This window comes from Microbacterium sp. 01T413_2 (assembly GCF_056398985.1).
The window spans coordinates 1-101,999 of the sequence record NZ_JBFTQL010000023.1 but is presented as its reverse complement, the minus strand read 5'-3'; the positions used below and the strand labels follow the sequence as shown (position 1 = coordinate 101,999).

Here is a 101,999-nt window from a genome sequence, read left to right as displayed (position 1 = left end):
CGTCGGCAGAGTCCGCCGAGGTTGCCTTCTTCGGTGGCGCCGCCGTAGGCGGCGTCGATGGTGTGGTCGAGGTCTTGGGTTCGGGGTGGGAGTCCGCAGGTGGGGAATCGGCAGCGGGAGTCGCGGGCGTGCAGGAGTCGGCGCAGGTCGGTGTTGGGCCGGTAGTGGTCGACGGCGAGGATCGCCCCGGTGATCGGGTGCGTGAGCACGCGTTCCCAAGCGACGGCGTTACCGGCGAGGATGCGGGCGGTGTGCGTGTCGATGGGTTGCCCACCGGCGAGTTCGGCGGGCTGCTCGACACGGACGCCGAACGCGGAGTCGAGGCCCGCACCCGTGGTGTCGGTGCCCGCGCCCGTCCCTGACTTGTGCTCGCGTGCGCCAGCCCTGTCCGCGGCCATCGCCGTGACCACCGGGATCGTGACTTCGACCCGTGCCTGGAGCCCTCCGAGCAGCCCATCTGGGGTGTCATGTCCGGACGGGGCACCCGTGAGGAGGGTATCCGCGCACAGGTCGGCGCGGAGCTGGTCGATGGTGCGGTCATCGGCCGGATCACCCCGCATGTCAGCGTCCGCCCTGCGCCCCTCGTCGGCGTCGGCTCCACGACCCGCGGCGCCTTTCGCCGCCTGGGCGTTCGCCGTCTGCACGGCCCAGGCCTGCTGGCTGAGCCGGTCGTAGATCCCATCGATCACCGCGGCGGCGTGGATCARMCCRAGCATCTTCTGCCCGTCACCCAAGTCTTCCCGCCACACGGTGCGCTTCTCCTGCGCGTCCCGGTGCCGGTCGGTCAGCGACCGGGGTGCGAGCCGTTCCGCAACGCGCTCCACGATCCGCTTGGCCCGATGCGGCGTCTCCCCCTCGCACGCCGCGACCGCCGCCCGTTCGAACTCCGCCCGCACCTGATCGTCCAGCCGGGCCCCGGCGTCCTGGATCACCCGCACATGCGCGGCGTTGATCCTCGCGTCGGTGAACGCCTGCATCGTGGCCGGGAATCGGGTCATCAGTTCCGCGGCCCGCACCATCCGCCCCTGCACGACCCGGTCGGACATGTGCAGCACCGCCGCGAGTTCCGCCGCGACACTGCGGGCGGCGAGATCCACTGACTCACCCCGCACCCCGGACGCACCGTCCGCGGCGGCGAGGTCCTCCGCGAGGCGGTGCGCGACGGCCAGGTGCGCTTCCTTCAACGCCTGCAGGCGGGTGATCGTCGCCTCGGTCGTCGCCAACCCGTCCACGAGCGCGGCCAGCACAGCGACAGGATCCACCGGGTCCACCCCGGGATCCAGAACCGTGCCGGTCGAGCTCGTCATACCCCCATTCAACCCGGGGCCACCGACATTCCAGACCCTGAAAGAACCAGATCAGGCCGGGGAAAAAATCACAAATGCGTCACGACTCGGAGCCGGTCAAACGCACCCCCCGTCGCGCCTCGTGGTCGAGGTGAGCAAAACCCGGACACAACCAGATGAAGAGCGCCCGATTCCGACTCATCACCACAGCGAACCCATTCGCGCACGCAACCCTCGGACGATGCCGAGCCGAGCTGGGCCGATGCGGCGCCAGGCAAGGCTGCCCCCGCGGAAACCGCGGCGCGCCATCCCGGATCCGCTAGATCCGCCCGTCCTGACGGGGGATCCACACCTGCTTGATGATGATCAGGATCGAGGCGGTCACGGGCACGGCGATGAGGGCGCCGAGCAGTCCGAGGAGCGTGCCGCCGACGAGAGCGCCGATCACCACGAGCGAGCCGGGGATCGAGATCGCCTTGCTCATCACGCGCGGGGTGATGACGTATGCCTCGAACTGCATGTAGACGACGTAGACCGCGGCGAAGATCAGCGCCATGAGCGGTGAGGTGAACAGCGCGATGCCGGTGCCGATGATCCAGAACATCACGGAACCGACGAGTGGGATCAGCGTGATGAGGAATGCGACCGTCGCCATGAGCGGCGGGAACGGCAGCCCGAGCACGAGGTACAGCAGGAACACGATCACGGCGTTGATGAACGCGAGGCCCACCATGCCCATCACGTAGCCGCCGACGGACTCGATGATCTGCTCGCTGATGCGGTCGATGCCCTTGCGGTCGCGGGCCGGCGCCAGCCGCAGCAGTCCCGACTTCATCGAGGGGAGGGTCGCGAGGAAGTAGAGGGTCAGCACGAGCACGATCAGCCCGCCTGAGATGCCCGTTGCGATGCCGGTCGCGATCCCGGTGCCGATCTGCAGCGCGCCGCCGCCGATCTGGGCGATCCGGGTCGGATCGCTGAGGAACTTCTGCACCTCGGTGACGAGATCCGTGAGACCCACCCCGAACTGCCCCTCGAGCCATGCGTAGAACGTGGTGTGCGTGAAGTTGCGGATCGTGCCGGGGATCCCGGTGACGAACGTCGCGATCTGGTCGATGACGGTCGGCAGGATCGCGAGCACGATGACGACGAGCACGAGTGCGAGCGCCACGATGACGGAGACGACGGACCAGGCGCGGCTCAGCCCGTGCCGCTCGAGCCAGCGCACGGCGGGGTCGAGGCCGAGCGCGGCGAACAGCGCGAACGCGATGTAGATGAGCACGGTCGACAGGCTGCCGAGCGACAGGCCGAGCAGGATGGCGAGGAGGCCGCCGACGGTGGCGAGGAAGCCGAACCGGAACGGCTTGTCGATGCGGGTCCAGAACGAGGCGCGAGGGGGCGCTGCCTCGATGTACCTGGCCGGGGCGATGCCGGCGTCGGCGTCCGCGCCGACCTCGTCGGTCGGGGCGACGGTCGCGGTCGCGGTACTCCCGGTCGCGGCCGTGCCGGCGGCCATCGCGGCGGCGTCATCCGCCGCTTCCTCGGGGGTGCGCTCTTCGCGGGTCATGGCTTCACTGTAGAGGGCGGCGACGCGTTATCGTCGGAGGGTCCGCCCGTCCGCCGCTCGGTGAGGAGCCCCCATGTCCGACGCTGATCCCCGCACCGAACTGCTGCGACTGCGCGCCAGCATCGACAACATCGACGCCGCCCTCATCTTCATGCTCGCGGAGCGGTTCCGGTGCACACAGCAGGTGGGCGTGCTCAAGGCCGAGCACGACATGCCGGCATCGGATCCGGGCCGTGAGGAGCAACAGGTCGCTCGCCTGCGCGCTCTCGCCGAGGAGGCGCATCTGGATCCCGAGTTCGCGGAGAAATGGTTCAACTTCGTCGTCGCGGAAGTCATCCGCCACCACACCGAGGCCGCCGGATCGCGCTGACGCGACGTCGTCGCAGCGGGCGTACGACGTGCTCGGCCGGTGGCCTCGGTGCGTGAAGCTCAGCCCGCGTAGCTCGTGTCGTTGATGGACTGCACGGTCCATGCCCCCTGTGCGTAGGTGAGGACGTTCACCGCGCCGTTCTCGAGCGGCCCCGGCACCTCGGCGCCGAGCGATTCCAGCAGACAGGTGATCGACATGCCGCTGGAGACGGCGAGGATCTTGCCGCCGTGGCGCATGGGCATCGTGCGATCGGTGGCCGCAGTGGTGAGCGCGTCGTTCATGCGGGCGGCGACCTGCGCCCAGGTCTCGGCGGGCAGCGTCTTGTCGGGGTTGCTCGCGACGAAGGCGTCGATGATGTGCTCCAGGGTGTCCAATGGTCCCGCGGCGGCGAGCTGCGGGTACACGACCGACTGCTGCTCCCCCTCCCAGCCTCCGTAGGAGACCTCGCGCAGGCCGGCGACCCGGGTCGGGACGAGCGCGGAGCCCGCGGCGGCGAGGATCCCGCTCGCAGTCTGGAAATGGCGGGTCATGTCGGCGGAGTATGCGGCGTCGAACCCGCCGATGTCCGCCGCGAGGTTGCGGCCGACGTTCGCCGCGGTCGCGACACCCGCGTCGGTGAGCGGGGAGTCGGACCAGCCCTGCACGCGGCCGGCCTGGTTCAGCCAGGTCCGGCCGTGGCGGACCAGGTAGACGGTGACCGTACGGTGCGGCTGCGCGCCTGTGGGAGCGGCGTTCGCGGGGGCGGCGGCCCCGGCGACGGCGATCGTGCCGGCGAGGGCGGCGCCTCCGAGCGAGAGCAGGGCAGTACGGCGGGACAGATCGGGCATGTCATCTCCTTCGATGGATGGAATCCAAAAGCCTTACGTCGTTAAGGATTTGGATCCTGAAAGCCTAGTGACATTCAGGTTTCGAAGTGACAACGGATCCGGCGGAGCGGCGATCAAGGCGTGCATGCTTGGTGCATGCGGCAGGGGTGCGGAGCCTGGGCGGTCCGGAACAATGCGTGACGGAAAGTGATTGTTTTAGCGTAAGATCGATCACGGTCACGCACTCAGCGTCGACCGTAACCGCCGAGGAGGACGCATGACCGACCCGAACGAGAACCTCGCCCCCGGCGCTCACATGCGCRCCGAGCTCGACTCGCAGCCCGAGATGTGGGCGCGCGCGGCGGGCATGACGGCCGAGCAGGCCCTGCTGCCGGCGAAGGGCGAGCGCGTCGCCGTGGTCGGCTGCGGTACGTCCTGGTTCATGGCCCAGTCCTACGCCGCGCTGCGCGAGCGTGCGGGCTTCGGCATCACCGACGCCTACGCCGCGAGCGAGGCGTTCATGGATCGCGGCTATGACGCGGTTGTCGCCCTGACCCGCTCCGGAACGACCACCGAGGTGCTCGAGCTGGTCGACGAGCTCAAGGGATCCGGATCCGGATCCGGATCCGCTCCGCGCATCATCGGCGTGATCGGCGACGAGACCTCGCCGCTGGTGAGCATGGTGGACGACGCGATCCTGCTGCCGTTCGCCGACGAGCAGTCCGTCGTGCAGACCCGCTTCGCGACCACCGCGCTCGCGCTGTTCCGCGCCTCGCTCGGCGAAGATCTCACCGGGGCCATCGCCGATGCCCGCACCGCGCTCGCCGACGTGGATCCGACCCTCGCGGGCGCCGACCAGTACACCTTCCTCGGCCGCGGCTGGACGATCGGCCTCGCGCACGAGGCGGCCCTGAAGATGCGCGAGTCGTCGCAGTCGTGGACCGAGTCGTACCCGTCGATGGATTACCGCCACGGCCCGATCGCGATCGCCGCACCCGGCCGCATCACGTGGCAGTTCGGCGCCGCACCCGAGGGGCTGGACGCGCAGGTCGCCGCCACCGGTGGACGCTGGGTGCAGCACCCGATCGACCCGCTGGCCGACCTCGTGCGGCTGCACCGCGTGGCGCTCGACCGCGCGCTGGCCAAGGGGCTCAATCCCGACGAGCCGCGCAACCTCACCCGTTCGGTCATCCTCGAGGACTGAGAGCCGGCGATGACCACCCCTGGCGACGGCGTCGCGGTGAACGTCCCCCGCGCGCATGACGCGGCCGAGGCCGCCCGTGCGGTGCCCGACGTGCTCACCGATGCCTCGGGGGATCCCCTCGCGCAAGCGGCGGAGCTCGGCGCCGGATCCGCCGTGCTCGCGTTCGACGTGGGCGGTACCGACATCAAGTCGGCCCTGTTCGACGCCCACGGCGTCATGCTCGGTCTGCGTCGCACGCCGACCCCGGATCCGGGTCCCGACCTCCCGGAGCGGCTGATCGCCCGGCTGGTCGAGCTCGGCGCGCAGCTGCGTGAGGAGCATCCCGCGGTGGAGCCGGTCGCGGTGGGGCTGGTCGTGCCCGGTATCGTCGACGAAGTCGCCGGCATCGGAGTGTTCGCCAGCAACATGGGCTGGCGGGACGCGCCGATCCGCGCCCTCGCGGAGAAGGCATTCGGCCTGCCCGTCGCGTTCGACCACGACGTGCGCACCGGCGGCTGGGCCGAGCACGTGCTCGGCGGCGCGCGCCCTTATCCGAACTCGATCGTGCTGATCATCGGCACCGGGATCGCCGGCGCCCTGCTGCTGGGCGGCGTGCCCTTCACCTCCGGGGGCTACGCCGGCGAGGTGGGCCACTCCCCGGTCGCCGACGAGCCGGTGTGTCCGTGCGGCGCACGCGGCTGCCTCGAGGCCATCGCGTCGGCGGGAGCCATCGCCCGGCGCTACACCGCCCGCACCGGCAATGCCGTGGACGGGGCGAAGGAAGTCATCGCTCTCGCCGCGGCGGGGGACGAGGCCGCCGCCGCGGTCTGGAACGAGGCGCTCGATGCGCTCGCCCTGTCGCTCGCGCAGCTCACCGCGGTCGTCGCGCCGCAGGCCGTCATCATCGGCGGCGGGCTCTCGCGGGCGGGCGGAGCGCTGTTCGACGAGCTGCGCGCGCGCCTGCGGGCCCGGCTCAGCTTCCACCGCATCCCGGATCTGGTTCCCGCGCAGCTGCTCGGCAACGCCGGGATCCTGGGTGCGGCGCTGCGCGCGAGGGGCCTTGCATGATCGTCACCGTCACGCCGAACCCGGCGCTGGACCTCACCTGGCATGTCGAGCGGATCGTGCCCGGAGGTACCCATCGCGCGGACACCGGTGTCGCTCGCGCGGGCGGCAAGGGCCTGAACGTGGCCCGGGTGGCGCACGCGCAGGGCGCTGCCGTGCTCGCGCTGGCCACTGCGGGCGGACCGACCGGCGACGAGTTCGCCGCCGAGCTGGCTTCGACCTCGATTCCGCACGAACTGGTCCCAGTGCAGGCGGCGACCCGCCGCAGCGTCGCGCTCGTCGACGAGCACCTCGGCGACACCACGATCGTGAACGAGCGCGGTGTKAACCCGACGGCGGACGAGTGGGAGGCGCTGAAGGCCGCTGTCGTCCGGGCTTTGGCGACCGGGCGCCCCGTCCGCGATGCCGTCGAAGGATCCGGATCCGGATCCGCGGATGCCGGTGCGACTGCTCCCGCCGGCGCGAAGAAGATCAAGCCCGTCCTCGTCCTCTCCGGATCCCTTCCTCCCGGCGCTCCCGACGACCTGCTCCCGTCGCTCATCCGGATCGGCCGCGACGCCGGGGCGATCGTCATCGCCGACACGTCGGGGCCGGCGCTCCTGGCCGCGGCCGATGCCGGTGCGACCGTGCTCAAGCCCAACGCGGCGGAGCTCGCCGAGGCCACCGGTCTCACCGATCCCATCGCCGGGGCGTGCGAGCTGCTGCACCGCGGCGCGAAGCTGGTCCTGCTCTCCCGCGGGGCGGACGGGATGCTGGCCGTCACCTCGGACGAGGTCGTGCGCGCCCGCCTCGCCGAGCCCCTCGCCGGCAACCCGACCGGCGCAGGCGACGCCGCCGTCGCCGCGTGCGCCGTGCTGATGGCGCAGGGGGAGAGGAAGCCCACGGCGCTGCTGCGCCGCGCCACCGCGTGGTCGGCGGCGGCCGTGCTGATGCCGGTCGCGGGTGAGATCCACTCGTCGTGGCCCGAGCTCGAATCCGCCCTGATCGTCGATAGCCCGCCCTTGACGGCGCTGAGCCGACCGTCCGCCGAAAGGACACCCCGATGACCCTCGTCTCCGCCCGCGACCTCGTGCACGATGCGGCCCGCCGCGGTACCGGCGTCGGCGCCTTCAACGTGATCCACCTGGAGACGGCCGAGGCGCTGGTGGTCGCGTCGGCCCGGGCCGAGCTGCCCGTGATCCTGCAGATCTCGCAGAACTGCGCCGACTACCACGGCGGACTCGAGCCGATCGCGCTGGCCACTCTCGCGGCGGCCCGGCGTGCGGCCACGCCGGTCGCGGTGCACCTCGACCATGCCGAGCGGCCAGAGCTCGTCGACGAGGCCATCGCGCTCGGGTTCGGATCCGTCATGTTCGATGGCGGCGCGCTCGACTACGCCGAGAACGTCGCGCTCACCGCACAGGTCGTCGAGCGCGCGCACGCTGCCGAGGTGTACGTCGAGGGCGAGCTGGGCGAGGTCGGCGGCAAGGACGGCGCGCACGCCCCGGGTGTCCGCACGGACCCGCAGGAGGCGCGCGCCTTCGTCGCCGAGACCGGCGTCGACGCCCTCGCCGTAGCCGTCGGATCCTCGCACGCGATGACCGATCGCACGGCGGCGCTGGACCTCGACCTCATCGCGCGTCTGCGCGAGGCCATGCGCGGCGCGGGAGAGGACGGAGTAGACGTGCCGCTCGTGCTGCATGGATCCAGCGGCGTGCCGGATGACGCGATCGCCGCCGCGGTGCGTGCGGGCATGACGAAGATCAACGTCTCCACGCACCTGAACGGGTTCTTCACCCGCGCGATCCGGGAGAGACTGGAGGCGGATCCGCGCCTCGTGGACTCCCGCAAGTACGTCGCTCCCGCCCGTGATGCGGTCGCCGGCGAGGCCGCGCGTCTGCTGCGCCTGTTCGCTGGACAGGACGCATCCTGACCGGATCCGGAGCCTGCACATGAATCGCGCCAATCGCCTCACCGCGATCCTCGATCTGCTCGCCGTCCACGGCGACGTCTCGGTGGAGGAGCTCGCCGAGCGCTTCGACGCCTCCGCAGCGACGATCCGCCGCGACCTGGACAGCCTGTCCGAGCGGCGCCTGCTCACCCGCACCCACGGCGGGGCGGTGGCGCAGTCCGTCGCGTATGAGCTGCCGGTGCGCTACAAGAGCCACCAGCGCACCTCGCAGAAGGAGCGCATCGCAGAGGCCGCCGCGGCGCTCGTCTCGCCCGGCGCCGTCGTCGGCCTCTCCGGGGGCACCACCACGACCGCGATCGCGACGGCGCTCACGGCCCGCGAAGATCTCGCCGAGCACGGCCTCACCGTCGTCACCAACGCCGTGAACATCGCCGCCCAGCTCGCCACGCGCCCCGACATCAAGGTCGTGGTCACCGGCGGTGTGATCCACTCCCGCAGCTACGAGCTGGTGGGGCCGTTCGTGGAGCAGCTGCTCGCGGGCATCGCGCTGGACATCGCCTTCATCGGCGTGAACGCCGTGTCCCTGGAGGGCATGGCGAGCACGCACGACGAGCGCGAGGCGGCCGTGAACCGCATGATGGCGAGCCGCGCCCGGCGTGCGGTGATCGTCGCCGACTCGTCGAAGATCGGCGCCTCGGCGTTCGCCGCGGTCGGCGGATCCGACCTGTTCCCGACGCTGCTCACCGACGACGGCATCGCGCCGGATGATCGGAGTGCCCTGGGCGACGCCGGCTTCGAGGTCGTGCTGGCGGACTGATCGAGTCGCCCCGCACGACGCCCGCGGCGTGAGTCGCGGGCTACGGCTGTGCGTGTCCGAAGCCGTAGCCCGTGTATCCGTAGAGGGTGACCTCATTGAGCGTCGCCCAGCCCGCCGAGGCGGTCACATCCACGCGCACGTAGCGCACGGGGATGGTTCCGCCGAGCAGTTTCGCGTCGAGATGGGTGGTGTTGGCGGTCGCGTACGTCTGCACGGCGCTCCAGTTCGTCCCGTCCGTGGAGGTGTACACCGTCGCCGACTCGGGATAGTACTGGCCGTCCACGGGGTTCTGCGGCTTGAGGGAGATCCCGATCTTGCCGATCTGGCGGATGGTCTTCAGATCGATCGTGTAGGTCGCGGGCGCCGGCGAGCCTTTCGCGGCGGTGTTGAAGTATGCCGTGCTTCCGTCGATCGCCCCGGTCGGCTTCATCTCCGGGTGTGCAGGATCGGTGGCCGTCATGTCGGTGCTGATCGACACGGTACCGGCGTTGTACTCGGCCATCAGATCGAGTTTCGGCGTGTAGGAACCTTCAAGGTCTGCGACGTCATACCGCTGGATAAACAGACCAGACACTGACGAGTCGTACACGGCTGTCACGAGCGAAGTGCCCAGCAGGGCGGTACCGGAGTAGCCGGCGTCCCAGACATCCTTGAAAGGCTGGTAGAGGGTCTCGGGCAGCGTCGCTCCCCAGTACTGGTCGAGGTAGCGCATCTTCACCATGACCGGCCGGCTCGAGCCGGACGGTTGGCTCCACAGGTTGACGACCTTGTTGGTCCCCGGAACGCGGAAAAGCTCGGGGGCGTGCATCGGCACTCCGAGATCCTGAGTCGGCGTCCAGGTAGTCATGTAGGTGCCGTCGTACGAATCGTATTGGAAGCCGTTCGCGTTGGTGCGAGCGATGATACGGAGATGACCGTCCTCCAACTCGGCGATCGCGGGTTCGGTCCAGTCGGTCGACCCGGAGCCCGACGCGATCGTCTTCTGGTTTCCGCTCCATGAGGCGCCTTTGTCCATGGAGCGGACGATGACGATCGAGTTGTTCGCGTCGGAACCCTGCTTGCCGTACAACGGGATCAAGAGTTCGCCGGTCCCACGCACTTCGATGATCTTCGCGGTCGTTGCCGCGTGGGGAAGCGTTGACGTGACGGCCACGGGAGCTGCCCACGATGCCCCTTCATTGTCGCTTGTGCGGGTCTGCGTGCCAATGACGGCGGATGCTGTCTGATCGTAGGAGAAGTAGGACAGGATGAGGCGGCCGGTCGAAAGGCGGGTGATGGAAGGGTCGCGGAGATCAGCACTGCTGGTTGCGATCACTTGCTCGCCTGACCATGTCGCACCCCCGTCCGTGCTCTTCTTCATCCGGATGTCGCCCCTGCTGCCGACGTGGGACGACGCCCAGCGGTAGACCAGGATCAGCTCTCCTTGGTTTCCGACAGTCAGGTCTGGGAAATAGGCGCGACACTGCACTCCGGGCTGTCCGTCGCAGTCCCGAGCTACCACAGCGTTGTTGCCGGCGTTGGCCCAGGTCGTGTGGTCCAGGTCGGCGAATGCGGGCCCCGCGGCCCCGAGCGCAATCATGGCGGCCATGCTCAGACCGGCGATCGTTGACGCGATCTTCCTCATCGGAATGCTCCTCACATCGGCGGCAAGCGTCTGCCTGCCTGCGGTGACGTCACGAAATCAGCGATCGCCGTTCCATGTCAACAACAAAGAAATGCTTGACATGGAACGATGCTCCACGTCAGTGTCTGTCGCATGGAACAGAATTCCACGTCGTATCACTCGCAAGGGCTGGCCCGAGGGTTGGCCGCATTGCGAGTTCTCGGTGCCGAATCGCAACCGATGTCGCTCGCTGCGTTGTCGCGCGCCCTCGACCTTCCCAAACCGACCGTGGTTCGCCTTCTGTCGGTGATGGAACGCGAGGGTTTCGTCACCCGCGTGGGGCAGCCGCCCGCCTTCACGCTCGGTCCGAGCCTTTACGCATTGACCGAATCACTTGGGCCGGCCGACCTGTCGCAGCTGACCGCACCGACGATGAAGGCACTCGCGGATGAGCTGGGGTTCACCACGAACTTGGGTGTGCTGCAAGGGCGGGCGGTACTCCACCTGGCCGTCGAAGAGCCCGCGCGGGCTCTTCGAATCGCAGCGGGAGGTTTCCTGGATCACACGTATTGCACGGGTCTCGGCAAGATGCTGCTCTCCGCGCTCGAGCCCGAGATCGTCGACGAACACGTGCCGTTGAGCGAGCCGTATGAGCGTTTCACCGACTACACGATCACCGATCGTTTTGCGCTGGACCGTGAGCTTGTGCGCATCCGTGACCGCGGGGTCGCGATGGATGATCAGGAACGCAACCGCGGGGTGCGGTGCATGGCGATCCTCGTTCCGGCACCGGACGATCTCGCGCTGTCGCTGAGCGTGTCGGGGCCCGCGGGTGAACTCGGCACCGGTGACGAAGCCCGCGTCCTGCGCGTCCTGCGTGAGGCGGCGACAGCTATCGCAGGGCTGCCGCGCTTGGGGGCCGCCCTACAGACGGTGCGCGAAAGGCTGGCGCTCGCATGATCATTGATCTCCACACGCATTGTCACCTTCCGGAGCACTGGGGAAGCGAGCACGAAGACCATTGGGAKGGCGCTTACGGCGCGCCCTACCCGGTCGTGACACCAGAGAGTTTCGACGCTGCCATGGTCGGAATCGACGCAGCGGTCACCTTCGGAATGGCTGCAACGACGGCGGGGGTGCGCACGCCGAACGCGTTCGTGGCGGATTTCATCACACAGGTGCGGACGCCGACGGTGGGCTTTGCTGCGATCGACCCGTCGGATCCTGATTGGCGGGGTCAGCTCGAAGAGGCGATCGAGCTCGGCCTGCAGGGGGTGAAGTTGTACCCGGTGCTGGCGCTCTTCGATCCGCTTTCGCCCGAGTTCGACGACTTCTACCGGCTCATGATCCGCCACGGAATGGTCGCCCTCTGGCATATGGGGGCCACACCGAGCCCCGTCGGAAGTCTTGCCGTGAGCCAGCCCCTCGTCATCGACGAGGTGGCGCGCCGGCACCCGGATCTCGTTCAGGTCATGGCTCATATGGGTCACCCTTGGCAGCGCGACACGAACGTCGTACTGCGCAAGAACGCGAGTGTGTTCGCCGATGTCTCCGGCGTTCCGTCGCGTCCGATGGACGGCTACCTCGCGCTCGTGCACGCCCAGGAGTGGGGCACGGTCGACAAGCTGCTCTTCGGTTCCGACTATCCGCTCTGGACACCGGAGGACGCGATCGACCGGCTCCACGCTATCGCTTCGATGCGGGCGGGCACCCTGCCGTTCGTGCAGGAGGAGACCATCGACCAGATCCTGCACCGCGACACTCTCGCGTTGCTCGGGCTGACGACACAGAGAAAGCGAGCATCACAAGGTGAGTAGCACGACGACCCCGAACGGGAACCCCCACAGCATTGCGGCGCGAGCCCAGCAGATCATCCCCGGAGGGGTCAACTCCGCCACGCGTGCGATCGGCGCGCCTTGGGCGTTCTCGGGTGCGAAGGGCGCGATCGTCACCGACGCGGCGGGAAGGGACTACCTCGACTACCACGCGGCGTTCGGGGCGAACCTCCTGGGGTACGCCGACGAGCGGGTCGGCGCGGCGGTGGCGGATGCGAGCCGCGGCGCGGGCCTCATCGGCCTCGGCATCACTGAGCTGGAACTGCGGCTCGCGGAGCTCGTGGTGGACGCCATCCCGTCGGCCGAGATGATGATCACGACGATGAGCGGCTCCGAGTCGGTGCTGCAGGCGGTGCGGCTGGCACGGGGGGCGACGGGCAGGCGGTTCATCGTCAAATTCCAGGGATGCTTCCACGGATCCTTCGACGCGGTCGCGCGCAACGTCATCTCACCGGCGGAGCGCGCGTACGGCTGGGATCCGAACTCCGCAGGCATCCTGGAGGATGCGCTCAGCCACACCCTCATCGCCGAGTTCAACGACCTCGATTCCGTCGAGCAGCTGTTCGCCGAGTACGGGGATGACATCGCCGCCGTGATCCTCGAACCGGTTCCTCACAACGTAGGCGCGCTGCTCCCGGAGCAGTCTTTCCTCGAGGGATTGCGCAGGCTCACTCACGCTTACGGGTCGCTCCTCATCTTCGACGAAGTCATCACGGGGTTCCGGCACGCACTGGGCGGTTATCAGGAGATCTGTGGCGTCACGCCCGATCTCACGACCTTCGGCAAGGCGATGGGCAACGGCGTCGGGGTGGCGGGCCTCGCCGGATCCCGCGACGTCATGAGCAACTTCTCGTCCGCGGGCGGATCGGTGATGCTCGCCGGGACCTTCAACGGCAATGCGACGTCGATGGCGGCTGCGATCGCGACGATCACCGTGCTGGCTGATCCGGAGGTCGGCTTCTACGAGCATGTCCGCCGACTCGGAGACCGCATGCGCGCAGGCCTGAGCTCGATCACCCAGGAGCTCGGCATCCCCGCTGTCGTCACCGGACTCGGCTCGGTCTTCGTGACGTACTTCCTCGAGGGAGAGGTCCGCGGCTACCGGGATCTCCTGCGTAACGACGATCACGCGTACGCCACCTTCCATCGGCGCATGCTCGACGCCGGCTTTCTGATGTATCCCATGGCGTTGAAGCGCAACCACATCTCGTTGGCGCACACGGAGGCCGACATCGACCGCACTCTGGAGGCCGCCGCGGCCGTGCTGGCGGGGATGCAGCGTGACGGCGAGTTCGGACGAGGAACGGAAGCACAGCGATGAGGGCGAGAAGGACGGCTCTCGTCTCCGGAACCGTCATAGACGGCTTCGGTGACGAGGCGATCGACGGGGACCYGATCTTCACGGACGGCGTCGTCGAAGCCATCGTCCCGCGTTCAGCGCGACCGGCGGGCGGATACGACGCCCGGACGATTGACATCAGCGGCTGCGTGGTGGCGCCCGGCTTCGTGGATCMCCATTGCCATTCTGATCTGACCCGGTTCGCCTATCCGGACAACGAGAGCAGGATCACACAAGGCATCACGACGGAGGTCGTGGGGAACTGCGGCATGTCGGCCGCGCCGGTGGGAGATGACCCGGCGTCCTTCGCCGCCATCATCGCAACCATCGACGTCACGCCCTCCACGCCGCGTCCATGGCGCAGTGTCGACGAGTGGCTCGAAATGCTCAACGCCGCGGCATCGAGCACAAACGTCGCCGCGCTTGTCGGGCACGGGTCAGTGCGCCACGCCGTAGCGCCACAAGCGGGTGGCGAGCTGAGCGTGGAGGAGAAGTCGTCGCTCTGTGCCGAACTCGAATCGGCCCTCCAACTCGGCTGCGTCGGCGTGAGTCTCGGACTCATGTACGCACCGGGCGAGCTGGCCGGAGCCGACGAACTCCGCGCCGTAGGAGGTATCGTCGCAGCCGCGGACGCCGCGCTCACGGTCCATCTGCGGGACTACGACGCGCGGGCACTCGACGATTCGGTCCGAGAGGCCGTCGCTGCAGCCGGGAACGCGCGATTGCAGCTTTCACACCTGCGCGCGACGAAGTCCGCCGATACGTTCGCGCGCACCATCGAGGGGATCGGCGCGCTGCGCGCCGATCATGACGTCGCCGCGGACTGCTACCCGTACACGGCGGGCCACACCACCCTGCTCCAACTGCTGCCGCCGGAGCTGCGCGCCGGGGGTCCCGACGGCGCCCTTCGGCTCAGCGCGGCGAAGCTTGCGGAGGCTCTCGAATCGTCCGGCTGGGGACCCGAGCAGATCCTTGTGATGAAAGCCACCAGCACCCCGGAAGCCGTCGGGTACGGCGGCGGCGACCAGGCACGCCCCTGGGAGTGGTTCGCGGATCTGCTGCTTGCGAACCGGGCACGCGTCGACGTGGCGGTGGAGAGCGGAGCGTGGGCCGATGTGGATCTGGCGCTTCGCACCGACTGGGTCACCATCGGATCCGACGGCACGGCGTTGTCTGCGGAGCACACCGCCTCCGCCGCCCATCCTCGGTCGTGGGGTTCGTTCCCCGCAGCCTTCCACCGCATGCGATCGCTCGGGGTGCCCTTGCCGGCCGCCGTCCGGCGGATGTCGGTCGGTTCGGCAGACCGGTTCGGCATCGCGAGCGGGCTGAAATCAGGGAACCCCGCCGACATCGTTGTGTTCGCAGAGGCAGAGATGGACTCAGCGGCCGGCTTCGCAGATCCATCACGTATCGCGACAGGCGTCCGCCATGTCTTCGTGAACGGCGCGGCGGTGCTGGAAGACGGACGCATGACCGGTGCGCGGCCAGGGCGGCTGCTGAGGAGAGGGACCGTGAGATGAGAGAACGACTGGGCGTGGCGATCATCGGAGTCGGCGGAATCGCTGCCTCCCATATGGCCGCGCTGCGGGTGTCGGACCGCGCGGAGCTCGTGTGCGTGCAGGACATGGACCATGCGCGGGCCGCTCAGGTGGCGTTGGAACAGGGGTGCCAGGCGGCAGGGACTCTGGAGGAGGTGCTGCAGCGGAAGGATGTCGAAGCGGTCATCGTGTGCACGCCGAACCTCACTCACGGCGAGATCGGCGCCGCGGTGCTCGGCGCTCAGAAGCACCTCCTGATGGAGAAGCCGCTCGCCATGACGATTGACAATGCGGAGTCGCTGGCGGCCCTGGCGGCCGAACGAGCGCTCGTCCTCGCCGTCGGTCACAGTCACCGGTTCTCGGCRCAGAGTCTTGCCGTGCAGCGGCTGGTAGCCGAAGGCGCCGTCGGAGTGCCGACCTTCGTCCGGATCGTCATGAATGGCGGCTGGATCTGGCCCGGGTGGCAGTCATGGGTCCTGAATCCGGCGATCTCGGGCGGGCACTCGCTGCACAACGGCGTCCACCTCACCGATCTCGCCTCCTGGTGGATCGGGGAGAAGCCCGACACCGTCTTCGCGGCAGGACAGCATGTGACCAGCAGTGCTCTCGACATCGCCGACTATCTCGTGATCGAGCTGGGATTTCCCGGAGGGGCCGCGGCGATCTGCGAGGTCAGCCGCGCCGAGCGGCCCCGGCGTGCCGGCTATCTCGAATTCACGGTCATCGGCACCGAGGGCGTGATCACCCGTTCCTGGGACGCGGAGGGTATTCGGGCATGGCTGGAGGAAGGACTTGCGATGTGGTCTCCCGACGGCATCGCCGCCGACGTGTTCGTGCGCGAGTTGGACTCTTTCGTCGGGGCGGTCCGCGGTGAGCATCCCGTCGAGCCGTCGGTGGCCGACGCCATCGATGCGGTGCGCGTCGCCGCAGCGGCGGAGCAGTCGCTGGCCACCGCGCAGGTCGTGGATCTGGGAGGAGCACGATGATGACATCCATCCAGGGCCGGTCCGCGGCCCGCTCGGAGGAGCGAGCGCCCATGGCGACTCACCCGTCCTTCACACGAGCGCTGCGCGCGGTGCGAGACGGCGAGGCTGGGTTGTTGCGTGCCGTCATGATCGATGTCGTGCAAGCCGGACCGTACACAACCGATCACGATCCGCGAAGCCTTCTCGCCGAACCCGTCACGTTGCTCACGCAACTCACGGGTCGGACGACGATGACCATCGCCGCCGCGTCCGTCACCGCTACGCATTCGACCTTCCTCGCCCAGACAGCGCGTGAGATCGTGCTGTCGTCGCATGTCTCGCATCTAGTGGCGCCGGTCTCCGAGGTGCTCCTCGCCCACCTGAGGATCGTGGGCAGCCACGGTCACATCGATGTGGACCTGCGCGGACCGGCATTGGCCGTGCGCACGCCCGGAGCGACGCGACCACATCCTTACGGCGTGGGCACGGCGGATCTCGGGGCCGAGCAGCCGGGGAGCGGCAGCGGATCCGGCTCCGAGACGTCCCGCATCTGCGACGCCATCGTCGAGTCGGCGAACACGCGTGCCGCGGTCGTCGTGCCCAACGAAAGCTGACAGGAGAAGACATGAAACTGGTCACCTTCGAGCACGCAGGCGAGATCCTCCACGGAGTCCTCGACGGAGAGGAGATCGCCGTCATCGGGTCAGGCGACCTCGCGGCGGTCGTTGCGGGAGGCTCCCGGACGCCATCCGGGGTCGTCCTTCCTCGCGGCGGCGTTCGCCTCCTGGCACCGCTGCTGGAGCCCGGGAAGATCATCGCCGTGGCCGCGAACTATCAGGAACACGTCACCGAGAGCGGACGCGAGGCGAGGGATGTGCGCACTGCGTCCCCCCGCCTGTTCCTCAAGCCGGACACCAGCATCGTCGGTGACGGCGCCGAGGTCGAACTCGCGCCCATCACCACCGAATTCGACTGGGAGGCGGAGTTGGCTGTGGTGATCGGCCGTGTCGCCCGCAACGTGTCGGAGGCGGATGCGCTCGACCACGTCTTCGGATATGCCACGAGCAACGACCTCTCGGCGCGGAGCCTCGCGCTCGAGACGCCGCGCGACGGTGAGGCCTGGACCGGTTTCTTCGATTGGCTCGAAGGCAAATGGCTGGACGGCTCCGCCCCGTTGGGGCCGTGGCTGGTGACCGTTGATGACGTGGCCGACCCGCAGAACCTCGCGATCACGCTCGCTGTCAACGGTGAGATCAAGCAGGCGGGGACCACGGCCGGCATGATCCATACCGTTGCCGAGCTGATCGCGTTCTCATCACGTTTGATGACCCTTCGCCCCGGCGATGTGATCCTTACCGGCACGCCTGCTGGTGTCGGCGCGACGACGGGGACTTTTCTTGCGCCCGGCGATGTGGTGGTCGCCGAGATCGAGACCCTCGGAGCGCTCACAACCCGAATCGTCGCGCCCCGACCGCTCGACCGTTGACGGTCGATTCCCTCCATCACACCTGCATCGATTACGAAAGCAAGGAGTACCCATGCGTAGGAAACTGCTCCCCGGGCTGGCCGCCCTCGCGGTCGCCGGCCTGCTGCTCGCGGGATGTACCTCATCGCCGCCGCAGAAGGACTCGGCCACGACCACGAGCAACCCGAATGCCAGCGCCAACATCTATCTCAATCAGAAGCCGGTCTCGTTCAACCCGCTCAAACCGCCGCAGGCGGGAGAGCAGCTGACGATGTCCCTCATCTTCGACAACCTCTTCACCACCGATCCCGACTTCAAGTACACCCCGCGCCTCGCCGAGAGCTGGGATATCTCGAAGGACGCGAAGACGTTCACCTTCCACCTGCGTAAGGGCCTGGCCTGGAGCGACGGCAAACCGTTCACCGCCGACGACGTGCTCTTCACGTACAACCTGCAGGCGAACCCCAAGGCGGGGGGAGCCTGGGGCGGACGGCTGGCCGATGTGGAAGGCTACGCGGCCGTCAAGGACGGTTCCGCGTCGGCGCTGTCGGGTCTCACCGCCCCGGACGCGAACACCGTGGTCTTCCACCTGTCTCGTGCGAACGCCGGCTTCCTGTCCCTGATCGGCTATGGCTCTGTGATGTACATCCTTCCCCAGCACGTGCTCGGGGCGAAGGATCCGGCGACGCTGCTGCAGGACCCCTGGTTCACGAGCCCGACCGCGGGAATGGGACCGTATGCGCTGCAGAAGTTCAACGTCGATCAGGACATCGAACTCAAGGCGAACGAGCACTTCCGCACCAAGGTGGGGATCGGTCACCTGTACCTCAAGATGCTCACCAGCGACGTCGCCACGGCGCAGCTCGGGACGGGTGAGATCGACCTCGCCCAGGTGTCCGCCCTCGATCTTGACGCGGTCAAGGGACTGCCCGGTGTCCAGGTCACGTCGAAAGCATCGGCGGGGTTCAACCGGGTGGCGGTCAACACGAGCAAGGCGCAGTTCGCCGACGAGCGGGTACGGCAGGCGCTGCTGACCGCGATCGACCGCAAGGGCATCATCGACGGGGTGCTGGCTGGCGAGGCGAAACCACTGAACAGCGACATCATGACGCCCTGGGCGCTTCCGAAGAACCTTCAGACCTACTCGCACGATCCCAAGAAAGCCAAGCAGCTGCTGACCGCGGCCGGATTCGACTTCAGCCAGGAGGTCAAGCTGTCGTGGGTGCCCGGCCAGCGCGACCGGGACCAGATGGCCAATGTGATCATCGAGAACCTGAAAGCTGCCGGTGTGAACGCCGTCGCCAACCAGGTCGAGGTGGGTGCGCTCCTGGACAGCTATAAGAACGCGACATACGACCTGGCATTGTTCGGCGGTGGCGTGTACACGCCTGACCCGGCGAGCAGCGCGCCCATCATTGCTTGCGCTCAGAAGTACCCGACGGGTGGCAACACCGCGCTGTTCTGCAACACGGGACTCGACGACGCGATGTCGGCGGCGCAGGCAGCCACCACGCAGGACGAGCGGGCGGCCCTGTACCAGAAGGCCGCGGCCCTCGACAACGAGCTGGTGCCGTACCTGTGGCTCAACGTACCGAACGCGATCTGGGCGACGAGCGACCGGCTCAAGGGCTTCAAGCCGCATGGCGACTTCACGAACGGATTCTGGAACGCCGCCGACTGGACCGTGACCGGGTAACCGCCCGTGGAGTACACGATGATCAAGACCCTTCTCGTCCGTCTCTCCTCCAGCGCACTGGTGTTCGTCCTGATCGCGATCGGACTATTCCTTCTGATCAGACTCGCGCCCGGCGATCCTGTCGACATGATGATCCCGCCGGACACAGGCGGTGCCGACCGTGACGCGTTCATCGCCGCGGCGCGTGAACGTCTCGGACTCGACAAGCCGTTGCCCGTGCAGTTCGTGCTCTGGTTCGGTGGACTGCTGCGAGGCGATCTCGGGTACTCCTATGCCAGCGGGCAGCCGGTCGGACAGCTCTTGTTCGACCGGCTCGGCCCGACGGTGCTGCTCACCGGCACTGCTCTCGTCGTCGGCCTGCTCATAGCGGTGCCCGTCGGCGTCTGGGCCGCGGTTCGTCGTCACACCCCGATCGACTACACGATCACCGGGGTGAGTGTGCTCGCCATCGCGATCCCGAGTTTCTTCCTCGCGATGCTCGCCATCTACGTCTTCGCGCTGCGCATGCGGGTGCTGCCTTCGTCGGGCATGCACTCCTCGGGTCGGACAGACCTTCCCGACCTCCTGGTCCATATGGTTCTTCCCGTGGGGCTGCTCTCCCTCGCCGTCGCGGCGCCGTTCATCCGCTACGTCCGCAGCGGAATGCTCGAGGAGCTCGGCAAGGACTACGTGCGAACGGTGATGGCCAAGGGGGCGCGGCCGTGGCGGGTGCTCACGCACGCTCTCCGCAACGGCCTCATCTCGCTCGTCACGGTGCTCGCGCTGTACGTGCCGGTGTTTCTCGCCGGCGCCGTCGTGTTGGAACAGGTCTTCTCATGGCCCGGAATGGGTCAGCTCGCCGTGACGGCGTTGACAACGCGCGACTACCCAGTGGTGATCGGCTTCGGACTCTATGTCGCCGTGCTCGTCCTGGTGTGCAACCTGATCGCCGACCTGCTCTATTCGGTGGTCGATCCCAGAGTGAGGTCGTCACGATGAGCGACACCGTCTCGGTCCTCCTTCCCAAACCCGACGTCTCGCCCGGGCGGCTCGCGCTGCACCGCTTCCGTCGCAGTCCGATCGCCGTCGCGGGTGCCGTGGCGCTGGGGCTGATCGTGTTCGCGAGCGTGGTCGGACCGCTCCTCTACACCGTGTCTCCCAACGCGATCGATCTCGAATCGGTGCGCGCTGCGCCCGGCGAAGGCCACCTGCTGGGAACCGATTCGACCGGACGCGACGTCCTCGCACGCGTGCTGGCAGGTGGGCAGGTGTCTCTGTTGGTCGGCTTCCTCTCGGCCTTGATCGCTGTATGCATCGGCACGCTGTCGGGCATCGTCGCCGGCTGGTTCGGCGGAGTCGTCGATGCCGTCATCAGCAGGATCGTCGACATCCTTCTCTCCGTCCCGCCCGTGCTGGTGGTGATCGTCGTCGCGGGCATCATCGGCCCGAGTGTGCCGATGCTGGTCGCAGTGATCGCGGGACTGTCCTGGCCGGCATCGGCCCGGATCGCTCGAGGCGTGGTACTGGGGATCAAGGAGCAGGAGTTCATCCAGGCTGCCCGCGTCTCGGGTTCGGGCAACGGATTCATCATGCTGAGGCATCTCCTGCCCGGGGTGCTCCCTCCGGTGACGGTTGCGGCGACTCTGCTCGTCTCTGAGGCGGTACTCCTCGAGTCGGCCCTGTCATTCCTCGGCGCCGGCGTCCGGCCGCCGCAGGCGAGCTGGGGGAACATGCTCACGGAGGCGCAGTCTCTGGCCGTGCTCTCGTCGATGCCGTGGCTRTGGCTGCCGCCCGGGATCTTGATCGCCGTGACCGTGCTGTCCGCGATGGCGGTCGGCGATGGGATCCGGGACGCGATCGACCCACGGAGGAACGCATGAGCTTGATCGAAGACGAGCGCCCCCTCCTCGAGGTGACGGCTCTCAGCGCGGGGATTTCCACGAAGGGCTCGAGCAGTGCCATCCTTCGGGGCGTCGACGTGAGCATTCGTCGCGGAGAAATGATCGGCATCGTCGGAGAGAGCGGATCGGGTAAGAGCATGACGGCCCTCTCGGTGCTCGGTTTGCTACCCGGGGCGGTGAGAGTCACTTCCGGGTCCGTGGTCTTCGACGGCGAGGATCTGGTATCCGCCACGCCGGCGACCATGCGGCGGGTACGAGGCGGCCGCATCGGCATGATCTTCCAGGACCCGATGACGACCCTCGACCCCGTCGTGCGCGTGGGACGACAGATCGAGGAGGCCTACCGCATCCACCACCCCCGAGCGTCGCGATCGTCGGCGAGAAACAGGACAGCCGAGGTGCTGGAGCTGGTCGGGGTGCCGGATGTCCGCCGTCGAATGGAGCAGTACCCGCATCAGTGGTCGGGCGGGATGCGACAGCGGGCGGTCATCGCCATGGCGCTGGTGAACGATCCGGAGCTGATCATCGCGGACGAACCTACGACGGCGCTCGACGCGACCATCCAAGCGCAAGTCCTGGAGGTGCTCGCGCGCGTGCGCCGAGATCTCGGGGTGGCCGTCATGCTGATCACACATGATCTCGGGGTTGTCGCTCAGTACGCCGATCGTGTCGTCGTGATGTACGCCGGTCGGGTCATGGAGTCGGCCACGACGACGGAGCTCTTCCGGGACAGCCGGCACCCGTACTCGCGCGCGCTCATCAGCAGCAGGCCGAGCCTTGCCCGCCCCGGCGAGCGCCTCGCGGCGATCCCCGGCCAGCCTCCGGCGCTGGACGGACTCACCGAAGGCTGCCCGTTCTTCGCCCGGTGCTCCGCGCCCCTGCGGTCGTCGCGCTGCGTCACCGAACCCACATCGCTCGCAATGAGTATCGACGGGCGCGTCAGCGCCTGCCACTACAGGAACCCCGAGGAGCAGCCCTGATGGCAGACAGCACCGGACCCCGTCCCCCGCTCCTCGAGGTCGACGACCTGGTCGTCCAGTATCGGGCTGCGCGTCGCCAGGTGGTGCGCGCGGTCGACGGTGTGTCTTTTCGGGTCGACGCCGACGAGGCGATCGGCATCATCGGCGAATCCGGATGCGGGAAGACGACGACCGGCAAGGCGATCGCTCAACTCGAGGAGCCGCGCCGAGGGCGCATCGCGTTCCGCGGTGAAGACCTCGTGACCGCGTCCCGCGCGCGGCGGCGCGAGCTGAGGCGGAAGATCCAGTTCGTCTTCCAGGACCCGCAATCCTCACTCAACCCCCGCATGACGGTCCAGGAGATCATCGCCGAACCCCTTCGCGCCTTCGGCGAGTGGAAGGGAAGAGCGTCGTACGACAGAGTGTCGGACCTGCTCGAGCTGGTCGGCCTCGGCGCGAGCACGCTGACGCGGTACCCGCACGAGTTCTCCGGGGGGCAGCGTCAACGGATCGGAATCGCGCGAGGTCTCGCCCTCGATCCAGAGCTGCTGATCCTGGACGAGCCGGTCTCGGCGCTCGATGTCTCCATCCAGGCGCAGATCCTGAACCTGCTGATGGATCTTCGCGGCCGTCGGTCGCTCGGATACGTGATGATCTCGCACGACCTCGACGTCGTCCGGCACGTCACGGATCGCGTCGTCGTGATGTACCTCGGAAACGTGGTCGAGGAAGGGCCTTCGCAGCAGGTGCTGAGCGCCCCCGTGCATCCCTATACCGCAGCGCTCGTCTCGGCCACTCCGCCGTCCGGTCCGGGAGAAGCGCGTGAAAGGATCGTGTTGAACGGCGACGTTCCCTCTCCTCTCAATCCACCCTCGGGATGTCGCTTCCGCACTCGTTGCTGGCGCGCCGACGCCCGGTGCGCGCAGGAGCGGCCGGAGATGACGCCGATCGGATTCGGCAGATCCGTCGCCTGCTTCCACCCGCTCGACGTCGCTGTCGCCGTGGCAGGGGCTTCAGCATGACTGGGGGGATCGCCGTCGGCATGGATGTCACGGATCTTGCGACACCGGTCGTCGTGATCGAGCGGGACGTGCTCCATCGGAACATCGCCGAGATGGCGGCGTATGCGTCGGGGCTCGGGATCGCGCTCCGCCCGCATTGGAAGACGACGAAGAGTGCGCAAGCGGCCCGCCTTCAACTGCAGGCAGGAGCGGCGGGTCTCACAGCCGCCACTTCAGCGGAGGTGCGGGCCCTTTCCGAATTCGACGTGCCGTCGGTGTTCTGGGCTTTTCCACCCGTGGGCAAGGAGCGGGTTCGCGCCGCGATCGACGCAGCGCTGAGGACAGATCTCATCGTCGGCACCGATTCCGTCGAGGCGGTCGCAGCGCTCGCAGAAGCAGCCGCCTCGGCGGGAATCGTGATCACGGTGCGGTTGGACATCGACTCGGGCCTGGGGCGCACGGGCGTCGCACCGGAGCGTGCTCTTGCGGTCGCTCGCGAGCTCGGCAGCATGGCAGGCCTCAGGCTTGACGGCGTGTGGACGCATGAGGGGCATGTGCAGGGCATGGGAGCCCACCCCGAACTCCGGTATCAAGCGGGGTTGGCTGCAGGGCGTCTCATCGTGCAGGTGGCGGAGGCCATCCGCGCTGACGGCATCGACCTCGCGACGGTTTCGGTGGGGTCGACGCCGGGTGTCCGTTCGGCGCCTACGGTCGCCGGTGTGACGGAGGCCCGGCCCGGCACTTACGTCCTCGGCGATGAGAACCAGGTCGCGATCGGGACGATCTCGCCCGACGACGTCGCCGTCAGCGTGTACAGCCGTGTCGTCAGCACCGAGTCGTCCGGCTGGGCGATCATCGACGCCGGGATCAAGGCGATGAGCAGCGATGGGAGCATGCACGGCGACGGCCGCATCGGCACCGTCGTCTCGGGCGGGGGCGGAGTCGTGTCGACAGGGCACGAGGAGCATGGCTTTCTGCGCGACGCGGAGAATCCAGCGGTCGGTGACGTCGTTCGGATCAGGCCCAATCACGCATGCGGTGTGATCAACATGCACTCCGCCGTCGCCGTGGCTCACGAAGGCGTCGTAGTCGACGTCTGGCGCACTCTCGCCCGGCACTGACCGCTTTTCATCAACAGAACACTCGAGGAGAGCACGATGGATCAGATCACGACCGACCAGGCGCCGCCGCCGGCGGGGCCTTACTCGCAGGCGGTCGCCAGCGGTGGACTGGCCTTTCTCGCCGGCCAAGGACCGTTCGACGCCCAGGGGCGGCGGGTGGGAGACAGCTTCGCCGACCAGGTGCATCGCACGTTCCAGAATCTGGAGACGGTGGCACAGGCCGCCGGTTCATCGCTGACGCGCGCTGTTCGCCTCGGCGTGTATCTGCGGAGCCTCGACCAGTTCGCCGAGTTCAACCAGATCGCCCGCGGATATCTCGCCGAGCCGTACCCGGCGCGCACCACCATCGAGGCCGCCCTGCGCGGCTTCGATATCGAGATCGACGCGATCATCGAGGTCGATGCCGTCCCGTCGGCATCGGGCGAGTAGGGGAGGAGGAGAGACGATGCGCATCGCTTCATGGAACGTGGACGGCGCAGAGCATGCGGTCGTTCACGAGGGCGGCCGATGGTTCCTCGTGAGCGAGCTGCTGAGCGGCCGCATCCGCACCGTGAACGACCTTATTCGAGGCGGCGAGAGCGTGCTCGAGACTCTGCGTGCGGCGCTGAGCACGGGACCGCTCGCCGCCTCGGTGGAACCGTCGCGCGGGACGGTGCTCCCTGCGCTGCCGCATCCCGCGAACATCATTGCGATCGGGCGCAACTACGTCGATCACACGAGCGAGGAGGATGTGGCGCCCCCCAGCCGGCCGGAGATGTTCCTGAAGCACACGTCAGCGGTCAACGCGGACGACGCTTCGATCTCGTGGGATCCTCGCTACACGGACAACGTCGACTGGGAAGCCGAGCTCGCGGTTGTGATCGGCCGCGATGCGCGTGACGTCGATGCCGCTGATGCGCTCGATCACGTCTTCGGATATGCCGCCTTCAATGATTTGACGGCACGAGACCTGCAGTTCGGTGACGCGCAATGGGCGCGGGGCAAATCCCTGGAAGGGTTCGCGCCCGTGGGGCCATGGATCGTTACGCGGGATGAGATCGAGGATCCGCAAAGGCTGAGGCTCACGTGTCGGGTCAACGACGTCGTGGTTCAGGACGCGACGACCGCGGACATGATCTTCAGCGTCGCGGAGATCATCAGCTTCTGCTCTCGGGCTTTCACGCTCAAGGCGGGAGATGTGATCGCGACCGGGACGCCCGGAGGCGTCGGCGCATTTCGAGAGCCGCCGATCTGGCTGCGTGACGGCGATGTGATCAGCATCGAACTGGAGAACGTCGGAACGCTGACCAATCGATGCTCTGTGAAGGATGCGAGCTCGGCCGGCGGATCCGCCATGGGCGTTCGGAATTGATGCGGGAGGATGTCGTGCTGAGGAGGGGCACGTCACCGTTCGACGCGATCGCGCATCCTGTGCGGCGTGAACTGCTCGCCGCGTTGCGCGACGCGCCACGACCGCTTTCCGTTTCGGCTCTGGGCGCCTTCTGCAAGGTCTCGCGATCGACGGCATCGAGGCACCTCGATGTCCTCCATTCTCACGGCTTCGTGGCGGTGACGCGCTGGCAGACGTCGGCGCTGTACGTCCTCGTGCCGAAGACGTTCGTCACGATCGACGACTGGTTGTGGCCGTTCTTCGACACGACCGGCGAATCGGAGAGCGCAGGGGAACCAGGGTGACCGGGGTCGTCCGGGCGGACTGACGACTCGTCCCGCACGGCGCCCGCGGCACCGGGATCCCGCACCGATCGCGCGCGGAAGTGCCGGACCCGCGTCACTCCAGCGGGAAAGTCGCCTCGACGCGCAGGCCGCCCGCGGGCAGGGCGGTCAGCTCGAGCGCCCCACCCAGCACGTCGACGATCGAACCGGCGATCGCCAGGCCCAGTCCGGATCCGCCGTGGGCGCCGTCCCGCGTGCGCCCGGCGCCGCGCTGGAACGGCTCGACCAGGGTGGCGACCACGGCTGGGTCGAGCCGGTCTCCGGTGTTCTCGACGACCAGCGCACCCTGCCCGCCGAGACGGAGCGTGCGCACGGTGGCGGATCCGCCGGAGGGCAGATTGTGCACGAGGGCGTTCTGCACGAGGTTCAGGGCGAGCTGGTCGAGCAGCGCCGCGTCTCCGCGGACCATGACCGGGTCGCCGACCGCGTCGAGCCGCACGTCGTGGGAGGCCGCGACCTCGTGCAGCAGCTCGACCGCGCCCTCTGCGGCGAGCGAGAGGTCGACCGGGGTGCGTGCCGGCGGGCGGGCGTCCAGCCGCGCAAGCAGCAGCAGTGCTTCGGTGAGCGCGATCGCGCGCTCGTTCGCGGCGCGGAGGCGCACGAGCAGCTGCGGGACATCCGGATCCGGATCCGCGTCGGCGACGTCGAGCAGCGCGCGGGTGATCGCGAGCGGGGTGCGCAGCTCGTGTGACGCGCTCGCTGCGAACCGGCGTTCGCGCTCCATGTCGTGCTGGATGCGGTCGAGCATGCCGTCGAACACGTCGGCCAGGCGACGGAACTCGTCGTCCCCGCCCGGCAACGCGATCCGGGCGCCCAGGTCCCCGTCGCCTACTGCGCGCGCGGTGTCGGCCATGATCGCGAGCGGCCGCAGCACACGCCCGGCGAGGAGCCAGCCGCCGAGCACGCTCACGACGATGAGCGCGAGCAGCCCTCCGGATGCGGCGGGGACGAAAGCGCGAATGAGGTCGGTGCGATTCGGGGCCCAGCTTTCGCCGGACAGGGGGTCGGAGCTGTAGACCGGGCCATCGGGGATGTAGCGCAGCAGCCACAGTGCCACCACGCCGAGCAGCACGGCCCCGGCGATCGCGACCAGCGCCACGTAGCTGAGCGTCAGCCGCCATCGCACCGACAGGCCTGCGGCGCGGACGGGGCGGGGCGGGAGGGCGGAGCTCGACGGCGCGTCAGGCATTCCCGGTGCGCCCCGGCATCGACGCGTCCTGGTCCGTCGTCTCGTCGACCGCCTCCGCGTCCGACTCGCCGGAGGTATCCCCGTCGACATCGATCCGGTAGCCGACCCCCGGCACGGTGAGGATCACCCGCGGCTCCCCGAGCCGCTTGCGCAGCGCCGAGACGGTGATGCGCACCGCGTTCGTGAACGGATCCGCGTTCTCGTCCCAGGCGCGCTCGAGCAGCTCCTCGGCGCTGATCACGCCGCCGCCGGCCTCGACGAGCACCTGCAGCACCGCGAACTGCTTGCGCGTGAGGGCGACGTAGCGTCCGTCGCGGTACACCTCGCGGCGGAACGGGTCGAGCCGGATGCCGGCCAGCTCGTGCACCGGCGGCGTCGACCGCGGGGCGCGCCGGGCCAGCGCCCTGATCCGCAGGATCAGCTCGCGCATCTCGAACGGCTTGGTCAGGTAGTCGTCGGCGCCGAGCTCGAAGCCGGTGGCCTTGTCATCCAGACGATCGGCGGCCGTGAGCATGAGGATCGGCAGGCCGGATCCGGACGCGACGATCGCCTGCGCGATGTCATCGCCGCTCGGGCCCGGGATGTCCCGGTCGAGCACGGCCACGTCGTAGGCGTTGATGTCCAGCAGCTCCAGGGCGACGTGCCCGTCTCCGGCGGTGTCCGCGGCGATCGCCGCGAGGCGCAACCCGTCTCGGACCGCTCCGGCCAGGGTGGGTTCGTCCTCGACGATCAGCACGCGCATGCCAGAAGCCTAAGCACACCGGCATATCGCGGGTGTATGCGAAAACGCGAACGGGCGCACAACGTCCGCCTCGATGGAGTGGAGGCATGGACACGAACACCTCTGCTCCTCTGCGACCCGGATCCGCGCCGGAATGGATCCTGCACCGGGAGCCCGACGCCGACGCACGGCGTACGGCGGAACGGATGCCCGCACCGCGGCACCCGGCGTCGAGGGCGCCCCGGCGGCACCGTCCGCTGTTCCGGTTCTTCGCCACGCTGGCGGTGCTCGCACTGCTGGGCGCCGGCACCGCGGCCGCGGTGATCACGGCGGCCGTCACCGCGCGGCCCGACTATCCGGGGCCGGTGGCCGCGGGCGACGACGGATCCCCGTCCGCGCGCAGCGGCGGCATGCCGACTGCAGAGGACGGCTACCTCGCGGACGGCGACTCGGTGGCGCTGTCGGACGATGTACCCGCGGTCGCGAAGCTGGAACCCGCTCTGCGCGAGGCGCTGGGGCAGGCGCTCGCCGCGGCCGAGGAAGACGGGCTCGAGCTGCGGGTGGCGAGCGGCTGGCGCTCGAAGGCGTACCAGGCCTGGCTGCTGCGCGATGCCGTGCGCACCTACGGATCCGAGGCCGAGGCGTCGCGGTGGGTCGGCACCCCGGAGACGTCGCTGCACGTCAAAGGTCAGGCGGTCGACATCGCCCCGTACGACGCCGCGGACTGGCTGAACCGCCATGGCGCGCAATTCGGGCTGTGCCGCACGTACGACAACGAGGCCTGGCATTTCGAGCTGAACCCGTCCGCGATCGACGAGGGCTGCCCGACGATGTACCGCGATCCGACCGAGGATCCCCGGATGCGGGGCTGATCGGGCCGGGCGGCGCGGATCCGCCGCCCTCCCTCTGTTCACTGGTCGCAGATTGCGGTTCTGAGCACATGAAACCCGCAATCTGCGACCAGCGAGCGGGGTGGAGTCCGAGACGGATGGGGTGGCCGGCGAACGTGGCGCTCGGCGAACGTGGCGCGGCCTGGTTGCCGGGGCGGATTACTTGTAGAAGCCGTCGCGCAGGTTGATGCCGTGCTCGAGCCAGGCCTTGAGCGCCGCGAGCATGCCGGTCCAGCCCTCGCAGTTGCCGAAGGCGCTCTTCGCACCGCCCGAGGTCGCGCGCCACGTCGACTCGGTGATGGTGACGAGGGTGCGTGCGCCGTCATCGATCGGGGCGAAGGCGAACACCGTGCGGGTGGTGCCGGTGTCGTTGCTGCCGGGCGCGGCCGCCCACTCGATCACGATGCGCTCCGGAGCCTTCGCCTCGACCACCACGACGGGGAAGCGTCCGGGGAAGTCGGCGAAGTCCCAGGTCACGTCGGCGCCGGGTTCGAGACGGCCCCGGGCTCCGCCGGTGGTGAAGTAGTGCGAGAGCTGCGCCGGATCGGCGACCGCCTCGTAGACCTCCGCCGGCGGACGGGAGACGCGGCCAGAGACGGAGAAGGACAGTTCTGTGAGCGGAGCCATGTCCGCAGCGATTTCGATCTGAGACATGTTGTAAGATTACAACATGAATGCGGGGGAGGGAACCGAGGACGACGATCTGGTCTTCAAGGCGCTCGCCGCTCCCGTCCGCCGCCGGATGCTCGACGCCTTGCGCGCGGCGCCGCGAACGACGGGTGAGCTGTGCGCGTGCTTCCCCGAGCTCGACCGCACTACCGTGCTGCAGCACCTGAAGGTGCTCGAGCGCGCCGAGCTCGTGATCGGCCGTCGCGAGGGCAGGGAGCGGCACCTCACACTCGCCCCGCTGCCGATCAAGCGGATCCACGACCGCTGGATCGGCGCTTACGCCGCGGCCGCCGTCCAGCTGCTGGACGACCTCGACCGAGGCTGATGCGGCGACGGCCGAGCCGTTGACCGAGTCGCCTCTGTGGGGTCGTTGAGCGAGCACGGCCGGAGGTCGAGCGAGACGAAACGGAGCGGGCCGCGTTTCGACTCGATCGCTTCGCGTCCTCGCTCAACGACCCGGGGGAGACGTGACGCGGTCTCGGATCCTTCAGCCCTCCGGCGCCATCTCGAAGTCGTACCAGGCCGGCACCGGACGGCCGGGGAACGCTTCGTGCCACAGGGCCGACATGCTCAATTCGCCCTCGCGGAGGTTCGGCACCTCGAAGCGCTCCTCGAGGATCCGACCTGCCGCGTCGGTGTCTCCGGTGGCGAGGGCGGCGCGGATCTCCACGACGCGGAACCGCCCGAGCGTGCGCAGCGCGGCGGGCAGCGTCTCGACCAGGGTGCGCGCCTCATCGGCGCGCCCATCGGAGAGCAGCGTTTCGGCGAGTTCGAGCGCGAGCGGCACGAGGTCGGGGGCGAGTTCGCGCGCCTCGGCGAGCCGGCTGATGCCCTGCTCCTGCGCCGCGGAGCCGCCGTCGGATTGGCGCAGGGCGAGGCCGAGCCCGCGCAGTGCCCAGGCACTGCGTCGATGCCGCAGCGATGCCTCGTAGTGCGAGATCGCGGTGCCGTGCTCGCCGCGCGCATGCGCGATGGTGGCGCGGTGATAGTGCGTCAGCCAGGTCGAGGGGGCCTCGGCGAGGAGGTGGTCCCACTCGTCTCCGGTGACATAGGAGGCCGGGGCGACGGACGGATCCGGTTCCGTGACTCCCGCAGTCGGGTCGGTCGAATCGGGGGTGCCGTCGAGCAGGAAGGCCCAGTACGCGCCCTCGTCCCCGTCGCGCACGAACCGCACTCCGGGCAGGGACGCGAACGTCGAGCCCGCCCGCGCGGCGAGCTCCTGCTCGAGCGCACCCCAGGGCGACCCCACCGACAGCAGCGCATCCGGAGAGATTTCGGCAGCGGCTTCGAGCCGGGCGATGCCGGCGGATCCGGCGGCCTCCGCCGCCTGCAGCACCTGGGCGCCGACGACGGCCACGTCCTCGTTCCAGGATCCGTCGAGGTTCGGATCCGAAAGCGCCAGCGGCAGGAACGTCTCGGTCCACTCCCACGTGGCGCCGCCGGGCATGCGCAGATGCTCGTACTGGGTGGCGGCGAGCCCGGCCTGGATCTCGAAATAGGCGCCGGTCTCGCCGCCGAGCCAGTCGCACCACCGGCGCCCGCCCGGGGTGTCGCCCCAGACGAACAGCTTGCGGCCGACCAGGGGCGCGGTCGAGACGTGCGCGAGGCCGGATCCGTCCGCGTCGACGGCGGCGATCCAGGGCCGCGGTGCCGGCGCGCCTGGAGTGGCGTCCGCCGCGAGGCCGGGRGCSAGGTCGAAGAAGTAGTCCGCRGCGGCGGGTGCGGASGCGGGGMRKCGKGGATCCGTCTCGGTCAGGTCCACCCGGCCGAGCGYGCCGTCGTAGCCGGTCATGTAAGCGTGCGTCGCCGGTGCGAACACCCGGCTGCCCTCGGTCTGGGCGACGGCGATGTTCGTCCACCAGTACATCCCGGTCTCGCGATCGCGCGGGTTGCGCACCCGCACCCGCACGTGCAGGGCGGCGCCGTCGAGCGTCGCGTCGAGCTGCAGGATCAGCCCGCGCACGCGCTCGTACTCCCACATCCGCAGGATCGGCTCGCCGTCGGCGCCGGTGATCTCGGCGGCGTACAGCGGGGAGCAGGTCAACGGCCAATGGCCGCGCATGCCGATGTTCCACTCTGCTCCGCCGGAGAACCAGGCGTCGCGCAGGGCGAGGTTCGCCGGCTGCAGGATCGCGTTGCGGTACACGAGGTCGCGGCCGGTGACCTTGTCGAACAGGCGCACGAGCCGTCCGCCCAGATTGAGCGCGAACTCGGCGCGCAGTTGCTCGTTCTCCAGCACGGCGACGCGCATCGGCGCCGGTGTGCGCTCGCGGTCGTAGCCGTCCTGGAGCAGGTACGGATGGATCGACGAGACCTGCCCGTACCGGATGTTGGCCGCCATCTCGGCGGGCAGCCCCTCGGTCGTGGCCTCATACGGCGCCTGCGGCATGGCGGCGATCGCGGGGAGGGGGTTCGCGGATCCGACGGGGGCGGTGGGGAGGACGACCTGGGTGACGGTCAACGTTGCGCTCATCGTTCCCCAGTATCCACGCCGGGGCTGTGCGCCGGGAAGGAATCGGATCCGGATCCGCCTCGGCTTCCATCTTCGAGTCGTCCCCTCCAGTACGACCTATGGACCGTGCTCAGGGGGACGACTCGAAGGTGGAGCCCCCACGTACGATGCCGGCTGCGGCGGGATCGGGTCGGAGCGCCCGCGTACGCTGAGCGGGTGCCCGAGTTCCCGTACGCCCGCCTGCGCCGGTTCCCCGACGTGGAGGCACCGAACCTGCAGGCGTGGGACGCGACGGATGAGCTCCTCGTCGACGCGGCACAGGTCGTCGCTGCCGAGCACGGGATCGACGAATCCGCGATCGCCGTGATCGGGGACGGATACGGCGCGCTCACGCTGCCTCTCCTCACTGCGGGCCTGGACGGCGTGCGGGTGCACCAGGATCTGGTGACGGGGCGCCGGGCACTGGCCCGCAATGCGGCCGAACTCGGGGCGGCGGGCTTCGCTGCGCACGAACTCGACGCCGAGCTGCTGCGCGACGCGCGGCTCGTGCTGCTGCAGCTGCCGAAGGGGCTCGCCGAGCTCGAGGAGATCGCGGATGCGGTCGCGCGCTGGGCGGCGCCCGACGTCACGTTGCTTGCCGGCGGACGCGTGAAGCACATGACCCTGGCGCAGAACGACGTGCTCGCCCGGTTCTTCGGGCGGGTGCAGCCGCAGCGTGCGGAGCGGAAGTCGCGCCTGATCGTCGCGGCGGATCCGCAGCCGGTGCTTTGGGGCCTGCCGTTCCCGGTGTCGACGACGCATCCTGAGTTCGGGCTCACGCTGTGCGCGCACGGCGGGGCGTTCGCCGGCGACCGCATCGACATCGGCACCCGGGTGCTGCTGAACGTGATGCGCGAGCGGGCTCCGGAGCTCGCCGCCCTGGCCGCACGGGAGGGGTTSRCCGCCSTCGACCTCGGCTGCGGCACCGGCGCGCTCGCCGCGTCGCTGGCCCTCGGGGTGCCGAGTGCGCACGTCGTCGCCACCGACCGTTCCGCCGCGGCGGTGCAGTCGACCCGCGCCACGATGGCGGCTAACGGCATCGCCGACAGGGTGACCGTGACGCTCGACGACGCCGGATCCGAGATCCCGGACGGATCCGTCGACCTCGTGCTGCTGAACCCGCCGTTCCACCTCGGCGCCAGCGTCCATGAAGGGGCAGGACGCCGGCTCATCGACGCGGCCGCGCGGCTGCTCCGTCCCGGCGGCGAAGTATGGACCGTGTTCAACTCGCACCTCGACCACCGTCGCGCGCTCGCCGCCGCGGTCGGCGAGACCGACCAGCTCACGCGCACCCCGAAGTTCACGGTCACACGGTCCGTGCGGCGCTGACCGCCTGACGGACCCGGTCCGACGCGCGTCTCGTGCCAATCCGAACGCAGGGGCCACGCCTCAGGCGAGGTGTTCGGTGCGTGCTCGTCCGCCAAGTCGGGGTGGGGTGCTGGTGCCGGGTGGGGGCAGGAACCACACTCTGGACGCACCGGGAGCTGCGGGTGCGGGTTCGATGCAGTCTTCGGCCGACGTCACCCGCTGGCCCGACCGAACGTGGCAGGGTCGACGGGGCGCTTCGCGCGGGGCAGATTCGCGACCACGAGCAGGTACGAATCCGTGACCAGGTCGTCTATCAGCGGCGTCGGCAGGCCGCCTGAGGGGCGCATTGTGATCCAGTGCTTCTTGTTCATGTGATAGCCCGGCGTGATCGCGTCGTACTGTTCCCGGAGCGCCTTGCCGTCTTCCGGGTCGGTCTTCAGGATGACGATCGGCTCTCCGGTCACGTCGGTGAGCAGCATGAAGACCCGGTCGCGGACTTTGTAGACCTCCCAGCCGGGCCCGAACGGGTGCTCCAGGCCGGCGCCGGGGAGCTCTTCCGCGCAGGCCCGAGCCCGCTCCTGCAGTTCCTCGCCCTTCATGCGATCCCTCTCATCCCGTCGCGCGCACCCTAGGTCACCGACCTCGGATTTGCCACGGGATCAGGTTCTCGTTACGTTGGAATGCGGGCCTGATGGCCCAAGACCAGTCCGCGGCCGCGTCCTTCTTTCGATTCTGCTGTGCACGAAGAGGCGTGGGCGTACGGTCGATGATCTCTGTTGAGGATCCGAAATCCTCCTCCTGCGCCGCCAGCATGGCTTGGTTCGAAACGGCCCTGTGATCATCACCCGGGCGAGACCGATGCAGGCCTCCCCTCGAGGTGAGGCCGCGGGGGAAACGTGTCCGAAACCGCTCTGGAAGCGCGTCATCTGTTCAAGGTGTTCGGGAGGAATCCGAACCAGGCCGTCCGCCGGCTGAAGGCCGGCGAGACCCGATCCGAGGTCGCCGACGCCGGCACCGCCGCTGTCATCGACGCGAGCTTCACCGTCAACCGCGGCGAGATCTTCGTCATCATGGGACTGTCCGGATCCGGCAAGTCCACCATCATCCGCATGCTCAACGGCCTGCACGAGGCGACCGACGGCTCCGTGCTCGTCGCCGGGGATCCGATCACCGGCATCCCGGCGTCGCGTCTGCGTGAGATCCGCCGCGACCGCGTATCGATGGTGTTCCAGCACTTCGCCTTGCTGCCGCACCGCACCGTGGCCGCGAACGTGGCCTACCCGCTCGAGCTGAAGGGCATCGGCAAGGCCGAGCGCCTGGCCAAGGCCGAGGAGATCCTGGGTCTCGTCGGCCTCGAGGGGCAGGGCGAGAAGCTGCCGTCCGAACTCTCCGGCGGCATGCAGCAGCGCGTGGGCATCGCCCGTGCGCTCGCGGCCGACAGCGACATCCTGCTGATGGACGAGGCGTTCAGCGCGCTGGATCCGCTGATCCGCCGGGAGATGCAGGAGCAGCTGCTCGAGCTGCAGCAGAAGCTGCAGAAGACCATCGTGTTCATCACGCACGACCTGAACGAGGCCATGTTCCTCGGCGACCGCATCGCGGTGATGCGCGACGGCCGCATCGTGCAGATCGGCACGCCAGAGGACATCCTCACGGACCCGGCCAACAGCTATGTCGAGCAGTTCGTGCAGGACGTCGACCGCGCCCGGGTGCTCACCGCGGCGAACGTCATGGAGCGTCCGCGCCCCGTCGTCTCCGAGAACGCCGGTCCGCGCACCGCGCTCAAGCAGATGCGCGACGCCTTCATGTCGGCGACGTACGTCGTCGGCCGCGACCGCAAGCTCATCGGCATCGTCACCGACCGTGACGTCGTCAAGCTGATCCGCCGCGGSGAGAGCACSMTSACSTCGGTGCTCAAGCCCGCTACGCAGGTCGTCGACGAGGACGAGATCCTGATGAACCTGTTCATCCCGGCCGTGGAATCCCCAGTGCCGCTCGCCGTCGCCGACGCGGAGGGGCGCCTCGTCGGCGTGATCCCGCGCATCACGCTGCTCGCCGCGCTCGGCCCTGGCCCTGGTGCCACCGGCGAGATCAACCTGCCGGTGCTGCCGCTGCCGCAGGCGGAGGTCGACGCCATCCTCGACGACGGCTGGACGGCGCCGACCGCCGGAAACACGCCGACCACGTCGCCCACCCCGGATGCGCCGAACGAGGAGATCACCCGATGAACGTCCTGCCCATCGGATCCTGGGTCGCTGTCGCGGTCGACTGGATCAAAGCCAACCTGGACGGCCTGCTGCACGTCATCTCGACCGTCGTGTCGTTCCTCGTCGACGGCCTGAGCTTCCTGCTGCTGATGCCCTGGTTCTACGTCGTGATCATCATCGCGGCGCTGATCGCCTGGCTCGTCCGCTCGTGGCGCCTGGCGATCGGCACCGTGATCTCGTTCGGACTGATCGTCGCGATGGGCCTGTGGGTCCCCGCGATGCAGACGCTTGCGCTCGTGCTCGTCGCCGGTGTCGTCACCGTGCTGATCGCGATCCCGCTCGGGATCTGGTCGGCCCGGAACGCCACCGTGCGCGCGGTGCTCAAGCCCGTGCTCGACTTCATGCAGACGATGCCCGCCTTCGTCTACCTCATCCCCGCGATCGTGTTCTTCAGCATCGGCGTCGTGCCGGGCCTCGTGGCCACGGTCATCTTCGCGCTGCCGCCCGGCGTGCGCTTCACCGAGCTCGGCATCCGCGGGGTCGACTCCGAGACCGTCGAAGCCGGGCAGTCGTTCGGCGCGACGCCGGGCCAGATCCTGCGCGGCATCCAGTTGCCGCTCGCGATGCCGACGATCCTGGCCGGCGTCAACCAGGTGATCATGCTCGCGCTCTCGATGGCCGTCATCGCCGGTATGGCCGGCGCCGACGGGCTCGGCAAGCTCGTGGTCGAGGCGATCTCGACCGTCAACATCGCCAAGGGCGTCGAGGCCGGTCTCGGCGTCGTGCTGATCGCGGTCTTCCTCGACCGGGTCACCGCGTCGCTGGGGTCGCTGGGGCAGCACCCCGGGTCGCTGCTCGGCGTGCTGGCGCGCCGCCGTTCGGCGCGGCGCCTGGCCGCGGCGTCCGCGGTCGCCGACCAGGTCCCCGAAGCATCCCTGGAGGAGAAGGAGCTGCAGCATGCGTAAGAGCAGGATCACCGCCCTCGCGGCGCTCGGCGTCGCGGCTGCCCTCACCCTGGCCGGATGCGCGAGCGAYGGCGCCGGTGGCACCCTCGAGATGGCAGGCAAGGCGCCGGCGAACGATGCCGGATCCGGTGACAAGGGCACGATCACGATCGGGTTCCTGCCCAGCTGGACGGACGGGCTCAGCACCGCGTACCTGCTGCAGGACCAGCTCGGCAAGATGGGCTACGACGTCAAGATGCAGACGCTCTCCGACGCGGGACCGCTGTATGCGGGGCTGTCGCAGGGGGATGTGGACATCTTCCCGTCGGCGTGGCCCGAGGTCACGCAGAAGGCGTACATGGACAAGTACCTGGGGTCGATCGACGACCTCGGGACGTACTACGACAACGCCCGCCTCACGATCGCGGTGCCGAAGTACTCCGATATCGACTCGATCGACGAGCTCAAGGGCAACGCCTCGAAGTTCGGCGGCAAGATCATCGGCATCGAGCCGGGTGCCGGCCTCACCGCCCAGACCCAGAAGATGATGCCGGAGTACGGCCTCGGCGGCGAGTATCAGCTCGTGACCTCGTCGACCGCGGCGATGCTCACCGAGCTCAAGTCGGCGACGGACAAGAAGCAGGACATCGCGGTGACCCTGTGGCGTCCGTTCTGGGCCAACAGCGCCTACCCCGTGAAGGACCTCAAGGATCCGAAGGGCGCCATGGGCAAGCCCGAGGGGCTGCACTTCCTCGGCGCGAAGGACTTCGCGAAGAAGCACCCGGACGCCGCCGCGCTGATCGGCAAGATCAAGCTCGACGACGCGCAGTACGGCTCGCTCGAGGACATGGTCGTGAACCAGTTCGGCGAGGGCAAGGAGCCCCAGGCGATCGATGCCTGGGTCGAGAAGTACGGCAGTGAGTTCGACTGGGCGAAGAAGTAGGGCCGCGGTTCGCCTGACCCGGCTGTGTGTGACGCCTGCAGGACCCCGATACGGATGCACGACCAGATCCGAGAACGGGCCCTGCAGGCGTCGCATGGTCCTGCAGTCGTCGCAGAGCCCCAGGCCCACAGGGTCGAGGCCGCTATGCTGTACCCCCGTGGGGTATTGGATCCGTGGCCGGGACACGTCGTCGACGTGGTCGCTGCGGATCCTGCTCCTCGTCTCCGCGGTGATCGTCGGACTTCTCGGCATGCATGTACTCGCGGGGCACGGCACGTCGGCGACCGCGGAGCACGCCGTGCACGGCGTGATGGCGGGTACCGCGGCTACCGCACACGTCGCGGACACTCAGGCGCCGACGCGCACGACGGGTTCGACATCCGCGAGTGAAGCCATGACGGCCCGCGACGCGATGGCTGCACCGACGCAGGGCTGCGCGGACTGTGCCGAGCACGCCGTGATGGCCCCGTCCTGCACGCTCGCGCCGATCGCCACCGCCGCACTTCCGGGGCCTCCCGCGGAAGACCTCCGTCCTGCGCTCGCCGTCGTCGTCGCGTCCTCCGCGGCGGTCACGGCAGAGCCCCGCCCTCCGAGCATGGCCGCCCTCTGCATCAGTCGCAGATGAGCCGGATCCGGCGCGTCCCGCATACCCCGCTCCGCGGGCGGACGCGCCGGAACGGCTTCGCGCCCGCCCTCCGGCGGTGCGCGTCATCGACGACGAAAGCAGAGAACGACATGACCATCCGAACCCTTCACCGTGCCCTCGCGATCGGGACGGTCGCCCTCGCCGGGACCGCCCTCACCGCCTGCGCGCCCACGACCGACCACTCCGGGATGCCGGGGATGACGCACGGCGCGTCCACCCCTGCCACCGGATCCGCACAGGGATCCGCGAACGATGCCGATGCGATGTTCGCGACCATGATGATCGGCCACCACCAGCAGGCCGTCGACATGAGCGACACGCTGCTCGCCAAGACCGGCGTGGATCCGCGGGTCGCCGACCTCGCGACCAGGATCAAGGCCGCGCAGGCGCCCGAGATCGCGACCATGCGCGACTGGCTCGATGGCTGGGGCGTGCCGTCTGCGGCCCCTGGATCCATGGGACACGGCGACGGCATGATGAGCGAGACCGACATGGCCGCGCTCGAGGCCGCGTCGGGCGCCGAGGCGGGGAAGCTCTTCCTGCGGCAGATGATCGCGCACCACGAGGGCGCGGTCGAGATGGCCCGCACCGAGAAGGGCGATGGCAAGGATCCTCGTGCCGTCGCTTTGGCGAGCACGATCATCGACGCCCAGACGGTCGAGATCGCCGAGATGAAGGGGCTCCTGGCGCAGCTCTGACGCCCTCCGCGGAACCTGCCTCCGCTCACTGGTCGCGAACTGCCCCCATTCCGCTCGAATGACGGCAATTCGCGACCAGTGAGCGGGTCTRCACCCGCCGCCGGCGACGGCGCTGTCGACCCGCCTGACCGGGATGCCGCGGGGGCTCAGACCTCGGCGGTGACCAGGGGATCCGGTGCCCGGCGCGTGACGACCCCACCTGCCTCGGTCGCGTAGCCGGTGCGCGCCCAGTACTCGTATCCTCCGTACAGCTCGCGCGTGTCCCGGCCGGCCGCGAGCAGGATCCGGGCCGTCGCCGTCGCGCCGTTGCAGCCCGGCCCCCAGCCGTAGACGATCAGCGTGCGGTCACGGGGGAGCTCGTGGATCCGCGCCTCCAGGCCGTGCGTGGGCAAGTGCAGGGCGCCGGCGATGTGGCCGTGATCCCACGACTCCCGGCGGCGCGTGTCGACGAGCACGGCCTCGCCTGCTGCGACGGCCTGTGCCGCGGCGACCACGTCTATCTCGTATGCCAGGCGTGCGTCGACGTGCGCGAGTCGCGCCGCGATGGATCCGTCTGCGGCGGCGATGTCGGCTCCGCTCATCTGCATCCTCCTCCGCCCAGGCTCAGCCGCGGGTGCGGGCCTCGTCGAGATAGGCGTATGCGGTCACCCGCGAGATGCCCAGTCGCTTCGCGATCGTCTCGATCGACTTGCGCATCTGGGTGGCTCCGCGCTGGTCGAGGCGCTCGAGCACGGTGATCTTGTCCTCGCGTGACATCTGCTCGACGGGGCGGCCGATCTCGGCGATCGCCTCGGTGATCATCGAGTCCATCACCGACACCAGATCGCTGCCGAAGTGCTCACGGGGGCCGTTGTCCGCCGCACCCTGCACGGGGAGCAGGGCCTCGAGCATGTTCCTGGCCTGCTGGATCGGGCTGAGGTCGACGTTGATGCAGAACGAGGCGATGATGTCGCCGGCAGCGTTGCGGAAGTACACCGATGAGCAGCGCAGCTCGCGACCGTCGCTCGTGAAGCCGCGGTATCCGAAGGCGTCGTGGTCCTTCTGCCGATCCTTCATCACGTCCAGGCCCAGCGAGGTCGACGGCCCGCCGACGGCGCGCCCGGTGACATGGCCGTTCTCGATGGCCATGATGGTGTGCCCGAGGTCGACGTCGGCGCCGTCGAGATTGTGCAGCACGACCTCGACAGAGGGACCGGCGGCCGTGGCCAGCGCCCGCATCACGGGGCGGTACAACCGCAGCACCTCCTCGGCGCTCTCGTACGTCTGGTGGGCGGCATCGCCGGCCAGTGCGGTCGCAGCGGCCTCCATCGTCGCCGGTTTCGCCATCATCCACCTCCACTTTACAAAAAGTCCAGCTAGTAGACATACTGTCTACGTCGCGGCTATCTTAGCGAGGACAGCCTTTCACGTCGAGGGCTGACCCCCGATCTCTCCCGCAGTTCCCGAGCAAGGAGGCTCCCATGGCAACAGTCGCATCACGCGGCCTCACGCCCCACCAGCGCAAGACCGTCGCCGGTGGCGCGATCGGCACGCTCATCGAGTACTACGACTACTACCTCTACGGTCTCGCGTCGGCCGCCGTCTTCCCCGCGGTGTTCTTCTCGTCCGACGACCCGGTGGTCGCGCAGCTCTCGTCGTTCGCGACGTTCGCAGTCGGATTCTTCCTCCGTCCCGTCGGCGGCGTCATCTGGGGCATCATCGGTGACCGGGTCGGCCGCAAGGTCGTCCTGATGAGCACCGTGATCGGCATGGGGCTCGCGACGACCGCCATCGGCCTCATCCCGCCGGACCACGCCATCGGCGTCGCTGCGCCGATCCTGCTGCTCGTGTGCCGTCTGTTCCAGGGCTTCTTCGTCGGCGGTGAGATGGGCGGCGCGGCGACGATGGTCGTCGAGGCCGCGCCGATCGGCAAGAAGGGCCTGTACGGCGCCTTCCTCATCAGCGGCGCCGGCATCGCCAACGTCGTCTCGGGTGGCCTCATGGCGGCACTGGGACTGACGCCCGGCTCTTGGTTCATCGAGTGGGGTTGGCGCATCCCCTTCGTGTTCTCGATCGTTCTCGCGATCGCCGCCGTCATCCTGCGCCGTCACCTCGAGGACTCCGACGAGTTCATCGAGACGCAGACCCTGCACTTGAACGCCACCGGCAAGAAGCCGAACCCGCTGGTCGAGGCGTTCCGCCACCCGAAGAACGCGATCATGGGCATCCTCATCGGGCTGCCGCAGTCGATCGCCGGCTACGTCGTGCTCACCTACGGCCTCGCCTTCATGGTGAGCAACAAGCACCTGCCGGCGTGGATGGGCTTCGCGGGAACCATGATCGTCGGTCTGCTGCAGATCGTCGTCGCGCCGCTGTGGGGTGCGATCTCGGATCGGATCGGCCGTCGCACCGTGTACATCATCGGCTGCCTCGGCTTCGCCGCGATGGTCTACCCCGCCTTCCTGCTCTTCAGCACCGGCAACATGTGGCTGATCTGGCTGGGGCAGATCCTCGGCTTCGTCGTGTTCGGCGTAGCGATGCAGGCGACCCTGGCGACGATGCTGGCGGAGATGTTCGACCCGGAGGCGCGCACCACCGGCGTCAACATCGGCTACCAGATCTCCAACACCCTCGGCGGCGGACTCGCACCCATCATCTGCACGGCGTTGGTCGCCGCCGTCGGCGGAGCGATCTGGCCGGTCGTGATCTACGCCGCGGTGATCGCGATCGTCGGCGTCATCGCGACGATGCTCGCGTCCATCCGGCCCGACGTCGAGGGTGCCGGGCGGCTGCACGAGCTGGTCATCGCCCCGCGCGTGGGGGCCGACGCCTGAGCGTCATGACACCGGTGCGCGCCCTGCCGCCGCACGCACGCCCTGTCCTGGCGGACGGGCCGTGCGTGCGGCGGCAGGGCGCGCCGTCGTCCCCGACTGCGCGGCGCTCGGGCTCGCGCCGTGCGCAGAAGATCCCGCCCCCGATGCGGAACGCCGGGAGCGGGATCGGATGCGGATGGGCTCAGCCGAGCAGCTTCGCGAGCGCAGGAAGCTGCGCCTCGTCCTCCAGGGCGGAGCCGACGGCGACGACCCGCACGCCCGCGTCGAGGTACGCCTGGGCGTTGCCGGAGTCCATGCCGCCCGTGGCGACGAACTTCGCCTGCGGGAAGGGGCCGCGCATCGCGGGGAACCAGCCGGTGCCCAGCAGTGACGCCGGGAACGCCTTCAGCCAGGTGAGCCCGTCGCCCAGCGCGTGCTGCACCTCGGTGGCGCTCGAGACGCCGGGCAGCGCCGGCATGCCCGCCTCGTGCGAGGCCCGCACCACGTCGAGGTCGAGGCCCGGGCTCACGGTGAACGCCGCGCCCGCTTCGGCGGCCTGGTGCACGTGCTCGAGCGACACGACGGTGCCCGCTCCCACGGTCAGGCCGCGCTCGCGGGCGGCTTCGGCGAGCACGCGCAGCGCCTCGACGTCGGTCGGCGTCTGCACGGGCACCTCGACGGCCGTGATGCCGAGGTCCCAGGCGCGGGTGGCGGTCGCGAGCGTGCGCTCGACGCCCATGCCGCGCAGGATCGCCATCAGGGGCACGTCGCGGAAGATCTCGTCGAATGCGGAGTTGTCGGTCATGGTCGGGGGCCTTTCGCTTCGTCTCGCTGCACCCCCTCGGCGCAGCGTGGTCTTCTCAGTCGGGCAGGAGGTCGCCGGTGGACTGCAGCACGAGGTGCGCGCGGCGGTGGCCGGCGGCGAGGCGCTCCGCGGCCTCGGCGCCCTGCAGGTGGGCGGCCAGGTAGCCGGCCGCGAACGCATCGCCCGCGCCGACGGCCTCGACCACCTCGGTCTTGATCGCCGGAGCGAAGGTGCGCTCATCGGCGTCGCCCGTGCGGTGGAACTCGGTGGCTCCCACGTCGCCGTCCTTGATGACGAGCAGCTGCGGAGCGGGGATCAGCGCGCGCACGGCATCGGCGTCGGCCGTGCCCCACAGGCCCTCCGCTTCGTCGAGGCCGACGAACACGACATCGGCGCGGCGCGCGAGCGCGAGCAGGGTCGGGGCCGCCGCGCCGGGCGCCCACAGGGCCGCGCGGTGGTTGACGTCGAAGCTCAGGAAGCCGGATCCCGCGCCCACGCGGTCGAAGACGGCGTCGATGAGCGCGGCGCACGACTCCGAGAGCGCCGGGGTGATGCCCGACACGTGCACGAGGTCGGCCTGCTCGAGCGGAACCTCGGAGACCGTGGCGGGGCTCATCGCCGAGGCGGCCGAGCCGCGGCGGTAGTAGAGCACGCCGTGGCCCGGATCCTTGAAGTACACGCCGGTGGGCGCGGCGGGGTCATCAACGACCCAGCGGACGTCGACGCCGTGGCGGGCGACCTCGTCGCGCACCCGCACGCCGAGGGCGTCGTCGCCCACGGCGCTGACCCATGCGGTCGGGATGCCGAGGTGCGCGGCGTGGATCGCCACGTTCGACTCGGCGCCGCCGATGAGCAGCCGCACCTCCTGGGCGGTGGCGAGCGCCTCCGCGCGGGCAGGGGCGATGAGGGCCATCGTCTCGCCGATGGCGATCATGCGTGGTGCGGAGGTCTCGGACACGGTTACCATGATGAGGCGGTCTGTGCGCACAGTGCAACCAACGTTGCGATATATGCACAACGAGGACGGAAGGCGTGAGATGAACGACCGGGACGACGAACTGCTGACGGCGCGGGACAAGGGGATCCCGGAGCGCGCGATCGGGATGACCGCATCCGCCTTCCTCGCGACGAAGCCGCGCCTCGACGAGTTCTGGACGCCGCTGATCGTGCTCGACGACGCCGGTATGCAGGCGAACGTCGCGACCATGGCCGCGTGGTGCGTGGAGCGCGGCCTGGAGATCATGCCGCATGGCAAGACCACGATGGCCCCCGAGCTGTGGAAACGCCAGACCGACGCCGGCGCCCTCGGCATCACCCTCGCGACCATGGGGCAGGTGCGCACCGGCCGCGACCTCGGACTCGACTCGATCATGCTCGCCAACGCCGCCGTCGACGCCCGGTCGCTGGCCTGGCTCGCCGGCGAGCTCGCCGATCCCGGGTTCCGGTTCGTCTGCTGGGCCGACTCGCTCGCCACCGTGGACGCGATGGAGAGCGCGCTGAACGGCGTCGAGCTGCCGCGCCCGGTCGACGTCTGCGTCGAGCTGGGCGCCGCGGGGGGCCGCACGGGCGCCCGTTCCGTCGACGAGGCCATCGAGATCGCCGAGCGCCTCGCCGCCTCCGACGTGCTGCGGCTCGCCGGCGTCGCCGGCTACGAGGGCAGCATCGCGCACGACCGCTCGCCCGAGGGTCTCGCCGCCGTGCGCAGCTACCTCGAGACGCAGCTCGCGCTGCACCGCGCGATCACGCCGCTCTACGACGACGGCGAGGTGTACGTCACCGCCGGTGGCAGCGCGTACTTCGAGATCGTCGCCGACGTGTGGGCGGCCGCCGAGCGCGACGGACGCACCCGGTTCACCCTGCGCTCGGGCGCCTATATCGTGCACGACGACGGGTTCTACCGCGGCATCTCTCCGTTCGACGAGGGCGGCGCGGGCGAGGGACCCCACTTCGTCAACGCGATGCACGGCATCGCCCGCGTCGTCTCCAGCCCCGAGCCCGGTCTGGCGCTGGTGGACGCCGGCAAGCGCGACTTCCCCTACGACGAGGGTCTGCCCATCCCGCGCGCCGTCGCCGCCGATCTCGCCGCGCCCTGGCAGCCGGCCGAGGCGACCGTCTCGGCCATGAACGACCAGCACTCGTACGTGCGGCCGGCCGAGCCGCTGCCCGTCGGGTCAGTCGTGCGCTTCGGCCTCTCGCACCCCTGCACCGCCTTCGACAAGTGGCGCGTGCTGCCCGTCGTCGACTCCCTCGAGTCCGGTGTGGTCACCGGCCTCGTCCGCACCTACTTCTGAGGCCTTCGAGGAGCGCCATGTCCGGTCGTACAGTTCTGCGCGGTGGTTCGGTGGTCACGCCGTCCGGCACCGCGCGCGCCGACGTCGCCCTCGACGGCGCGGTGATCGCCCGGGTCGGCGAGGTCGAGGCGCGCGACGGCGACCTCGTGATCGACGCGTCCGGGCGGCTCGTCCTGCCCGGCTTCGTCGACGCGCACTCGCACGCCGACGGCCTGCTCCGCGAGCCCGAGGTCACCCGGGCGCTGCTGCGCCAGGGGGTGACCACGATCATCGGCGGACAGGATGGCGTCTCCTACGCCCCTGGCGATGGCGCGTACGCGACCGGCTACTTCGCCGCGATCAACGGACCGCACCCGGCCTACCGTGGAGGCGGAGTCGCCGAGCTGCTGGCGGTGGTCGACGGAGCTTCCGCCCTCAACGCCGCGTACCTGGTGCCCGCCGGCACCGTGCGCTTCGAGGTGTGCGGCCGACGCACCGGCCCCGCCGCCGACGCCGAGCGCGCCCGCATGGTCGAGCTCGTGGCGCAGGGCATGGCCGATGGGGCGCTGGGTCTCTCGACCGGGCTCGATTACGTGCCCGGCATCTTCCAGGACGCCGACGAGATCGCCGCGCTGTGCGTGCCGGTGGCCGCGGCCGGCGGCGTGTACGTCAGCCACATGCGCGGCGGATACGAGGCCAACACGGCGGCCGGGATCACCGAGATGGCCGAGATCTCGCGCCGCGCCGCCCGGGGTGCCGGGGCGCCGCTGCCCGTGCACGTGTCGCACCTGCACGCCGACGCCGACATCGTGCTGTCTCAGCTCGACGCGCTCGCCGAGGCCGGCGTCGACGCCACCTTCGACGCGTACCCGTACATCCGCGGCTGCACGCTGCTGGGCATGCCCCTGCTGCCGCCGGAGGTCTCGGCGCTTCCCGCCGACGAGGCCGTCGCCCGCATCGGCGACCCCGAGGGGCGCGACGCCCTGCGCACGGCGTGCATCGAGCGCGCCTCGAACAGCCCGAGTCTGGGACCGGACTGGCCCGACATGATCACGCTCGCGCACATCGCCGCATCCGAGTACGCCTGGGCGCACGGCCTGACCCTGCGCGCGGCATCCGCCCGCGCGGCCCAGGATCCGATGGACTTCGCCCTCGACCTGCTCGCGGCATCGCGCATGGAGAGCAGTGCCGTCATGGCCGTGCGCAATCCGCGGCCGGCCACCGAGCTGGCGCGCATCTTCGCGCATCCCGGCCATATCGGCGGATCGGACGGCATCTTCATCGGCGCGCACCCGCATCCCCGTGCCGCGGGATCGTTCGCCCGCTACCTGCGCGAGTTCGTGCGCGAGCTCGGCACGTGGTCGTGGGCGGACGCTGTGCACCACCTCTCCGCCCAGCCCGCACGGCGCTTCGGCCTCGACCGCCGCGGCGTCGTCGAGGCGGGCGCGATCGCCGACCTGCTGCTCGTCGATCCCGAGGTCGTGGCCGACGGATCCACCTATGAGAACCCGCGCGAGCCCGCCGTCGGCATCGACGACGTCTTCGTCGCCGGCGTCCGCGTGCTCGCCGGGGGCGAGCTGACCGGGGCGCTCCCCGGCCGAGGCCTGCGCAGGGGAGGTGCCTGACCCATGTCGCAGAGTGTCACCCGTGCCGCCGGCATCCTTGCGTCGCTCACCGGCGGGCCCTCGTCGGTGGCCGAGCTCGCCGCGGAGTTYGGCATCCACCGCACCACCATGTTCCGCGAGCTGCAGAGCTTGGAGCAGGTCGCTTTCGTGCGGAAGCAGGCGGACGGACGCTACGCGCTGGGCATGCAGCTCGCCGTGCTCGGCGGGGCCGCGCTCGAACAGCTCGACCTGCGCGGCGCCGCCTTCGCGCAGGTGCGCCGGCTGCACCGCATCGTGGGCAACACCGTGCACGTCGGCGCGCTGATCGGCGACGAGATCGTCTACGTCGACAAGGTCGAGGACGCCGCCGGCGTGCGGATGTACTCCCGCGTCGGCGCTTCGGTGCTGCCGTACTGCAGCGGTATCGGCAAGGCAGTGCTCGCCGAGTTGCCGACCGACCGCCGCGACGCCGTGCTCGCCGGATGCGACTGGCATCCGCACACCGCCCGCACCCTGACCAGCCGTGCCGCCCTCGATGCCGACCTCGCCCTCACCGCACGACGCGGCTGGGCGTTCGACGACGCCGAGTTCGAGGACTTCGTCGGCTGCGTCGCGGTGCCGATCGTGACATCCGCCGGCGTCGTCGGCGCGCTGTCGCTCACGGCGTTGCGCGCCGCCCATAGTCGCGAGCAGCTCGAGCAGCGCGTGCCGATGCTGCGTGAGACCGCGGCAGAGATCTCCCACCAGCTGGGATGAACCGAACACCAGAACCATCCGAGAAGAAGGAGAAGAAGATGCCCAAGACCGGGTTCTACGCCGAAGGCGCCCCCGCCCCCGCCGGCCCCTACAGCCACGGCGTCGTCGCGAACGGATTCCTGTACACGGCCGGCTTCGGCCCGCAGGATGCCGCGAACGACAACGCCATCGCCGACAACGTGGGCGACCAGACCCGCCAGGTGCTGCGGAACATCCAGAAGGTGCTCGCGGAGCACGGACTGACCATGGACGACGTGGTGAAGTCGACGGTGCACCTGCAGGACCTCGCCGACTTCGCCGAGTTCAACGAGGCGTACCAGGAGTTCTTCACGGCTCCGTACCCCGTGCGCACCACGGTGGGCTCGCAGCTGGCGAACATCCTCGTCGAGATCGACGTGGTCGCCGCCCTGCCCCAGGCCTGAGACGGCGGACAGCCGGATGTCGCCCGTGAGCGGCATCCGGCTGTCAAGGCCCCTGCCGTGCGGCCGCGGCGGCCCCTAATCTGTGATCATGGACGGCTTCGCGGCGGTCGACTTCGGCTTCGCGCGAGAGGTGCTCCAGCGAGGCATCGCGGCGCTCTACCTGGTCGCGTTCGTCAGCACGCTGAACCAGTTCCGTGCGCTGCTGGGCGAGCACGGCCTGCTTCCGGCGCCCGAGTTGCTCGCCTGGGCCGGATCCTCGCCGCGCGCCCGCCGACTCCTGCGCCCGACGCTGTTCCTGCGCGTCCGCTACACGGACCGGCGGCTCCTGGCGCTCTGCATCGCGGGCGTCATCGTCTCCGCCGCGCTCGTGGCGGGGATCCCGCAGCTCGCGCCGCCGTGGGTGCCGATGGTGAGCTTCCTGCTGCTGTGGCTCGGGTACATGTCGATCTCGTCGATCGGGCAGACCTTCTACGGCTTCGGCTGGGAGATGCTGCTGCTCGAGGCCGGGTTCCTCGCCGCGTTCCTCGGATCCGGCTCCCAGCCGCCGCCGACCGTGGTCATCATGCTGTTCTGGTGGCTCGTGATCCGGCTCGAGTTCGGCGCGGGCATGATCAAGATCCGCGGCGGTCGCGAGTGGCGCGACCTCACCGCACTCATGTACCACCACGAGACCCAGCCCATGCCGGGCCCGTTCAGTCGCCAGGCGCATCTGCTGCCGCCCTGGTTCCACCGGCTCGAAGCGGTGGGCAACCACATCGCGCAGCTCGGTGCACCGTGGCTCCTGCTCGCGCCGATCCTCGGACTGTGGATCCCCGGTGCTGTCCCTGCCCTCATCGGAGCGGTCGGCGCGGGGATCGTCATCGCGACCCAGCTCTGGCTCATCGTGACGGGCAACTTCGCCTGGCTGAACTGGGCGACCGTCGTGATCGCGTTCTCGGCGATCGGGATCCCGCTCGGCATGCCGCACCGCGCGGAGACCGCACTGCCGTGGGTGATCGACGGCCTGTCGCTGCCGTGGTTCGCGGTCACCTCGGTGGTCGGTGTGCTCTACGTCTGGCTCTCGGTGCCCGCGGTGCGCAACCTGTTCTCGCGCAGCCAGGCCATGAACGCGTCGTTCAACCGCTGGCAGCTCGCGAACGCCTACGGTGCCTTCGGCACGGTGACCAAGGAGCGGATCGAGATCGTGGTCGAGGGCACGCTGCTGCCCGACGCGGATCCGGATCCGCTCGCGGGCGAATGGCGCGAGTACGGCTTCAAGGGCAAGCCCGGCGATCTGCACCGGATCCCCCGACAGTTCGCGCCGTACCACCTGCGCCTCGACTGGCTGATGTGGTTCCTGCCGCTGGGGCGGATGTACGAGGACTGGTTCGCGATGCTTCTCGTGCGACTGCTCGAGGCCGACGCGCCCACGCTGCGGCTGCTGCGACACGACCCGTTCGGCGGGGCGCGCCCGGCGCAGGTGCGCGCCGTCGCCTACCGCTACCGGTTCACGACCCGCGCACAGCGCCGGGAGAGCGGCCAGGTATGGATCCGCGATCGCCGCCGGGTGGTGGTGCGGCCGCTGTCGCTGGGCGACGACGACGGTTCGATGTAGCCGCCGCTATGCCGAACGCGGCGTGCTCCCTGCGCGGCAACCCCTGACGCGGGTGGCGTCGACTCCCGGCGCCTGCGCAGCGGCGGCGACATATATCGTCCGCATATCGAGAACCGGATACGCCCCGGCAACCCGGCGCTCGCTTGACTCGATCCCATGCCATCGCCAGCTTCGGAACTCGTCGTCCATGAGGACGCGCTCCGCGAGAACACCGCGCGATTCCACGCCCTGACCGGGGGACGGCTGATGGCGGTCCTCAAGGCGGACGCGTTCGGACACGGGGACGTCGCCTCCGCGGTGCTCGAGGCGGGCGCGGGCTCGATCGGCGTGACCAGCATCGACGAGGCGCTCGCACTGCGGCAGGCGGGCATCGGCGCTCCGATCCTGAGCTGGCTCAACACGCCGGACGCCGACTTCGAGACGGCGCTGCGTGCGCGCATCGATCTCGCCGTGCCGAACCTCGAGCTGCTCTATGCGATCGCCGGGGCGGCGCGGGCGACGGGAACCGCAGCCCGGGTGCACCTGCACGTCGACGTCGGCACGGGCCGTGACGGCTGTCCGCCGCGGGACTGGGCCACGCTGTGCGCGCTCGCATGCGAGCAGGAGGCGACGGGTGCCCTGCGCGTGGTGGGCGTGATGGGGCACATGTCCTGCGCCGATGATCCGGAGAGCGGCCAGAACGTACGCGACCGCCTGGTCTTCGAGAACGCGATCCGCAGCGCCCGTCGACGCGGACTGCGCCCGCACCTCCTGCACCTCGCCGCCACGGCGGCGACGCTCACCGGCACTGCAGCCGGATACGACCTGCATCGCGTCGGCGCCGGACTGTTCGGCATCGATCCGTCCCGCACGACCGATGATCTGCGGCCGGCCCTGAGCCTCACCTCGACCGTCGTGTCCGCCCGTGAGGTGCCGGCGGGCACCGGCGTCGGATACGGCCACGATTTCGTCACCCCCGCTCGCACCGGTCTGGCGCTGCTGCCCCTCGGATACGCCGACGGACTGCCGCGGGCGGCATCGGGGCGGGCCGAGGTGCTGGTGCGCGGCCAGCGGCGCCCGCTGGTGGGCAGGTTCTCGATGGACATGGTCGTCGTCGACACCGGCGAGACGCTGCTGCGGCCGGGCGAGCGCGTGACGATCTTCGGCCCCGGCCGGGACGGCGAGCCGACCGTCGCGGAATGGGCGGCATGGTCGCACACCATCGAGCACGAGATCGTCACCGCGGTCGGCGCGCGGACGTCTCGGATCCCACACGCCCTCGACACGTCGACCACCCGATCGCCCGAACTCTCAGGAGACATCGCATGCCTCAGCACACCCCTCGTCGGATCGCCGTCATCGGCGGCGGCGCGAACGACGAGCACCCGGTCTCCCTCGCGTCCGCGGCCGGCGTCACGCGAGCTGTCCGCGCGCTGAGGCACATCGCGGTCCCGCTCACCATCGGCGAGGACGGCACCTGGCGGGACGATCAGGACGTCGCGCTGCCCGCCCATCGCGCGGTCGAGCTCCTCACAGGCTGCGACGTCGCGTTCCCCGTGCTGCACGGCGAACGGGGCGAGGACGGCACGATCGCGGGGCTGCTCGAGCTCTGCGGAGTCCCCTTCGCGGGCTCCCCGGTGCGGGCGGGCGCCCTGGGGATGGACAAGCACGCCACGAAGCTGATCGCGGCGTCGCTGGGGATCGCGACGGCGAACGGGCGCGTGGTCGCATCCGGCGACGCGGCCGGAATTGCCGCGGCCGGGATTGCCGCGGCCGGTCTGACCCCGCCCTTCGTCGTGAAGCCCGCGAGCGGCGGATCCAGCAACGGGGTCTTCGTGGTCCCCGGCGTCGCCGGTCTCGCGGACGCCGTCGATCGCGCGAGGGCGTTCGGGGATCCGGTGCTGATCGAGGAGTACGTCACCGGCCGGGAGGTCGACATCGCCGTCTTCCGCGACCGGCGCGGCGCGCTGCGTGTCGGCGCCACGCTCGAGATCTCCGTGGCGCCCGGCGACGTGTTCGGGGCGACGGAGAAGTACGACGGCAGCGCACGATTCACGGTGCCGGCCCCGATCGACGACGCCGACGAGGCGGCCGTCCGCGCGGCGGCGACCCGGCTCTACGATGCGCTGGGGTGCGCCGGGGTCGCCCGCTTCGACTTCTTCGTGACCGCCGCCGGCCCGGTGCTCAACGAGGTGAACACGACACCGGGCATGACCGAGCGCTCCCAGGTGCCGCTGATGTACGCGGCGACGGGGCTCGACTACACCGGGTTGATCGCAGAGCTCCTGGACGCCGCGCTGCCGCCGGCCCCGCAGGAGGAGGGTCAGGGTGAGGAGCGGCGCTCCGGTGCAGCGCCGAGCGAGTCCGGATCCGCCACGTGACGGTCGGTGGAGCGTCCCCCACGCCCCGGCTGGCCTGGGCGGACACCGCCAAGGGGCTGCTGATCGTCCTCGTCGTGTTCTGGCACGTCGTGMTGAAGAGCTACCTCACGATCGACTGGAGGMTCGGSATSCCSATMCCCGGCGYSTGGGGGCTSATCTCCGACMTCGCCTACCCGRTGCGGATGCCCCTGTTCTTCCTCATCTCCGGTTGCTTCGCGGCGAACGCCGTCGCCCGGCCGTGGGCGGCGGTCTTCCGCGGGCGAGTCGTGCGCTTCCTGTACCTCTACCTGCTCTGGACCCTCATCCACATGGCGACGATGTGGGCGTTCCCCGACTTTCCGACACTGGTCCCGCGATCCATCGCGGAGTTCGTCGAGGCGATCACGATCAGCCCGCCGAACGCCTGGTACCTCTACGCACTCGCGCTCTACTTCCTCGTCGCGAAGGGGTTGCGCCGTCTGCCGTCCTGGATCCCTCTGGCCGCCGCGGCCGCACTGACGACCGCTGTGGGTGCGGGGCTCATCGACATCGTCAGCAACCGCGGATCGCTGCTCGCCAACCTGCTCTACTTCCTCATCGGCACCACGTTCTCGCAGCGGATCATCGGTCTCGCGGCCCGCCCGCGCGCTCTGCTCGCGACCGCATCCGTGGTGCTCTACCTGGGCGCCTTCGCGGTGGTGCGGGTGACCGGGACGGAGCAGATCCCCGGGGTGTGGCCGGCGGTCGCCCTCCTCGGCGTCGGGGCGGGGATCGCCGTGGCTCCGCTGCTGGCGACGGTGCCCCGGCTCGGTCAAGGCCTGGCCCGGCTCGGCAGGAGCACGCTGAAGATCTACGTGATCCACATGCCGGTGCTCGCGCTCGCCGATGCCCTCGTGGCGCAACCGGTGTCGGACGCCGGCCGGCCGATGCAGTTGGCCGCAGCGGTCCTGCTGCCCATCGTCCTCACCGCCGCGGTCATCGCCGTCAGCGTCGGGATCGGCGCCCTGATCACGCGGGACAGGCTGTCATGGCTGTTCGACTTGCCCGTGCGACGCCGCTCCGCGAGGCGCCGTTCCGGGCGCCGAGCCGCGGAGTCGCCCTCCCGGTCTCGCGTCCCGTGGCGCACAGCCGTGGCGGTGCTGGGGCTCGCGGCCGTCGGCGTCGTCGCGACCGGGGCCGCGGCGCTGCCCGCCCCTCCGGCCGCGCTCCCGCAGCACTCGGCGCAGCGCGCCGGCGAGGTCAGCATCGGCGCGACGGGCGACATCCTGCTCTACGACGCGAGTCGCGCGGTGCCCGCCGACGGCGGGGCCGGCCACTTCGACCGGGTGCGCCCGTGGTTCACGGAGGACATCGTGACCGGGAACCTCGAACAGGCGATCTCGCCCGACACGGGGCACGACAAATGCGGGAAGGATCCGGACTGCCTCGCCTTCCGCAGCGACCCCGCCTCGGTCGCCGGCCTCGCCGGGTTCGACATCCTCAACCTCGCGAACAACCACAGCCGGGACTTCGGGCAGACCGGCTACGACGACACCCGGGCGAGTCTGGCCGCGGCCGGGATCCGCGCCGTGGGTGATCGCGACGAGATCGTCTACTCGCGGATCGGCGACGTCACCGTGGCGATGATCGGCTTCGCGCCCTACGAGGACTTCAACCGCGTCACCGACCTGCGACATGTGCGCGCGGTCGTCCGCACCGCTGCCGCGCGGGCCGACGTCGTGATCGTGCAGGCGCACATGGGGGCCGAGGGGCCGAACGCCGACGCGGTCACCCCGGGTACCGAGTCGATGTACGGCGAGGAGCGCGGGGATCCGATCGCCTTCTCGCATGCGGCGATCGACGCCGGCGCCGACCTCGTCCTCGGTCACGGCCCGCACGTGCTCCGCGGGATGGAGTGGTACCACGGCCGCCTCATCGCCTACAGCCTCGGCAACTTCGGCGGCGGGGGCGTGTTCGGCAAGGATCCGGCGACGCGGTACGGCGCCTACCTCTCGATCCGGCTGCGGGCGGATGGGACCGCGGTGGCCGGGCAGGTGCGTTCGGTCCGATTCGACTACGCCGACGGCATCCCGTCGCCTGACCCCGCCGACGGTGCGGCGCAGCTCATCGATCAGCGCGGGCGCCGGGACTTCGGGGCGAACGCGGCGAAGATCGGCTCGGACGGCAGGATCACCGTGCCCTAGGCGTGCGGGACCGGCCCGCGTCAGCCGCCGGCCCGTGTCCGCCCCGCCAGCCCGTGTCAGCCCCGCCAGCCCGTGTCAGCCGCGCTGCGCGCGCTCCACGAGTTCGACCATGTCGGCCCGCGGCAGCGGGAAGCCGTCGAGGCGGCCGACGGGGAAGTTGCCGAGCATCTTCAGCAGCTGGTTCTCCCCGGTCCCGTAGCGCTCCTCGATCATCGCGCGCAGGTCGGATCCGACGACGGGGTCGAGCAGCAGCTCGTCGAAGGAGGAGTTCAGCGACGCCGGCAGCACCACCTCATCGCCGTCGACGGCGACGGCGGTCGACGTCCGCAGGTCTCGGCTCGAGGCGCCCACGTCGATGACGTAGGTGCCGCCCTCCACGATCCAGCGGTCCACCCGGATGTCCCAGTACGCGAGCTCCGACCGGCGGATCCGCAGCGTCACCGGTGCCGTCTCGCCCGGGGCGAGCTGCACGGATGCGAACGCCTTCAGCTCGTGCGGCGGGCGCTGCACGTCCGAACCGGGCAGCGACGTGTACGCCTGGACCACCTCGCGGCCGGCCGAACGGCCCGTGTTCGTGACCGGCACGACCACGACGATGTCGCCGTCCTCGCGCACGGCCGCAACCGCCTCGCCGTAGGTGAATGTCGTGTACGAGAGGCCGTGACCGAAGGGGTATCGCACCGCGAGCTGCTTCTCGTCGTACCAGCGGTAGCCCACGAGAAGACCCTCGCCATAGCGCACGTGGCCGTGCTCGCCCGGGAAGCTCCCGTACGCGGGGGTGTCCTCGAGGCGCAGCGGGATCGTCTCCGCGAGCCGACCCGACGGGTTCACGTCGCCGAACAGCACGTCCGCCGTGGCGGATCCGCCGGCCTGGCCGAGCAACCATGCCTCCACGATCGCGGGCACCTTGCTCTCGAAAGGCAGCGCGACCACGCCGCCATTCGAGAGCACGACCACCACATCAGTGTTGACCTCGACGATCGCATCGAGGAGGTCGAGCTGCGCGGCGGGCAGATCGATGTGCTCGCGGTCGTACCCCTCCGATTCCTCGTGCGAGGGCACGCCGAGGAACAGCAGCACCGTGCCTGCGTCGCGGGCGACGGCCACCGCCTCGTCGCGCAGCCGCGCGGTCTCCRCCTCGGACGCGCCCTCGGGCGTGATGTCGAAGCCGGCCGCGAACGGCACCTCACCGGCGACCGCGCGGATCGCGTCGAGGGCGGCATCGACCCGGGTGGGGTTGATCTGCGAGGATCCGGCGCCCTGGAACCGCGGAGTGCGCGCGAACTCGCCGATCACCGCGAGCCGGGCGTTGCGCGGCAGCGGCAGCGTCCCCTCGTTCTTGAGCAGCACGATCGCGCGGCCGGCGACCTCGCGCGCCAGCGCGTGGTGCGCGTCCACGTCGAGCGGTCCCGCGCCCGCGGGCCGGGCCTGCGCCTTCCGGGCGAGCTCCAGCAGGCGGTCCGCGACGATGTCGAGATCGCGCTCGTCCAGACGACCGTCGTGCACGGCGGCGACGAGCTCGGCGTCCGTGCGGCCTCCGCTGGACGGCATCTCCAGATCCATCCCCGCGACGAGTCCGGCGACCCGGTCGTTCACCGCCCCCCAGTCCGAGACCACGATGCCGTCGAAGCCCCACTCGTCGCGCAGCACCTGGGTGAGCAGCCACGGATCCTCCGAGGCGTAGACGCCGTTGATCCGGTTGTACGAGCACATCACCGTCCAGGGTTGGGCGTCCTTGACGACGCGCTCGAAGCCGCGCAGGTAGATCTCGCGCAGCGGACGCGGATCCACGTCACTGGAGACCCGCAGGCGATCGGTCTCCTGGTTGTTCGCCGCGAAGTGCTTGAGCGACGAGCCGACGCCCTGCGACTGAATCCCCTTCACGAGTCCCGCGCCCATGGCGCCCGAGACGATCGGATCCTCCGACATGTACTCGAAGTTGCGGCCGCACAGCGGCGAGCGCTTGATGTTGATGCCGGGGCCGAGGATGACCGCGACATCCTCGATCGCGGACTCGACGCCGAGCGCGACGCCCACGCGCTCCGCGAGCTCGGGGTCGAAGGTCGCGCTCAGGCCGACGGCCGGCGGGAAGCAGGTCGCGGGCACGGATCCGGCGAGGCCGAGATGGTCATTGCCCGTGGCCTGCTTGCGGAGGCCGTGCGGGCCGTCGGTCAGCATGATCGAGGGGACCCCGACCCGATCGATCGCCTTCGTGGTCCAGAAGTCGGCCCCGCTCGTGAGCGCAGCCTTCTCCTCGAGGGTGAGGTCTGCCGCGCGCAGGCCGTTCGGTTCCGTCATCACGGGCTCCCTGTCGTCGGGGTTCATGGGGGAAACCATAACGGGGCAGGTTTTTGTCGACAAGGGTTCGCCGACATCCGTGACGGCTTTCCCTGGTCCGAAATCTTCTTGCGACGGAAACCTGAAAAGGATAGGTTTTCACGCACGAGGGCCGGAGCTCCCTGGCGGCGCAATGTGGCGTCCGCTCTCCTCCTCGACCGGCCAAAGGAGGCAGGTATGAGTTCTGTCAGCGGTTCCGCTGCGGGCAATCCATCCGGGATGACGGCGGCGAGCCGGACGATCGGCTCGCATGAGCACCATTGGTTCTCCGAGCCGACCGAGCCTGCGAAGAAGAGCTTCGTCTTCTGGCTGATCGTCGCGCAGTTCATCTTCTTCGTGGCGCTGCTCGGTCCCGCGATCGTCGGCATCGGCCTGAAGATCCTCGACCTTCAGCACACCGGCGCCGTGGAGAACACCGGCGCAGGCCTGAACTCCGCCCAGGCGATCCTCGGCGGCGTGGGCGCCCTCTTCGCCACCCTCGCCAACGTCGTCTTCGGCCGCGTCTCCGACCGCACGACCAGCCGATGGGGCCGACGCCGGATCTGGATCGTGCTCGGCACGATCATCATGACGATCGGGTTCGTCTTCATGGCGACGGGCACGTCTCTGCTGATCGCGACCGTCGGCTGGGCGATCGCGCAACTCGGAGCGAACATGACGCTCGCACCGTTCGTCGCGACCCTGGCGGATCAGGTCCCGAAGTTCCAGCGCGGAAAGATCACCGCAGCCCTGGGCATCGCGCAGAACGCCGGCATCGTCGGCGGCGTCTACGTCGCCGGCTGGTTCTCGGCCAACCTCTTCATCGTCTTCGTGATCCCGTCGATCCTCGCGATYGGCGCGATGATCGTGTTCGCCTTCGTCCTGCCGGACAAGGTGCTGCCCGTGAAGCCTCCGCGGATGACGTTCGGCGAGATCCTCCAGACCATCTGGGTCAGCCCCGTCAAGGAGCCGGACTTCGCACTGGCCTGGTGGTCGCGGTTCCTGATCACGTTCGCCTCCTTCGGGTTCACTGCGTTCCGCTTCGGGTACCTGATCAACCACCTCAAGGTGCCGGAGAAGGAGATCGGTCTCCTGATCGCCAACACCACGCTGGTGTACACGGGCGCGCTGGTCGTCACCGCCTGGCTCGCGGGCATGCTCTCCGACCGGATCGGGAAGCGCAAGGTCTTCGTGTGGGTGGCGACGGCGCTCTTCGCGGTCGGAACCTTCGCCCTGATCTTCGTCCAGGACATCCCGTCCTACTACGTCCTGGAGCTCTTCCTCGGAGCGGCTTACGGCATCTACGTCGGGGTCGATCTCGCGCTCGTCATCGACGTGCTCCCCAACCCGGACGACTCGGGCAAGGACCTGGGCGTGCTCAACATCGCGAACGCCCTGCCGCAGACCCTCGCCCCGATGATCGGCGGCTTCGTGCTGTTGGCCACGGGCGGCGCCAACGGGTCGAACTACACGGTGTGGTTCACGCTCTGCGCGATCGCAGGACTGATCGGGGCGGTGGTGATCTTCCCGATCAAGAAGGTCAGATAGCGCAGCGAGAGCGGGCCGCCGGGGCCGGACGTCGGCCCGCTCTCCGCCGCCAGGAGCCTGGCGCGGGACGAGGCAGGGGGGTGGAGGTGACGGAGTCGATGCGCACGTCGCGCGGCGCATACGCCAAGGGGGTGCTGCGGCGATCCGAGATCCTCGAGGCCGCGCTCGACGTGATCGCCGAGAACGGCAGCCGGGGCGCCCTGATCGGCGACATCGCCCGCCGGGTGGGGCTCACGCAGGCCGGGCTCATGTATCACTTCCGCTCCCGGGACGAGTTGTTCTGCGCGATCATCCAGACCCGCGATGAGCACGACGAGGCGGTGTATGCGCGCACCCTTGTCGGGATCGCCGGGTTCCTCGCTGTGATCGAGCACAATCAGCAGGTTCCGGGGCTGGTCCAGCTGTTCGCCGAGTACGCCGCCGAGGTCGCGGGGGACCCGCGGCATCCGTCCCGCGGCTTCTTCCAGCAGAGGTACGCCGCGCTGCGGGAGGCGCTGATGGGGGATGTGCGGATCGCGCAGGAGTCGGGGCAGATGGGGCCGGATGCGTGCGCCGCCATCATCGCCGAGCAGATGATCGTCGCGGCCGACGGGCTGCAGGTGCAGTGGCTGCTGGATCGCGAGATCGACATGGCCGAACGTCTGCGGCAGCTGTGGCGAGCGCTGTGCGCGGCGTCCTTCGGCGCGGAGGATCGGGGCGCGAACACGTAGTCTGGCACTCGTGAAGCGGGGCCCGTACGCCAAGGGGACGGCCAAGCGCGAGGAGATCCTCTCCGTCGCGCTCGAGGTTGTGGCTGCGAAGGGCTGCCGGAAGGCGTCGAACCGCGAGATCGCCGAGCGCGTCGGCCTCACCCAGGCCGGACTCATGCACCACTTCGCGTCGCGCGAGGAGCTGTACCAGGAGGTGCTGCGCGCGCGGGACATCCGCGACCACGGCATGTTCTTCGCACCGGATCCGACCATCGAGGGATTCTTCGCCGTCATCGCCCACAACGCCGAAGTCCCAGGGCTGGTGCGGCTGTACGTCGAGTTCTCCGCCGAGGCGAGCATCCCCGAGCACCCGGCGCATGCGTTCTTCCTCGAGCGGTACGCGTGGCTGCGCGATGGCCTCTCCGGGGTCATCGTGCGCGCCCAGGACGCCGGCGTGATCGGCCCCGCGGTCGACGTCTCCGCGGCGGTCGACCTGCTGGTGGCGGCCGCGGACGGCCTGCAGCTGCAGTGGCTCAACGACCACACGATCGACATGGTGGCGCGCCTGCGCCGCCTCTGGGACGGGATTGTGGCGGTCTCGCACGCCGCCTGACCCCTGCGCTCCGCGCGGCGGACGCGCAGCAGACCGTGCTGCGCGTCTCACGCGGCCGTGAACCGGGCGCTGGGTGCGCGCGGAGACGTTCAAGGATTGCTCCTATCGAATACTTGACTCGTTTAGGTATTGACGTCAGACTCGGTGCCATTCGCGCATCGCAACGAGGCGGTGCGCACAGGCCCGATGGAGGGTTCATGTCTGAGAAGTCCGGCGTCGCTTGGGCCAATGCAGATTGGGACAGTGCAGCCACCGACGAGCGCGTCGAGGGGCTCCTCGCGCAGATGTCGCTCGATGAGAAGATCGCGTTCGTCACCGGCGATCTGAACTGGAACTTCGGCTTCTACGCCGAGGGCGTGGAGCGGCTCGGCATCCCGAACATCCAGATGGCGGACGGGCCCGCCGGCGTGCGGATCAACAAGGGCGATGTGCACGAGGGCAGAGCCACGTCGCTGCCCGCGCCGATCGCCCTCGCCGCCACATGGGATCCGGCACAGGCATCCGCCTACGGCGCGGTCATCGGCGCGGAGTGCCGTGCGACCGACCACAATGTCTCGCTGGGCCCGGCTGTCGACATCGCCCGGGTGCCCATCGGCGGGCGCACGTTCGAGTCGTTCGGAGAGGATCCGCATCTGCAGTCGGAGATCGGCGTCGCGCTCGTGCGCGGCATCCAGGACCAGGGCGTGCAGGCATGCGCGAAGCACTACGCGATCAACAACCAGGAGGACCACCGGTCGAGCGTGGACGCGGTGATCGACGAGCGCACCATGCGCGAGTTGTACCTGCCCCCGTTCGAGGCACTCATCCGGGACGGCGGCGTCGCATCGATGATGGGATCGTTCAACCGCGTCAACGGCGAGTTCGCCTGCGAGAACCCGCGGATCCTGAGGGATATCCTGCGCGACGACTTCGGGTTCCGCGGCTGGATCATGAGCGACTACGGCGCCAACCACTCCACGGCGGAGGCGGCGAACGCCGGGCTCGACCAGGAGCAGCCGAACGAGGGCTTCTGGGGCGGCCAGCTGCGGGCTGCGGTGGACGACGGGCGCGTGCCCGAAGCGGTGATCGACGAGAAGGTGCGCAACATCCTGCGCCCCCTGGTCGGGATGGGGCAGCTGGAGAACCCCGTCGGCRTCGCGGACTTCGCCGTCGACGAGCACCACGCCGTCGCCCAGGCGATCGCCGAGGACGCGATGGTGCTGCTGCGCAACGACGGGATCCTGCCTCTCGGAGGCGTAGGACGTGTGGCGCTCATCGGCCCGGACGTCGACGCCTGGAGCGCACAGGGCGGCGGCAGCTCGCAGGTCAGGCCGACGCGCGGCGTCTCGCCCGCGGAGGGCCTGCGGCGCGCGCTGGGCGACGACGTCGAGATCCTCGTCGAATACGGCAGCGACCCGGTCACCCCGGGCGCGCTCCTGCCCGGCGCGGATCCCGTCGACTCCGGCTTCTTCCGCGCGCCGTCGGGTGAGGTCGGTCTGCAGGCCGAGTACTGGGCGAACCCGTCGTTCGAGGGGGATCCGCTGGTGTCCCGGATCGACGGGCGGATCGAGCTGCTGCACGGCTTCCACAACTTCCCCGGGTTCAACGCCGCCTCGGCGCGATACGAGAGGCTTCCCACCGAGTTGAACGCGCAGATGTCGGCGCGGTACACGGGCACTCTGACCGTGCCGGTCACCGGCGCCTACCGGTTCGTGATCACCAGCCTGGGCTCGTACACGTTCGAGCTCGATGGCCGGGTGGTCGCGCGGTCCGGCGCGGGGGAGGTCGAGGACGGCGAGGCCGAGGTGGTGATCGACCTCGCCGCGGACGAGGACGCTGCCGCGACGGACGAGCCGCGGCCGTACGGGTGGGGCGGCGACGGCGGACAGCCCGACGTCGAGATCGACGAGGTCGCGGTGCGGCTGCAGGCCGGTCGCGACTACCGGATCCGGATGTCGTACGCCGCCGACCACCCGTCGCAGGGGTTCCTGCTCGGGGCGAAGCTCCGGCTCGGCTGGGTGCCGCCGGAGGGGGTCCTCTCGCCTGATGCGGCCCGCGCCGCGGAGGTCGCGGCATCCGCCGACGTCGCCGTCGTCATCGCGCGCACCTACGAGGCGGAGGCCGACGATCGCCCGAGCATGCAGCTGCCCGGTGGCCAGAACGACCTCATCCGTGCCGTGCTCGCGGCGAACCCGCGCACGGTCGTCGTGCTCATGACCGGAGCCCCCGTCGACATCACCGGCTGGGGCGCGGATCCGGCCGCGCTGGTGCAGGCGTGGTATCCCGGCCAGGCGCAGGGGGACGCGCTCGCGCGCGTGCTCACGGGCGCCGTCGAGCCCGGCGGACGGCTGCCGTTGACGCTGCCGGTCGACCTGTCCCAGACGCCCGCCCGCGAGGCCCGCACCTATCCCGGGGTCGACGGAAGCGTGCACTACGACGAAGGGGTCTTCGTCGGCTACCGCGGCTTCGACGCGCACGATCTGGAGCCGGCGTATCCCTTCGGCCACGGCCTGGGGTACACGACCTGGGAGATCGAGGATCTTGTGCTCGCCCCATCGCACGGGGACGACGCGGGCACGGCGACGGTCACGGTGCGCAACACCGGCTCGCGCCGGGGATCCCTCGTGGTCCAGGTCTATGCGGGAGACGTCACGGCGCCGGTGCCGATGCCGCCGCAGCAGCTCGCAGGGTTCGCGAAGGTACGCCTGGAGCCCGGCCGATCCGAGCGCGTCACGGTGCGCATCCCTCGGCGGGCCGTGTCGTACTTCGACGTAGACGCGCACAGCTGGACGCCGGCGACGGGCCCGGCGGAGATCCGCGTCGGGGTGTCGTCACGGGACATCCGTGTGAGCGGGCCGCTCACCTTCTGAACGACCGCCGAGGATCGGGTGCCTCGTCGCGCCCCGATCCGTCAGCCCCTCATCCCCTCAAGGAGAGCACCATGAAGAAGAGCATCATCCGCGTCGCGGCGGTCACCGCGGCACTCCTCGCGGCGACGACCCTCACCGCCGTCTCGGCAGCCGCCGCGTCGCCGTCGACCGCCGTCGGGGCCGGCAACAGCAAGGCCGACCGCGTCGTCACGATCTATCTCACCAGGCACGGTCGCACGATCCTCAACCAGACCGACACCGTGCAGGGCTGGTCGGACTCGCCCCTGCTTGTCGGCACGAAGCCGGTCGCGACGGCGCCCGTCGGCAAGCTCGATGAGGGACGCCCGCTCGCGGTCGCCGTCGGCGCGAATCTCGGCGCCGCAGTGGGCCCCTTCTCCGCCGCGTATTCGGCCGACGGCAAGCGTCATTTCGAGACGGCGACCTACGCGCTCCAGGGTGCCGGCCAGTCGAAGCTGACCGTGACCCAGGACGCCCGGCTGCGCGAGGTGAACTTCGGCAAGTACGAGGGCAAGGAGAACAAGGAGCTGTGGACGGCGGCCGTGGAGCACCTCGGCTACACGATCGATCACTCCGCGCCCCCGCTCGCGCCGGCCGATGCGAACGGCCAGAACGGCGGATGGCAGACGATGCAGGGCATCGCGATCGCCCAGCACGGGCTGTACGGGATGATGGCGGCGATCAAGGCCGTCGCCGACGCGCCCGAACTCGGCCTTCCCGCGGAGGACTGCACCGATGTCGACGCGCGTATGACCGAGGCGCTGACCGAGATCGCCGCGAAGGCCGTGGACAAGAACGACAAGACGGTGTTCGTGGTCTCGAGCGGCCTGTCGATCTCGTGCTTCGCCGGGGCCCCGGACATGCGCGACACGACCGGCGCCACCCCGGCGATGCCGCCGGCGGGCGTGCCGAACCTGGGCGTGACCAAGGTCGTCTACAAGAACGGCGCCTTCACCACCCCTTTTGGGCTTCTGTCTGGGTTGGTAATCACGCTGCGAGGGGGGAAACGCGGATCCGGCATCGCACCACGTGCGCGACCGCCCGGGACAGCACCGCCGGAGGACGGCAGCGCCGGGGGATCCGGCGTCGGCCGGCGCCCCGCTACACCGGGATGGCCGCACCGCCCGCGGCGACGGACGCATACGCCGCGTCCACGACGGCGACTGCGGCGATGCCGTCGGCCGGGGTCACCCGGGCCTGCCCTCCCGTGCGGATCGCGTCGGCGAAGTCGGCGATCTGGGCGCGGTACGGGTGATCCTCGGTCTGCGGCGGGAGGTAGCCAGCACCGGACTCGACCGACGGAGCCGGCCCGGCGTCCCCGGGCGCAGACGCGGCGGTCTCGGTGACGGCATCCGCGGCGCTGTCGTGCGCGAGCGTCCCCTCGGTGCCGACCACCGCGATCGTGGTGCGGAACGGCGCGCCCTCACCCAGCCAGCCGCCGTCGATGCGTGTGGTCACGCCGCTCGCGTGGGTGAGTTCGACCACAGCGGTGACCGGTGCCGAGAACCGTCCGTCGACGCTCGGCGGATCCTGCCGCGCGGAGACCGAGACGACAGGCCCGGCGAGCCACAGCGCCTGATCGATGTCGTGGATGAGCAGGTCGCGGATCAGCCCGCCGCCCGCGCCCTCGTCGTAGAACCATCCCGCTGTCGGTCCCGCTCCTGAGCGGCTGAGCCGCAGCGACCGCAGCGCGCCGATCCCGCCGGCGGCGACCTGCTGCTGGATCCGCCGGTACGCCGCGAAGTACCGCACGACATGGGCGGGGAACAGGCGCACGCCCGCGGCCTCGGCGGCGCCGGCCATATGCCGCGCCCCGGCAACGCTCACCGCGAGCGGCTTCTCGCACACCACGTGGCGGCCGCGGGCGATCGCGCGCAGAGCGAGGTCGGAGTGCGTGGGCGTGGGAGCGAGGATCCCGACGATGTCGACCCGGTCGATGAGCGCGTCCACGTCGTCCGCGATCTCCACGCCGAACCGCGTGGCGAGGGACTCGGGGCGGGTGCGCGAGGAGATCACGCACTCCGCGCCGAGCGCCTGCCAGGCGTCCAGATGCGATGCGGCGATCCCGCCCGCGCCGATGAGGCCGACGCGCAGCGGCGCGTCCGGGACGGTCACGAGGTCAGCGCTCCGGGTTCGTCAGCGGTGCGGCCTGACGCAGGGGATCCGGAGCCGCGAGCGGATCGCGCGCCGGGATCGGATCCGCGACGGGGACTGGATCCGCCTGCACGCTCGGGTCCGCGTGAGGGGTCGACGCCGAAACCACGGCCGGATCCGTCTCGGTCTCCGCGTCCGCGGAGGCGACGGGCTCGGGAGCGCGACCGGGTTCGAGCTGCAGCGCGACCTTCTTCTCGAGGTTCTCCACGGCGGCGTCCGAGAGGTCGATGAGGCCGTCCAGCTCCTCGCGTACGCGGCGGTATGCCGTCTGTCGTTCGGCGGGCGTGGCGGACTGGTCGACGGCGACCTTGAGCATGTGCTGCGCGCGTTCGAGACGCTTGCGCTCGTCGTCGGTGAAGGTGGAGTCGCGCAGGCGGCGGGCGTCCTTCTCCGCGATCTCGAACGCGACCGCGTAGTTGCCGACCGCGTCGAGGTATTCGGTGACCTGCTGCTCGGCGACCTTCGCCTCGGCCGAGCTCGGCCGCAGCGCGTCGGCGATCTTCTTCGCCCGCAGGAACGCCGCGGTCAGGGGCTGGCGTCCGTCGCTCATCGCCGGGAATGCGATCATCTTCGCGACGTCGAGCTCGTAGTCCAGCCAGCGGGCGGTGATCCCGTCGTGCTCGGCGAACAGGCGCTCGAGCAGTTCCTTCGAGGAGTTCGCCTGCTGCTGCGCGGCGGCCCGCGGCGAAAGCTGCGGGGCGATCTGGCCGCGGGCGGCGAGCTGGGCGGCCTTGATCTCACCCTTCAGGCGCAGAGTCTCCAGCTTCTGCTTGTGGCGCTGCTGCGACAGCACCTGCCACCGTCGGCCGATGCCCCCGGCCACGCCCATGAGCGGGAACACGAGCCACCAATAGTGCTGCGCGAACGTCCAGAAACCGTCCCAGAACTCCTGCATGATGCCCCTCAGCCTATGCGCCCCGCTGCGGATCGTCATCGGTGCTTTTCGAGCGCTGCGGGGTGCGCCGCGCGACCTGCCGCGTCCGACAGACGGGTGCTTGACGGGCAATCGCTGCGGGCAGCCTCGCTCCGGGACGGATGCGCGATCGCCGGCCGCGGGCGCCGCTCGCGCCAGGATGAAGCGGCGGCGAAGAACGGGTGAAGGATCGGTGTTGTCGCGTAATCGAAGCCCGCTTCGCCCGTCTCTCCTGATGAATGCCCGCAGTCATCCTGGAGGAGGCGGTCAGTGTCCCACGAGTCCGATCGATGGTATTCGGCGCTGCTCGACGAAGCGACGGCGCGTTCGGACGCCGCGTTGCAGTCTGGCGCGAGCTGGTTCCACGTGCGTCGACCGATCGATGACGCAGCGACGATGCTGGCGGAAGTCGCCGTCGGCGCACGCAGCATTCCGGAGGGTTCGGACGCTTCCGACCGCGAGATCACCTACGGCATTCAATTCGGCCGCGCCTACCTCGTCGCGCTCCGGCGCCGCATGAGAGAACGCGTCAGCGTGCGAGATGGAGCCTCGTGACAGGAGTTCGCCGGGGCGGTCGAGCACGCACCGATCACGCCGCTGTCGGCGTCGAGCGGCGCAGCATCCTCCCGCCGGACACGACCACGAGCAGACCTGCGAGGGCACTGAGTCCGATGAGCACTGACACGGGGGTCCAGATGCTCAGGGCACCCGCCGCGAGCAGAGGAGGAAGGGTCATGCCCGCGTAGGCGATCAGGAAGATCGCCCCGAGCGCCTCACCTCGTCGTTCCGGGATGGCCGCCGACGCCGCGGTGGTCAGCGCATTGCGGAACAGGATCCCGACACCGGCGCCCGTGATGCCCGCTCCCGTCAAGAAAAGTGCCAGGGACGTGAGCACGGCACCCGCTGAGACCGTGGTGAGACCGAGCACCGCCAGGGCGATCGCGCTGATGAGCTGCGCCCGCGCCGGGACCTTCGTCGTGAGCATCTGCGCCGCGGCGGCAGCCATGAAGAGGACGAACGGCGCGACGCCCACCAGCAGGGGCGAGTGCACGCCGAGCACCCGGCCGAGGAATGTCGACGAGAGGCCCATGAAAGTGCCGAAGACCGCGAACGCCCCGAAGGCGGCCGCCGCGGCCGACCAGAAGGCGGGCCGCCCCGCCGCCGGGACGGCCACGCGCTGCGGCCGGTAGGCGGGCCGCTCCTCGCGGCGTTCGACGGTCTCCGGCACGAAGGCCACGACGACCGCCTCCACGGCGAGGAGGATGGCGAAGATCGCATACGGAGTCACGAGAGGACGCGCGGCCCAGGTGGCGACCACGCCGCCCACCAGCGGCCCGAGGGAGATTCCGCCGAGATTCGCGAACGTCGACACGAGTGACGAACGTCCCTCGGACCGTCCCGCGGCGGCGCCGAGCTCCGAGAGGTGCGCCGTCGCGGTCGCGGTCAGGATGCCGACGCCGAGCCCGCAGACGAAGCGGGCGACGATGAGGCCGGTCACGTCCGTCCATACGAGGAAGAGGACGGCGGAGAGCACGTTGATCAGGAGCGATCCGAGGATCACGCGACGGCGGCCGAGCCAGTCGGAGACGTGGCCCGCCAGATACAGGCTCACCATCACGCCGACCGCGTAGGCGACGAAGATCACCGTGAGGACGATCGTCGGGAAGCCGTCGCGCTGCTGGTAGATCGCGTACAGCGGTGTGGGGATCGCGCAGAACGCCATCTCCGTGAGGAACGCGACGGCGATGATCCAGAAGCCGGCGTGGTGCGGGAGTCGTCGGGCGGAGACGAGGGAAGGGGATGCTGTCGAGGTGGTCACGGGTTCCATGCTTTCCCTCGGGCGTCATCGAGTCCAACGATTATCATGGATCACTGTCATCGCTCTGATCGATGGCGAGGAGGTCACGTGGACACCCGTCAGGCCGAGTACGCCATCGCCGTCGCCGACGAGCTGAGCTTCACCCGGGCCGCGCAGCGCGTGTACGCCGGGCAGTCGACCGTCTCGGCGGGGGTGCGCGCGCTGGAGAAGGAACTGGGCGCCGCGCTCTTCGAACGCGATCAACGCGGAGTGCGGATCACCCCGGCCGGCGAGGCCGTCCTCCCCGTGCTGCGCGAGCTCGCCGATGCCGAAGCCCGCGCCAGGGCGGCGGCGGATCCGCGCGGGGAACTGCGCGGGCTCCTGCGCATGGGCATGTTCACGAGTATCAGTTCCATGGCCGTTCCCCGCGTCATCGGAGCATTCCACCGTGCGAATCCACTGGTGGAACTCCGTCTGCGCGGCACCTCTGGCGGATCCGGCGAGCTGCTGGAGTCGGTGCGACGGGGTCGGGTCGATCTCAGCCTTTTCGGCCTTCCGGCGTCGGCCGCTCCCGGCCTGGCCGTGCATCGCCTCGCGACGACGCCGTACCGGGTCATCCTGTCCGAGGACCACGAGCTCGCTCGGCGCGCGGAGATCGGCCTGGCAGAGATCGCTGCCGAGCACTTCGTCGACACGCCCGCCGGATTCGGCAATCGCGACGTCCTCGACTCCGCACTCGCCGCACGGGGCATCGTCCGCGACATCCGCGCCGAAGTGACGGAGACGAGTGCAATACCGGTGTTCGTCGCCACGGACCTCGGCATCGCGGTGCTTCCGGAACTGCTCATCACGCCTGTCGACGGCGTCGTGTCGGTGGCGCTCGCCGAGCAGATCGACTGGGACCTCAGCATCATCAGCCCCCGCCAGCCCAGCGCCCCGGCAGCGGCGCTGATCGAGGAGTTCCTCGCCGCCTACCGATGAAGCGGGTGCACCGAGGGTGCGCTCGGCTCAGTTCAGCCGGCCCGCGGCGATGTCGGCGCGGAGCTTCGGCAGCACGCGGGAAGCGACCGGGTCCAGTCCCAGGGTTTCGGCGATTTCGAGCGCGAGTGCCTGGTGTCCGGTGGCGTTGGGGTGGAACGGGTCGTTCATGAGCCCCCACGGCACCCCGCCGTTGCCGAGCTCGGCGAAACGGGCGAACTGGTCAACGAGCATCGCGTCCTCGGCAGCGGCGACGTCGCGGACGGCCTGTGCGAACGCGGCGATGCGACCGCGTTCCGGAGCGTTCGGCACGTCCACGGCCGGCGGCGTCTGCAGCACCGGGATCGCACCGAGCTCGCGCACACGCCGGACGAACTCGGTCAGCGACGCCGCGAACTCGTCGGGCGTGATCACGGGGAACGCGCCCTCGTCGGAGCAGTCGTTCGTGCCGATCATGAGCGTGACCACCTGCGGACGCCACGTGGCGACCCGGCGGTCGAAGTCGTCGAGGAGCTGCACGATCCGCCAGCCGCTGATCGCGGTGTCGATGACGACGTCGTGCACCCGGCCGAGCTCGCCACGGACGATCTCGTGCAGGTGCTCCGCGTATGTGCGGCCGCCCTGCGTGTGCACCAGGCCATGCGTGATCGAGTCTCCCGTCAGCACCCAGGTGAGCGGGGCGCCGGAGGCGAGGGCACGGGCGAGAGCGGCGGCGTCGGCGGTCATGGATCCATTCTGGTGGGGGAAGGACCCGGATCCGGTTCCCGCGGCCCCGGACGCGGCGGCGTCCCTCAGCGTCCGAGGCGCTCGGCGCAGGCGACGCAGTGCTCGGCGAACGGGCGCACCTCGAGACGACTGGCGGGGATCGGCCGGCCGCATGAGGCGCAGATGCCGTAGGCGCCGGCGTCCAGGCGCGCGAGCGCGTGGTCGACCTGCTGCAGCTTCGCAGCCGCGGCATCGGCGATCCCCGTGAGGCGGGACCACTCGGACGACAGCGTCACGCCCTCCGGGTCGTGCTCGTCGTCGTCGTTCGAGCCCTCCCGGTCGTGCAGGAGCTCTCGGACCGCGGCGTCGGCCTCGGTGACCTGGGTCGCCGCCGCGGTGCGGAGCTCCTCGAGCAGAGCGCGGGGATCGGAGGCCATGCGGCTGACTCTAGACCTGCCGCGGACCATCCGCCTCACGGCCCGGCGGTGGGCTTCCCGTCGACGAGGGTGAGCAGCACGCGCGCTCCGAGCAGCTCTTCGGGCGAGGTGTCCAGCGGATCGCGGTCGACCACGACGAGATCCGCGGGTGCGCCGGGGACGAGCCGTCCGCCATCGGAGGCGACCGCACGGTGCGCATGCGACGTGTACCCCTCGAGCGCCTCGGCGGCGCTGAGCGCCTGCTCCGGCCCGACGGGTGCGGAGCCCGCTACCGCGACGGAACGGCGCCCCTGGGCGTCCGCCATGATCTCCCACGGATCGAACGCCGCGACCGGCCAGTCCGAGCCCAGGGCGAGCACCGCTCCGCTGCGCCGCACGTCGGCGGTGCGCCACGCACGAGCGGCCCGCTCGGGGCCGAGACGTCGCGACCAGTCGTCGGAGCCGTCCCTGCGCACGTGGTGCGTGCAGTGCGTCGGCTGCATGCTCGCCACGATGCCGTGGGTGCCGATCAACGTGATGATGTCGTCCTCGACCGATTCGATGTGCTCGATGCGATGCGGCACGCCGCCCTTGGGCAGGGCCGCCAGCGTCTCCGCGACGAAGCGGATCCCCTGCTCGCCGATCGCGTGGGTCGCGGTGGGAACCCCTGCGTGGTCGAACTGCCGCACGCGTTCGGCGTAGGCCTCGGCGGGCGTCCACGCCGAGGACAGCCCCTCGCCCTGAGCGTCGGGCCGAGACAACCACGCGGTGCCGCCCTCGACGGTGCCGTCGATGAAGAACTTCGCCCCTTCGACCACGTAGCGCCGGCCGCCCCGGCCCTGCAGCGCGATGAGTGCGGCGACCTCGTCGTCCGTCGTCTCGGGCGTGACCCAGGGGGAGATCCGCAGGCGCACGGGGAGATCGCCGGTCGCCTCGATCGCGGCGAGCAGGTCGAGCGCGTCCTCGTCCTGCAGGTCCATGACGTGCGCCGCCGTGATGCCGACTGCGGCCATGTCGGACAGCAGGCGATGAAGCTGCGCGACCCGGTCGGCGAATCCGAGCACGGGGAGGGCACGCTCGAGGATCTCCATGGTCGGGAACTCGATCAGGTGACCGGTGAGGTTGCCGTCCTCATCGCCCGCGGCACCGGATCCGTCCGGATAGGTGACGGGGGCGTCGATGCCGGCGCGGGTGAGGGCGGCCGCCGAGGCGATGCCCGAGTGCGCGTCGAACATCTTGATGTAGGCGGGGCGGTCGGCGCCGAGCACTTCATGCAGGGCGGCGTTGCCGATCGGGCGGCCCTCGAACGCGGTCGGATCGAGGCCCCAGGCGAGGAACCACTCCGCCCCGGCCTGCTCGTCGCGCCCCCGCTCGAGAGCGGCGACGAGTTCGTCATAGGTGTGCACGCCCGTCAGAGACAGTCCGCGGACGATGCCGAGGCTGTAGATCGGGTGGCTGTGCGCATCGACGAGACCGGGGATGATCGTCGCACTCGCGTGGGTGATGAGCTCGGTGCCCGCTCCCGCGAGAGGGAGGATCTCGGATCTGGGCCCGACGGCGGTGATCCGGCCGTCGGTGATGGCGACGGCGTCGGTGTCCTCTCCGGTCTCCGATGCGAGCGAGCGCACCCGCGCTCCGATGACGATCGTGTCGACCACCATCACTCCTTCAGGTCGAGGGTCGGCGTGGGTCGGCGGAAGAACCGCGTGACGATGAGGAGCAGGATGAATCCGATCGCCAGCCAGGAGAGGCCCACGACGAACGTCATGCCGGTGAGGTTCGTCCACAGCCACACCGTCAGGGCGAAGCCGATGCCGGGCAGCACGAGGTTGTTCACCGCGTGCCATCCGCTGCGCTCACCGCGGTCGAYGAAGTAGTGCTTGAACGTCGMCAGGTTCACGCAGGAGAACGCGATGAGSGCSCCGAAGCTGATCATGTTCGASAYSGTGAGSAGATCCGCGAACGCGGCGTACAGGGAGACGACCGAGACGATCAGGATCGGGATGACCGGGGTGCCGAAGCGCTTGTTCAGCCTTCCGAAGATCGCGCTCGGCAGCACGCCGTCGCGTCCCATGGCGAACAGGATCCGGGCGACCGATGCCTGCGAGGTCAGCGCCGACCCCATGCCGCCGGCGACGAAGCCCGCTATGAACAGCACGGAGAGCCACTGCTGGCCGAGTGAGGCGACCACTTCGATGCTGGCCGTGTCGGGCGAGGTGAACTTGTTCGAGGGGAAGGCCCACTGCGAGAAGTAGGCGAGCAGGATGAAGATCACGCCGGCGGTGATGGTGGTGATCATGATCGCGCGGGGGACGGTGCGGGTGGAGTCCTTCGCCTCCTCGGACAGCGTGGAGACCGAGTCGAAGCCGAGGAAGGAGAGGCACAGGATCGCGGCGCCCTGGAACAGCGGGCCCAGGCCGGTCACGGTTCCGTCGCCGCGGAACGGCAGCAGCGGGTCGACGTGGTGGCCCGTGGCGGATCCGATCGCGAAGACGACGAACGCGATGATGAAGATCGTCTGCACGGCGATGATCACGAAGTTGGCGCGGGCGACCGAGACGATGCCGATCACGTTCAGGACCGTGACGAGCAGGATCGCACCGACGATCCACACCCAGTTCGGGATCGACGGGAACGTCTGGTTCATGTAGAGCCCGACGATCAGGTAGTTGATCATCGGGAGGAAGAGGTAGTCCAGCAGCAGCGCCCATCCGGCGAGGAAGCCGATCGCGCCGCCGAAGCTCTGCTGGGTGTAGATGTACGCGGATCCGGAGTACGGATAGGCGACCGACATCCGCGCGTACGAGCGGGCGGTGAACACCATCGCGACGAGGGTGATCACGTAGGTGATCGGCACGCGCCCGCCGGTGAGCTGGGTGACGATGCCGTACGTCGTGAACGCGGTGAGCGGCACCATGTAGACGAGGCCGAACAGCACGAGGGATGGTGTGCCCAGCACCCTCTTGAAGCGGCCTTCGGTGACCTGGGCGGTGAGCTCCGTGGGCGAGGCGAGCGGCTCGCCGGGGGCGGGGTGAGTCATGGGGGCTCCTGTTCCGCGGGCGTTGCGGGTGGGGGGATCGACGTCGTCGTCGTGTCGGCGGCAGGGAATCCGTCGGTTCCGCCAGAGTAGCAATATCGATAAAGCAAGCGCAAGTACTTGTCTGGGCTCAGCTGCGGATCGTGGATACGGATCGGGCGGGCTGAGCGGCCGAGGGTGAGCGCCCCGGGGTCCCGAGGTCCCCAGGGCTCTGCGTCAGAGGGCCTCGGATCAGGAGGACGGGGCCACGACGGGGCCGCGGGTGGACGCCCGGCGCTGCACCGAGATCGGCACCAGCTCGCGCACCGTGCGGTCATCACCTGCGGCGGCTTCGATCACCGCTACGGCGGCGCGCACGCACCGCCGACCGAACTCGCGCGGATGCAGGTCGATCGCGGTGACCGAAGGCTGCGCCAGGGCGAGTACCTCGGAGTCGACGAGCGCGGCGACGAGCAGATCCTCGCCGACGCGGCGGCCGAGCCGCTGCGCGCTGGTGACGACGCTGAGCGCCGTGCCGTCGGAGACGGCGAGGATCGCATCGACCGGGTCGTTGACGTCGCGCACGAGCTCGGCCACCGCCGCGTGGATCATCTCGGGCGCCGTCGGGTGCGGCAGCGTGACGGTACGGGGCTGCATGCCGTGCTCGGTGCACCAGTCGGTGAAAGCATCCCGGACGGTGAACGCCCAGTCGCTCTGCAGGTCGGGGAGCACCATCGCCGGATGCCGCGCCCCTCGCTCGTGCAGATGCGCCATCAGCTCGCGGACGGCCGGCACGTGGTCGCTGGTGACCTCGCCGCGCGCGGCCGGCAGCCCCTCGGGCACGCGCTCGCCGGTGACGACGGGCACCCGGCCGGCGAGGAGGGTGCGCGCTGCAGGATCGTCGATGGCGGGATCCAGCAGGATCACGGCGTCGGCGGGCAGCTGGTCGTAACCCTCCGGTCGCTCGCCGGACGGCAGCATGAAGACGATGAGGCCCGTGCGCTCAGCCTCCTCGACCATGCCGAACGTCGCCTCCATGTAGTACGACATCGTGGTGCTGTCGGGCGGGATGTGCAGCGCGAGCATACCCGTGCGCGAGCCCTTGAGGTTGCGGGCGACGGTGTTCGGCCGATAGCCGAGTTCATCGGCGACCTCGTGCACGCGACGGCGCATCTCCTCCGACACGCGGCCGCGCCCCGTGATCGCGAACGACGCGGTCGAGCGGGACACGCCGAGGCGATCGGCGATGTCCTGCAGTGTCACCGCACGGTCGGGTCGCATGCTCTCGAACCTACTCTGTACCGGCAGGGGGAGCCGCCGCTGTGCGGGTAGGAGGCGCCGCCCGCTGTGCGGGGCAGAGCGAGCCGGGCGCACGTCGCAGCGACGCCGTGCACGCGGAGTGCCGGATTCAGCCCAGCAGCACCGTGAGCAAGGCGGATCCGCCGCCCACCAGGATGAGTGCGACGATCACGACCCAGGCCGTGATGCGGATCCGGCGCTGCCGCCGAGCGCTGTAGATCGAGAGGTCCTCGGTCTCCTCGGGGGTGCTGTTCATGAGCTTCCTCGCTTCGCGGGCCGTCAGGCGCCGATCGGCTCGGCGACGGTCGGGCCGAACGCGGCGGGCAGGGTCGCCTGGGCGGTCGCGCGCAGCTCCTCGACGGAGACGGTGAAGACGTCCTGCACCTCGAGCTGCGGGGCGCTGTCGGTCACGCCGATGCGGAGCACGGGGTAGCCCCGGCCCTCGCACAGGCCCTGGAACTTCACGTCGTCCTCGCGGGGAACGGTCACGATCACGCGGCCGGCCGACTCGGAGAACAGCGCGGTCGCAGCGTCCACGCCGTCGCGCTCCATGAGCTCGGTCAGCCACACGCGGGCGCCGACGCCGAAACGCATGACGCCTTCGGCGAGCGCCTGGCCGAGGCCGCCTTCGCTGAGGTCGTGCGCCGAGGAGATCAGCCACTCGTCGCGCGCGGCGCCGATGAGGCCGGCCAGGCGCTTCTCGCCTGCGAGGTCGACCTTGGGCGGCAGGCCGCCGAGGTGGTCGTGGATGACGTCGGCCCAGGCGGATCCGGAAAGCTCCGTCGAGGTGGTGCCGAGCAGGTAGATGTTCTGGCCCTCGTCCTGCCAGCCGGACGGGATCCGGCGGGAGACGTCGTCGATGATGCCGAGCACGCCGACCAGCGGGGTCGGGTGGATCGGCACGTCGCCGGTCTGGTTGTAGAACGAGACGTTGCCGCCGGTGACCGGGGTGCCGAGCTCGAAGCAGCCGTCAGCGAGGCCGTCGACGGTCTGGCCGAACTGCCACATGACCTCGGGGTTCTCGGGCGAGCCGAAGTTGAGGCAGTCGGTGATCGCGGTGGGCTCCGCGCCGGTGACAGCGACGTTGCGGTACGCCTCGGCGAGAGCSAGCTGCGCACCCGCGTAGGGGTCGAGCTGGCTGTAGCGGCCGTTCGCGTCGGTCGAGATCGAGAAGCCGAGGCCCGACTCCTCGTCGACGCGGATCATGCCGGCGTCGTCGGGGAAGGCGAGGGCGGTGTTGCCGAGCACGTAGTAGTCGTACTGGTTGGTGATCCAGCGGGTGTCGGCGAGGTTGGGGCTCTCCAGCAGCGCCAGGAATTGCTGCTTCAGCGCCTCCGGGTCGTTGTCGCGGGGGAGCAGCTCCGCCGCGTCGGCCTGCAGCGCGTCGATCCAGGTGGGGTAGGCGACCGGGCGGTCGTAGACCGGGCCGTCGACGGCGACGGTGGAGGGATCCACGTCGACGATGCGCTCACCCTGCCAGTCGATGATGAGGCGGCCGTCGCCGGTGACCTCGCCGAGGACCGAGGTCTCCACGTCCCACTTCTTCACGACGGCCATGAACGCGTCGAGCTTCTCGGGCGCGACGATCGCCATCATGCGCTCCTGCGACTCCGACATGAGGATCTCCTCAGCGGTCAGCGTGGGGTCGCGCAGCAGCACGTTGTCGAGCGACACGTGCATGCCGGAGTTGCCGTTCGCGGCCAGCTCGCTCGTGGCGCAGGAGATGCCGGCCGCGCCGAGATCCTGGATCGCCTCGACGAGCTCGTCGCGGTACAGCTCGAGGCAGCACTCGATGAGCACCTTCTCGGCGAACGGGTCGCCGACCTGCACCGCGGGGCGCTTGGTCGGGCCCTTCTCGTCGAACGAGTCGGAGGCGAGGATCGACGCACCGCCGATGCCGTCGCCGCCGGTGCGGGCGCCGAAGAGCACGACCTTGTTGCCGACGCCGGTGGCGTTCGCGAGCTTGAGGTCCTCGTGGCGGAGCACGCCGACCGCGAGCGCGTTCACGAGGGGGTTGGCCTGGTAGACGGCGTCGAACACCGTCTCGCCGCCGATGTTCGGCAGGCCGAGGCAGTTGCCGTAGAAGCTGATGCCGGCGGTGACGCCGTGCACGACGCGGGCGGTGTCGGGGTCGTCGATCGCGCCGAAGCGGAGGGCATCCATGACGGCGACGGGGCGCGCGCCCATCGAGATGATGTCGCGGACGATGCCGCCGACGCCGGTCGCGGCACCCTGGAAGGGCTCGATGAACGACGGGTGGTTGTGCGACTCGGCCTTGAACGTGACCGCCCAGCCCTCGCCCACGTCGATGACGCCCGCGTTCTGGCCCATGCCGACCATGAGACGCTTCTTCATCTCGTCCGAGACCTTCTGGCCGAACCGGCGCAGGTAGTTCTTCGAGGACTTGTAGGAGCAGTGCTCGCTCCACATCACCGAGTACATCGCCAGCTCGCCCGAGGTGGGGCGGCGGCCCAGGATCTCGCGGATCCGCGCGTATTCGTCGTCCTTGAGGCCGAGCGCCGCGTACGGCTGCTCCTTCTCCGGCGTCGCTTCTGCGTTGGCGACCGAGTCGGGGACGTGGTCGGTGGGGGTGTTCGGAGAGGTCACGCGGGCTCCTGGAGCGAGGGGAGGCGGGGCAGGGTCCAGTCTACCGGCGGTCGACGGCCCGGATCCGCGCGTGCTTCGGGAGGCTTCGCCGCGACGATCTGCACAGGATGCGACGATCAGCACACCGGATCCGGCTGAAACGTGTGCTGATCGTCACAGGATGTGCAGATCGTCACCCGTTGAGAGCGCCCGGGCCACCTGCTCGAAGCGGCCGAGCCTGCGCCGCTTTCAGCCCACCCATAGAATTGACGCGGGGCGCAGCGTTGCCGGACACCGTGTTGCCATCGGGGCGGCCGTGCGACGGAGCGCAGGAAGCAGGAAATCGCATGAGTGTGAAGTACGACCAGGGCGCGCCGGATCCGGCTACGCGCACGCTCGACTCGGTCACGGGCATCAGCAAGAAGGGCCTCCCGACGGGCACCGTGGGAGTGCTCGGCTGTCTGGTGATCGGGATCTCGACGTGTGCCCCGGCCTACACGCTGACCGCCGCGGTGGGACCCGCCGCGAGCGAGGTCGGCTATCAGACCCCCGCGATCTTCCTCATGGGCTTCATCCCGATGCTGCTCGTCGCGCTCGGCTACCGCGCGCTCAACTCCGCGATGCCCGACTCGGGCACGTCGTTCACGTGGGCCACCCGCGCCTTCGGACCGTGGATCGGGTGGATGGCCGGCTGGGGCCTGATCGCCGCGACCGTGCTGGTGCTGTCGAATCTGGCCGGCATCGCCGTGGAGTTCCTGTTCCARTCGATCAGCATCGCCGTCGGCAACCCGGCGATCGCCGACCTCGCCGCGAACAAGTTCATCAACATCGCGGTGTGCCTGGGGTTCATGGCTCTCGCGACGCTCATCTCGTACCGAGGCATGACCTCGACGAAGATCTTCCAGTACATCACCGTGATCTTCCAGATGGCGGTGATGGTGTGGTTCGTGATCGCGATGTTCGTGGGCGCGGCGAACCCCGCCAACAAGGAGGCGAAGCTGCCCGAGCTGAGCTGGTTCAACCCGTTCGAGGTGTCCAGCTTCAGCGCGTTCGCCGCCGGCATCGCCGTGTCGATCTTCGTGTACTGGGGCTGGGACACCGTGCTCACGATGGGCGAGGAGACCAAGCCGTCGAAGGGGCGCCTCTCCACGGAGAGCAAGGCGGCGACGATCCTCGTCGCGATCCTCGTCGTCCTCTACGTCGGTACGGCGACGGCCACCGTCGCGTTCGCCGGTCTCAGCGACGGGCCCACCGGTCTCGGCAACTCCGAGATCATCGAGAACGTGTTCGCGGCGCTCGCGCATCCGGTCATGGGCCCGGCCGCGATCCTGCTCTCGCTCGCGATCCTGGTCAGCGCGATGGCGTCGATCAACTCGACGGCGATCTCGCCCGCGCGCACCCTGCTCGCGATGTCGCACTACGGCGCGCTGCCCGCGTCGCTGAAGAAGGTGCACCCGAAGTACAAGTCGCCGCACGTGGCGTTGCTGCTCTCGTCGATCGTCGCCTCGGTGTTCTACGCCGTCATGCGCTTCATCAGCGAGGACGTGCTGTGGGACACGATCACGGCGCTCGGCATGATGGTGTGCTTCTATTACGGCGTCACCGCGCTCGCGAGCCCCTGGTACTTCCGCAAGGCGGCGATCCGCGAGGGCTTCGGATCGATCATGATGAAGATCGTGCTGCCCGGCCTCGGGGGGATCCTGCTGCTGATCGTGTTCGTCAAGACGACGATCGACGCGATGGATCCGGAAGCCGGATCCGGCAGCAACATCGGCGGCATAGGCCTGGTCGGGATCATCGGCGTCACTGTGCTGGGCCTGGGCGTGATCCTCATGTTCGTCCAGGCGAAGGTCTCACCGGACTTCTTCCGCGGCAAGCGCCTCACGCGCACCGACGCCACGAACGACACCTCGGCGCTGCAGGTCTTCGACGACGGCCTCGGCGGCTGACGGCCGATTGGTTCCCGCCCGACCCCTCACGGTCTGGCCCCTCACGGCGCGACGGGTCGCCCGCCGACGTTCGCCTCTCGGCCCGAGCTGCGTCCTCTGAGAAAGGATCCGGGGTCGGCGCCGTCGCGGGAGCGCGCCCGTCGCGTGTTCATCTCGCGTACGGCGTCGTCCACGCGTTCGCGACGCGAGGCCAGCATGATCTCAGTGCCGGTGCCGGACTCCTCGATCACAGCCGCGCGGGACTCGCGGATCCGGTCTGCGGCGCCGACGCCGAACCCGCGCACGAAACCGCTGCGTGCACGCCGTCGCACGGTGTCGTCGAACCAGGGGTAGCGGTCGCGTTCGGCGGTCCACCAGTGCCGCATCGCGACCATCGACTGCACCTGCAGGCTGGCGATCAGGATCCGCGCCTGCGACACGTCCGACGCGCAGCCGACGAGGTAGAGCGTACAGTCTCCGCCGGACGCGCCGAAGAGCGGGCGCACGGTGCCGAGGGCGACGGCGACTCCCGCGCCGAGCTCGCGGATGTCTCGGGCGTAGGAACCGCTGAACAGCATGAGTTCGCGCACGATCTCCTCGTGCGCGTCTCCGTGGAGGGCTCGTCGAGCGTCGAGGCGCGCTCTCTCTATGCCGTACTTCAGCATTAGACGCTCGGCGTGCTCGGTGAGCGCCTCCGCCTCTTGGGGTGTGGTGCTCTCGGCCTTCGCCAGCAGCTTCATGATCAGGTCGAGCTTGCGGTCGCTCATGTCATCTCCTCCGTATCGGATGTCTCGGCATCCTCCGCGGGACCTCCCCCAGTGCGACGGCGACCGCACGCAACCTGTGCCGAACGAGTTCCGCACAGGGACGGCGCGGATCGAGTGGATCCGGCGCATCCCTACGACAACCGCCTGAACCGCGCCCTGCACATCCGCGGCTAGCACGCCGGAAGCGCGGTGACAAGCCAGCAGACGCCGGCGTTCTGCCGGCCTAGCGTGTGCCGTGTACCCGGAGCCCGTCCGTCACCCGACGGCGGTTCAGACCGAGACTCCCCGATGTGAAGGAGCGCGCCATGACGAACAACCCGCAGATGCCGCTGGTCCCGGAGGATCCGGAGGATGAGCTCTCCGACCCGCCTCTCGTGGAGGATCCGGAAGGCCACGAGAAGCTCGACCCGGATCGGAACGACGAACAGATCGACAGCGCCGAAGCCGACCGCATCGCGGCCGAGACCGACGCCGACCCCCAGGAGAACTGACCCGAGCCGTGCCACCCGTCGACACGGATGTGATCCGCGCGCCCGCGCTGGCAGCTGGCGGCTGGCAGCTGTGGGCCGCTACAGGAGCGTCTGGTGCGCTGAATGGATCCACGAACGAACGCACGGGATGCCCGGAGATCCGGATCCGTGGATCGCTGCGGGGCGTGCACGACGGCCGGCGATCTCGCGCTCGGGCGGATCCTCGAGCGTCAGAGGTCGAGCGTGGCCTCGTCGGGGAGCAGGATACCGCCGGAGGTGTTGGCCGAGTTCGCGTAAGCCTGCACGCGTCGCGGGTCGATCTCGGGCGGCGTCGGATCCGTGAACTCGAACCGCAGCGGGATGGAGGGGTGCAACCAGATCGTGGAGCGCCCGAGGGGCTGGGTGCCGTCGTGGCGCCAGGACAGCGTGAAGCTCTCGTTGCGGCGCAGCTTCGTCGCGATCACGATCTTCAGGTGGGCGAGGGCGACGTCTTCGATCTCGATCGGATGCTCGGATCCGCCGTAATAGAGGGTTGCCATGCTCCGGACGCTACGCCTTTCGATCGGATCCTGGGGGCTGACGCGCAAGATCGCGGTGATGATCCGGCGGCCGTCGACCGGCGAGGACCCGGGCCGGTGGCTATCCGGCCCGGGGCCTCGGGGTTCCGCGGCTTGGCGGGAGTCCTGAAGCCTTGGGGATCCCGCATGCGCCCGGAACTTCCCTCCTGTGTCCATCTCCCGGTGACGAGCACGACGCTAGCCGTGATCCATCGGGCCGCGAAGGGGGTTGACCGGGCGCGGCGTTCAGGCTACGCGCGGCACGACCGCGGCTGGTCCGCGCTGACATCCGTGTGCGAGAATCCAAGCCCGCAGCCCGTCTGGGGCGCGTCGCCGGGGAGGAACCGTGGGAATCACCGCAGGTGCGCTTGTCGCCGTCTTCGTCGCGCTGTTCATCGTGCTGGTGGTGCGGCGCCGCAAGTAGCGCGCGACAGCAGCCGACCGCCACGGGGCTCTGTCCTCCCTCGCGGTCCCTTGGCGCGCTACTGCACCGACCATCCGCCGTCGGAAGCGAGGATCGCGCCGTTGATGTTCACGGCGTCGTCCGAGAGCAGGAAGGTGATCGAGGCGGCGAGGTTCTCGGCGGTCGCCACGGTCGGGATGGCCTGCTGGAACGGCGCGAGCCGACCGGATCCGTATTCGGACATGTGCGGGGGCATCGGGATCCCCGTCGCGACGCCTCCGGGGGCGACGGAGTTCACGCGGATCCCCTTCGGGCCGTACATGAAGGCCGCCGACTTCGTGACGCCGATGATGCCGTGCTTGCTGGCGGTGTAGGCGTTGCCCGACGCGTTGCCGCGCAGGCCGGCCTCGCTCGAGACGTTGAGGATGGATCCGCGCCCCGCAGCTTCCATGATCGGGAGGACCGCGCGCATGAGCTTGAACGGMGCGGTGAGGTTGATCGCGATCACGCGGTCCCACACGGCGTCGGGCGTCTCGCCGGCGGGGGAGAAGTCGTCGTTGATGCCGGCGACGTTCGCCAGGCCGTCGATGCGGTCGCCTGCTGCGGCGGCGACGACACGGTCGATCGCGTCCTGCTGAGTGAGGTCGCCGGCGACCGTCACGATGCCGGGGAGGTCCGCGGCCAGCGCGTCGAGCTTGTCSGCSGCGATGTCGCASGCGATGACRCGRCCGCCCTCGCGGGMGATGCGGGASGCSGTGGCCCTGCCGATACCCGACGCGGCGCCCGTGACGATGACGGTCTTGCCGGCGAAGCGGTCGGGGGTCGTCTGCTCGATCCAACCGGTCGGAGCGGCGTCCTCGGGGATCTCGCCGCTGTTCGCCGCCCGCACGAGGTCGTCGACCACGGACTGCGGCATGGCGCCCTGGCTCATCACGACGAGCTGCTGCAGGGGCAGGCCGAGCACGGGGGTGAGCGAGTCGGCGTCCGCTCCGGACTGCGCCAGTAGCCCGCGGATCAGCTCGCCGCCGGTCGGATCGGCGAGCCAGTCGCCGATGGAGGAATTCGCGGTCAGGGCCATGTGTGTCTCCTTCGTGAGCTCGTGGATCCGGTGGTGTTGCGACGCTCACCTCGGATTGTGATCTGTTTCGCAACGGTGCGTCCACTTATTGAGGAGCGTATACCTCGCTACTCTCGGAGGGTGCCCCGTCCCCGCAGTGAGAACGCCCGCCAGGCGGTGCTGGCGGCGATGCGCGCCGCGCTCGCCGCGGACGGCTACAACGCGGTGACCATCGAGGGGCTCGCCGCCGAGGCTGGTGTCTCGAAGCAGACGATCTACCGGTGGTGGCCCTCGAAGGCGGCGATCCTCGGCGAGGCGCTGCTGGAGGGCGCATTGCCCGGTGCTGACGTCGACCTGCCGTTCTCGTCGGATCTCGCCGCGGATCTGCGATCATGGTTCGCGACCGCGGGCGAGCATCTGTCCCGTACCGAGAACGTGGAGCTCGCCCGCGCGCTCATCGCGGTGACCGCCACGGATCCGGAGCTGGGCGAGGCCCTGAACCACCGATTCGCGGATCCGATCGTGTCGTGGATCGTCGCGCGGGTCACCCGCGCGCAGGAGGCGGGAACGGTGCGTGCCGACGTGGATCCGACTGCCGTCGCGGACCAGTTCGTCGCGGCGACCTCGTACGCGGCGCTGCTCGGCCGGCCGTTGACGGCGGATCGCGTGGACGGGCTCGTCGACCTGGTGATGCGCGGGATCGCGGCGCGCTGATTCGATCCTCGGGGTCGTCGGCGACTTCCTTCGCTGGCCGGTGAGGTTTCGCTCCGCTGGGGTCGTTGAGTTCTCGCTCCGCTGGGGTCGTTGAGCGAGCGCAGCGAGACGAAACGCGGCGCCGGGTCTGCCTGCCGCTGGTCGTTGAGCGAGCGAAGCGAGACGAAACGCGGCACCCTTCCGTGGTTGCGCCTGTGGATAACTCCCCCGGAGACGCCCCCGATCCGGTTACGGTGTGGGAGTGAAACTTCGACGTAGCGCTCTCGTGACGACGGCCGGTCGTGCCGGCCGCCTCATGGAGCCGCTGCGAGCGGGCATCGCCGTAGTGCTCGTCGCCGCCGCGGTCGGCCTCGCCGGCTGCACGCCTGGCCCTGCTCCCAAGCCCACCCCGACTCCGCTGTTCACGAGCGAGGCAGAGGCATTCAAAGCCGCGGAACAGGTGTACCGGGACTACAACGACGCGAGCAACGAACGTCGGGAGGGGCAAGCGAACACCGATCCACAGAGCTTTCTCTCCGGCCAGGCGCTCGAGGACGACATCAATGCGCAACGATCGTTCAAGGAGAAACACCTGAAGATCGTGGGTCCGAACCGGGTCAGTTCCTTTCATCCAATTGGATACGACAAAGCACGCGACCAGGTAAGCGTCGACTTGTGCATTGATGTCAGTGAGAGTCATGTGATTGACGAGTCAGGTGCAGATGTGACGCCTTCGACCCGCGCTGATTTGGTGGCTCTCAACGTCGTCATGACAGGGCAGGGCGATCATCTTGAAATCACGAGCGCCGTGGCAGGGAACCACGCATGCCTCCCTTGAGAACGGCGAGTTCTCGGCTGGTCCTTGTTGTTCTACTTGCCGGCCTGATGATCCCTATGCACCTCTTCGGCGGCCCAGATGGTGCGGCCGCCGATCCGCCACCTGCCTGCAGCACCGACGAGATTGCTGCTGGTCTCTGCGGCGCCGATCCCAGCGGGGTCACCGTCGGCGACACCGAAACTAACAGTGGAGGTGGCACTCCGTCCGAAGACGGCGAGGTTGGTTCCGGTGGACCTGGCGGCTCAGGCGGCAGGGGAACCACCGAACCTTCTCCCCGCGAGATCTGCATGGCTACACCGGGCCCGCCCAGTGCCTTCTGCCGCTCTCTCGCACCCCTGGGCGTAGCAAACGGACAACCGGCTCCCACGGTCCCCGGCTGGAGCGCCACCGTCACCGATCTCGCGCGTTTCGTCCCGACGAACGCCACCGTCGCCGGCGAACCCGACAACATCGCCGTTGTCGGACTCCCCGCGAACTTCCTCAGCAGTGCCAAGACCGAGACGGTCCCGGGCGCGATCCTCGGTCGGGCGCTCACCATCCGCTTCACGCCCGTGAGCTACGCGTTCGACTACGGCGACGGCGAGCAGCGCACGAGCACGACGCCGGGCACGGCCTGGGACGCGAGCGGTCAGGCGCAGTTCACGCCCACCGACACGAGTCACGTCTACAAGCAGCCCGGCACCTACACAGTCACCGTCACAGTTACCTACGCCGCGGATGTCGACCTCGGCGCCGGCTGGATCCCGATCAACGGCACGCTGAACGGCCCGCCTGCCAGCCAGCAGATCCGCGTCGTCAAGGCGCACACGGCCCTTGTTCAGGGCACCTGCCTGGAGCGTCCCAGCGCGCCTGGCTGCTGACTCGAAACAGAGCCGCCGTCGATACCGCCCGCGTCAGACCCGTTCGCTGCGCCGTTCCCGGATCCGCGGGCCGTCGGAGGACACGGCCTGGGCGGAGAGGTTCCCGCGCGCGGGCATCCGGAAGTTCAGCGGCACCGAGCTGCGGAACTCCGAGGCGAAGCGTCCTGTACCGTGCAGGTCGGCGCCGAGTTCGCGCACCGTCGTGACGAGCTGCGTGAGCTGGTGCGACGAGGGTCCGGCGGGCCCACCCGTCTGCGCATCGAGGAGCGCCTTCTGAATGGTTCGGACAGACGCGATCCGCGTCGGCTGCGCCTTCGCCGTCTCGTCGAGACCTCCGGTCCACACGCGCGCGTCAGGGTGCGAGTAGAACACGCAGGTCTGCAGGTAGGGCGCGGATCCGTGTCGTGCGGACAGGTGCTGATAGAAGCGGCGAGCCTGGCGTCGCACCTGTGAGGCGGGGGAGTCAGCCCCGAGCAATGTGCGCACGTCAAGGCGTTCGCTGCCATCCCGCGACACCGCGATCGCGAACGATGTCGGCAGCGTGCTCTCATCGAACAGCACCCCGAGAGCTCCCGCGAGTGAGGACGGCTTCTTGCCGTCGAGGATGAGGCCCTTCCAGTTCTTGCTGTCGACCAGCACGACCGCCTTCTCGGTGATCACCAGGTGGTCGAGCTGTGCGCAGTACGGTGCGATGGATCCCTCGTCGCTCGGCGAGAACACGATGTTCGTCGCGACGATCGCGTCGAGCCCGGCCGCCTCGCACGCGTCGACGAGCACCTCGCGTGACGCGAGCTCCCAGCGCAGTCCGCGCCCGGCGAGCCGTCGGGATCCTTCCTCGTTCGCGATCGCGGCATCGCGCTCCGCGGTGAGTGCGCGCACCTGTTCCTCGTGCGCCTCCAGGCGCTGCGTCATCTCGGCATCATGCCGCGTGGTCAGCGTGGCGAGCGTCTCGCTGTGGGTGCTCTGCAGCTCGCGTGTGGCGCTGGCCTGTCGCTCGACGAGCGAGGTCTCCTCGTCGGCGTAGCGACGCTGCAGCTCGTCCCTCGTGCGGCGGTYGCGCCTGATCAGAACCCACGCCGTGAGCGCGAACGCGACCAGCAGCACGGCGACGATGACGAGCAGGACCAGCGTGGAGATCTCCATCCATCCAGCCAACCAGCGGCCGCCGACTTTCCCGGCGCGTCGCCCGCGCGTGGCGCAGATGGCCCGACTCCTCGAAGAGGTCGAGAGATGGGGATCCCTCACGCAGATAGCTCGGTACTTCAAGCCTGCAGATCGTTAGTCCAGCCAGAGAGCTACATCTCTTCTCATAAAGACAATCTATCTGGATGTTTGGCCGAGCAGTCTGATCTCCAATTTGGCCAGGATCCCGCCGTGGGCGGATACTCGACCCGTCCCGGACGTCGATCCCGACCGGGTCCAACAATGAACTCGACCTCCTCTTATGCGACTGCGGCTTCCGACCGCAGCATCGCCGTCGTCGGTGTCGGACGCCTCGGCGGCGTGCTGGCGCGGGCGCTGACGGAGGCCGGGTTCGACGTGCGTGGACCACTCGGCCGTGAAGATGCCGTGCCGGCCGTCGACATTGCGATCCTGTGCGTGCCCGATGCGGCGATCCACGTTGCTGCGTTGGCAACGCGTCCGCATGCGGGGCTGGTCGGCCACGTCTCCGGAGCGACGGGGCTCGACGACGTCGACTTCAGCATCCACCCGCTGCAGACCTTCACGGGATCCGAGCAGCCCAGCGTCTTTCACGGCATCGGCGCCGCGATCGACGGGCGTACGCCGGAGGCGCTCGCGACGGCGGAGAGCGTTGCTCGCGCGCTCGGTGCGCATCCGTTCCAGGTCGTCGATGCGCACCGTGCCGGGTATCACACGTCCGCCTCGATCGCGTCGAACCTGCTCCTCGCCGTGCTCGACGCAGCCGAGCGGGTCGCCGGATCTGTGGGGATCCCCTCGGGTGAGGCACGCGCGATCCTCGCGCCACTCGTGCGGCAGACCGTCGAGAACTGGGCCGATCGCGGCGCCGCGGAAACGCTCACCGGGCCGATCGCCCGCGGTGACGAGGACACTGTTGCTCGACAGCGGGCGGCCATCGCGGCGCGTAACCCGGAGCTTCTAGAGGTCGTCGATGCGCTGATTGCGCAGACCCGCGCGCTCGCCGATCCCGAAGGTGACGGCGTTTCGTCTCGCTTCGCTCGCTCAACGACCCCGGGTGCGGACCAGCGGGACCGCGTTTCGTCTCGCTTCGCTCGCTCAACGACCATGGGCGCGGTCGGCTCGGTGCGGTCAACGACCATGGGCGGGAAGAACCCATCGACCGAGGGGACCCGCGCATGAGGATCATCCGCACCATCGCTGAGGTCCGCGCGGCGGTGGGTGAGGCCAAGCGCGGCGGCAAGACCGTCGGACTCGTCCCGACCATGGGCGCCTTCCACGCCGGGCACCTGTCGCTGATGCGGGAGGCCCGGAAGAACAACGACCTCGTCGTCGTGTCGCTGTTCGTCAACCCGACGCAGTTCGGCCCGAACGAAGACCTCAGCCGCTACCCGCGCGACGAGGCCCGGGATGCCGCGATGGCGGACGAGCAGGGCGCGGACATCCTGTTCGCGCCCGAGCCTGCGGAGATCTACCCCGACGGCTTCGCAACGACGATCCACATCGCCGGCATCACCGACGTGCTCGACGGCGCGAGCCGTGGTGCGCATCACTTCGACGGGGTCGCCACGGTCGTCGCCAAGCTGTTCGGCATCGTCGCTCCCGATGTCGCCTACTTCGGGCAGAAGGACGCGCAGCAGGTGCTCGTCGTCCGCCGGCTCGTGCGCGATCTGAACCTCGACGTGCGGATCGAAGCCTGCCCCATCGTGCGCGAGGCCGACGGGCTGGCCATGAGCTCGCGCAACGTCTACCTCGACCCCGAGGCGCGGCGGCGGGCGACCGCGCTGAACCGCGCGCTCGATGCGGCGCAGGCCCTCGCGGACACGGGAGAGCGCGGCACCGGCGCCATCACCGCTGCCGCCGGTGCGATCCTCGCCGATGCCGGGATCACTCCCGAATACCTCGAGCTCCGCGACACCGAGACCCTTCGTCCCRTCGTACGCCTCGATGGCGAGGCGCTGCTCGCGGTCGCCGCGAACGTGGGCGCCGCGCGACTGATCGACAACCACATCCTCCGTTCTGCCGACAGGAGAGGCGACGCCTGATGCGACGCACCATGCTGAAGTCGAAGATCCACCGCGCGACGACCACCGGATCCGACCTGCACTACGTCGGATCCATCACGATCGATCCCGATCTGCTCGAGGCGGCCGACATCCTCCCGCACGAGCAGGTGCACGTCGTCGACGTCGACAACGGATCCCGCTTCGAGACGTACACGATCGCGGGAGAGCGCGGATCCGGAGTGATCCAGGTCAATGGCGCCGCCGCCCGGCTGGTGCACACGGGCGACACCGTGATCGTCATCTCGTACGCCGACTACTCCGCCGAAGACCTCTCCACCTACGCGCCGTCCGTGGTGCATGTCGACCGGGCGAACGCGATCATTCAGGTCGACTCCGCCGTGGATCAGCTGCTGACGGGAATCGCGCGATGAGCGCGCACACCGCACCCACCCGCCGGCTCACCCTCGCCGACCTCGCCGCGAAGAAGGCCGCGGGCGAGCCGATCGTCATGGTCACCGCCTATGACCACCCCGGTGCGCAGATCGTCGAGGCGGCCGGCGTCGACATCGTGCTCGTGGGCGACTCGGCCGCGATGACGGTGCTCGGCTACGACAGCACGGTGCCGGTCTCGGTCGACGAGATGATCATGCTCACCAAGGCGGTTCGACGCGGCCTCACGAAGCCGCTGCTCGTCGCGGATCTGCCGTTCGGGTCGTACGAGACCTCCGACGCGCAGGCGCTCGCCACGGCCCAGCGCTTCGTGAAGGAGACCGGCTGCGACCTCGTCAAGATCGAGCGCGGCGGCACCTCGGTGCAGCGCGCGCGGGCGCTGGTGGAGGCCGGGATCCCCGTCGTCGGCCATGTCGGGCTCACCCCGCAGACGGCGACGTCGCTCGGTGGCTACCGCGCGCAGGGCCGCACGGCTGATGCGGCGCTGTCGCTCATCGACGACGCCCTCGCCTTGCAGGACGCGGGCTGCGCGCTGCTCGTGGTCGAGGCCGTGCCGAGCGACGTCACCGCCGCGCTCATGCCGCTCATCGACATCCCGGTGATCGGGATCGGAGCCGGATCCGACACCGACGGGCAGGTGCTCGTTTTCCATGACCTGCTGGGGATCTACGACGGCGGCGCGGCGAAGTTCGTCAAGCGGTACGCGGACCTGCGCACCGCGGCGATCGACGGTGTGACGGCCTACGCCGACGAGGTGCGCGACCGCGCGTACCCGGCGCCGGAGCACACCTACTCGATGCCTGCCGAGGAGGCCGCCCGGCTGCGCGAGCTGCTCGCGGCGCGGTGACGACGCCGGCGCCGCTCTAACGGGTGGCGAGCGCGCCGATGCCCTCGGCGAGCACCACGGCCCCGAGACCGATCACCACGATCGAGGCCGCGACGCCGATGATCAGGGTGGCCCGCGGTCCGATCAGGTGGCCGAACGCCGCGCCCGCGCCCGCGAGCACGAGCTGCCATGCGAACGAGGCGATCCCGGCGGCGGCCACGAAGGCCACCGGTCCCGCCGCCGAGGTGCTGCGCGCCGTGACCGCGCCGCCGAGTGCGATGAAGTAGATCAGCGTCATCGGGTTGATCGCGGTGAGGCCGAAGAATCGCACGAAGGCGCGCAGTGCGGAGATCCTGCCGACCTCGGGCGCTTCGGATCCTGGATCCCGGCGGATCCGCAGCAGCTGCAGGATCCCGATCCCGACGACGAGGACGCCGGAAGCGATCAGGAACGGGCCGCGGAAGCCCTCGATCGCTGACGCGAGCAGCGCACCGGTCGCGGTGGCGACGGCGCAGTACAACAGGTCGACGGTCGCCACACCGCCGGCCGCGGCTGCCCCGACGCGGAAGCCGTTCACGATGCCCTCGCGCAGCAGAAGGGCGCCGATCGCGCCGAGCGGCATCGCGACGCCGAGTCCGGCCAGTGCGCCGGCCAGCGCGGGCACCCACAATCCGTCCATGGAGCCCAGTGTGACGGGAGCATCGTGGCCGAACAGAGATTCTCACTGCTGCACGACTATTCTGACCACCATGGATGCCCTTGACGAGCAGATCATCGGCTTGCTTCAGGAGAACGCACGCCGATCGTTCAGTGACCTCGGGCGCACGATCGGGCTCAGCACCAACGCCACCGCGATGCGGGTGCGGCGCCTCGAGGAGAGCGGCATCATCCTCGGGTACACGATCCGCACCGGCAGCGATGCCCCGGATCCGCGGGGCGGGCTGGAGGTGTTCATCGACGTGCGGCTGGACGACGAGACCGACTTCGACGTGTTCGCGGAGCGCGTCGGGTCGATCGCCGAGATCGTCGACGCCGTGCACATGACCGGCCCCTACGACGGGATGGTGCGCGCGTTCACCCGCGATACCGCTTCGCTCGATCGCCTGCTCCGGCGGCTGAAGAAGGAGTGCGGCGCCGCGCAGACGCAGACCCGCGTGGCTTTGCGCTCGCGCTGAGACGGCGGGTCGGCCAGGAGGCGGGCGGCGCCGCGGTCTCAGATCAGCCGGCGCAGCGCTTCTTCGAGCGTCACGCCCTGTGCGTCGGCACGGTCGCGAAGGCGGGCGTGCTCCTCGGCGCTGAGCGTCACCCGCAGCTCGATCGGGGTCGCGTCGGCGGGGAGGTCGAGCCCGTCGAGCAGGTCCGACGCCTCGGCCCAGAGCGCGGGCACCGGAGCGGCGGAAGAGGCGACGACAGGGAGAGAGAAGGACCCGGCGGTAAGAGTCGCGTCGCGAGCCTCCGGAGCAGAGGTCATGGCAGGCATCGGCGCCGGCGTCACGGCGACCGTAGCGCCGCCGGTGAACCCCGGACCGCGGTCGGGATCCTGCTTGCGCTGATAGGCGGTCGCGGCGGCGTTCGCGCGCTGATCCGCGGCCTCGTTGAGGGGGTGTCCGGCGTGGCCCTTGACCCAGGTGAACGACACGTCGCGGCCGCGCAGCGCCTCGTCGATCCCCTCGAGCAGGTCGCGGTTGAGCACCGGCCCGCCGTCGGACTTGCGCCAGCCCTTGCGCTTCCAGCCCGGCATCCACTTGGTCACGGAGTCGATCACGTACCGGCTGTCGCACTCGATCACGAGCTTCTCGCCGGCCGCGCCCACGGTCGCCTGCAGCAGCTCGAGCACGGCCCGCAGCTCGCCCTGATTGTTCGTGCCGTGCGGGGATCCGCCGGCGGCCCAGTTCTCGTCATCGATGTACCAGGCCCAGCCATTGGGGCCGGGGTTTCCCAGGGCGGATCCGTCTGCCGCGGCGGTGATCGTCATCCCTCAACCGTAGGGCGTGGCGGGTGGTGGGCCGGGCGTGGCGGGCGGTCTGGGCGGGCGCGGCTCGTGCCCGTCGGACCTCACTGGAGGGCGCCGCCTGGCGGACTCGTCCAACTTGCGTTCCCAATTCAGGACGAATTCTCGAGTTCGGCGTGTTTTGGTGCTTCCGTGGGACCTCCGGACGACTTCTTCCTGAATTGAGCACATCGGAATCGACGCTGCCCTGCGAGCTACTCGGGCTGGAGCTTCGGAAATCGCCGGATCGGGCCCCTTTCACCGCGTCACAGCGAGATCCAGCCTGAGTTGTGCACGGCAGGCGGCGGGGTCTCTGTGAAGCAGCTTCGGATCCGGATCCAGTCTTCCCTTCCGATACATAGCGACATATCGTTGACTATCGCTCGACAGGACTCGGACCTGAGGAGGTCGTCATGGACAACAGCTACGCATCGCACGGTTTCGGCGGAATGGGGTTCGGCTCCAGCGGGGGGCGAGGCTTCGGCGGACGCCCTGGTATGAACCCGACCGCGGGGCTTTGGGAGGCGATGGAGCACCTGCGCTCCGCCTTCGACCAGCGCCCGTCCACGCCGCGCATGGCTCGCGGAGATGTGCGCGCCGCCGTGCTCGCACTGCTCGCCGAGCAGCCCATGCACGGATACCAGATCATCCAGGAGATCGAGGAGCGCAGCGGCGGCTCGTGGAAGCCGAGTGCCGGATCCGTCTATCCCACGCTGCAGCTGCTCGCGGATGAAGGGCTCATCGAGGCCGCCGAGCAGGGCGGACGCAAGACCTACTCGCTCACCGAGGCCGGCCGTGCGGTCGCGGATGAGGCCGGCACGCCGCCGTGGGAGAGCTCCGGCGCCCGCGCGGGTTCGGCGTCGTTCGGGGCGCTGCCCAAGGCGGGGGTCGACCTCGCAGGTGCCGCCGCTCAGGTCGCACGCACGGGCACTCCGGAGCAGGTGCAGCAGGCCATCGAGGTGCTCGACGAGGCCCGACGCAAGCTGTACGCGATCCTCGCCGACTGATGGCGGCCGGCGACACCGACGACTGGTTCCTGAGTCAGAGCCCGGACCAGGCGCCCGCCGCGACGGCTTCCGCGCCTGCAGCGGAGGCCGCGCGACCGGACGCGTCAGCGGCGCGCCCGGATTCGGTGCCCACGTCCGCCGGGCCGGCCGCGTCCGTGCGGGCGACGCCTGCATCCGCCGGGCGACCGGCTCCGGGCGCGGTGCAGGCTTCCGACGCGAGCGCGTCCCCGCGCGCGACGGCCGAGGCCGGTCCTCCGCTGCGCGCCAGGTACCGGCGGATCCTCGGGTTCGCCGCGCGCGTGCTTGTGCAGACGTGGTGGTTCGAACTCGCGTTGCCGCGAATTGGCTTCGCGCGCGTGGCGGAGCGGTCACGCGAGCGCCGGATGCGGGTGCTCGCTCAGCGGTTCCATGCGCTCGCGGTCGAACTGGGCGGGCTGATGATCAAGGTCGGCCAGTTCATGTCCTCGCGCCTGGACGTGCTGCCGCCCGAGATCACGAAGGAGCTCGAGGGCCTGCAGGATGAGGTCCCGCCCGTCCCGATCGCCGAGATCCGCGCGCTCGCCGAGGCCGAACTCGGTGTGCCGCTCGCCCGAGCCTTCGCCTCGTTCGACGACACCCCGCTCGCCGCGGCTTCGCTCGGGCAGGCTCATCGCGCCCGGCTGTCCGACCTGGACGCCGCCGACGCCGGGTTCGCCGACGTCGTGGTCAAGGTGCAGCGCCCCGGCATCGACCAGGTGGTCGCGACGGACCTCGCCGCATTGCGCCGCGTCGCAGGCTGGCTGCGACGCATCAGGTTCATCGCCGACCGGGTCGACGCGCCCGCGCTCGTCGAGGAGTTCGCGCAGACCAGCCTCGAGGAGATCGACTACCTGCACGAGGCCTCGGCCGCGGAGCGGTTCGCCGAGAACTTCGCCCACGACCCGCGGGTTGACGCGCCGCTCGTGGCCTGGGAGCGCACCACGCGTCGCGTGCTCACGCTCTCCGAYGTCACYGCGATCAAGATCAACGACGTCGACGCCCTGCGCGCSGCCGGCATCGACCCCACCGACGTCGCCCGCGTGTTCGCCGAGGTCATGTTCGACCAGCTGTTCACGCACGGGTTCGTGCATGCGGATCCGCATCCGGGCAACATCTTCGTCACCCCGCACCGGGCGGGCGGCGTGGGGATGCCCGGCGCTTCGACGGGCTCAGCGGCCGGCCCGGTTCCCGCGACCGGCGCCGCGCACCCGGCCTGGCGGCTCACCTTCATCGACTTCGGCATGATGGCGGAGGTCCCCGAGGGGATCCGGCACGGGCTGCGCACGCTGTTCATCGCCGCAGCCTCCCGCGACGGAAAGGGCATGGTCGCCGCCGCACAGGAGATCGGCGTGCTCATGCCCTCCGCCGAGAACCGCGAGCTGGAGCGGGCCCTCACCGCCCTCTTCGCCCGCTTCGGCGGCATGGGCTTCGCCGAACTGCGTGACGTGGATCCGCGGGAGTTCCAGGGCTTCGCCGAGGAGTTCGGCGACACCATGCGCTCGCTGCCGGTGCAGCTGCCGGAGGGGCTCCTCCTGCTCATCCGCGCCGTCTCGCTCACCTCGGGCATGTGCAGCGGACTGGATCCGCAGTTCAACATCTGGGAGTCGATCGAGCCCTACGCCACCCGGCTGCTGGCGGACGAGAGCGGCAACCTCGTGCGGGACGTCGCGCAGCAGGCCGTCGCGAACGCCGCCACCCTCTGGCGGCTGCCGAAGCGGATCGATGACATCATCACCCGGGTCGACGAGGGATCCGTCACATTCGACACGTCGCGCATCGAGCGCCGGCTCGACCGCATCGACGGGCTGATCCGCCGCGGCATCTCGGGGCTGCTCTTCGCCGCGCTGCTCATCGGCGGGGCACTCGTGCTCGCCGTGAACCCGGTGCTCGGAATCGTGCTGATGAGCGTCTCGGCGCTGCCCCTGCTGCACGCGCTGTTCGCCGGTCTGTTCCGGCGCGGACCGCGGTAGCTCGGCCCGCACGGACGACGAAGGGGCGCACGACCGGATCTTCGGTCCTGCGCCCCTCGTCGTGCTGCGGTCAGTTCTGGTCGAGCCCGGTGCGACGTCGTGCGAGCAGCAGCACGCCGACGGCGATCACGAGGGCGCCTGCGACGCCGAGCGCGATGGGCGCGTCGGATCCGGTGGTCGCGAGGCCGCTCGAACCAGCCGAACCGGATCCCGCCGAACCTGCATCGGCGTCGGATCCGCCCGACCCCGCACCGGATCCGGTTCCGCCGCCGGATCCGGCATCGCCGCCGCCGGCCGCCGCGACCGTGAACGACGCGGATGCGAGGGTCGTGCCGTTGAACGACACGGTCACGGTGTGCGCCCCCRAGGGCAGCGACGTGGGCAGCGCGGCCTRCAGCGTGAACGCGCCGGCCCCGTCGGTCGAGCCGGTGCCGAGGGTGACGGGGTCGGAGTGCACCACGACCACGAAGCCTGCCGCGTCGGCGGCGAGGTCGGACGCGGTGACGGTGACGGATCCGCCCGGACGCAGATCGCCGGCGATCGCGACCGCACCCTGCACGGCAGCGGGGTCGGCGACCGTCACGGGCGTCTCGGCGGAGGCGGTGGATCCGATCGCGTTGTGCGCGGTGACCGTCAGGGCGTACGAGCCCGGAGCGACGTCATCGAACGTGAACGACGTGGCGCGCGCGTCGACCTCGGCCGCCCGGTTCGCGCCGAGGGCGACCGTGTAGCCGGTGAGAGCGGATCCGCCGTCGGCCGGCGCCGACCAGGAGACCTCGACGTGGGAGCCTGCGGGCGAGGCGCCGCCGACGACCGCTGCCGGAGCGGCCGGCGCGGCGGGCGCGGTCGGAGCCGGGGTCACGTGCCGCAGGCGGTACTCGGTCATGTAGGCGAGCTTGCCGGGCTTGGCATCGGAGTAGGGCTTGGCGAGCTTGGCCCACTCGCCCTTGCCCTCGGCCTTGCCGTCGTTCCAGGCGCTCAGCACGCTGAGGTCGCCCGCAGTGTAGCCGGACTGCGGGTCGACGACGGTGCCGGCGCCGAGCGCGACCTGCGCCTGGGTGAGCTGCTTCACGAGCGCAAGGGATCCGGCCCAGTCGTCCTGGTCCCAGTCCGCGACGGGGATGCCGGGCTCCGACCGCAGCCAGGTGCCCCAGTAGAACTCCTGGAACGGTACGGCGCCGTCGGCGGAGTAGCCGATGTCGCGCGCGAAATAGAGGATGCTGCGGAAGCGGTCGTCCTCGAAGTTCGACAGGCCCACATTCGACGGCAGCTGGGCCGGGGTGATCGCGTCGCCGTTCACATCGCGCAGCCAGGTCCACTTGTTCGCCTGCATCGCGGCCCAGAAGTCCGCGTCGGACAGGCCGGACAGGTTGCCGAGCACGCGCAGCCGCACGTGCACGTCGGGACCGCTGTTCTCCTGGAACGAGGTGAGGGTGTGGTGTCCGTCGGTGAGGTACAGCACGCCGCCGGGTCCGATGACGACCGTCTTCATGGGCTCGATCGTGTCGGCGGTCTCGCTGCCGATCGGCACCGTGCAGGTGAAGGTGGACGGATCCGTCAGCGTCGCGTTCGGCTGTGCGCTCGCAACGTCCTGCTGGCCGTTCGCCTCGCACCAGTCGGCGAACTTCTTGTTGATCGCGTCCTTCGAGAGCTCCGCGTCGTAGCGGCCGAGCTTGTAGTAGACCTCGTCGTAGCCCAGCGAGGGCTGGGTCGGGTGCACGTCGCCGATGCGGACGTCGAGCAGCTCGCCAACCGGTGCGCACAGATCACGGGTGTCGCCGACGGCGCAGGACGCGTCCTTGACTTCGGTCGGCGCGTCGGCGGCGGAGGCGGGCGTCGCGGCGAGGACGGATCCGCCGAGGGCGAGGAACGAGGCGAGCGCGACGGCGAGCGTGCGACGCGAGCGGAGCAGGGGCACGGGGGTCTCCAGGGATGCGTGGTCGGTGCGGATCCGCGATCCGGACGTCAGTCATCCACGTGCGGGATCCGATTCGACCCTGGCCAGCCCAGGCGGACGCGGGGTTGCGGAGGGATGAACAGTCGGTGACACCGGCCTCTCCGCGCGTCACCGCCCTCCCGCGGATCGTCGCCTGCCGTCGGTCAGGCGGACCGGCGGACGCGCAGCACGAGCGCGATCAGCGACAGCACGATGACGAAGACGCCATACCCGAGGCAGACCGTGCCGAGTCCGAGTGGGGCCACCAGCACCCCGGCGATGACCGCGGGCACGCCGAAGGCAAGGTAGGCGAGCAGATACAGCACGGCGAACGCGTCGGCGCGCTGGGTCGCCGGAATCTTCGGCGCGAGGGATCCGACGACGCCGAAGAACGCGGTGCCGAAGCCCATGCCCGTCACCGCGGCGGCCACGAGGTAGGCGGCGAGCGAGCCGATCCCGAGCGCCACCAGCGAGAGCCCGGTGCCCGCGGCCAGCGCGGCGGTGCCGAAGATCACGATGGTGCGCGCGCTGCGGCGCCGGATCGCGAAGGCTGTGATGGCGCCCACCCCCGCCAGGAGGGCGACGGCGAGGCCCTGCCAGAGGTGCGCGGTGCCGCCGAGCTCGCCGTGGACGATCGTCGCCCCGAGCGAGAGGAACAGGCCCCCTGTGGCCCACCCGGCGATGACGGCGGGTGCCGCCCGCCAGGACTCGGCGCGGATCTCCGCCGGAACCGACAGACGGAAACGCAGCGATGCCCAGGCTCTGGGCAGCCTCTGCGCGGTCTCCGGCGCGATGAGCACGAGGCCCGCGATCACGACGTAGATCACGGCGAGCGGAAGGAAGATGTCGCGCAGCGCGTCCGGGGTGGTGTCCAGAGCGAGGGCCGCGATCAGCGCGCCCGAGGCCAGGCCGATCCCGGGGCTGAGGGCGTTCCAGAGTGCGGCGGCGCCGGGGCGCGCGGGCGGAGCGAGGTCGAGGACGGTCGCCGAGAGCGCCGAGATGAGCAGCCCGCTCGCGATGCCCTGCAGGATCCGAGCGAGTACGAGCAACGTCACGGATCCGGCGTTGCCGAACAGCACCATGCTGGCGGCCAGCAGCACGAGCCCTGCGATGATCACCGGGCGCCGCCCGATGTGATCCGAGAGCGACCCCGCCGAGAGCAGCGTGAGGAGCAGGGCGAGCGCATACACGGCGAACACCGCCGTGATCACGATCGCGTCGAAACCGAGGTGCTGCGCGAGTACGGGATAGAACGGCGACGGTGCGCTGGCTCCTGCCATCATCAGGATCTGCGCGACGATGCCGAGCACGAACCCGAAGCGCGTACGCGCGGAGCGCACGGGCAGGGCGGCGGACGCCCCGATCCGAGGCGTCGCGATCGGCTGCGTGGTCATGGCGTCTCCTCATCCGTTCGAGAATTCTCGAACGTTGTGCACATTACTCGTCCGCCGATGAATGTTCAAGTATTATCGAACTATGCCTGGCGCTGTCGACCTCCCGCATCCGGAACGCTCCCAGATCGAGCTGACCGCAGTGCTCTTCGCGCTCAGTGATCCGGAACGCCTGTCCATCGCGCGCCAGCTCGTCGACGGTCCGCTCGACATGGCGGCATGCCACGCGACGGACCCCGACCTGCCGAAGTCGACCAAGTCGCACTTCATGAAGGTGCTGCGCGAGGCGGGCGTGATCCGCAACGAGCCCAACGGGCGACGGCGCATCCTCACCCYGCGCCGTGACGACCTGGACGCGAAGTTCCCCGGCCTGCTCGATGCCGTGCTGGGGTCGACCGAGAGCTGAGCCGGGGCGGGATCCGTATCGCGCTGTTCCCCGCGGTCGATCGCAACGGCGTATCCGGACCCTGAGCCCGTCGAAGGGCCCGGATCCACAGGCCGGACGCTTCGCTCCCCACGCCCCACTCCAGCCAGCGCTCCGCGCTGCCCGGAGCCTCCGGGGCGCGTGGGCCCAGCTCAGCGGCTGGCGTTCAGCCCCGGGCGATCTCCTGCACGGTCGTGCGCGTGGATCCGGTCGCGTCGGTGGTCTCGTACAGCACCGGCATCCCCGGATGGGCGAGCGCGAACCAGAACACGGCGACGACGCCGTCGTCGTCGTTCACGTCGTACCTCAGGCACTCGAGCTGGCCGAGTGGGTGCTCGATCGTCTCGGTGACCACTGTGGTGCGGTTGGCGGGGAAGGCGGCGTGCTCCTGCAGGTCCCGCCAGCTCACGCGTTTCGAGACGGCCGCCTCGACGTCATCGAGAGGGTGGGTCGTCAGCAGGGCTCCGACGTCATCCCCGTCGGCGAAGCGGTTGATCCGCTCGGACCGGGCGCCGCCGGCCTCCTCGTCGAGGATCCGGATCGTGGCCCCGCCTCGCAGTGCCTCGCGGATCTCGTCGGCCGTGAACGGCGTCGGCAGCAGACCCTCGGCGATGACGTGCGGATCCGGTTCGCTCATGCGGTCAGGATAGGCCCGGTCGCTGGCAGGATGTCGGCATGACGACGCTCCGCGACATCGCGCGCTGGCGGCTCCGCTCCCAGCTGCTCGACGCTCCCGCGGGCGCCGCCGAGGACGTCGTACGGACGATGCTCGCGGTGCAGGCGGAGAACCCCGCTCAATCCGCCTGGGCGGTCGCCGCACGCACGGCCTCTCCTCGCGTCGGCGACCTCGCCGGGGCGCTGTCCGATGCCAGGGTCGTGCGCACGCACGTGCTGCGCCCGACATGGCACTACGTGCATGCGGACGACGTGCGCTGGTTGATCGAGCTCACCGCGCCCCGCGTGCTGCCGGTGTTCGATCAGCAGCTGCGACCCTCTGCGGACCGCATGGTCGCACTCACCGACGCGATCGCGCATGCGGTCGCCGGGGGAACCGGCCTCACGCGCCCCGAGATCGCGCTCGCGCTCGCCGAGGCCGGGCTCGACCTGCCCTCCTCTCAGCTCACGCTGCTGCTGGGCCGGCTCGAGCTGCAGCTGCTGCTCACCAGCGGCGTTCCCCGCGACGGCCAGCACACCTACGCCCTCCTCGCTGAGCGCGTGCATTCGGCCGAGACCGTCGATCGAGACGAGGCGCTCGCCAACCTGGCACTCCGCTATCTCGGCGCCCACGGCCCAGCCACGGACCGCGACCTCGCGTACTGGGCGACGCTCACCCTGACCGATGCCCGGCGGGGGATTGCAGCGGTCGCCGACCGGCTGGAGTCGTTCGATCACGACGGTCGCACCTACTGGCACCTTGCGGGCGGGTATGGCGCCGAGAGCACGAGTTCGCGAGGTCGCGGTGCCGCGCACCTCCTGCAGATCCTCGACGAGATGTACCGGGGCTATCAGGACTCGCGCTGGGCGCTGGACTCCGAGGGCATCGTGCCCCGCGACCGCGAGGCCTCGATGGGTATGGTGCTGTGCGATGGCCAGCTCGTGGCCGGCATGCGGCGGAGCCTCGACAAACGTCGCGCGGTCTTCGCTCTTGCGCCCTATCGCCCGCTCACTGCCCGCGAGCGTGCCGAGATCGAGAAGGCCGCCGCACGCTGCGCGGCGTTCCTCGGGGTGGAGCCGGTGGTCGAGTTCGCCTCGGCGTGATCGGCTGACGCCACATCGAATCACGCCGACCGACCCGGCTCTGGTTAGGATCGGTCCGCGGATCGAGCCTTCGGGTCGAGATCCCGTCCACATGCCGACGAACCGCGTCCGCATCGACCAGGGGGGAGTGACGGATGATGAAGCGGTTCGCCACTGCGTTCATGCTCGGCGTTCTCATCGTCCTGCTCGGCGGCTGCGCCGGGCTCGGGCCGTCCGATGCCCAGCTTGCGGAGAAGTACAAGGACGCCGTCGCGTCCTTGCCGCACGTGGACAGCGTGGACAGCAGCTACAAGACGGTCGTCGGAATGGGTCGGACGGGGTTCGTGCACATCACCGCGGACACCAGTGACGACGGGGAACTGCTCGCTCTGCTGAAGCGGGCCTTCCCAGCGGTCGTGCGCGCAGCGGAGAGCGACCCCGAGATCGGTCTCGAGATTCTGGTCTTCGCGTCCGACGGCAGCGGCGGCTATGGGCCGGAAGCCCTCGGATACTCCGGCGTGGGCACGCTCACGAGCTACCGCGACTTCCTGAAATCTCATCCGGACCTGTGAGTGGAGAAATCCTGCACCTTGCCACGAACGACCAGCAGGGAGGTTGAGGACCGTGACCCCCGACGACTTCGACCGCGATCGACGGGACCAGCGCACCCGCGATGAGCACAGCGCAGCTCGTGTCCGTGGCGAACGCAGATATCTCAGCCGCACGGTCGACGGCGAGCTCTACAGCTATGCCGCTGACGAATTCGGCGCGGTCGGCGGCCCCATGGGTGGGAACATCCAGGTCAGGACGCTGCCCGGGTTCGTCGTTGTGATGTCGCTGGGGTGGCTCTTCGTGCTGGGCACCCTCTTCGAGACCTTCGTGTACGCGCCGTTCGTGCAGCCCGGGGATGGCCGCCCAGCGTGGCCCGTTCTCATCGCCACCGGGGTGGCCGGCCTCGTCGCCTGGGCCGGCACCCACTACGTCGCAACGGAGCTCCGCGCCCGCAAGGTACGCCGTGCGCGCGGGATACCGGAGCCTCGCGCCGGTCGCACGAGCCCATGACTCCCCGCTGATTCCGGGAACCTCTTGACACCCGGATCCGACCATCGTAATCTACAACCAAATGGTTGTACGAGATGAACTGAGCGATGAACAGACCGACCGTGTGTTTCAGGCCCTGGCGGCGAGCACGCGGCGCGACATCCTGCGCCGCACGATCACCCAGGAGCAGACCGTCTCCGAGCTCGCCCGCGACTACGACATGTCGTTCGCGGCGGTGCAGAAGCACGTGGCGGTGCTCGAGGCGGCCGAACTCATCGTCAAGCGCGCCGAAGGACGCGAGCGGCTGGTCCGCGCGAATCCCGAGATGATCGCCCGCGCCCGGGCTCTGCTCGCCCGCTACGAAGACCTGTGGCGCAGCCGCATCGCGCGCCTCGACGATCTGCTCGCCGAACCGGTTGCTGCGCCTGGCGAAGCATCCGACCCCGACAGCAATACCGATCCCGGATCCGCGCCGCGCGGATCCAGCACCACCTGACCGACACAGAAGGAGAGTGACATGCCTGTCACCGACGTGATCACCGATCCCGAGAATCTGACGCTGACGATCCTCGCCGACTTCGCCGCTCCGGTGGAGCGGGTGTGGGCGGCATACTCCGACCCGCGCCAGCTCGAGCGCTTCTGGGGCCCGCCCGGATGGCCGGCGACCTTCACCGAGTTCGACCACACGGTCGGCGGGTTCGCGCAGTACCACCTCGATGGTCCGCGCGGAGAGAAGTCGTCGGGGCGATGGGAGTTCACCCGCATCGAGGCGCCGGCGCTGTTCGAGGTGCTCGACTCATTCGTCGACGAGTCCGGGCAGCCGATCGACGGGTTCCCGGCGATGCGGATGACGCTGGCGTTCTCGCCGACAGCCGAAGGCACCCGCATGACCGGCACCAGCCACTTCGACTCGGCGGAGGCGCTCGAGCAGGTCGTCGCGATGGGCGTGATCGAGGGCACGAAGGCCGCGATGGGCCAGCTCGACACAGTGCTGCAGGACCTGCGCGACTACGCGCAGGGCAAGGGCACGCGGGTGGAGCTGCTCGACGACACGCACGTGCGGATCACGCGGCTCGTCGAAGGGCCGCAGGATCTGGTCTGGCGCGCGCACCACGAGCCCGAGCTTATGAAGCAGTGGCTGCTGGGACCGGACGGGTGGGAGATGACCGAGTGCGTGATCGCCACGGAGTCGGGTCAGGCGTACCGCTACTCCTGGGCTCCCGTCGGCGACCCTTCGACAGGCTCAGGGCAGGCACGGCAGGCGTTCGGCTTCGAGGGGGAGGCGCTGCTCGTCGACGCCACGCGCCGCGCCGTGACCACGGAGAAGATGCAGGGCACCGACGGGCCCGTGACGCTGAACGACCTCAGCTTCTACGAGGAGGACGGCGCCACGCTGATCACCCTCCTCGTCGAGTACCCCGACGTCGAGACCCGCGACATGATCCTGGCCACCGGCATGGTCGACGGCATGGAGGCCTCGTACGCCCGCATGGAGGACCTGGTCCTGGTCTGACGCGCGTTCGCACCGCGAGAGATCCCGGTCGTCCCTCCCGCCTGGGAGCGGATCCGACCGGGATCTCTTGCGCGCCGGCTTGCCGCGAGGCGGAGGCGGGCTTCGACGGCTCCCGCGACACGGTACCGTCGAGGGATGTCCGCCTTCGTGGTGAAGATCCTCCTCGTGCTGGCCGTCCTGATCCTGGTGGCGGCCGCCGTGTCGAGGATGCGAGGGCGTCGATCCGTGGGGCCCGTGCGGCAGCGCATGCCCAAGCTCGTCCTGGTCGTGGGCGCGCTGTTCGTCGCGGTCGGCGGGTTGATGGCGCTGGCCTCCTTCACGGAGAAGAACACCGACGGCATGCTGTGGCCCATGCGCATCGCGTCGCTCGTGATCGGCCTCGGCGGCGTGGCGTTCCTAGTGATGTACCGCAACTTCTACGTCGAACCGCGCGTCGACGAGGTCGCGTTCCGCACGATCTGGGGGCGCGAGGCCGTCATCGCCTATTCCGACATCGTCGACTACTACGTGCGCGCCTCCGGCGGGCAGCTGCAGCTCACCGTGCGTGCGGCGTCCGGCCCGCGGCTGCGCCTGAATCCGCGCATCTACGATCTCTCGCCGCTGCTGCGCGCGAACGAGTTCCGGCAGCACAACGGGCGCTGGCCGCTGCGCGGCGAGCTGCACGGCGGAACCGGCACCGTCTCGCGCTGACGCGGCCTGTCGCCATCCGGATCCTGACACTTCCTGACCGCGAGACTGCATCTCGGCGACGAGACTGCAGTCCATGCGTGCAGTCTCGTAGCGCAGATGCAGTCTCGCGGTTCGGCGCGAGGACGACGTCGGCGGGGCGTGGTTCGATGGCGGCATGGACACCTCGCTCGGGCTGCGCAACGAGACGCGCACGGTCTGGGCGACGGCGCTGTGCTTCGCCCTCGGCACGATCGCGGGGCTCGTGGTGCTGCAGGGGCCGCCGCGTCCGCTGACCGGCCCCGGGTCGTTGAGCCAGCCCGTGGCGGTGATCGCCGGCATCGTCGCCGCGGCCGCATTCGTCGTGAGCACGGTGCAGCATCGGCGCGGTGAGACGGATCCGATGCCGGCGTGGCAGACGACGGTGTCGCATGTCTCCGCGGTCGCCCTGACCGTCGCGTTCGCGGCGGTGACCGCGTTCGGGGTGCTGCTGGGCGGCGTCGTGTTCGGAGCCGGCTTGCACGACTTCACCGCCCCGCCCCTGGGCGGCGCCCTCGTCGCGGGCGTCGCGGCGGCGATCGGCGGGCGGTTCGCCTACACCGCCGGCGTCGGGATCCGCACCCGGGATCTGGCGACGCTGCTGTTCGGATTCCTCACGATCGGCACGCTGTTCGCGATGGCGACCGCATCGGATCCGCTGTGGTGGCAGCAGAACTTCTCACAGCTCGGTCTCGGCCTGCGCGGCTGGGCGTTCAACGGAACGCTGGTCGTGGCGGGGCTGCTGTTCGCCACGGTCGGCGCGTACATCGGCCGCGACCTGCACCGGC

The 101,999-nt window shown here is 69.8% G+C and carries 97 protein-coding genes and 3 pseudogenes; 67 read left to right on the top strand and 33 right to left on the bottom strand.

Annotated features, from left to right (window positions below; translation table 11 throughout):
- Both AC1DMN_RS13120 and AC1DMN_RS13115 read right to left on the bottom strand, forming a co-directional pair.
- Positions 1–1,307 (bottom strand): HNH endonuclease signature motif containing protein (locus AC1DMN_RS13120; RefSeq protein ID WP_477384379.1); only part of this gene is annotated, 1,307 nt, incomplete at its 3' end.
- Between the two features lie 298 nt (positions 1,308–1,605).
- Positions 1,606–2,850, bottom strand: coding sequence for an AI-2E family transporter (locus tag AC1DMN_RS13115; RefSeq protein ID WP_440732882.1), 1,245 nt, complete (start codon positions 2,848–2,850; stop codon positions 1,606–1,608).
- 73 nt (positions 2,851–2,923) lie between these two features.
- Here AC1DMN_RS13115 and AC1DMN_RS13110 point away from each other — a divergent pair, with 73 nt between their 5' ends.
- Positions 2,924–3,220: a chorismate mutase gene (locus tag AC1DMN_RS13110; protein ID WP_440732883.1), complete on the top strand. Its 297-nt coding sequence runs from the start codon at positions 2,924–2,926 to the stop codon at positions 3,218–3,220.
- Positions 3,221–3,279: 59 nt separating this feature from the next.
- Here the strand turns inward: AC1DMN_RS13110 and AC1DMN_RS13105 are convergent, their stop codons facing one another.
- A complete protein-coding gene (locus AC1DMN_RS13105; protein ID WP_477229891.1) occupies positions 3,280–4,047 on the bottom strand; it encodes a histidine phosphatase family protein in 768 nt (255 codons plus the stop codon).
- 256 nt (positions 4,048–4,303) lie between these two features.
- On the opposite strand from AC1DMN_RS13105, the gene AC1DMN_RS13100 reads away from it, so the two are divergent.
- Genes AC1DMN_RS13100 through AC1DMN_RS13080 form a run of 5 tightly spaced genes read left to right on the top strand, consistent with a single transcriptional unit; the run spans position 4,304 to position 8,982 of the window.
- Positions 4,304–5,230 carry an SIS domain-containing protein gene (locus AC1DMN_RS13100; RefSeq protein ID WP_477384377.1) on the top strand — a complete coding sequence of 309 codons (927 nt, stop codon included), beginning with the start codon at positions 4,304–4,306 and terminating at the stop codon, positions 5,228–5,230.
- A gap of 9 nt (positions 5,231–5,239) precedes the next feature.
- Positions 5,240–6,277 carry an ROK family protein gene (locus AC1DMN_RS13095; RefSeq protein ID WP_477229889.1) on the top strand — a complete coding sequence of 346 codons (1,038 nt, stop codon included), beginning with the start codon at positions 5,240–5,242 and terminating at the stop codon, positions 6,275–6,277.
- Positions 6,274–7,320, top strand: a complete 1,047-nt coding sequence (locus AC1DMN_RS13090; RefSeq protein ID WP_477229888.1) for a 1-phosphofructokinase family hexose kinase — start codon at positions 6,274–6,276, stop codon at positions 7,318–7,320. The genes AC1DMN_RS13095 and AC1DMN_RS13090 overlap by 4 nt, the downstream gene beginning before the upstream one ends.
- Positions 7,317–8,186 carry a class II fructose-bisphosphate aldolase gene (locus tag AC1DMN_RS13085; RefSeq protein ID WP_477229887.1) on the top strand — a complete coding sequence of 290 codons (870 nt, stop codon included), beginning with the start codon at positions 7,317–7,319 and terminating at the stop codon, positions 8,184–8,186. The genes AC1DMN_RS13090 and AC1DMN_RS13085 overlap by 4 nt, the downstream gene beginning before the upstream one ends.
- A gap of 19 nt (positions 8,187–8,205) precedes the next feature.
- On the top strand, positions 8,206–8,982 hold the full coding sequence (locus AC1DMN_RS13080; protein ID WP_441978343.1) for a DeoR/GlpR family DNA-binding transcription regulator: 777 nt from the start codon (positions 8,206–8,208) through the stop codon (positions 8,980–8,982).
- A 40-nt stretch (positions 8,983–9,022) separates the two neighbouring features.
- On the opposite strand, the gene AC1DMN_RS13075 is transcribed toward AC1DMN_RS13080, so the two are convergent.
- Positions 9,023–10,606, bottom strand: a complete 1,584-nt coding sequence (locus AC1DMN_RS13075) for an exo-alpha-sialidase (RefSeq protein ID WP_477229886.1) — start codon at positions 10,604–10,606, stop codon at positions 9,023–9,025.
- Positions 10,607–10,738: 132 nt separating this feature from the next.
- Here AC1DMN_RS13075 and AC1DMN_RS13070 point away from each other — a divergent pair, with 132 nt between their 5' ends.
- From AC1DMN_RS13070 to AC1DMN_RS12990, 17 genes and pseudogenes are all read left to right on the top strand, one after another.
- Positions 10,739–11,545: an IclR family transcriptional regulator gene (locus AC1DMN_RS13070; RefSeq protein WP_477229885.1), complete on the top strand. Its 807-nt coding sequence runs from the start codon at positions 10,739–10,741 to the stop codon at positions 11,543–11,545.
- Positions 11,542–12,402, top strand: a complete 861-nt coding sequence (locus AC1DMN_RS13065; protein ID WP_477384375.1) for an amidohydrolase family protein — start codon at positions 11,542–11,544, stop codon at positions 12,400–12,402. The genes AC1DMN_RS13070 and AC1DMN_RS13065 overlap by 4 nt, the downstream gene beginning before the upstream one ends.
- Positions 12,395–13,741, top strand: coding sequence for an aspartate aminotransferase family protein (locus AC1DMN_RS13060; RefSeq protein ID WP_477229883.1), 1,347 nt, complete (start codon positions 12,395–12,397; stop codon positions 13,739–13,741). Before AC1DMN_RS13065 ends, AC1DMN_RS13060 begins: the two co-directional genes overlap by 8 nt.
- Positions 13,738–15,279 (top strand): N-acyl-D-amino-acid deacylase family protein, encoded by a 1,542-nt coding sequence (locus AC1DMN_RS13055; RefSeq protein ID WP_477384373.1) that lies wholly within the window; start codon positions 13,738–13,740, stop codon positions 15,277–15,279. Before AC1DMN_RS13060 ends, AC1DMN_RS13055 begins: the two co-directional genes overlap by 4 nt.
- Positions 15,276–16,283 carry a Gfo/Idh/MocA family protein gene (locus AC1DMN_RS13050; protein ID WP_477229881.1) on the top strand — a complete coding sequence of 336 codons (1,008 nt, stop codon included), beginning with the start codon at positions 15,276–15,278 and terminating at the stop codon, positions 16,281–16,283. Before AC1DMN_RS13055 ends, AC1DMN_RS13050 begins: the two co-directional genes overlap by 4 nt.
- Before the next feature lie 230 nt (positions 16,284–16,513).
- Entirely contained in the window at positions 16,514–16,876 is a 363-nt protein-coding gene (locus AC1DMN_RS13045; protein ID WP_477229880.1) for a hypothetical protein, read from the top strand.
- A gap of 11 nt (positions 16,877–16,887) precedes the next feature.
- Positions 16,888–17,748 (top strand): fumarylacetoacetate hydrolase family protein, encoded by an 861-nt coding sequence (locus tag AC1DMN_RS13040; RefSeq protein ID WP_477229879.1) that lies wholly within the window; start codon positions 16,888–16,890, stop codon positions 17,746–17,748.
- Positions 17,749–17,800: 52 nt separating this feature from the next.
- Positions 17,801–19,423, top strand: a complete 1,623-nt coding sequence (locus AC1DMN_RS13035; protein ID WP_477229878.1) for an ABC transporter substrate-binding protein — start codon at positions 17,801–17,803, stop codon at positions 19,421–19,423.
- A gap of 18 nt (positions 19,424–19,441) precedes the next feature.
- Positions 19,442–20,401 (top strand): ABC transporter permease, encoded by a 960-nt coding sequence (locus AC1DMN_RS13030; RefSeq protein WP_477229877.1) that lies wholly within the window; start codon positions 19,442–19,444, stop codon positions 20,399–20,401.
- On the top strand, positions 20,398–21,282 hold the full coding sequence (locus AC1DMN_RS13025) for an ABC transporter permease (protein WP_477229876.1): 885 nt from the start codon (positions 20,398–20,400) through the stop codon (positions 21,280–21,282). The genes AC1DMN_RS13030 and AC1DMN_RS13025 overlap by 4 nt, the downstream gene beginning before the upstream one ends.
- Positions 21,283–21,284: 2 nt before the next feature.
- Positions 21,285–22,283: an ABC transporter ATP-binding protein gene (locus AC1DMN_RS13020; protein ID WP_477229875.1), complete on the top strand. Its 999-nt coding sequence runs from the start codon at positions 21,285–21,287 to the stop codon at positions 22,281–22,283.
- A complete protein-coding gene (locus AC1DMN_RS13015; RefSeq protein ID WP_477229874.1) occupies positions 22,283–23,284 on the top strand; it encodes an ABC transporter ATP-binding protein in 1,002 nt (333 codons plus the stop codon). The genes AC1DMN_RS13020 and AC1DMN_RS13015 overlap by 1 nt, the downstream gene beginning before the upstream one ends.
- Positions 23,281–24,384: an alanine racemase gene (locus AC1DMN_RS13010; protein ID WP_477229873.1), complete on the top strand. Its 1,104-nt coding sequence runs from the start codon at positions 23,281–23,283 to the stop codon at positions 24,382–24,384. The genes AC1DMN_RS13015 and AC1DMN_RS13010 overlap by 4 nt, the downstream gene beginning before the upstream one ends.
- A 36-nt stretch (positions 24,385–24,420) precedes the next feature.
- Entirely contained in the window at positions 24,421–24,813 is a 393-nt protein-coding gene (locus AC1DMN_RS13005; RefSeq protein WP_477229872.1) for a RidA family protein, read from the top strand.
- Between the two features lie 88 nt (positions 24,814–24,901).
- Complete coding sequence (locus AC1DMN_RS13000) at positions 24,902–25,735, top strand: fumarylacetoacetate hydrolase family protein (RefSeq protein ID WP_477229871.1); 834 nt, start codon at positions 24,902–24,904, stop codon at positions 25,733–25,735.
- Positions 25,678–25,926, top strand: a pseudogene (locus AC1DMN_RS12995) (ArsR/SmtB family transcription factor); the annotation flags it as partial. The gene AC1DMN_RS13000 and the pseudogene AC1DMN_RS12995, both read left to right, overlap by 58 nt.
- Positions 25,927–26,058: a hypothetical protein gene (locus tag AC1DMN_RS12990; RefSeq protein ID WP_477230367.1), complete on the top strand. Its 132-nt coding sequence runs from the start codon at positions 25,927–25,929 to the stop codon at positions 26,056–26,058.
- Positions 26,059–26,152: 94 nt separating this feature from the next.
- Here AC1DMN_RS12990 and AC1DMN_RS12985 read toward each other — a convergent pair whose 3' ends face one another.
- Together AC1DMN_RS12985 and AC1DMN_RS12980 are read right to left on the bottom strand one after the other, a co-directional pair.
- Positions 26,153–27,286, bottom strand: coding sequence for a sensor histidine kinase (locus tag AC1DMN_RS12985; RefSeq protein WP_477229870.1), 1,134 nt, complete (start codon positions 27,284–27,286; stop codon positions 26,153–26,155).
- Positions 27,279–28,028, bottom strand: a complete 750-nt coding sequence (locus AC1DMN_RS12980; protein ID WP_477229869.1) for a response regulator transcription factor — start codon at positions 28,026–28,028, stop codon at positions 27,279–27,281. The genes AC1DMN_RS12985 and AC1DMN_RS12980 overlap by 8 nt, the downstream gene beginning before the upstream one ends.
- A gap of 86 nt (positions 28,029–28,114) precedes the next feature.
- Here AC1DMN_RS12980 and AC1DMN_RS12975 point away from each other — a divergent pair, with 86 nt between their 5' ends.
- Positions 28,115–28,879, top strand: coding sequence for a M15 family metallopeptidase (locus AC1DMN_RS12975; protein ID WP_477229868.1), 765 nt, complete (start codon positions 28,115–28,117; stop codon positions 28,877–28,879).
- A 177-nt stretch (positions 28,880–29,056) separates the two neighbouring features.
- Here the strand turns inward: AC1DMN_RS12975 and AC1DMN_RS12970 are convergent, their stop codons facing one another.
- Positions 29,057–29,551 carry an SRPBCC domain-containing protein gene (locus AC1DMN_RS12970; protein ID WP_441978351.1) on the bottom strand — a complete coding sequence of 165 codons (495 nt, stop codon included), beginning with the start codon at positions 29,549–29,551 and terminating at the stop codon, positions 29,057–29,059.
- 16 nt (positions 29,552–29,567) lie between these two features.
- Between AC1DMN_RS12970 and AC1DMN_RS12965 the strand changes: the two genes are divergently transcribed.
- Positions 29,568–29,891 (top strand): ArsR/SmtB family transcription factor, encoded by a 324-nt coding sequence (locus AC1DMN_RS12965; RefSeq protein WP_440732900.1) that lies wholly within the window; start codon positions 29,568–29,570, stop codon positions 29,889–29,891.
- A gap of 162 nt (positions 29,892–30,053) precedes the next feature.
- Here the strand turns inward: AC1DMN_RS12965 and AC1DMN_RS12960 are convergent, their stop codons facing one another.
- Positions 30,054–32,039 carry a DUF5107 domain-containing protein gene (locus AC1DMN_RS12960; protein WP_477384371.1) on the bottom strand — a complete coding sequence of 662 codons (1,986 nt, stop codon included), beginning with the start codon at positions 32,037–32,039 and terminating at the stop codon, positions 30,054–30,056.
- A 195-nt stretch (positions 32,040–32,234) separates the two neighbouring features.
- On the opposite strand from AC1DMN_RS12960, the gene AC1DMN_RS12955 reads away from it, so the two are divergent.
- On the top strand, positions 32,235–33,386 hold the full coding sequence (locus AC1DMN_RS12955; protein WP_477384369.1) for a class I SAM-dependent methyltransferase: 1,152 nt from the start codon (positions 32,235–32,237) through the stop codon (positions 33,384–33,386).
- A gap of 191 nt (positions 33,387–33,577) precedes the next feature.
- Here the strand turns inward: AC1DMN_RS12955 and AC1DMN_RS12950 are convergent, their stop codons facing one another.
- Positions 33,578–33,964: an MmcQ/YjbR family DNA-binding protein gene (locus AC1DMN_RS12950; protein WP_441977534.1), complete on the bottom strand. Its 387-nt coding sequence runs from the start codon at positions 33,962–33,964 to the stop codon at positions 33,578–33,580.
- Between the two features lie 297 nt (positions 33,965–34,261).
- Here AC1DMN_RS12950 and AC1DMN_RS12945 point away from each other — a divergent pair, with 297 nt between their 5' ends.
- From AC1DMN_RS12945 to AC1DMN_RS12925, 5 genes are all read left to right on the top strand, one after another.
- Positions 34,262–35,593 carry a quaternary amine ABC transporter ATP-binding protein gene (locus tag AC1DMN_RS12945; RefSeq protein ID WP_477384367.1) on the top strand — a complete coding sequence of 444 codons (1,332 nt, stop codon included), beginning with the start codon at positions 34,262–34,264 and terminating at the stop codon, positions 35,591–35,593.
- A complete protein-coding gene (locus AC1DMN_RS12940; RefSeq protein ID WP_477229865.1) occupies positions 35,590–36,537 on the top strand; it encodes an ABC transporter permease in 948 nt (315 codons plus the stop codon). Before AC1DMN_RS12945 ends, AC1DMN_RS12940 begins: the two co-directional genes overlap by 4 nt.
- The gene (locus AC1DMN_RS12935) at positions 36,530–37,459 is read left to right on the top strand and encodes a glycine betaine ABC transporter substrate-binding protein (protein WP_477229864.1); all 930 of its coding nucleotides are present in this window, start codon (positions 36,530–36,532) and stop codon (positions 37,457–37,459) included. The genes AC1DMN_RS12940 and AC1DMN_RS12935 overlap by 8 nt, the downstream gene beginning before the upstream one ends.
- Positions 37,460–37,616: 157 nt before the next feature.
- Entirely contained in the window at positions 37,617–38,084 is a 468-nt protein-coding gene (locus AC1DMN_RS12930; protein WP_441977531.1) for a hypothetical protein, read from the top strand.
- A 110-nt stretch (positions 38,085–38,194) separates the two neighbouring features.
- Positions 38,195–38,803: a DUF305 domain-containing protein gene (locus tag AC1DMN_RS12925; RefSeq protein ID WP_477229863.1), complete on the top strand. Its 609-nt coding sequence runs from the start codon at positions 38,195–38,197 to the stop codon at positions 38,801–38,803.
- A 146-nt stretch (positions 38,804–38,949) separates the two neighbouring features.
- Here the strand turns inward: AC1DMN_RS12925 and AC1DMN_RS12920 are convergent, their stop codons facing one another.
- Entirely contained in the window at positions 38,950–39,384 is a 435-nt protein-coding gene (locus tag AC1DMN_RS12920; protein WP_441977529.1) for a rhodanese-like domain-containing protein, read from the bottom strand.
- Positions 39,385–39,406: 22 nt separating this feature from the next.
- Entirely contained in the window at positions 39,407–40,132 is a 726-nt protein-coding gene (locus AC1DMN_RS12915; RefSeq protein WP_477229862.1) for a helix-turn-helix transcriptional regulator, read from the bottom strand.
- Positions 40,133–40,263: 131 nt separating this feature from the next.
- On the opposite strand from AC1DMN_RS12915, the gene AC1DMN_RS12910 reads away from it, so the two are divergent.
- A complete protein-coding gene (locus tag AC1DMN_RS12910) occupies positions 40,264–41,616 on the top strand; it encodes an MFS transporter (protein ID WP_441977528.1) in 1,353 nt (450 codons plus the stop codon).
- Between the two features lie 181 nt (positions 41,617–41,797).
- On the opposite strand, the gene AC1DMN_RS12905 is transcribed toward AC1DMN_RS12910, so the two are convergent.
- Both AC1DMN_RS12905 and AC1DMN_RS12900 read right to left on the bottom strand, forming a co-directional pair.
- Positions 41,798–42,400, bottom strand: coding sequence for a bifunctional 4-hydroxy-2-oxoglutarate aldolase/2-dehydro-3-deoxy-phosphogluconate aldolase (locus AC1DMN_RS12905; protein WP_440732912.1), 603 nt, complete (start codon positions 42,398–42,400; stop codon positions 41,798–41,800).
- Positions 42,401–42,455: 55 nt separating this feature from the next.
- Positions 42,456–43,367 (bottom strand): sugar kinase, encoded by a 912-nt coding sequence (locus AC1DMN_RS12900; protein ID WP_477229861.1) that lies wholly within the window; start codon positions 43,365–43,367, stop codon positions 42,456–42,458.
- 70 nt (positions 43,368–43,437) lie between these two features.
- Between AC1DMN_RS12900 and AC1DMN_RS12895 the strand changes: the two genes are divergently transcribed.
- From AC1DMN_RS12895 to AC1DMN_RS12860, 8 genes are all read left to right on the top strand, one after another.
- Positions 43,438–44,691 (top strand): type III PLP-dependent enzyme domain-containing protein, encoded by a 1,254-nt coding sequence (locus AC1DMN_RS12895; protein ID WP_441977525.1) that lies wholly within the window; start codon positions 43,438–43,440, stop codon positions 44,689–44,691.
- A 17-nt stretch (positions 44,692–44,708) separates the two neighbouring features.
- Complete coding sequence (locus AC1DMN_RS12890) at positions 44,709–46,295, top strand: N-acyl-D-amino-acid deacylase family protein (protein ID WP_441977524.1); 1,587 nt, start codon at positions 44,709–44,711, stop codon at positions 46,293–46,295.
- A 3-nt stretch (positions 46,296–46,298) separates the two neighbouring features.
- Positions 46,299–47,030, top strand: a complete 732-nt coding sequence (locus AC1DMN_RS12885) for an IclR family transcriptional regulator (RefSeq protein WP_441977523.1) — start codon at positions 46,299–46,301, stop codon at positions 47,028–47,030.
- 38 nt (positions 47,031–47,068) lie between these two features.
- Positions 47,069–47,452, top strand: coding sequence for a RidA family protein (locus AC1DMN_RS12880; RefSeq protein ID WP_440732917.1), 384 nt, complete (start codon positions 47,069–47,071; stop codon positions 47,450–47,452).
- Positions 47,453–47,540: 88 nt separating this feature from the next.
- Complete coding sequence (locus AC1DMN_RS12875) at positions 47,541–49,046, top strand: lipase maturation factor family protein (protein ID WP_441977522.1); 1,506 nt, start codon at positions 47,541–47,543, stop codon at positions 49,044–49,046.
- Between the two features lie 156 nt (positions 49,047–49,202).
- The gene (gene alr / locus AC1DMN_RS12870; RefSeq protein WP_477229860.1) at positions 49,203–50,462 is read left to right on the top strand and encodes an alanine racemase; all 1,260 of its coding nucleotides are present in this window, start codon (positions 49,203–49,205) and stop codon (positions 50,460–50,462) included.
- Positions 50,351–51,406: a D-alanine--D-alanine ligase family protein gene (locus AC1DMN_RS12865; RefSeq protein WP_477229859.1), complete on the top strand. Its 1,056-nt coding sequence runs from the start codon at positions 50,351–50,353 to the stop codon at positions 51,404–51,406. Before alr ends, AC1DMN_RS12865 begins: the two co-directional genes overlap by 112 nt.
- Positions 51,403–53,568, top strand: a complete 2,166-nt coding sequence (locus AC1DMN_RS12860) for a CapA family protein (RefSeq protein ID WP_477384365.1) — start codon at positions 51,403–51,405, stop codon at positions 53,566–53,568. Before AC1DMN_RS12865 ends, AC1DMN_RS12860 begins: the two co-directional genes overlap by 4 nt.
- Before the next feature lie 75 nt (positions 53,569–53,643).
- Here the strand turns inward: AC1DMN_RS12860 and AC1DMN_RS12855 are convergent, their stop codons facing one another.
- A complete protein-coding gene (locus AC1DMN_RS12855) occupies positions 53,644–55,866 on the bottom strand; it encodes a glycoside hydrolase family 3 C-terminal domain-containing protein (RefSeq protein WP_477384363.1) in 2,223 nt (740 codons plus the stop codon).
- A 216-nt stretch (positions 55,867–56,082) separates the two neighbouring features.
- Between AC1DMN_RS12855 and AC1DMN_RS12850 the strand changes: the two genes are divergently transcribed.
- From AC1DMN_RS12850 to AC1DMN_RS12830, 5 genes and pseudogenes are all read left to right on the top strand, one after another.
- On the top strand, positions 56,083–57,432 hold the full coding sequence (locus AC1DMN_RS12850) for an MFS transporter (protein ID WP_441977517.1): 1,350 nt from the start codon (positions 56,083–56,085) through the stop codon (positions 57,430–57,432).
- 98 nt (positions 57,433–57,530) lie between these two features.
- A complete protein-coding gene (locus AC1DMN_RS12845) occupies positions 57,531–58,142 on the top strand; it encodes a TetR/AcrR family transcriptional regulator (protein WP_477229856.1) in 612 nt (203 codons plus the stop codon).
- 10 nt (positions 58,143–58,152) lie between these two features.
- Entirely contained in the window at positions 58,153–58,734 is a 582-nt protein-coding gene (locus AC1DMN_RS12840; protein ID WP_440732925.1) for a TetR/AcrR family transcriptional regulator, read from the top strand.
- Positions 58,735–58,931: 197 nt separating this feature from the next.
- Entirely contained in the window at positions 58,932–61,583 is a 2,652-nt protein-coding gene (locus tag AC1DMN_RS12835) for a glycoside hydrolase family 3 protein (RefSeq protein ID WP_477384361.1), read from the top strand.
- Between the two features lie 71 nt (positions 61,584–61,654).
- Positions 61,655–62,128, top strand: a pseudogene (locus AC1DMN_RS12830) (histidine phosphatase family protein); the annotation flags it as partial.
- Positions 62,129–62,702: 574 nt separating this feature from the next.
- Here AC1DMN_RS12830 and AC1DMN_RS12825 read toward each other — a convergent pair.
- The gene (locus AC1DMN_RS12825) at positions 62,703–63,716 is read right to left on the bottom strand and encodes a Gfo/Idh/MocA family protein (RefSeq protein ID WP_477229853.1); all 1,014 of its coding nucleotides are present in this window, start codon (positions 63,714–63,716) and stop codon (positions 62,703–62,705) included.
- Positions 63,717–63,720: 4 nt separating this feature from the next.
- On the bottom strand, positions 63,721–64,650 hold the full coding sequence (locus AC1DMN_RS12820; protein ID WP_477229852.1) for a hypothetical protein: 930 nt from the start codon (positions 64,648–64,650) through the stop codon (positions 63,721–63,723).
- A gap of 288 nt (positions 64,651–64,938) precedes the next feature.
- Here AC1DMN_RS12820 and AC1DMN_RS12815 point away from each other — a divergent pair, with 288 nt between their 5' ends.
- A complete protein-coding gene (locus AC1DMN_RS12815; protein ID WP_477229851.1) occupies positions 64,939–65,223 on the top strand; it encodes a hypothetical protein in 285 nt (94 codons plus the stop codon).
- Positions 65,224–65,257: 34 nt separating this feature from the next.
- Here the strand turns inward: AC1DMN_RS12815 and AC1DMN_RS12810 are convergent, their stop codons facing one another.
- Positions 65,258–66,487, bottom strand: coding sequence for an MFS transporter (locus AC1DMN_RS12810; protein WP_477384359.1), 1,230 nt, complete (start codon positions 66,485–66,487; stop codon positions 65,258–65,260).
- An 87-nt stretch (positions 66,488–66,574) separates the two neighbouring features.
- On the opposite strand from AC1DMN_RS12810, the gene AC1DMN_RS12805 reads away from it, so the two are divergent.
- Positions 66,575–67,447, top strand: coding sequence for a LysR family transcriptional regulator (locus AC1DMN_RS12805; protein ID WP_477229849.1), 873 nt, complete (start codon positions 66,575–66,577; stop codon positions 67,445–67,447).
- Between the two features lie 27 nt (positions 67,448–67,474).
- Here the strand turns inward: AC1DMN_RS12805 and AC1DMN_RS12800 are convergent, their stop codons facing one another.
- From AC1DMN_RS12800 to purL, 7 genes are all read right to left on the bottom strand, one after another.
- Positions 67,475–68,170: an SGNH/GDSL hydrolase family protein gene (locus AC1DMN_RS12800; RefSeq protein WP_477229848.1), complete on the bottom strand. Its 696-nt coding sequence runs from the start codon at positions 68,168–68,170 to the stop codon at positions 67,475–67,477.
- A gap of 65 nt (positions 68,171–68,235) precedes the next feature.
- Complete coding sequence (locus AC1DMN_RS12795; RefSeq protein WP_440732934.1) at positions 68,236–68,586, bottom strand: TraR/DksA family transcriptional regulator; 351 nt, start codon at positions 68,584–68,586, stop codon at positions 68,236–68,238.
- A gap of 35 nt (positions 68,587–68,621) precedes the next feature.
- Positions 68,622–70,226: an amidohydrolase gene (locus tag AC1DMN_RS12790; protein WP_477229847.1), complete on the bottom strand. Its 1,605-nt coding sequence runs from the start codon at positions 70,224–70,226 to the stop codon at positions 68,622–68,624.
- Positions 70,226–71,605 carry an APC family permease gene (locus tag AC1DMN_RS12785; protein ID WP_477384357.1) on the bottom strand — a complete coding sequence of 460 codons (1,380 nt, stop codon included), beginning with the start codon at positions 71,603–71,605 and terminating at the stop codon, positions 70,226–70,228. The genes AC1DMN_RS12790 and AC1DMN_RS12785 overlap by 1 nt, the downstream gene beginning before the upstream one ends.
- 228 nt (positions 71,606–71,833) lie before the next feature.
- A complete protein-coding gene (locus AC1DMN_RS12780; protein ID WP_477229845.1) occupies positions 71,834–72,862 on the bottom strand; it encodes a LacI family DNA-binding transcriptional regulator in 1,029 nt (342 codons plus the stop codon).
- A gap of 127 nt (positions 72,863–72,989) precedes the next feature.
- A complete protein-coding gene (locus AC1DMN_RS12775) occupies positions 72,990–73,136 on the bottom strand; it encodes a hypothetical protein (protein WP_440732938.1) in 147 nt (48 codons plus the stop codon).
- Between the two features lie 23 nt (positions 73,137–73,159).
- Positions 73,160–75,487 (bottom strand): phosphoribosylformylglycinamidine synthase subunit PurL, encoded by a 2,328-nt coding sequence (gene purL / locus AC1DMN_RS12770; protein ID WP_477229844.1) that lies wholly within the window; start codon positions 75,485–75,487, stop codon positions 73,160–73,162.
- Positions 75,488–75,813: 326 nt separating this feature from the next.
- On the opposite strand from purL, the gene AC1DMN_RS12765 reads away from it, so the two are divergent.
- Positions 75,814–77,415 (top strand): APC family permease, encoded by a 1,602-nt coding sequence (locus tag AC1DMN_RS12765; RefSeq protein WP_477229843.1) that lies wholly within the window; start codon positions 75,814–75,816, stop codon positions 77,413–77,415.
- A gap of 41 nt (positions 77,416–77,456) precedes the next feature.
- Here AC1DMN_RS12765 and AC1DMN_RS12760 read toward each other — a convergent pair whose 3' ends face one another.
- On the bottom strand, positions 77,457–78,161 hold the full coding sequence (locus AC1DMN_RS12760) for a DUF2786 domain-containing protein (protein ID WP_477229842.1): 705 nt from the start codon (positions 78,159–78,161) through the stop codon (positions 77,457–77,459).
- Between the two features lie 305 nt (positions 78,162–78,466).
- Between AC1DMN_RS12760 and AC1DMN_RS12755 the strand changes: the two genes are divergently transcribed.
- Positions 78,467–78,652 (top strand): hypothetical protein, encoded by a 186-nt coding sequence (locus AC1DMN_RS12755; RefSeq protein WP_477229841.1) that lies wholly within the window; start codon positions 78,467–78,469, stop codon positions 78,650–78,652.
- Between the two features lie 209 nt (positions 78,653–78,861).
- On the opposite strand, the gene AC1DMN_RS12750 is transcribed toward AC1DMN_RS12755, so the two are convergent.
- Positions 78,862–79,170, bottom strand: coding sequence for a DUF7882 family protein (locus AC1DMN_RS12750; RefSeq protein WP_440732943.1), 309 nt, complete (start codon positions 79,168–79,170; stop codon positions 78,862–78,864).
- Between the two features lie 500 nt (positions 79,171–79,670).
- Positions 79,671–80,669: an SDR family NAD(P)-dependent oxidoreductase gene (locus AC1DMN_RS12745; protein WP_477384355.1), complete on the bottom strand. Its 999-nt coding sequence runs from the start codon at positions 80,667–80,669 to the stop codon at positions 79,671–79,673.
- Between the two features lie 120 nt (positions 80,670–80,789).
- Here AC1DMN_RS12745 and AC1DMN_RS12740 point away from each other — a divergent pair, with 120 nt between their 5' ends.
- The 3 genes from AC1DMN_RS12740 (at position 80,790) to AC1DMN_RS12730 (ending at position 83,039) form a co-directional block, all read left to right on the top strand.
- Positions 80,790–81,362, top strand: coding sequence for a TetR/AcrR family transcriptional regulator (locus tag AC1DMN_RS12740; RefSeq protein ID WP_477229839.1), 573 nt, complete (start codon positions 80,790–80,792; stop codon positions 81,360–81,362).
- 241 nt (positions 81,363–81,603) lie between these two features.
- Entirely contained in the window at positions 81,604–82,179 is a 576-nt protein-coding gene (locus tag AC1DMN_RS12735) for a hypothetical protein (protein WP_477229838.1), read from the top strand.
- A 287-nt stretch (positions 82,180–82,466) separates the two neighbouring features.
- Entirely contained in the window at positions 82,467–83,039 is a 573-nt protein-coding gene (locus AC1DMN_RS12730; RefSeq protein WP_477229837.1) for a PKD domain-containing protein, read from the top strand.
- 33 nt (positions 83,040–83,072) lie between these two features.
- Here the strand turns inward: AC1DMN_RS12730 and AC1DMN_RS12725 are convergent, their stop codons facing one another.
- Positions 83,073–84,182 (bottom strand): nuclease-related domain-containing protein, encoded by a 1,110-nt coding sequence (locus AC1DMN_RS12725; RefSeq protein WP_477384353.1) that lies wholly within the window; start codon positions 84,180–84,182, stop codon positions 83,073–83,075.
- Positions 84,183–84,464: 282 nt separating this feature from the next.
- Between AC1DMN_RS12725 and AC1DMN_RS12720 the strand changes: the two genes are divergently transcribed.
- The 4 genes from AC1DMN_RS12720 to panB are packed head-to-tail and all read left to right on the top strand — an operon-like array spanning position 84,465 to position 87,500.
- Positions 84,465–85,379 carry a DUF2520 domain-containing protein gene (locus AC1DMN_RS12720; RefSeq protein WP_477229835.1) on the top strand — a complete coding sequence of 305 codons (915 nt, stop codon included), beginning with the start codon at positions 84,465–84,467 and terminating at the stop codon, positions 85,377–85,379.
- Entirely contained in the window at positions 85,376–86,242 is an 867-nt protein-coding gene (gene panC / locus AC1DMN_RS12715) for a pantoate--beta-alanine ligase (RefSeq protein ID WP_477384351.1), read from the top strand. Before AC1DMN_RS12720 ends, panC begins: the two co-directional genes overlap by 4 nt.
- Positions 86,242–86,634 (top strand): aspartate 1-decarboxylase, encoded by a 393-nt coding sequence (gene panD, locus AC1DMN_RS12710; protein WP_477229833.1) that lies wholly within the window; start codon positions 86,242–86,244, stop codon positions 86,632–86,634. The genes panC and panD overlap by 1 nt, the downstream gene beginning before the upstream one ends.
- Entirely contained in the window at positions 86,631–87,500 is an 870-nt protein-coding gene (gene panB / locus AC1DMN_RS12705) for a 3-methyl-2-oxobutanoate hydroxymethyltransferase (protein ID WP_477229832.1), read from the top strand. The genes panD and panB overlap by 4 nt, the downstream gene beginning before the upstream one ends.
- Positions 87,501–87,516: 16 nt before the next feature.
- On the opposite strand, the gene AC1DMN_RS12700 is transcribed toward panB, so the two are convergent.
- Positions 87,517–88,158, bottom strand: a complete 642-nt coding sequence (locus AC1DMN_RS12700) for a LysE family transporter (protein ID WP_477229831.1) — start codon at positions 88,156–88,158, stop codon at positions 87,517–87,519.
- 70 nt (positions 88,159–88,228) lie between these two features.
- On the opposite strand from AC1DMN_RS12700, the gene AC1DMN_RS12695 reads away from it, so the two are divergent.
- The gene (locus AC1DMN_RS12695; RefSeq protein WP_477229830.1) at positions 88,229–88,654 is read left to right on the top strand and encodes an Lrp/AsnC family transcriptional regulator; all 426 of its coding nucleotides are present in this window, start codon (positions 88,229–88,231) and stop codon (positions 88,652–88,654) included.
- Between the two features lie 38 nt (positions 88,655–88,692).
- Here AC1DMN_RS12695 and AC1DMN_RS12690 read toward each other — a convergent pair whose 3' ends face one another.
- Positions 88,693–89,454: a ribonuclease H family protein gene (locus AC1DMN_RS12690; protein ID WP_477229829.1), complete on the bottom strand. Its 762-nt coding sequence runs from the start codon at positions 89,452–89,454 to the stop codon at positions 88,693–88,695.
- Positions 89,455–89,882: 428 nt separating this feature from the next.
- Here AC1DMN_RS12690 and AC1DMN_RS12685 point away from each other — a divergent pair, with 428 nt between their 5' ends.
- Positions 89,883–90,476 carry a PadR family transcriptional regulator gene (locus tag AC1DMN_RS12685; RefSeq protein WP_441977477.1) on the top strand — a complete coding sequence of 198 codons (594 nt, stop codon included), beginning with the start codon at positions 89,883–89,885 and terminating at the stop codon, positions 90,474–90,476.
- A complete protein-coding gene (locus AC1DMN_RS12680) occupies positions 90,476–92,464 on the top strand; it encodes an ABC1 kinase family protein (protein ID WP_477229828.1) in 1,989 nt (662 codons plus the stop codon). The genes AC1DMN_RS12685 and AC1DMN_RS12680 overlap by 1 nt, the downstream gene beginning before the upstream one ends.
- Positions 92,465–92,534: 70 nt before the next feature.
- On the opposite strand, the gene AC1DMN_RS12675 is transcribed toward AC1DMN_RS12680, so the two are convergent.
- Together AC1DMN_RS12675 and AC1DMN_RS12670 are read right to left on the bottom strand one after the other, a co-directional pair.
- Positions 92,535–94,382: a ParB-like protein gene (locus AC1DMN_RS12675; protein ID WP_477384349.1), complete on the bottom strand. Its 1,848-nt coding sequence runs from the start codon at positions 94,380–94,382 to the stop codon at positions 92,535–92,537.
- A gap of 182 nt (positions 94,383–94,564) precedes the next feature.
- A complete protein-coding gene (locus AC1DMN_RS12670; protein ID WP_477229826.1) occupies positions 94,565–95,794 on the bottom strand; it encodes an MFS transporter in 1,230 nt (409 codons plus the stop codon).
- Between the two features lie 82 nt (positions 95,795–95,876).
- Between AC1DMN_RS12670 and AC1DMN_RS12665 the strand changes: the two genes are divergently transcribed.
- Positions 95,877–96,197 carry an ArsR/SmtB family transcription factor gene (locus AC1DMN_RS12665; RefSeq protein ID WP_477384347.1) on the top strand — a complete coding sequence of 107 codons (321 nt, stop codon included), beginning with the start codon at positions 95,877–95,879 and terminating at the stop codon, positions 96,195–96,197.
- 184 nt (positions 96,198–96,381) lie between these two features.
- Here the strand turns inward: AC1DMN_RS12665 and AC1DMN_RS12660 are convergent, their stop codons facing one another.
- Entirely contained in the window at positions 96,382–96,852 is a 471-nt protein-coding gene (locus tag AC1DMN_RS12660) for a hypothetical protein (RefSeq protein ID WP_441977473.1), read from the bottom strand.
- Positions 96,853–96,890: 38 nt separating this feature from the next.
- Here AC1DMN_RS12660 and AC1DMN_RS12655 point away from each other — a divergent pair, with 38 nt between their 5' ends.
- The 7 genes and pseudogenes from AC1DMN_RS12655 to AC1DMN_RS12625 all read left to right on the top strand — a co-directional run.
- The gene (locus AC1DMN_RS12655; RefSeq protein WP_477229825.1) at positions 96,891–97,973 is read left to right on the top strand and encodes a winged helix DNA-binding domain-containing protein; all 1,083 of its coding nucleotides are present in this window, start codon (positions 96,891–96,893) and stop codon (positions 97,971–97,973) included.
- 134 nt (positions 97,974–98,107) lie between these two features.
- Entirely contained in the window at positions 98,108–98,524 is a 417-nt protein-coding gene (locus tag AC1DMN_RS12650; RefSeq protein ID WP_477229824.1) for a hypothetical protein, read from the top strand.
- 52 nt (positions 98,525–98,576) lie between these two features.
- Positions 98,577–99,014 (top strand): hypothetical protein, encoded by a 438-nt coding sequence (locus AC1DMN_RS12645; protein WP_477229823.1) that lies wholly within the window; start codon positions 98,577–98,579, stop codon positions 99,012–99,014.
- A 61-nt stretch (positions 99,015–99,075) separates the two neighbouring features.
- A complete protein-coding gene (locus AC1DMN_RS12640) occupies positions 99,076–99,489 on the top strand; it encodes an ArsR/SmtB family transcription factor (RefSeq protein ID WP_477229822.1) in 414 nt (137 codons plus the stop codon).
- A gap of 21 nt (positions 99,490–99,510) precedes the next feature.
- Positions 99,511–100,506, top strand: coding sequence for an SRPBCC family protein (locus AC1DMN_RS12635; protein WP_477229821.1), 996 nt, complete (start codon positions 99,511–99,513; stop codon positions 100,504–100,506).
- A 135-nt stretch (positions 100,507–100,641) separates the two neighbouring features.
- The gene (locus AC1DMN_RS12630; protein ID WP_441977464.1) at positions 100,642–101,196 is read left to right on the top strand and encodes a hypothetical protein; all 555 of its coding nucleotides are present in this window, start codon (positions 100,642–100,644) and stop codon (positions 101,194–101,196) included.
- Between the two features lie 154 nt (positions 101,197–101,350).
- Positions 101,351–101,999 (top strand): annotated as a pseudogene (locus AC1DMN_RS12625) (hypothetical protein); the annotation flags it as partial.

What these genes read in the sequence shown, in the direction of transcription:
- AC1DMN_RS13115 (WP_440732882.1), bottom strand. Translation starts at nt 2,850, where the DNA reads ATGACCCGCGAAGAGCGCACCCCCGAGGAAGCGGCGGATGACGCCGCC.
- AC1DMN_RS13110 (WP_440732883.1), top strand. Translation starts at nt 2,924, where the DNA reads ATGTCCGACGCTGATCCCCGCACCGAACTGCTGCGACTGCGCGCCAGC.
- AC1DMN_RS13105 (WP_477229891.1), bottom strand. Translation starts at nt 4,047, where the DNA reads ATGCCCGATCTGTCCCGCCGTACTGCCCTGCTCTCGCTCGGAGGCGCC.
- AC1DMN_RS13095 (WP_477229889.1), top strand. Translation starts at nt 5,240, where the DNA reads ATGACCACCCCTGGCGACGGCGTCGCGGTGAACGTCCCCCGCGCGCAT.
- AC1DMN_RS13085 (WP_477229887.1), top strand. Translation starts at nt 7,317, where the DNA reads ATGACCCTCGTCTCCGCCCGCGACCTCGTGCACGATGCGGCCCGCCGC.
- AC1DMN_RS13080 (WP_441978343.1), top strand. Translation starts at nt 8,206, where the DNA reads ATGAATCGCGCCAATCGCCTCACCGCGATCCTCGATCTGCTCGCCGTC.
- AC1DMN_RS13075 (WP_477229886.1), bottom strand. Translation starts at nt 10,606, where the DNA reads ATGAGGAAGATCGCGTCAACGATCGCCGGTCTGAGCATGGCCGCCATG.
- AC1DMN_RS13070 (WP_477229885.1), top strand. Translation starts at nt 10,739, where the DNA reads ATGGAACAGAATTCCACGTCGTATCACTCGCAAGGGCTGGCCCGAGGG.
- AC1DMN_RS13045 (WP_477229880.1), top strand. Translation starts at nt 16,514, where the DNA reads ATGACCATCGCCGCCGCGTCCGTCACCGCTACGCATTCGACCTTCCTC.
- AC1DMN_RS13040 (WP_477229879.1), top strand. Translation starts at nt 16,888, where the DNA reads ATGAAACTGGTCACCTTCGAGCACGCAGGCGAGATCCTCCACGGAGTC.
- AC1DMN_RS13035 (WP_477229878.1), top strand. Translation starts at nt 17,801, where the DNA reads ATGCGTAGGAAACTGCTCCCCGGGCTGGCCGCCCTCGCGGTCGCCGGC.
- AC1DMN_RS13030 (WP_477229877.1), top strand. Translation starts at nt 19,442, where the DNA reads ATGATCAAGACCCTTCTCGTCCGTCTCTCCTCCAGCGCACTGGTGTTC.
- AC1DMN_RS13015 (WP_477229874.1), top strand. Translation starts at nt 22,283, where the DNA reads ATGGCAGACAGCACCGGACCCCGTCCCCCGCTCCTCGAGGTCGACGAC.
- AC1DMN_RS13010 (WP_477229873.1), top strand. Translation starts at nt 23,281, where the DNA reads ATGACTGGGGGGATCGCCGTCGGCATGGATGTCACGGATCTTGCGACA.
- AC1DMN_RS13005 (WP_477229872.1), top strand. Translation starts at nt 24,421, where the DNA reads ATGGATCAGATCACGACCGACCAGGCGCCGCCGCCGGCGGGGCCTTAC.
- AC1DMN_RS12985 (WP_477229870.1), bottom strand. Translation starts at nt 27,286, where the DNA reads ATGCCTGACGCGCCGTCGAGCTCCGCCCTCCCGCCCCGCCCCGTCCGC.
- AC1DMN_RS12980 (WP_477229869.1), bottom strand. Translation starts at nt 28,028, where the DNA reads ATGCGCGTGCTGATCGTCGAGGACGAACCCACCCTGGCCGGAGCGGTC.
- AC1DMN_RS12975 (WP_477229868.1), top strand. Translation starts at nt 28,115, where the DNA reads ATGGACACGAACACCTCTGCTCCTCTGCGACCCGGATCCGCGCCGGAA.
- AC1DMN_RS12970 (WP_441978351.1), bottom strand. Translation starts at nt 29,551, where the DNA reads ATGTCTCAGATCGAAATCGCTGCGGACATGGCTCCGCTCACAGAACTG.
- AC1DMN_RS12965 (WP_440732900.1), top strand. Translation starts at nt 29,568, where the DNA reads ATGAATGCGGGGGAGGGAACCGAGGACGACGATCTGGTCTTCAAGGCG.
- AC1DMN_RS12950 (WP_441977534.1), bottom strand. Translation starts at nt 33,964, where the DNA reads ATGAAGGGCGAGGAACTGCAGGAGCGGGCTCGGGCCTGCGCGGAAGAG.
- AC1DMN_RS12940 (WP_477229865.1), top strand. Translation starts at nt 35,590, where the DNA reads ATGAACGTCCTGCCCATCGGATCCTGGGTCGCTGTCGCGGTCGACTGG.
- AC1DMN_RS12925 (WP_477229863.1), top strand. Translation starts at nt 38,195, where the DNA reads ATGACCATCCGAACCCTTCACCGTGCCCTCGCGATCGGGACGGTCGCC.
- AC1DMN_RS12920 (WP_441977529.1), bottom strand. Translation starts at nt 39,384, where the DNA reads ATGAGCGGAGCCGACATCGCCGCCGCAGACGGATCCATCGCGGCGCGA.
- AC1DMN_RS12915 (WP_477229862.1), bottom strand. Translation starts at nt 40,132, where the DNA reads ATGATGGCGAAACCGGCGACGATGGAGGCCGCTGCGACCGCACTGGCC.
- AC1DMN_RS12910 (WP_441977528.1), top strand. Translation starts at nt 40,264, where the DNA reads ATGGCAACAGTCGCATCACGCGGCCTCACGCCCCACCAGCGCAAGACC.
- AC1DMN_RS12905 (WP_440732912.1), bottom strand. Translation starts at nt 42,400, where the DNA reads ATGACCGACAACTCCGCATTCGACGAGATCTTCCGCGACGTGCCCCTG.
- AC1DMN_RS12900 (WP_477229861.1), bottom strand. Translation starts at nt 43,367, where the DNA reads ATGGTAACCGTGTCCGAGACCTCCGCACCACGCATGATCGCCATCGGC.
- AC1DMN_RS12895 (WP_441977525.1), top strand. Translation starts at nt 43,438, where the DNA reads ATGAACGACCGGGACGACGAACTGCTGACGGCGCGGGACAAGGGGATC.
- AC1DMN_RS12890 (WP_441977524.1), top strand. Translation starts at nt 44,709, where the DNA reads ATGTCCGGTCGTACAGTTCTGCGCGGTGGTTCGGTGGTCACGCCGTCC.
- AC1DMN_RS12880 (WP_440732917.1), top strand. Translation starts at nt 47,069, where the DNA reads ATGCCCAAGACCGGGTTCTACGCCGAAGGCGCCCCCGCCCCCGCCGGC.
- AC1DMN_RS12875 (WP_441977522.1), top strand. Translation starts at nt 47,541, where the DNA reads ATGGACGGCTTCGCGGCGGTCGACTTCGGCTTCGCGCGAGAGGTGCTC.
- alr (WP_477229860.1), top strand. Translation starts at nt 49,203, where the DNA reads ATGCCATCGCCAGCTTCGGAACTCGTCGTCCATGAGGACGCGCTCCGC.
- AC1DMN_RS12865 (WP_477229859.1), top strand. Translation starts at nt 50,351, where the DNA reads ATGCCTCAGCACACCCCTCGTCGGATCGCCGTCATCGGCGGCGGCGCG.
- AC1DMN_RS12845 (WP_477229856.1), top strand. Translation starts at nt 57,531, where the DNA reads ATGCGCACGTCGCGCGGCGCATACGCCAAGGGGGTGCTGCGGCGATCC.
- AC1DMN_RS12820 (WP_477229852.1), bottom strand. Translation starts at nt 64,650, where the DNA reads ATGCAGGAGTTCTGGGACGGTTTCTGGACGTTCGCGCAGCACTATTGG.
- AC1DMN_RS12800 (WP_477229848.1), bottom strand. Translation starts at nt 68,170, where the DNA reads ATGACCGCCGACGCCGCCGCTCTCGCCCGTGCCCTCGCCTCCGGCGCC.
- AC1DMN_RS12795 (WP_440732934.1), bottom strand. Translation starts at nt 68,586, where the DNA reads ATGGCCTCCGATCCCCGCGCTCTGCTCGAGGAGCTCCGCACCGCGGCG.
- AC1DMN_RS12790 (WP_477229847.1), bottom strand. Translation starts at nt 70,226, where the DNA reads ATGGTGGTCGACACGATCGTCATCGGAGCGCGGGTGCGCTCGCTCGCA.
- AC1DMN_RS12780 (WP_477229845.1), bottom strand. Translation starts at nt 72,862, where the DNA reads ATGCGACCCGACCGTGCGGTGACACTGCAGGACATCGCCGATCGCCTC.
- AC1DMN_RS12775 (WP_440732938.1), bottom strand. Translation starts at nt 73,136, where the DNA reads ATGAACAGCACCCCCGAGGAGACCGAGGACCTCTCGATCTACAGCGCT.
- AC1DMN_RS12760 (WP_477229842.1), bottom strand. Translation starts at nt 78,161, where the DNA reads ATGAGCGACCGCAAGCTCGACCTGATCATGAAGCTGCTGGCGAAGGCC.
- AC1DMN_RS12755 (WP_477229841.1), top strand. Translation starts at nt 78,467, where the DNA reads ATGACGAACAACCCGCAGATGCCGCTGGTCCCGGAGGATCCGGAGGAT.
- AC1DMN_RS12750 (WP_440732943.1), bottom strand. Translation starts at nt 79,170, where the DNA reads ATGGCAACCCTCTATTACGGCGGATCCGAGCATCCGATCGAGATCGAA.
- AC1DMN_RS12730 (WP_477229837.1), top strand. Translation starts at nt 82,467, where the DNA reads ATGGCTACACCGGGCCCGCCCAGTGCCTTCTGCCGCTCTCTCGCACCC.
- AC1DMN_RS12720 (WP_477229835.1), top strand. Translation starts at nt 84,465, where the DNA reads ATGAACTCGACCTCCTCTTATGCGACTGCGGCTTCCGACCGCAGCATC.
- panD (WP_477229833.1), top strand. Translation starts at nt 86,242, where the DNA reads ATGCGACGCACCATGCTGAAGTCGAAGATCCACCGCGCGACGACCACC.
- panB (WP_477229832.1), top strand. Translation starts at nt 86,631, where the DNA reads ATGAGCGCGCACACCGCACCCACCCGCCGGCTCACCCTCGCCGACCTC.
- AC1DMN_RS12700 (WP_477229831.1), bottom strand. Translation starts at nt 88,158, where the DNA reads ATGGACGGATTGTGGGTGCCCGCGCTGGCCGGCGCACTGGCCGGACTC.
- AC1DMN_RS12695 (WP_477229830.1), top strand. Translation starts at nt 88,229, where the DNA reads ATGGATGCCCTTGACGAGCAGATCATCGGCTTGCTTCAGGAGAACGCA.
- AC1DMN_RS12690 (WP_477229829.1), bottom strand. Translation starts at nt 89,454, where the DNA reads ATGACGATCACCGCCGCGGCAGACGGATCCGCCCTGGGAAACCCCGGC.
- AC1DMN_RS12685 (WP_441977477.1), top strand. Translation starts at nt 89,883, where the DNA reads ATGGACAACAGCTACGCATCGCACGGTTTCGGCGGAATGGGGTTCGGC.
- AC1DMN_RS12670 (WP_477229826.1), bottom strand. Translation starts at nt 95,794, where the DNA reads ATGACCACGCAGCCGATCGCGACGCCTCGGATCGGGGCGTCCGCCGCC.
- AC1DMN_RS12660 (WP_441977473.1), bottom strand. Translation starts at nt 96,852, where the DNA reads ATGAGCGAACCGGATCCGCACGTCATCGCCGAGGGTCTGCTGCCGACG.
- AC1DMN_RS12655 (WP_477229825.1), top strand. Translation starts at nt 96,891, where the DNA reads ATGACGACGCTCCGCGACATCGCGCGCTGGCGGCTCCGCTCCCAGCTG.
- AC1DMN_RS12650 (WP_477229824.1), top strand. Translation starts at nt 98,108, where the DNA reads ATGATGAAGCGGTTCGCCACTGCGTTCATGCTCGGCGTTCTCATCGTC.
- AC1DMN_RS12640 (WP_477229822.1), top strand. Translation starts at nt 99,076, where the DNA reads ATGGTTGTACGAGATGAACTGAGCGATGAACAGACCGACCGTGTGTTT.
- AC1DMN_RS12635 (WP_477229821.1), top strand. Translation starts at nt 99,511, where the DNA reads ATGCCTGTCACCGACGTGATCACCGATCCCGAGAATCTGACGCTGACG.
- AC1DMN_RS12630 (WP_441977464.1), top strand. Translation starts at nt 100,642, where the DNA reads ATGTCCGCCTTCGTGGTGAAGATCCTCCTCGTGCTGGCCGTCCTGATC.